The sequence below is a fragment of the Streptomyces sp. NPDC007863 genome (assembly GCF_040633895.1).
Taxonomy (GTDB): Bacteria; Actinomycetota; Actinomycetes; order Streptomycetales; family Streptomycetaceae; genus Streptomyces.
In genome coordinates this window covers 53,696-167,123 of sequence record NZ_JBEYEI010000011.1, presented here as the reverse complement: position 1 = coordinate 167,123, position 113,428 = coordinate 53,696, and the positions used below count along the sequence as shown (strand labels likewise).

Below are 113,428 nucleotides of genomic sequence, written 5' to 3'. Positions count from 1 at the left end.
GCGGACCCGGTCCATCAGCTCGACGGCCTGGGCGCGGGCGTCCTTCTTGCTCATTCCCTTGTGGACGACGAACATCTCGCCGAGCTGTTCGCCGACGCTGAGGACGGGGTTGAGCGAGGAGAGCGCGTCCTGGAAGATCATCGCCATCTTGGCGCCGCGGACCTTCCTGCGCTCCTCCTCCTTGAGCTTCAGCAGGTCCTGGCCCTGGAAGAGGATCTCGCCGCCGGTGATCTTCCCGGGGGGCACGTCGAGGATGCCCATGACGGCCTGGGCGGTGACGGACTTGCCGGAGCCGGACTCGCCGAGGACGGCGAGGGTCTCCCCCGAGTCGACGGAGTAGTCGACGCCGTTGACCGCCTTGGCGATCCCGTCGCGGGTGTGGAACTCCACGTGCAGGTCGCGCACTTCGAGCAGCATGGATGCCTACCTCAGCTTCGGGTCGAGGGCGTCGCGGACGGCGTCGCCGAGCATGATGAAGGCGAGCACCGTGATCGCGAGCGCGCCGGAGGGCCAGAGCAGCATGTGCGGCGCGTTGCGGACGTACGGCGAGGCCGAGGAGATGTCGATGCCCCAGGAGACCGTCGGCGGTTTCAGGCCGACGCCGAGGAAGGACAGGGTCGCCTCCAGGGCGATGTAGGTGCCGAGGGCGATGGTGGCGACGACGATGACGGGCGCGAGGGCGTTGGGCGTGATGTGCCGGAGCAGCATCCGGGAGTTGGAGGCGCCGAGCGCGCGGGCGGCCTGCACGTAGTCGTTCTGTTTGGCGGTGATCACCGAGCCGCGGGCGATCCGGGAGAGCTGCGGCCAGCCGAGCAGCACCATGAAGCCGATGACGGGCCAGACGGTGTTGTTGCTGACGACGGAGAGCAGGACCAGGCCGCCGAGGACGACGGGGATGGCGAAGAAGATGTCGGTGATCCGGGAGAGGATGCCGTCCCAGGCGCCGCCGAAGAAGCCGGCGAGGCCGCCGAGGGTGGCGCCGAGGAGGGTCACGCCGAGGGTGGCGAAGACGCCGACCTGGATGGAGGCCCTGGCTCCGTAGACGGTGCGGGTGTAGACGTCGCAGCCCTGCCCGTTGAAGCCGAAGGGGTGGCCGGGCTGGGAGCCCTCCTGGGCCTTGGAGAGGTCGCAGTCGAGGGGGTCGCCGGAGGCGATCAGGGACGGCCAGATCGCGATGATCGCCAGGAAGAGGATGATCAGGCCGGAGATGATGAAGATCGGGTTGCGGCGCAGGTCGTGCCAGGCGTCGGACCAGAGGGAGCGGGGCTTGTTGTCCGGTCCGGTGCCCTGGGGGCCGGCCGGGTTCTTCTCCAGGGTCTCGGCCTCCTCCATGGCGAGGTCGGTGGCTCCCCCGGCGCCGGTCGCGGCGATCGCGCGACCCTCTTCCAGCGGTTCGAGCGGCTCAGGCATAGCGAATCCTCGGGTCAAGGACGGCGTACAGGAGGTCCACCAGGAGGTTGGCCAGCAGGAAGATCAGGACGAGGATCGTCACGAAGCCGACCACGGTCTGGGTGTTCTGCCGGACGATGCCCTGGTAGAGCTGGTAGCCGACGCCGTGGATGTTGAAGATCCGTTCGGTGACGATGGCGCCGCCCATGAGCGCGCCGACGTCGGCGCCGATGAAGGTGACCACCGGGATGAGGCTGTTGCGCAGCAGGTGGCGGCTGATGACCCGGCGGCGCGGGAGGCCCTTGGCGACGGCGGTGCGGACGTAGTCGGCGCGCTTGTTCTCGGCGATCGAGGTGCGGGTGAGCCGGGTGACGTACGCGAGCGAGACCGAGGCGAGGACCAGGCCGGGGACGATCAGTTCGTCGAAGGTGGCGGCGGGTGAGACGGCCGGGTCGATCCAGCCCCACTTCACGCCGAACAGCAGCTGGACGAGCAGGCCGGTGACGAAGGTGGGGACGGAGAGGACGACCAGGGTCAGCAGCAGGACGGTGGTGTCGATGGGGCGGCCGCGCTTGAGGCCGGTGATGACGCCGAGGCTGATGCCGATGACGATCTCGAAGAAGATGGCGACGATGGTGAGCCGGATGGTGACCGGGAAGGCGGCGGCCATCAGTTCGGTGACCGGCTGCCCGTTGAACGCGGTGCCGAAGTCGCCGGTGAAGACGTTGCCCATGTAGGTCAGGTATTGCTGCCAGACGGGCTTGTCGAGGCCGAACTCCTGCCTCAGACGGGCGGCGGTCGCCGGGTCGCAGGCGCGGTCGCCGCAGAGTCCGGCGATGGGATCGCCCATCACGTTCACCATCAGGAAGATCAACAGCGTGGCGCCGAAGAAGACCGGGATCATCTGCAGCAGCCGCCGGATCACGTATCGACCCACGGAAACCTCCAGGGAGGGGGAAGACGTACGGCCCGGCGCGGGGGTCCGCGTGCCGGGCCGTGCGCCACCGGCCTACGACGACGTCACTTGACCTTGATCTGGTCGTAGACCGGGACGCTGAACGGGTTGAGGGTGACGTTCTCGACCCGGTCGGAGAAGCCGGCGCTGCCGTTCTGGTACCAGAGCGGGATGGCTCCCATGTCGTCGCGGAGGACCTCCTCAGCCTGCTGGAAGAGCCCGACGGCCTTCGGGATGTCGGACTCGGCGTTGGCCTGGTCCACGAGCTTGTCGAACTCCTCGCTGGTGTACTTGCCGTCGTTGGACGAGGCGTTGGTGTAGTACAGCGGCTGCAGGAAGTTCTGGATCAGCGGGTAGTCCATCTGCCAGCCGGCCCGGAAGGGCCCGGTCATCTTCTGGGTGGTGACCTGGGTGCGGTAGTCGGCGAAGGTGCCGATCGGGTTGCCGACGCAGGCCGTGTTGTTGCCGAGGGCCCGGTTGATGGAGTTGCAGACGGCGTCCACCCACTCCTTGTGGGAGCCGGTGTCGGCGTTGTACGAGATCTTCATGGTGCCGCCGGGGATGCCGCCGCCCTCGGTGACCAGCTTCTTCGCCTCGGCGGCGTCGTACTTGCAGAAGTCGCCGCAGATGTCCTTGAAGCCGCCCTCCTCGCCGAGGACCGGGGAGGTCCAGTCGACGGCGGGGGTACGGGTCTTCTGGAAGATCGTCTCGGTGATCTGCTCGCGGTCGATGGCCATCGACAGGCCCTGGCGGAGCTTCTCCTGGCCCGGCTTGTTCCACGCGTCGTCGTAGAACGGGAAGGAGAGGGTCTGGATGATGCCGGCCGGGACGTTGATGTACCGGTCGCCGAGGTCGGCGGAGACGTTCTTCAGCTGGGCGGCGGGGACGTCGTCGACGAGGTCGAGGTTGCCGGCGATCAGGTCGGTGTACGCGGTGTTGTTGTCCGTGTAGACCTTGAGGGTGATGCCGCCGTTCTGGGCCTTGTCCTCACCGGGGTAGTCGTCCCAGCGCTTGAGCTCCATCTGGGAGCCCTTGGAGTACGAGTCGATGGTGTACGGGCCGTTGCCCACGGGCTTCGACAGCCAGGCGTCGTGGTCGTCGAAGAACGCCTTGGGGAGCGGCGCGAAGGCCGCGTAGCCGAGGGTGTCCGGCCAGGTCGAGAACTTCTGGGAGAGCTTCACCGTGAAGGTCTGCGGGCCGGTGACCTTGAGGCCGGACATGGTCTCGGCGGTGGCCTCGCCCTTTTCGGGGTGGACCTCGTCGTAGCCCTCGATCTGGCCGAAGAAGAAGGCGTTCTTCTGGTTGTTCTTGAGGTGGGCGCCGTAGTTCCAGGCGTCGACGAAGGACTGGGCGGTGACCTTCTCGCCGTTGGAGAAGGTCCAGCCGTCCTTGACGGTGATGGTGAAGTTGGTCGAGTCTGTCGTCTCGATCTTCTCGGCGAGCCAGTCCTTGGCCTCACCGGTCTTCGGGTCGTACTGCTTGAGCCCGCGGAAGATCATCGACAGGACCTTGCCGCCCTGAACCTCGTTGGTGTTCGCCGGTTCCAGCGGGTTCTGCGGGTCTCCCCAGGAGGAGCTCACGACGCCGTCGGCCCCTCCGCCGCCACTGTCGTCACCGCCGCCGCAGGCGGTCGCCGCGAGGGCGACGGCGGTGGCCAGTGCGGCCCACTTGGCGTGCGTGGCTCCGCGCATGGAGTGCCTCCCGATTGTCCTAAGCATGACTTAGGGCTCAATATCACCCGATATTGACGGTTGTGCACTTTCATGGCACCCAAGGGAGTACGCGACCGGGCGCGAGGACGCGGAAGGGCCCCCCGCACCCGGCGGGGGTGCGAGGGGCCCTGGTCCTTCGGGACCGTCCTTCAGGCAGTCACGGTCCGTCAGCCCGCGTGGACGACGTCCCGCTCCTCGGCGAAGTGGCACGCCGACTCGTGGGCCGCGAGGGTGTCCTGGCCGCGGAAGCGCTCCGGGATCGCCAGGACCGGGACCTCGGTGGAGCACTTCTCCTGGGCCTTCCAGCACCGGGTGCGGAAGCGGCAGCCCGACGGCGGGTTCGCCGGCGAGGGCACGTCGCCCGTGAGGATGATCCGGTCGCGGTTGGCACGGGCCTGCGGGTCCGGCACCGGCACCGCGGAGAGCAGCGCCTGGGTGTACGGGTGCGTCGGGTGGTCGTAGATCTCCGAGTCCGTACCGATCTCGGCGAGCTTGCCGAGGTACATGACGCCCACGCGGTCCGAGATGTGCCGGACGATCGACAGGTCGTGCGCGATGAAGACGTAGGACAGGTTGAACTCGTCCTGGAGCTTCTCCATCAGGTTGATGACCTGCGCCTGGACGGAGACGTCCAGGGCCGAGACCGGCTCGTCGCAGATGATGATCTCCGGGTTGAGCGCGAGGCCGCGGGCGATGCCGATGCGCTGGCGCTGACCGCCGGAGAACTGGTGCGGGTACCGGTTGATGTACTCCGGGTTCAGACCGACGACGTCGAGGAGCTCCTGCACCTTGCGGCGCCGCTCGCCCTTCGGGGCCACCTCGGGGTGGATGTCGAAGGTCTCGCCGATGATGTCGCCGACCGTCATGCGCGGGTTCAGCGAGGTGTACGGGTCCTGGAACACCATCTGGATGTTCCGGCGGACGGCCTTCAGGGCACGGCCGGACAGCTTGGTGATGTCCTGGCCCTTGTAGAAGACCTCGCCCGCGGTGGCCCGCTCCAGGTTCATCAGGAGCTTGGCGACCGTGGACTTGCCACAGCCGGACTCGCCCACGATGCCGAGGGTCTCGCCCTGGTAGAGGTCGAAGGAGACCCCGTCCACGGCCTTGACCGCACCGACCTGCTTCTTGAAGAGGATGCCCTGCGTCAGCGGGAAGTGCTTCTTCAGGTTGCGCACCTGGAGGATCGGCTCCCCACGCTGGACGGGGACGTCCAGGGCGGCGGCCACGGCCTCGTCGTTCTTGCTGAGGTCAGCCATGGATCGTCTCCTTCCAGAAGTGGCAGGCGCTCTTGCGGCCCGGCAGATCGGCGCCGTCCTGCTCGGTGACCGGCACCAGGGCCGGGATCTCCGTACGGCAGAGGTCGGTGGCCTTGGGGCAGCGCGGGTTGAAGGCGCAGCCCGTGGGGACCTTGAGCAGGTTGGGCGGCAGGCCCTTGATCGCGTACAGCTCCTGGCCCTTCTGGTCCAGGCGCGGGATCGAGTCGAGCAGACCCCGGGTGTACGGGTGGGCGGGGCGCGCGTACAGCTCGTGGACGGGCGCCTGCTCGACGATGCGGCCGGCGTACATCACGGCGATCTTGTCCGCGACGTCGGCGACGACGCCGAGGTCGTGGGTGATCAGGATCAGGCCCATGTTGTACTCGCGCTGGAGCTCCGCGAGGAGGTCCATGACCTGGGCCTGGACCGTCACGTCGAGGGCCGTGGTCGGCTCGTCGGCGATGATGAGGTCCGGCTCCAGGGCGAGCGCCATGGCGATCATGATGCGCTGGCGCATACCGCCGGAGAACTGGTGGGGGTAGTCGCCGACCCGCGCCTTGGCGGCGGGGATCTTGACCTTGTCCATCAGCTCGATGGCCTTGAGCTTGGCTTCCTTCTTGGACATGCCCTGGTGGACGCGGAACATCTCGCCGAGCTGGTACCCGACGGTGAGGACCGGGTTCAGCGAGGAGAGCGCGTCCTGGAAGATCATCGCGATCTTGCGGCCGCGGATCTTCCGGCGCTCCTCGTCCGCCATCTTGAGCATGTCCTCGCCGCGGAAGAGGATCTCGCCCTTGGGGATCCGGCCGGGCGGCATGTCGAGGATGCCCATGATGGCCTGGGCGGTGACGGACTTGCCGGAGCCGGACTCGCCGAGGACGGCGAGGGTCTCGCCGGCGCTCACCGAGTAGTTGACGCCGTTGACCGCCTTGGCCACACCGTCACGGGTGTGGAACTCGACGTGCAGGTCCTTGACTTCGAGCAGCGGCCCGTTGTGCTCGGCGCTCTCGCGCGGCGTCGGGACGGACGCGGTCTTGTTCATGGTGCTCACGTTTTACGCCCTCCTCAGCGCAGCTTGGGGTCGAGGGCGTTGCGAACGGCTTCGCCGAGCATGATGAACGCCAGGACGGTGATGCTCAGCATGATCGACGGCCAGAGCAGCACGTGCGGAGCGACGCGGATCTGGTCGACCGCGGTGGAGACGTCGACACCCCAGGAGACGGTCGGGGCGGCGAGGCCGAGGCCCAGGTAGGACAGGGTCGCCTCGGCCGAGATGTAGCCGCCGAGGGCGATGGTGGCGACGACGATCAGCGGCGCCATGGCGTTCGGCAGGATGTGCCGGAAGAGGATCCGGGTGGTGCCGGCGCCGAGGGCCTTGGCCGCGTGCACGTAGTCGGCCTGCTTGACCGTGATCACGGCACCGCGCATGACGCGGGCCATCTGGGTCCAGCCGAGGAAGGCGAGGGCGCCGACGACGACCCAGACCGTGCGCTCGGTGAAGGACTGCAGGACGACCATGGCGCCGAGCAGGAACGGGATGCCGAAGAAGATGTCGGTGATCCGGGAGAGGACCGCGTCCCAGACGCCGCCGAAGTAGCCGGCGATCATGCCCATCAGGCCGCCGAGGACGGTGACGATGGCGGTGACGCAGATGCCGACGATGATCGAGGCACGCGTGCCGTGGATCAGGCGGGCGTAGACGGAACGGCCCTGCTGGTCGTAGCCGAACCAGCCCTCGGAACCGATGTTCCCCAGCTCCGGCTTGCCCAGGAAGTGCTTCACCAGGTCACCCGCGGTGGGCGAGGCGCTCGTGAAGAGGGTGGGCCAGGCGGCGATCAGCAGCAGGAAGGCGATCAGCACCGACGAGACGAGGAAGTACGGGTTGCGGCGGAGGTCGGCCCAGGCGTCGCCCCAGAGGGAGCGGGCCTTGTCCTGCTTCGGCGCTTCCTTCGGCTCCGTCACCGAGGGGGGTGCGACGGTGTCGTCGACGGCAGCGGCGGTCTTGGTCACGTCAGGCATACCGGATCCTCGGGTCCAGGACCGCGTACAGCAGGTCGATGAGCAGGCTGGTGATCAGGTAGACGAGCACCAGGACGGTGACGAGACCGACCAGGGTCGTGCCCTCGCGCCGGGTGATCGACTCGGCGATCAGACCACCGACGCCCTTCACGTTGAAGATGCGCTCGGTGACGATCGCGCCGCCCATGAGGGCGCCGATGTCGGTACCGAGGAAGGTGACGACCGGGATCATCGAGTTGCGCATGAGGTGGACGCCGATGACGCGGCGCTTCGGGAGGCCCTTCGCGATCGCCGTACGCATGTAGTCGGCGCGCAGGTTCTCCGCCATGGAGGTGCGGGTCAGCCGGGCCACGTAGGCGAGTGAGAGACCACCGAGCACGACGGCTGGGGCGATCATCTCGGACCACAGGTTCTCGTTGCTGACGTTGGGCGCGATCCAGCCCAGGTTGTCCGCGAAGATCATCTTGATGAAGAAGCCCAGCACGAAGACCGGGATCGAGATGATCAGCAGGGTGAAGAGGAGAACGGCGTTGTCCGCGAGGCGGCCGGCGCGGAGGCCGGCGATGATGCCGAGGCCGATGCCGAAGATCAGCTCGAACACGAAGGCCATGGCGGCCAGCTGGAGCGTGACCGGGAACGCGTCGCCCAGAACCTCGGTCACGGGGCGATCGTTGCGGATCTGCGTCCCGAAGTCGAAGTGCAGGATGATGCCGCTCATGTAATCCCAGTACTGCTTCCACAGTGGCTGGTCCAGACCGAGCTTGTGTCTGATCGCCTCGATGGTCGAAGGGCTCGCGCCCTTGTCGCCGAACAGACCGGCCACGGGGTCGCCGGGCAGGCTGTAGACCATGAGGAAGATCAGCAGGGTTGTCCCGAAGAAGACCGGGATCATCTGGAGCAGTCGTCGTGCGACATAGCGCCCCATCATGCCTCCGTTGAGATGTGACGGCCGCAGCCGACGGGCCCTCCCACGACATGGCTGCCCGGATTCGGACAGCGTGATGCCACGGAAGGGCCCCCCAGCCACTGCGTAAGGCACCGCACACGGGACTGACGATCCGTCAGTCCCGTGACGGCATGCGGACTACGCTCGGGTGATTACTTCTGCTTGACCTCGACGCCGGTCAGGATCGGGTCGCCGTCCTGGCCGTAGGCGACGCCGGAAACCTTCTCCGAGAAGCCCGCGTTGACCTTGTAGTACCAGAGCGGGATGGACGGCATGTAGTTCACCAGGTCCTTCTCGATCGCCTGGTACTCCTTGACGGACTCCTCAAGGGTCTTGGCGGAGTCGGCCTTGGCGATCTTGGCGTCCAGCTCCTTGTTGGAGAAGCCGCCCTGGTTGCCGCCCGCACCCGTGCGGAACAGGTCCGAGATGAAGTTGGCGTTCACCGGGTAGTCCAGCACCCAGCCGGAGCGGTACAGGGACTTGACCTGCTGGTTCTTACGAGCCGTCAGGTCGGCCTGGAAGTCCGGCTTGCTGTCGCCGACACACTCGACGTTGGTGGCCTGGGTGATGGAGTTGCAGACCGCGTCCACCCACTCCTTGTGGCCGCCGTCGGCGTTGAACTGGATGGAGATCTTGTTGTTCGGGACGCCACCGCCGGCCGCGATGAGCTCCTTGGCCTTCGCCGGGTCGAACTTGGTGACCTCGACCGCGTTCGGCTGGTAGCCGAGCACGCCCTTGGCGACCCAGCCGGTGGCGGGCTCGCGGGTGCCGTTGAGCACCGTCTTGGTGATGGTGGCGCGGTCGATCGCCATCGACAGACCCTGGATGACCTTCGGGTCGACCGGCTTCGGGGTCTTCCACTGGTCGGCGTAGAACGCGATGGCCAGCGTCTGGATCGAGGAGTACGGCTGGTCCACGGCACGCTCGCCGAGGTCCTGGCGGTAGACCGGCAGGTCCTTCGGGGCGATCTGGCGCAGGACGTCGACGTTGCCCGACTTCAGGTCCTCGTAGGCGGCCTCGAGGGTGGTGTAGTTCTTGAAGACCACACCGCCGTTCTTCGCCTTGTTCGGGCCCTGGTAGTCGTCGTAACGGACGATCTCGATCTGCTTCTTGTGGTCCCAGCTCTTGAACTTGTAGGGACCGTTGCCGACCGGCTTCTCGCCGCCGGCCTTCGGGTCCTTGAAGAAGGACTCCGGGAGCGGCGCGAAGGAGATGTAGGCGAGCTTGTGGGCGAAGTACGGAACCGGCTTCGCGAGCTCGATGGTGAAGGTGCTCTCGTCGACGACCTTCAGACCGTCGAGGGTCTTCGAGGTGGGCTTGGCGCCCTCCGCCTCGGGGTGGACCTTCTCGAAGCCCGCGATGTCCGCGTACCAGGAGGCGAGGCCCTGGGCGTTCTCGACGTTGGCGTTCCAGTTCCACGCGTCCACGAAGGACTTGGCGGTGACCGGGGTGCCGTCGTGGAACTTCCAGCCCTTCTTGAGCTTGACGGTCCACAGCTTCGAGTCGGTGGTGGTGACCGACTCGGCGTTGATCATCTCGAGCGAGCCGTCGGCCTTGTAGTCGACGAGCGTCGAGAACAGACCAGCCATGACGATCGAGCCGTTGGACTCCATCGTGTCACCGGTGAGCAGCGGCTTCTCCGGCTCACCGACCTCGATGGAGAAGATGCCGTTCGGGTCGACCTTGCCCCCGGCGTCCGTGCCCTTGTCGTCCTTGCCCCCGCCACAGGCGGTCGCAGCCAGGGCGACGATGATCGCGCCCGCTACCCACTTGGCGCTCTTGGCACCGCGCATGGGTTTCCTCCTCATGAGTCCACTTGTCACTACAAGAAGGGCACTTCGAGACCTGCCGACACCCCTGACGGCGTTGATCCCCCGGTACCCCGAGTGTGCTCGTGAGTCGGCACTCCCCACAGTGCGTGACCCATTGACCCGAGCTCAATGGAGCCAACTATTAAGTACGCCCGGGCTGTAAACCACACTTAAGTGGTCTCGTTTTGACAACATCACCAAGGCCCCAGATACCGAAATCCGGACAAACTGAGCACAGACAGACACCCGCGAAACGGACCGTTAACACACGTACCGGAGAGCGATGACCGGAATCCGGACGCTCGGAGCGGGCAATGCGTTTGACGAAAAAGGCCTGGCCACTCGCACAGTGTGCGAGTGGCCAGGCCTTTCGTGTGAGATGCGGCTCAGCCGTTCTCGGCGCTGCTGCTCCCGGCCGTCACGCCGGGCGCGGCTCAGGCGTTCTTGGCGCGCGAGGCGGAGCGGCTGCGCTCCTTCTGGTCCAGGACGACCTTGCGGATGCGGACGGCCTCCGGGGTCACCTCGACGCACTCGTCGTCGCGGCAGAACTCCAGGGACTGCTCCAGGGAGAGCTTGCGCGGCGGGACGATCGCCTCGAACGAGTCGGCCGACGAGGACCGCATGTTCGTGAGCTTCTTCTCCTTGGTGATGTTCACGTCCATGTCGTCGGAGCGCGAGTTCTCGCCGACGATCATGCCCTCGTACACCTCGGTGCCGGGGTCGGTGAACAGGACGCCGCGCTCCTGGAGGTTGGTCATCGCGAACGCGGTGACCGCGCCGGCGCGGTCGGCGACCAGGGAGCCGTTGTTACGGGTCTGGAGCTGGCCGAACCACGGCTCGTGGCCCTCGTGGATCGAGTGGGCGATGCCGGTGCCGCGGGTGTTGGTGAGGAACTCCGTACGGAAGCCGATCAGGCCGCGGGACGGGACGACGAACTCCATGCGGACCCAGCCGGAGCCGTGGTTCGACATGTTGTCCATGCGGCCCTTGCGGACGCCCATGAGCTGGGTGACGGCGCCCATGTGCTCCTCGGGCACGTCGACCGTGAGGCGCTCGACGGGCTCGTGGATCTTGCCGTCGACCTCCTTGGTGACGACCTGGGGCTTGCCGATGGTGAGCTCGAAGCCCTCGCGGCGCATCTGCTCGACCAGGATGGCGAGCGCGAGCTCACCACGGCCCTGGACCTCCCAGGCGTCCGGACGCTCGGTGTCGAGGACGCGGAGCGAGACGTTGCCGATGAGCTCGCGGTCCAGGCGGTCCTTCACCTGGCGGGCGGTGACCTTGCGGTCCTTGACCGCCGACTTGGCCTCGGCGCCCTTGCCGGTGCCGCCGCGGCCGACGAGCGGCGAGGTGTTCGTACCGATGGTCATGGAGATGGCCGGCTGGTCGACCGTGATCAGCGGAAGCGCGATCGGGTTCTCCGGGTCGGCCAGGGTCTCGCCGATCATGATGTCGGGGATACCGGCGACGGCGCAGATGTCACCGGGGCCGGCGACCTCGGCGGGCTTGCGGGTGAGCGCCTCGGTCATCATCAGCTCGGTGATGCGGACGTTGGAGATCGTGCCGTCCCGCTTGATCCACGCGACCGTCTGGCCCTTGCGCAGCTCGCCCTGCTCGACGCGGAGCAGCGCGATGCGGCCGAGGAAGTTGTCGGCGTCCAGGTTGGTGACGTGGGCCTGGAGGGGAGCCTCCTCGTCGTACGACGGGGCCGGGACGTGCTCCAGGATCGTGGAGAAGAAGGGCTCCAGGTTCTCGGAGTCCTGCGGGACGGTGCCGTCCTCCGGCTTGGTCAGCGAGGCGATGCCGTCACGGCCGCAGGCGTAGACGATCGGGAACTCGATCTGGTCCTCGTCGGCGTCCAGGTCCAGGAAGAGGTCGTAGGTCTCGTTGACGACCTCGTCGATCCGGGAGTCCGGGCGGTCCGTCTTGTTGATGCAGAGGATGACGGGCTTGCGCTGCTGGAGGGCCTTGCGCAGCACGAAGCGGGTCTGCGGGAGCGGACCCTCGGAGGCGTCCACCAGGAGGACGACGGCGTCGACCATCGACAGACCGCGCTCGACCTCGCCACCGAAGTCGGCGTGGCCGGGGGTGTCGATGATGTTGATCGTGATCGGGGCCCCGCCGTCCTTGGGGTGGTACTTCACCGCCGTGTTCTTGGCGAGGATCGTGATGCCCTTCTCACGCTCCAGGTCGTTCGAGTCCATCATGCGGTCGTCGAGCTGCTGGTGGGCGGCGAAGGCACCGGCCTGCTTGAGCATGGCGTCGACGATGGTCGTCTTGCCGTGGTCGACGTGGGCGACGATGGCGACGTTACGGATGTCGTGGCGCGTGGGCATGGGTGGCTTGCGCTTCTCTCGGATCGTGGGAATCGGCGTCAGTTCCTCTTACGCCCGCCGGGCGGACGCGCCACGGCTATGTCCTATGGTACGGGGCTGGCGTGCAAGGGGCTTCCCCGGATCGATCCGAGAGGGTCTACTGGGACGTTTCAGGGTGGGTCTCAGGGTGTGGGGAAGATCATGCGGTCCGGGTCAAGGGGCCGACGTGATCCTGCCCGCCGGGATCACCGGCGGGCAAGGAACTTGAGCTGCTTCTGAGGTTGTGGCCTGCGGTTTCAGTGTTTCGACGGGCTACCCTTGGTCGTTTCGCTCTTCTTGAAACCGATGTCCTGGTACCGGGGGGCGGCGAAGCCCCAGGCGCCGGCGTTCACCACGTCCTGCCGGGCGGCGACCAGCTGGGGGCGCTGGTAGAGGGGGATGGATCCGGCCGCGGCCCAGATCCGGGCGTCGGCCTGGCGGATCAGATCGCCCGCCTCCTCCTCGTCGAGGGTGCCGGCCGCCTGGTCGAAGAGCTGGTCGATGCGGTCCGTGCCGACGCGCGAGTAGTTCTGTTCGACCAGCAGGGAGCCGTCCGAGGCGGGCTCGGGCTTGGCGAAGATCGGCCGGGCGTCGGTCGCCGGGTAGGCGGAGGCCGGCCAGGAGTAGAGGGCCAGGTCGTAGTCGCCGGAGGCGATGTGGTCCTTGAAGAAGCTCTCGTCGGAGACCTTGGTGACCTCGGTGCGGATCCCCACCGCGTCCAGCATCCGCACGATCCGGTCGCCGACCGCCCGCAGCGTCTCCGAGCCGGGGCCGGAGGGCAGGACGAAGCGGAGGCTGAGGGCCTTGCCGTCCTTGCCGAGGGCCTGGGAGGCGGCGGGGACGGCGGCCGGGGCGGCGCTGCCCAGGGGGGCGTAGGCGCCGGCGACGCCCTTGTCCGGCTTGGCGTTCGCGGGCGCGGCCGCCGCGGCGCGGGTGCCGGTGTCGAGGGCCTCGGCGCGGGCCAGGAGGGCGGCGCTCTCGCGGGCGGCGGCGGGGGCCGGGGCGAGGACCCGGGTGCCGGCCTCGGGGCCGCCGGGGCCGATGCGGGGGGCGGTGCGGAGCTCGCCGGGCTTGTCGTCGCCGACGATGTAGAGGCCGTCTTCGGAGGCGGTGTCGCTCTGCTCGGCCTTCTTCTTGGAGTCGGCCTCCTCGGTCTTCTTCGCGTCCGTCCGCGCGGTCTTCTTCTCCGCCTCGGCGCCGGCCTTGGTGCCGGCCGGCTTCTTCTGGGCGCCGCCGGGGACCCAGCCGGCGTCGGCGAGGAGGGCGCGGGCCTCCTTGGTGTCCTGGTCGCCGAGGGCGTCGCTGCTGTCGGCGTAGGCGGCCTGGCCGGCCAGGGCGAGGTGGCTGCCGGGCGGGTCCGAGGGGAGGCCGAGCGGCTTGAGGACGGATTCCGCGAGTTCCCGGCGGTCGATGGCGCGGGCGACCGCGCGGCGGACCCGCTCGTCGGCGAGCGGCCCGGACTCGCCGTTGAGGGAGAGCTGGGTGTAGGCGGGTTCCAGGGACTTGCGGACGACGTAGCCGGCGAGGGTGTCCTGGGCGGCGGCGTAGCGGGCGACGGCCGCCTCGTTCTGGGCGCGGGCGGCCGTGACCTCCGCGGCCAGCTCCTCGTCCTCGCCGTGGGCGAGGGCCCAGGATCTGAGGGCCTTGCCGGGGGTGATGGCGGAGCCGGGGCCGTGCAGCCGGGCGGCCTCGGCGCCGGCGCGGCCCGCGCCGGCGTCCTTGAGGGCCAGGGCGATCCGTTCGGCGGTGGAGCGGTCGATGTCGGCGAGGTCGAGCTTCCCGCCGGCGAGGGCGGCCTCCCGGTCGGCGCGCGGGACGGCGCGCAGGACGAGGCTGTCGAGCTTGGCGGGCTTGCCCCACCAGCGGGGGTTGCGGGTGAGGGTGAGGTCGCCGGTCTTCCGGTCCACCTTGCTCAGCAGGAACGGTCCCGCGGTGGCCTTGAGGGTGGTGCGGGCGCTGTCGTTGAAGGAGTTCGGGGAGCCCATCACCTGCTTCGGGTAGAGCGGGGTGAAGAGGGCGCGCCAGTCGGCGTAGGGCTTGGCGAAGGTGACCCGCACCTCCAGGTCGTTCTTGCCCTTCTCGATCTTCTCGATGCGCTCGTAGCCGGCGTTGCGGGCGGTCCAGTAGGCGGTGTCGCGGCCGCTGAGGGCCCGCCACTGGGCGACGAAGTCGGCGGCGCCGATCTCGCGGCCGTCGCTCCACACGGCCTGCTGGTTGAGCTTGTAGAGGACGACCTGGCGGGGCTCGGTCTCGACGACCTCGGCGGTCTCCAGGAAGTCGGGGTTGAGCCGGGGCCGGCCGCTCTCGTCCAGGGTGTGCAGGGCGGGCAGGACGGCGCCGGCGACCCGGCCGGTGGCCGCGTCGGCGTCGGCCTGGAAGGCGTTGAAGGTGGCGGGCAGCGCGTCCACGGCCCAGCGGAGGGTGCCGCCGTCGTCGACCAGGGCGCGCGCGGTGGGCGCGCTGTCCTGGGCGGCGGCGGGGCCGGCGGCGCCGTCCTCGTCGGAGCTGCATCCGGCGAGGACGGTGACGGCGAGGGCCGCGGTGGTGAGGGTGGCGACGGAGCGGAGGGTCCGGGAGCGGGGGCTCCTCCTCTGGGGGGCGCCGACCTGGGACATGACTTATACCCCTTCGTCCGTTTTCGTGCCATTTGGAGATGATCAGACTCTCTTACTCATCCCACTGAACGACACCGCCCGGACCCGCCCCCTCCGACACGACGGCACCCCGGACAAACCCACTCGTGCGGCCCAACCCGGTCAGTCGGGCCGGGACCAGCCGGCGTGGTACGCGGACCAGTCCCCCGGCCGCTCGGCGAAGTCGACGTAGAGGGCGACGCCGAAGCGTTCGCGGTCCGGGTCGGTGCGGCCAAGACCGAGGCGGACGCCGCGCACCGCCGCCGCCACCGTCTCCGCGTTCTCGTGGTGACCGAGGTCGTCCTCGTGGAAGAAGGGCAGCCCCATCAGCAGGTCGGTGCTCTCCGGCGTCACCTCCAGGGCCAGCGCGGTCTGCTGGGCGACGTAGCCGCCGTACAGGCTCTCCAGCGGCATCCACGTGTCGTACGACATCACCGCGATCTGGTCGACCCGGCGCGCCACCTCCCCGAAGTACTCCTGCGACCACCACTTGCCCTGGTCGGAGAAGGTGCCGAGGACGGAGTGGGCGCCGGGCAGCGGGTCGATCTGGTGGGCGGCGACCGAGAGCGGCGCCTTCCGGGCCCGGGTCAGCCGCCCCAGGTCGTCGAGGAGCGTCAGGTAGTCGGGGTCGCCGGACTGGAGGGGTTCCAGGTCGAAGTGGACGCCGTCGAAGCCCGCGTCCAGGACCTGCCGGGCCGAGGCCGTGACGGCCGCCCGGGACGCGGGGTCGGCGAGCCGCAGGCCGACCGGCCCGTCGTTGGCGAGGATGTCCCCGAGCCAGGCCTGGACGCGGATCCCGGGCGCCACCCGGTGGATCCCGTCGGTCAGCCACCGCGCCCGCGGATGCCGGGCGGCCGGCAGCGTGCCGTCGTGTTCGAGCGGCCCCGCGTGCACGTACAGGTCCTTGATCCCGGTGCCCTTCAGCCGCTCGGCCAGCGCCGTCAGGTCCGCGTCCTTCTTCCGGCCGTCCACCCACGCGTGCCCGATCCAGTACGCGTCCCGCCCCCGCGTGCGCGCGTCGTCGCGGAGGTCGCCCGCGTAGCTGACCCGCAGCGCGAGCGCGCCGAAGAGCGGCGGCACGACGAGGACGAGGACGAGCCCCAGGACCCACCAGCGCCCCTTGCGCCACACCCGTTTCAGTCGTCCGTCCATCCCAACCCCCAGAGCGTCACGGCGGTGATCAACTCTGACGGGGACGCCCCGCCCCCGCCGGTCGGTTTCCGCGGGAGCCGTCCGGTCGCGGGGGCGCAATACCGTACATAACCTCCCTTCTGTGACCCGAACAGCCACCCGAGCCCTGCTCGCGATGCTGGTGGCGGCGTGGTGGCTGGTCGCGCCCGCCGCGGCCGGCGCCCGCGCCGACGACCCCGTCGACCTCCCCTCCGACGGGCAGATCCTCGACCGGGTGGACGCGCTGGGCGACCGGCGCCCGGAGGTCGCCCGGGCCCTCGACCGGCTCTACGACGACCGCCGGCTCCAGCTCTTCGTGGTCTACGTACGGGACTTCTCCGGCCGCTCCGGCCAGGACTGGGCCGACGCCACCGCCGCGCGCAGCGGCCTCGGTCTCGACGACGTGCTGCTCGCCGTCGCCACCCACGACCGGCAGTACGGCTACTCCGCCGACCCCGACTCCCGGCTCACCCAGGACCAGCTCGACGACGTGGCGAGGACCGCGATCGAGCCGGCGCTGCGCCAGAACGACTGGGCGGGCGCCGCGATCGGCGCCGCGGACGGCTACTCCGCCGTCCTCGCCGGCCGGCCCGTCCCCTCCCCCGAGATCACCCCCGGCCCCGCCGACCCCGGCGGCTCCGGGGCCGACGCGCCCTCCGGGAGCGATCTGGTCCTCCCGATCGCACTGGCCGGCGGCGCCGGCGCGGTGGCGGTGTACGCCTACACCCGCAGGCGCCGACGGAGCACCACCCGCACCACCCCCGGCGGCGGCCGCGGAACGGGCGGCTGGGGGCAGCCCGCGCCGCCCTCCCTGGAGGAGCTGGACGGCGAGGCCCGGCGCGCGCTCGTCGCCACCGACGACGCCGTCCGCACCAGCCAGGAGGAACTCGGCTTCGCCACCGCCCAGTTCGGCGAGGAGGCCGCCCGGCCCTTCGAGGAGGCCGTGGCCTTCGCGAAGGAGCAGCTGACCGCCTCCTTCCGGCTGCGGCAGCAGCTCGACGACTCCTTCCCCGAGGACGACGCGACCCGGCGCTCCCTGCTCGACGAGATCCTGCGCCGCTGCGCAGAGGCGAACGCCCGGCTCGACGCGGAGACCGAGGACTTCGACCGGCTGCGGGCCCTGGAGCGGACCGCCCCCGAGGCGCTGGCCAAGGTCGAGGCGGCCTTCCGCGAGCAAACCGGCCGGGTCGCCGGCGCCGAGGCGGCGCTCGCGGCGATGCGGGAGCGGTACGCGGAGTCGGCCGCCGCGCCGGTCGCCGGCGACGTCGAACAGGCCAAGGACCGGCTGGTCTTCGCCACCGCCCGCGTCAACCAGGCCCGGCAGGCCGTCGACGGCGGCGACAACGGCTCGGCGGCGGTGCACGTGCGGGCGGCCGAGGGCGCGGTCGACCAGGCGGCCCGGCTGATCGAGGCCGTGGACCGGCGGGCCCGGGAGCTGACCGAGGCGGCCGGCCGGCTGCCGGGCGCGCTCACCGAGACGGACGCCGACCTGGCCGAGGCCAGGGGCCTCCTCGAAGGGACCGCCGAGGGCGCCTCGACGGGCGATCTGCGGGGCCGGATCGCCCGCGCGGAGTCGGTGGCGGCGGAGGTGCGGCGCGCGACGGAGGCGGGACGGTACGACCCCCTGGACGCGCTGCGCCGGGTCGAGGAGGCGGACGCGGCCCTGGACGGCGCCCTCGCCGGGGCGCGGGAGCGCGAGTCCGGTGACGCGCGGGCCCGGGCGCTCCTGGAGCAGGCGCTCCTGACGGCCGGTGCGGAGCTGGGGGCGGCCTCGGACTACGTGCAGACGCACCGGGGCGCGGTGGGCAGCGAGGCCAGGACCCGGCTGGCGGAGGCCCAGCGGCGCCTGGAGAAGGCGCGGGCCCTGGCGGCGGACGAGCCGCAGGCGGCGCTGGCGGAGGCGCAGCAGGCGGACGCGCTGGCCCGGCGGGCGCAGCAGCTGGCGGAGCAGGACGTGCGCCACTACGGGAACCCGAACGGTCTGGGCGGGGTGACGGGGGTCGGCGGGAGCGGGGGCGGCGGGCTCGGCGGGGCCGTGCTCGGCGGCATCATCCTCGGCGGGCTGTTCGGCGGGGGCTCCGGCCGAGGGAGCGGCGGTTTCGGGGGCGGAGGCCTCGGGGGCGGAGGTTTCGGCGGCGGGCCGGGCAGCTTCGGCGGCGGCGGCACGCGCGGCCGGCGGGGCGGCGGCGGCCGCTTCTGAGTCCCACGACCCCGCGAGCCCACCTCGTACGACTCCTCCTCGTACGACTCCTCCTCGTACGACCCCACCCCGTACGACTCCACGACGCTTCAAGGAGCAGCGCATGAGCAGCAAGCAGACCGTCCTCGGCCGGGTCACCCAGCTGGCGAAGGCGAACATCCACGCCCTCCTGGACCAGGCGGAGGATCCGCAGAAGATGCTGGACCAGCTGATCCGCGACTACTCGTCGAACATCGCGGAGGCCGAGGAGGCGGTGGCGGCGACCATCGGCAATCTGCGGCTGATGGAGCAGGACCACGCGGAGGACGTGGCGGCCGCGGCCGAGTGGGGCGGGAAGGCGCTGGCGGCCAGCCGGAAGGCGGACGGGCTGCGGACCGGCGGGCAGACGGCGGAGGCGGACCGCTTCGACAACCTCGCCAAGGTGGCGCTGGGCCGGCAGCTCCAGTCGGAGAAGGAGGCGCGGACGGCCGAGCCGACGATCGCCGCGCAGACCGAGGTCGTCACGAAACTGACCTCGGGCCTCGACCAGATGAAGGCGAAGCTGGTCGAGCTGCGGTCCAAGCGGGACGAGCTGGTCGCCCGGGCGAAGTCGGCGCAGGCGCAGAACACGATGATGGACGCGGTGAAGAACATCGACGTGCTGGACCCGACGAGCGAGCTGAGCCGCTTCGAGGACAAGGTGCGCCGGGAGGAGGCGCGGGCCCTGGGCAAGCAGGAGCTGGCCGCGTCCTCGCTCGACGCCCAGTTCGAGCAGCTGGACGCGATGGGCGACGAGGCGGAGATCGCGGCCCGGCTGGCCGCGCTCAAGGCGGCCTGACCGGGGCGGCTCAGAACATGCTGAGGAGCTGGTCCACGGTGGGTTCCGCCGTGGGCCCGCCGTCGGGCAGCGCCAGCTCGAACCAGACGGTCTTGCCGCGCGGGGTGCGGCGCGCGCCCCAGGAGGAGGAGAGCAGGCCGACGAGCTGGAGGCCGCGGCCGCCCTCGTCGGTGTCCTTGGCGCGGCGGCGGCGCGGCTGGACGAGGCCGGCGTCCCAGACCTCGCAGACCAGGGTGCGGTCGCGCAGCAGCCGGAGCCGTATCTCGCCCTCGCCGTACCGGAGCGCGTTGGTGACGAGTTCGCTGACGAGGAGTTCGACGGTGTCCACGAGGGCGTCGAGGCCCCAGGCGGTGAGCTGGCCTCGGGCGAGTTCGCGGGCGCGGCCGACGGAGCGGGGCTCGCGGGGCAGCCGCCAGTCCCCGACCGCCTCGGCGGGCAGTCCCTGGATACGGGCCATCAGGAGGGCGATGTCGTCCTCGCCGTGGCCGGTGTCGAGGGTGGTCAGGACCCGGTCGCAGACGTCCTCCAGGGGGCGGGCCCGGTCGGCGAGGGCCCGCCGGAAGGCGCTGAGGCCCTCGTCGAGGGGGTGGTCACGGGACTCGACGAGCCCGTCGGTGTAGAGCGCGAGGAGGGAGCCCTCGGGGAGTTCGACCTCGACCTCCTCGAAGGGTTCGCCGCCGACGCCCAGGGGCATCCCCGGGGGCACGTCGAGGAGGACGGCCTCCTCGCCGGGTGCGACGAGGACGGGCGGGAGGTGGCCGGCGTTGGCGAAGGCGCAGCGTCTGGTCACCGGGTCGTAGACGGCGTAGACGCAGGTGGCGAGGTAGACCTCGGAGAGTTCGGGGCCGCGGTTCTTGTTCGCCCGGGACTGCTGGGCGCCGATGGGGGCGCCGAGGCCGCGGGCGATCTCGTCGAGGTGGGAGAGGACCTCGGCGGGTTCGAGGTCGAGCTGGGCGAGGGTGCGGACGGCGGTGCGCAGTTCGCCCATGGCGACGGCGGCGCGCAGGCCGCGTCCCATGACGTCGCCGATGACGAGGGCGGTGCGGTGGCCGGGGAGTTCGATGACGTCGAACCAGTCGCCGCCGACCTCGGTGGCGTCGGTGCCGGGGAGGTAGCGGCAGGCGATGTCGAGTCCGGCGGCCTCGGGGTCGCCGGGCGGGAGCAGGCTGCGCTGGAGGATGAGGGCGCGCTCGTGCTCGCGGCGGTAGAGGCGGGCGTTGTCGATGCAGACGGCGGCGCGGGCGGCGAGTTCGACGGCGAGGGCCCGGTCGCGGTCGCCGAAGGGTTCGCTGCCCTTGGTGCGGGAGAACTGCACGAGGCCGACGACCGTGTCGTGGGCGACCATCGGGACGGCCAGGGTGGAGTGGACGAGGTCGCCGTCGCCGCCGGGCACGCTGCGGACCCGGCCGGTGCGCAGGGCTCCGGCGGTGGGCGAGTTGAAGGGGTAGCGGTGGACGGCGCCGACCTCGATGGGGACGGGCGCGCCGCCGTCGCCGGCCGGTCCGTGGCCCTCGTCGGTTCTGAGGGGGGTGTCGGAGACGGCGGAGGCGAAGGCGACCCGGCGCAGTTCGGCGCTGCCGGCGCCGTAGCCGACGTCGTGGGAGCTGCCCCAGCGGCCGGGCGGGGCCTCGTCGCCGGTGAGCAGGCCCTGGTAGAGGTCGACGGAGGCGAGGTCGCAGAAGCCGGGGACGGCGACGTCGAGGAGTTCGCGGGCGGTGGCCTCCAGGTCGAGGGAGTTCCCTATGCGGGCTCCGGCCTCGTTGAGGAGGGCGAGGTTGCGGCGGGCGCTGGCGGCCTCGCGGGCGGCGCTCTGCCGGCGGGTGACGTCGATGCCGAGGCCGGCGACGCCGATCGGGCGGCCGGAGCCGCCGTGCACCCGGTAGAGGTTGATGGACCAGTGGCGGCGGATCCGGGCGCCGGGGGCGGCGCCGGTGATGCGGAGGTCGGTGACGGACTCGCCGGTCTCCAGGACGCGGCGGAGGGCGGCGGTCATCCGGTCGGCCTCGGGCTTGGCGAGGTAGTCGTGGACGCTCCGGCCGCGGTGGTCGTCGGCGTCGCCGCCGAAGACGGCCGCGAAGCGCTGGTTGGCGCGCCGGACGGTGAGGTCGGTGCCGAAGAGGAGGAAGCCGAAGGGCGATTGGCCGAAAATGGCCTGGGAGGCGGCGAGGTCGGTCTCGATCCTCCGCAGGGCGCGGACGTCGACGACGATGCAGAGCGCGGCCCGCTCGCCGGTCTCGGTCTCGGTGGGCATCACGTACAGCTCGGCGACGCCGTGCGGCCGGTCCTGTCCGGGGGGTCCGGCCTGGCCGGGGATGCGGAACGGGACGAGGCCGGTCCACTCGCGTCCGTCGAGGACCTCCTTGACCTGCCGGTGGCCGCTTTCGCGCAGCTCGGCGGGCATGAAGACCTCGACCGGGTCCTTGCCGCGGGCCTCCCGGGCGTCCACGCCGAAGAGGTCCGCCGCCCGGCGGCTCCACTGGTCGACGCGTCCGTCGGGCCCGAGGGAGAAGGAGGCGACCCGGATGTAGTCGTAGATCGAACCGGGCGGGCTGCTCTGCCACACGACGCCGCCCGTCGTCTCGGATATCTCGCTCACGCGACCGTCCCCTCCAGCTCACCGCACCGGACCGGCCATGCCCGCAGTATTCAATACGGCGGGCCCCGGCGGCACGACGTCCACGATCACAGGGTGGTCTCGGTCGGCTCGCGACCCGCTCCGGTGATCGTCGTCCCTCTCTCTTTACTCACCAGGGAGAGCCAGCTCGAACCATACGGTTTTCCCCGCGTCGCCCTGCCGGGTCCCCCAGCGGCGCGCGGAGCACGCGACGAGACCGAGCCCGCGGCCCCCTTCGTCGTCGGGTCCCGCGGGCCGCTCGGTGGGCGGATCCGGAAGCGGATCGGAGACCTCCACGAGGAGCGCGGAGTGCCGGGGCGGGTCGGTGGCGGTGCCCTCGGCCCGCAGGATCCGCACGCCGATGGGGCCGGAGGCGTACCGGAGGGAGTTGGTGACCAGCTCGCTGACCAGCAGGACGGCGATGTCCCCCACGGTCGCGTCGACCTCCCAGGAGCGGAGGGTCTCGCGTACGGCGTGGCGGGCGGTGCGCACCGCGTCGGCCTCCGCCGGGAAGTTCCACTCGGCGCGGGCGCCGTCGGTGTCGATCACACGCGATCACTTCCCCAAGCACGGTGCAGCAGGAAGAGGATCACCCTCTCCCGAGGGACCAATGGGGACATACCCGGAATTACGCACGAAATATCCCACTGGGGGCGGTCATGGGCGCACGGTGGCACGAACGGCGTAGAGACCCGGGCGCGCGCCCGGGTCAGGGGCGCGCGACGGGGAGTCTGCGCGCCGCCTCCGCGACCGCCGGGCGGTCCTGGTCGAGCCAGTCCACGGTGTCGAGTTCGTCGCGGGCGAGCCAGCGGAGCGCGTCGTGGTCCTCCAGCGGGCGGGGTTCGCCGGAGAGCAGACGGGCGGTCCAGACCCGGAGGACGTAACCGGGCTTGAGGGGCCATTCGCCGGGGATCCGCTCGCCGGTCTCGGCCTCGACGCCGAGCTCCTCGCGCAGTTCGCGGACGAGGGCGTCCTCGGGGCGCTCGCCGGGCTCGACCTTGCCGCCGGGGAGCTCCCAGCGGCCGGCGAGTTCGGCGGGGGCGCTGCGGCGGGCGGCGAGCAGGCGGCCGCCGTCGAGGAGGGCGGCCGCGACGACGACCACGGCACCGGTCCCGTGGTCGGTTCCGGTGCCGTGGTGCGGGGTGCGTGAGGTCATGCCCGCGAGGGTATCGGGGGCGTCAGGAGGCGGGAGCGACGCGCTCCACCCAGTAGAGCTGCTTGTGGCCGCGGGAGTCGAGCGTGTCCGCGACCTTCTGCGCTTCGTCCTGGGTCGCGTACCGGCCCACCCGGTAGCGGTTGCCGTTGTCGTCCTGCCGTATCACGAGCCACGGATGGACGGGGCCGCTGTCGGTCATCAGGCTTCTCCCTCCGCCGGGCGAGGCGTCACCAAGGATCTCCGGGAAACCGCAATCCGCATATGCCTGAGCCTACGCCTGACCTTCACACAGCGGATACGGGTTTTCACCAAGAGATACGGATCGGCCGGGAACCGACGGAAGGCGGCCGAAGCGCACATGCCGGGCGTCGCCCCGGGGACGGCCGGCACCGGCATGAGGACGGACCGGGAGAGAGAAGGGCGCGCGGGCCGGCGCGCGGTGGGAGCGGGGGCGGGGGCGGGCGGGCCCGGTCCGGGTGGCACGGGACGCCGGGAAGGCGCCCCGGCGGTCAGCGGACCGGGAGGTGGTACGAGAGGCGGTAGCGGTCGGCGGGGACGACGACGTCGGCGGTCTCCACGGCGAGGCCCGAGGCGTAGAAGGTGCGCTCGACGACCATGACGACGTGGCCGGGGACGCCGCCGAGGACGAAGAGCTCCTCGGCGAGACCGGGGCGGGCGCCGACCTCCTCCACCACGTTGTCCACGACGACGTCGATCGCCGCCATCCGCTCGACCACGCCGCAGCCGCCGAGCGGCCCCTCCTCGGGGAGCATCACGGGGGTCCGGCCGGTGACGGCGAGCGGCTCCCAGGAGGTGACGACCATCATGGCCTCGCCGCCGTCCCGGTAGACGTACCGCGTGCGCATCACGCGGTCGCCGGGCGCGATGCCGAGCCGCTCGGCGACCGGGGCACTCGCCTCCTCCTGCTCGCTGCTCGCGTCCCAGGTGCCGCGCGCGCCCTCCACCGCCTGCTCCTGGCGGAAGGGGGTGGCGCCGGTGGCGGGCCGGTAGCCGGAGCGGGCGACGCGGCGGGGCACCGGACGCTCCCGCACGTACGTCCCCGAACCCGAGCGGCCCTCGACGAGCCCCTCGGCCATGAGCACCTTGCGGGCCTCCAGCGCGACCGTGTCCGACACCCCGTACTCCTCGCGGATGCGTGCCTGCGAGGGGAGGCGGGTATGCGGGGGGAGCGAGCCGTTCGCGATCTTCTCCCGCAGATCGCTCGCCACGCGCAGATAGGCGGGCTGCTCACCGAACGTCACTGGACACTCCCCTCAGGTTGACGGACAGCTACAGCCTGGCAACCGATTGTGGCCATCCGCAAGCATGGGCCAGAGTTTCACTCGAAGTGATGAAGGTGAACCGCCGTCGCGCGACCCCTTGACCCCATTGGTCTGGACCAATACCTTCCTGCCTGCGCGTCCACGCTCCAACCCGCCTCGCACAGGAACGAGCCCATGCGTCCCAGAGCCCTGACCAAGCTGACCTTCGGCACCGCCGCGGCCGCCGCCCTCGGCCTCCTCGCCACCCTGGCCCCCGCGGCCGACGCCCACCCGCGCCCCGACCACCGCCCGCCCGCCGCCGAGCACTCCCTCAAGCGGGTCGGCTACTTCACCCAATGGGGCATCTACGGGCGGAACTTCCAGGTCAAGGACCTGGACACGAGCGGCTCCGCGGCGAAACTGAGCCACATCAACTACGCCTTCGGCATCGTCGACAAGGCCGGCAAGTGCGTCATCGGCCCCGTCCCGGGCTCCGACCCCTGGGCCGACTACGTCCGCCCGGTCGACGCCGCCACCTCCGTGGACGGCACGGCCGACACCGACGGGCAGCCGCTGGCCGGCAACTTCAACCAGCTGCGCGAGCTGAAGGCCAAGCACCCGAACCTCAAAGTCATGATCTCGCTGGGCGGCTGGAGCGGTTCGGCGTACTTCTCCGACGCCGTGCGCACCCCCGAGTCCCGCAAGGCCCTGGTCGCCTCCTGCATCGACCTCTACGTCAAGGGGAACCTGCCGCGGGACGGCGCCCGCGGCGGCGACGGAGCGGCCGCCGGCCTCTTCGACGGCATCGACCTCGACTGGGAGTGGCCCGGCTCCGAGGGCAACCCGGGCAACGTCATCCGCCCCGAGGACAAGGTCAACTTCACCGCCCTGGTCCGCGAGTTCCGCACCCAGCTGGACGCCTACGGGCGCTCGCTCCCGCAGCGGAAGCACTACGAGCTCAGCGCGTACGTGCCCACCGCCCCCGCCAAGATCGACGCGGGCTTCGAGGTCTCCAGGATCATGCGGGACTTCGACTTCGTGAACCTCCAGGGCTACGACTTCCACGTCTCCGGCGAGACCACCACCGCGCAGCAGTCTGCGCTCTTCGCCAAGAACGACTGGAGCGTCGAGGGGACCGTGAAGTCGTGGCTGCGGCGCGGCGCCCCGGCCCACAAGCTCGTCGTCGGCATGCCGTTCTACGGCCAGGGCTGGACCGGCGTCACCGGCGGCGGCGACGGCCTCGGACAGCCCGCGGCCGGTCCCGCCCCGGCGACCTGGGCGCCCGGCTCCGAGGACTACAAGAACCTCAGGAAGCTCGCGGAGTCGGGCGCGTACACGCTCCACCGCGGCCACCGGAACGGCCACGCCTGGCTCTTCGACGGCACCACCCTGTGGACCTACGACGACCCGGCCGTGCTGCGCACCAAGGCGAACTGGGTCCGCACCCACGGCCTCGGCGGCGCCATGGTCTGGTCGCTCGACGGCGACACCGCCGACGGCGAACTGATCGGCGCGATCGACCGCGGCCTCACCCGCCGCTAGGGCCTGGCCCGTCCACTCCCCCGGAGCCGCCCCCACGGCGGCTGCCGCGGGGCGCGGGCCGGGCCGCCGGGGACGGTGCGCCCGGGGCGCGGGACGGCGGCTGGTCACGGGCCGCCGTCCCCGCCCCGCCGGCCGCCGGCCCCGGCGCCGGTCCGCACGCGACGGGGCCGGGTCTCCCGCTCGGAGACCCGGCCCCGTCCGCGCGCCGCGTGCCGTTCGCCGCCCGGGGCTTCCCGGGGCTCAGACGGAGCCGTGCTCGCCCGGGCCCTCCGGGGGCGTGTGGGTCAGGCCGAGGGCCTTGCGGGCCTCGGCGCTCGCGTCGTCCGGCACCAGCTCCCAGGCGCGGTCGTACGCGTCCCAGAACGCCGTCGCGTCCTTGGCGCGCGCCAGCTTCGCCCACTGCTTCGAGGCGGCGTCCAGGCTCTTCAGATAGCCGTTCATGGCCGTGCGCTCGGACGGCTCCCAGGTGCGGCCGCGCAGCCCGGAGCGGGCCGAGTCGAGGGCGGCGCGCACCTCGGCGGCCCAGGCGAGGTTGGCCTGGAGGTCGTCCTCCGGGTCGTCCTCGGGCTCCGCGTAGAGGGCGTCGTCGATGGGGTTGACGTGGCCGAGGAAGGCCAGCTGGCCCGCGTCGAGGGTGGTCTCGTCCGCGCGCAGCGAGCCGGTGAGCCGCTCCGAGCCGCCGATGGCGCAGGCGATGCGGTGCTCGCCGGTGCGCCAGGCCCGCCGGTCCGGGGTGTAGTACAGGCTGAGGGTGTCGGCGGTCAGCGCCCAGGTGTCCCGCGTGTAGGAGGCGGCCATCGTCTCGCAGCGCTCCTCGCCGAGCGCGGTGAGCTCGCTCTCGCCGGGCCAGCCGTCGAAGCCGGTCGCCTCGAACCGTCCGGTGATCTCGCCGTCGTGGGGCTCGTCGCAGTCGACGACCCGGACGCCGAGGGTGTACTCGCCCTGCCCGGCCTCGTCGACGAAGCACTCGCCGGTGCGCAGCTCCATCGGCATCCGGGCGGAGGCGGCCTCCCGGAAGCCCTCGTTGAACTCCCGTGCGGCCTCCTGGATCTGACCGGTGATCAGTCCGATCAGGACGAGGAGGGTGCTGAGCGAGGAGAGCACGATGCCGGCGATCGCCATGCCCTTGCCGCCCTGGCCGCGCTTCCTGATCTGCCGCAGCGAGAAGATCCCGAGGACGAGGCCGAGCGGCGGCAGGCAGCAGACGATGCCGCTGACGAGCGAGCCGACGGCGAGCCCGTTGGTGGTCGCCGTCGGCGGCGGGTACGGCCCGTAGGGGCCCGGCGCGCCCGCGTAGGGCATCCCGGGCGAGGTGTAGGGGCCGGGCGCCGGGTACGCGGCGGGCGTCCCCGGCGGGGGCGTCGGGGGCGGTGGGGTCGGAGGGGTCGGCTCCACGGGTGCGTGCTCCTGTTGGCGCGGGACGAACAGACGATCGGGCGCGCGCATCGTACGTGGCACGGCGAAGGGGCGGCCACCCGCCGGTGGCCGCCCCTGACGTGCTCAGGACCTCACGTTCGGATCAGAACGTCGGAGCTGTTCGGATCAGAACTGGAGGGCCCAGGAGTCGATCTTGCCCGTGTCGTAGCTCGCGTTGTCCGTCACGCGGAGCTTCCAGGTGCCGTTGGCGACCTCGGAGGAGGCGTTCACGGTGTAGGTGGTGTTGATGTTGTCGGCGCTGCCGCCGGTGCCGAAGGCCTTGAGCGTGTAGGCGCTGCCGTCGGGGGCGATCAGCTGGACCTGGAGGTCGCCGATGTAGGTGTGGACGATGTTCACCGGGACCTGGAGGGCCGAGGGGGCGTTGCCGGAGACGCCGCTGACGGTGACCGGGGACTCGACGGTCGCGTTGTCGGCGATGGCGTAGTCGGCGGTGTTCTCGAACTTGTCACCGGGCGGAGGCGTGGTGCCGCCGCCGCCGACGAAGAGCAGCTTGTTCGGGGAGCCGGTGCCGGGGCTGGTGACGACGTTCGGCGTGGCGGCGGTGGTGAGGGCCGTGGAGACCTGCGCCGGGGTGGAGGTCGGGTTGTCGGCGAGGTAGACGGCTGCGGCGCCGGCCACGTGCGGGGTGGCCATCGAGGTGCCGGAGATGGTGTTGGTGGCGGTGTCGCTGGTGTTCCAGGACGACTTGATGGAGGAGCCCGGGGCGAAGATGTCCAGGACGCTGCCGTAGTTGGAGAAGCTGGAGCGGGCGTCGGTGCTGGTCGTGGAGCCGACCGTGATCGCCTCGGCGACCCGCGCCGGGGAGTAGTTCGAGGCGTTGGAGCTGTCGTTGCCCGCCGCGACCGCGTAGGTGATGCCAGCCGCGATGGAGTTGCGGACGGCCTGGTCGAGGACGGTGTCGACGCCGCCGCCGAGGCTCATGTTGGCGACGGCCGGCTTGACGGCGTTCTGCGTCACCCAGTCGATGCCGGCGACGACCTGGTCGGTGGTGCCGGAGCCGTTGTTGTCGAGGACGCGGACGCCGACGATCTTCGCCTTCTTGGCGACGCCGTAGGAGGAGCCCGCGACCGTGCCGGCGACGTGGGTGCCGTGGCCGTGGCCGTCCTGGGCGGTGTTGTCGTTGTCGATGGCGTCGTAGCCGTTGGAGGCGCGGCCGCCGAAGTCGCTGTGGCTGATGCGGACGCCGGTGTCGATGATGTACGCCGTGACGCCCTGGCCCGCGGTGTCCGGGTAGGTGTAGCTCTGGTTCAGCGGGAGGGCCTTCTGGTCGATCCGGTCCAGGCCCCAGGACGGCGGGGAGGGCTGGGTGCCGTCGATCGTGAAGACGCGGTTCTGGACGACGGACTTCACGGCCGGGTCGGCGGCGAGCTTCTTCGCCTGCGCCTCGGAGACCTCGATAGCGTAGCCGTTCACCGCCGAGGTGTACGTGCGCTTGATCTTGGCGCCGAACTTGCCGGGGACCGCGCGGCCCTCGGCGGTCTCGGCCGGGGCGGACTCTTCCAGGGTGACGATGTAGCTGCCCGGGATGGTGCCTTCGGCCCCGGCGTTCTCGATGACGCCCTCCGCGGCGGCCGGCGCGGCCGTGGCGGGAAGGGCGGAGAGCGAACCGAGGGCCAGCGCCGTGACGGCTATGGCCGCGGCGGTGCTGATCCGGCGACGCGATGCGCGCATCACTGCCATGTGAGGTGTCCTCCTCGTGGGGGGTGCTCCCGTGGGGAGGGAGCCGAGTGACCGTCACTCACGACAGGGACATGACAAGACCGTCTCCGGTCCGACGCGGGACCTCACGGCCCCGGCCGCCCTGCCGTCGCCGAAAGATTGACCGATCCATAGGAATCCCGCAAGAGGACTCACGGCACGGCAACTCCCGTGTCACAGCCCCGACATGACCGATCGGTAGCTTCCGTACGACCGCTCCCCCGCCCCCACCTGCGAACCTCCCCGGCCCGGCCGTCGTCCGCCGGCCGCCGTGAGGGGCACGGGAATTCACGGTGCCGACACGGCCGGCGCGCGGCGAACGGGCCCGTCCCCGATCCCCCGGGAGACGGGCCCTTCGTCCGCGGTGCGTCGCGGGCCGGTCAGAAGTCGTCGGCGCCGTCGCGGAGTTCGTGCGTCCAGTAACCGGTCTTCGCCACGGCCTCGTCGACGGCGAGTCCGCCCGCCGGGGCGGCCACGACGACGCTGCCCTCGGCCGGGCCGCCGGCCGCGAAGAGGTTCACGTTGAACTCCTTCACCACCTTGTTGTCCTCGTGGACCCCGCCGTTGGCGACCCGCACGTTGGCGTACGCGGGCGCGCCCGGCTCCAGGACCACCGGGGCGGCCGGCTTGCTCGACGGGACCGCCGGGACGTCCTTGGCCGTCTGGATCTCGCCGAAGGCGAGGAGCGGGTACTCCAGGAGGCGGCAGGCGCGGGCCGAGGTGTTGGTGGCGGTGAGGACGATGTGCTCGGTGGGCACCTCGTCGGCCTTCTGCGCGGTGATCCTGACGTCGCCGTGGGCACAGACCGGCGCCTTGGCGTCGGCGGCGGAGCCGCCGGAGGCCGCGGTGCCCCGCGCGGTGGCACCCTCCGTGCCCTTCCCGGCGGCGGGAGCGGCGGAGGAACCGCCGGAGGCGTCGGCCGAGGAGCCGGACGAACCGGCGGGCGCCGCGCTCTCCGTCGCCCCGCCGGTGCCCGTGGTCCCCGTCGCCGCCGGTGCGCCGGTCGTGGTCTTCGCGCTGCCCGCGTCCTTCGCGCCGTCGTCGCCGCCGCAGGCCGTCAGGCCGAGCGAGACGGCCGCGACGGCGGCGACGAGAAGGGCGGTCCTGCCGGTGGTCCTGCCGGTGGTGGTACGCATGTCGGTGTTTCCCCCGTGGTCGGTGAGGCGTGCTGCGTCGAGCGGTCGGTGGTGCGGTGTCCACCCTCCCGCCGCGCACTGCCGTCCCGCTTGCGTACGGCTAACGCCCGCCGCTAACGCCCCGCCGCGAGGCGCGCGAGGTGCTCCGCCGCCCGCGCCGAACCCTCCGTGAAGCCGGCCGCCTCGGCATCGGCGGCGGCGCGTTCCAGCTGGTGGGCGGCCTCCTCGACCCGTCCGATGCCGGCCAGCGCCTCGCCCCGCACGATCCGCAGCTGGGCCTGGACGACGACGGCGTCGGGCGCGACGAGTTCCCCCGCGCGAAGCACGTGCGCCAGCGCCTCCTCGTACTCCCCCGCCCGCAGGCAGTGCCCGGCGAGGTGCTGGAGGGCGAGGACCTGGGTGGACGGGTGCCCGGTCCGGTCGGCGAGCCCGACCGCCCGCGCCATCAGCACGCGGGCCCGGCCGTACTCCCCGGTGGCGTCGAGGACGGCCGCGTGGTTGACGACGGCGATGGCCTCGCTGATCGCGTCCCCGGCGAGGGCGGCGAGCCCGGGCGCCCGCTCCAGGTGCACCAGCGCCTCCGCGTCCCGCCCCTCCTCGTGGAGGATCCAGCCGAGCAGCGCCCGCGTCCGGGACTGCGCGTCGGGGTCGCCGGCCGCCTCGGCGGAGGCGAGCCCGGCCTCCAGGAGCGGGGTCCAGCCGTCCTGGAGCCGCATCAGCATCAGCGGCCAGGCGACGAGCGCGAGGCGCCAGGCCCGGTCGTGCAGGCCGAGGGCGGCGGAGGCGGCCACGGCCCCCTCCAGGGCGGGGCGTTCGGCGACGTACCAGTCGAGGGCGGCGGCGCGGCCCTCGAACTCCGGGATCGCGGCGGGCCGGCGCGCGTCGGCGGGCAGGGCGTAACAGGGCTGCGAGCCGGGTTCGGCGGCGGCGTCGGCGGCGAGGCCCGTGTACAGGTAGTGGTCGAGGAGGCGGCGCAGCCCCTCCTGGTCGGCCTGCGGGGCGAGGCCGCGGGCGTAGAGGCGCACGAGGTCGTGCGGGGTCCAGCGGCCGGGCACCGCCTCGGTGAGGAGGTGGGCGGCGGCGAGCCGTTCGAGGTCGGCGGCGGCCCGGGCGGGGGTCGTGCCGGTGAGCGCGGCGGCGGCGAAGTGGTCCAGGTCGGAGCCGGTGTGCAGACCGAGGGAGCGGAAGGCGCGGGCGGCGGACTCGGGGAGCTGCTGCACGGTGAGCCGCAGCGCGGCCGAGACGCCGACGTCCTCGACGTCGAGGAGGGCGAGGCGTCCCTGCTCGCAGGCGAGTTCGCCGACCATGGCGTCGAGCGAGCGGCCCGGGCGTTCGGCGAGCCGGGCGGCCGTCACCCGCAGGGCGAGCGGCAGCCCGTCGCAGAGTCCGGCGAGCCGCTCGGCGGCCTCCGGCTCGGCGGTGACCCGGTCCTCCCCGAGCACGGTCGCGAGGAGGGCGGTCGCGGCGGGGGGCGGCAGCTGTCGGAGCGGCACGGGCCGGGCCGCGTCGGAGGCGATGAGCCCGCCGAGCCGGTCCCGGCTGGTCACCACGGTCACGCAGCCGTCGCCGCCCGGCAGCAGCGGCCTGACCTGCTCGGAGGAGCGGGCGTTGTCGAGGACGACGAGCATCCGGCGGCCCGTGGTGAGGCTGCGGAAGAGCGCCCCGCGCCCCACCGCCGTCTCCGGCACCCGCTGCTGCGGCACGCCGAGCGCGAGCAGGAACTCGCGGAGCACGACCCCGGTCTCGGGCGCCGGGGTGTCGCTGAAGCCGCGCAGGTCGGCGAAGAGCCGCCCGTCGGGGAAGGCGGTCCGCCGCCGGTGCGCCCAGTCCACGGCGAAGGCGGTCTTGCCGACCCCGGCGGGCCCGGTGACCAGGCAGACCGGCCCGTCGCCGCCGGCCGCCCGGTCGAGTTGCGCGGCCTCGGTCTCCCGGCCGGTGAAGCCGCGCGGGGCCCTGGGCAGCAGTTCCGGTACGGGGGCGGGCTCGGGTACCGGCGGTCCGGCCGGCGGCGGTACGGGGGCCGGGGCGGGCGCCGGGACGAGGACCGCCCCCGCGTCCCGCAGCAGCTCCGCGTAGGTGCCGGCGAGCGCGGCGCCCGGGTCGACGCCCAGCTCCTCGGCGAGCAGCCGGCGGGTGCGGTGGTACCAGTCGAGGGCGTCGGAGCGGCGCCCGGCGCGGGCGAGGGCCCCCATGAGCGCGGCGGCCAGCGACTCGCGCAGCGGATGGGCGACGGCCTCGGTCCGCAGGACGGCGGCGGCCCGGCCGTGCTCGCCCAGCGTCCCGTACGCCTCCGCCAGCGCCTCCACGGAGGAGAGCCGCAGCTCCTCCAGGGCGGTGGCGGCGGCCTCCAGGGGTCCGCTCGGGACGGTGCCGGTGAGCGCGGGCCCCTGCCAGTACGACAGTGCCTCGCGCAGCATCCGTACGGTGTCGGCGGCGTTCCGCTGCGCGCCGGCGAGCGCCACCAGTTCCTCGAACCGGTGGGCGTCGACCAGCGATTCGGGCATCCGCAGCAGATAGGCGGAGCCCTGTGTGGTGAGCTCCACGCCGTACGCCTCGGCGCCGTGCGCGGCGAGCAGCGACCGCAGCCGGGAGACGTGTCCCTGGAGCACCGTCTTGGCGTGGGTCGGAGGCTCGTCCTCCCACAGCGCGTCCATCAGCCCCGTCACGTTCACGGCCGTGTTGGGGCGCAGCAGCAGCGCGGCCAGCAGGCTGGTCCGCTTGGCCGGCCCCGGGGCGACGTCGCCGCCCTCCGTCACGACCGCGACGGATCCGAGCAGCCGGAACTCCACCCGTACCTCCGCGTCCGATTCCCCCGCTGCCCCCGGCAGCCGAGGATACGCGGCTCCGCACCCCCGACCTGCACCGATCCCACCACGGAACCGGTATTCGGCCGAAACCGGCGGGCGGGGGGCCGGGGGTTCAGTCCTCGATCACCGGATTGCACGGCGACAGGAACGGGTCGAGGCGCTCCTCGACCCGTCCCCGGCGCAGGACGCGCACCCGGAAGGCGTTGTCGGCGTTGGGGATGTCGCCCTCGTCGGACCGGTCGTGGAGCAGGCCCCACGAGCCGGGGAAGCGGCGGGCGACGTACGCCACCAGCGCGTCCAGTTCGGCGGCCTCCCGGCCGAGGTGGTTGGTCTGCCCGGCGGCGGTGACGACGGGCAGGCCGTTGAGGACGTCGAGGGTGACCCGGCAGCTGGAGGACCAGTCGACGGCGTCGATCCGGGCGCGCAGTTCCTCGACGCCGGCCCGCAGCGAGGGCAGGTCGTCCTCGTACGGGTCCTCGGAGATGCCGAACCAGCCATGGAACTCGTACATGCCCTCACTCCAGCGGAGTCGTGTCGATCACCGGCTCGACGCCGTACCGTCGCCCGTACTCCTGGAGCTTATCGACCACGCCGGGACCGGGCGGTCCGTCGAACTGGAAGTACGGCGTGCGGCCGCTCTGCAGCGCCGCCTCGAAGGTGGCCTGCGCCTGTTTGCGGAACTTCTTGTTCAGGGTGAAGTCCGCGGGCTTGGCCTGGGCCACGTACTCGTCGCTGATGGCGTCGAACTCGCGGCCGTCCGGGTCGTTGGCGAAGCGTCTGCGGGGCTCGCCGCCGAGCTTCTCGGCCAGCTTGTCCGCGTCGGCGTCGGGCTTGGTGACCTCGATGAGGTCGCCGAGCCCGCCGTTGTCCTCGTAGGGGGCGAGTCCCAGCGGGTCGCTGAACCGCAGCGGGTTGCGCACGTAGCCGGCCGGGTCGGGCGCGGGGGCGAGGCCGAGCGGGTCGGGGGTGGTGTAGCGGGCGGTCCGGGGGTCGTAGTAGCGGTGGTGGTTGTAGTGGAGGCCGGTCTCGGGGTCGTAGTACTGGCCGGGGAAGCGCAGCGGGGTGTACGCGGACGCGTCGGCGTTCCACGTCGTGACGCCCCACAGGGTGGTGCGGCTCTGCCAGGCGATGTGTCCGGTCTCGTCGACGAGTTCGGTCGGGGTGCCGATGAGGTCCGTGGCGATGGCGAAGAACCGCGCGTCGATCTCCCGCCGGGTGGCCGCGTCGTGCAGCCGCTCGGTCTGGGCCACCGGGGTCAGTCCCTCGTGGTCCCAGCTCAGCGTGGTGGGGTGGGGCAGCGCGGCGGACGGCTCGGTGGTCTGCTCGGCGAGCAGCGGGCCGTCCCAGACGAAGCGGGTGCGCTCGGCCACCGTCACGCCGTCGGCGGCCAGCCGCTCCTTGGCGACGCGCCGGCCGAGCGGGTCGTAGCGGTAGCGCCACCGCATGCCGTCCGGGGTGGTGACCCCGGTGAGCCGGTCCTCGGCGTCGTAGGCGTACGTCCACACGTCGGGCTTCCGCGACAGCCGGGTCCTGGTCCGGCGGACCAGCCGGCCGGCGTCGTCGTACGCGTACCGGTTGGCGCCGGCCTCGGTCACCCGGGTGCCGGTGTACGCGCGCCCGCCGCGGGCGTCGCCTGCGGCGAGGCGGTCCGGCCAGCCGGCGGAGACGGTGTGCCCGCCGCCGTCGTAGGCGTAGGACTCGCTCCAGCCGTCGGCGGTGACGGCGGTGACCCGGCCGGTCGCGTCCAGGCCGTAGCGGCGCGGGCCGCGCAGGGTGTCCTCGGACGCGACGAGGTGGCCGTCCTCGCGGTACGCGTACGTCCGCAGGTTCAGCCGCCGGCCGCCGCGCGCGAGTTCCTGCGCGGTGAGCCGGCCGGCCGCGTCCCAGTCGGACGTCAGCGTCAGCGACTCCCCGACGGTGCGGCCGAGTTCGCGCCCCGCGGCGTCCCGGGTGAAGACGATGGAGCGGCCCGCGGCGGTCAGCGCGGCGGACCGGCCCGCCGCGTCGTGGGTGTACGTGGTGACGTGGCCGCCCGGGGTGACGCGCCGGGTGCGGCGCCCGGCCGCGTCGTAGGAGAACGACAGCGCCTGCCCGTCGGTCAGTTCGGTCTTGACGTGGCCCCGGCGGTCGTAGGCGTACGTCAGCTCCGCGTCGGGCCCGACGGCCCGCAGCAGCCGGCCCGCGGGGTCGTACTCGTACGTCGTCACGGCGCCGCCGGCGTCCTTGCGGACGACACGGCCGAGCGCGTCCCGCTCGTAGCGGACGGCCGTGCCGAGCGGGTCGGTCCGGGTCAGCACCCGTCCGAGCGGGTCGACGTCGTAGCCGATGGTGCGGCCGTCGAAGTCGGTCTCGGCGACCAGGTGGCCGACCGGGTCGTAGGAGTAGCTCCAGCGCAGGCCCAGCGGGTTGCGGACCTCGGTGAGGCGCAGCTCGGTGTCGTGGGCGAACTCGTGGCGGGCGCCGTCGGGGTCGGTGCGGGCGGCGAGCAGGTCGAAGTGGGTGTACTCGAAGGCCGTGGTGCGGCCCTGGGGGTCGGTGTGGGTCAGGCAGTTGCCCTCGCCGTCGTAGGTCCACGACTCCACGGCGCCGTCGGGTCCGGTGAACCGCGCGAGCCGGCCCTCGGGCGTCCAGACGTAGCGGGCGGTGCCGCCGGAGGGCTCGGTGCGGGCGGTGATCCGGCCGAAGGCGTCCCGCACGTACGTGGTGGTGCCGCCGTCCGGGGCCGTCTGCTCCAGGAGCATGCCCGCGGCGTCGTGGCGCATCAGGGTGGTGGCGCCGAGGGGGTCGGTGACCGAGGTGAGGTGGCCGCGCGCGTCGTGGGTGTAGCGGGTGGTGCGCCCGGCCGGGTTGGTGACGGCGGTCCGGTTGCCGTGCTCGTCGAACTCCTGCCGCCAGCGCTGCCCGCCCGGCAGGGCCAGTTCGACGGGCCGGCCGGCGGCGTCGTGGGCGGCCGTCGAGACGCCGCCGTCGGGGTGGAGGGTCTCGACGAGCCGGCCCTCCTCGTCCCAGCGGAACTCGGTGCGGGCGCCGGGCCCGCCGTCCGCACCGGGCTCGGTGCGGGAGAGCAGCCGGTCGTCGCGGTCGTAGGCGAAGCGGACGGTCGCGCCGGTGGGCCAGGTCTCGGCGACGACCTGGAGGTGGCGGTTGACCGCGTAGCGCCAGGTGTGGCCGAGGGAGTCGGTGACCGTGGTGGTGGACAGGCCGGTGCCGGGGTGCGGGTCGCCGTAGTGGAACTCCGAGCGCAGGTGCCCCTCGGCGCCGGACTGGGAGACGCACCGGTCCCGTTCGTCGTAGACGAAGTCGTAGCGCGAGCCGTTGGTGTCGGTCCAGGAGACGATCCGGTCCTCGGTGTCGTACGCGAACCGGGTCGGGACGCCGCCGGACCCGGTGACCCCGGTGAGGCGGCCCTCCTCGTCGTATCCGTACCGGACGACCTCGGTGCCGCCGACGCTCAGCGAGGTGATCCGGCGGTTCTCGGTGGTGAAGCCGACGCGGTAGCCGCCGGAGTGGACGAGGGCGAGCGGGGCGCCGTCCTCGTCGTACTCGGCGGTGATCGTGCGGCCGTGGCGGTCGGCGATCTCGCCGAGCGGGGCCGTGCCGTCGCCGCCCGGCTCGGCGCCGGCCGGGGCCAGGAAGTGCCGGACGGTGCCGGTCTCCGGTTCGGTGAGCGTGTAGCTGCCGTCGGCGTGCCGCTCCAGCGGCCACCGCGGCCCCGCCTCGGGGAGCACCGGGGCGCCGGGGGCGGGGTGCGGGTACGGGACGAGGAGGTTGTCCTCGCCGTGGAGGACGACGCCGATCGGGTCGACGGTCAGCCGCTGGTCGATCGTGGACGACCAGCTGTCGCCGAACCAGCGGCCGGCCCGGTAGGAGGACTCGAAGTCGCGGCGGAACACCAGCGGCAGGCTGCCCGGCAGCAGCACGTCCTCCTGCGGCAGGAACATGCGGCCGGTCGCGAAGTCGACGGGCTCGCGCCCGCACCGCTTGCCGTCGGGCCTGCGGACGGTCTCCCTGAGGTCGTCGGCGCGCCGGGCCTTGGCGGCGTCCGCGAGCTCGTCGGCGAGCCGCACGCCCTTGACGCCGGCGCCGGCGCCGCCCGTCGCGACGGTGAGGACCGCGTCCGGCACCAGGGTGCCGAGCCCCTCCGCCGGGTCCTTCATGAAGTCGTCCAGCATCTGCTTGCCGGTGCCCCAGGGGTCGTTGGCGACCCGGACGAGTCCGGCGACGGTGCTGTTGAGGTTGGTGACGTACTCGGCCGGGTGCGTGATGTTGTACGGGTCCAGCGGGTTGACGCCCCGGACGAAGTTCACGATGCCGGCGGTGCCCTTGACCGCGCCCATGGCGAAGTGGGTCTTCATCAGTTCGAGCTCGTCGAGCCCGTCCTTCAGCTGCTCGCCGTACGACGGCTTGGGCGGAGCCGCGTCCCGGGCCTTGCGCACCGCCGACCGGGCGGCCTCGGCGGCGGAGTTCCGCTGCCGGCGCGCCTCGGCGAGGATGTCCTGCGCCTCCTTCATCCGCTCCTTGCCGGGGTCGGAGAACTCCCCGGGCCGGGGCGGCAGGGTGGCGGGATCCCGCTTGTCGGCGGGCGTCGCGTTGTACTTGTCGACGGCGTCGTTGAAGCCGTCGACCTTCTTCTTGTGGGCGTCCAGGGCGTCCTCCGACGCCTTCGTGCCCGCCTTCCAGGTGTCGATCGCGACCTGGGCGCGGCCCTGCGCCCAGGTGACCGTCGACTCGAACGACTCCAGCGCCTTCGCCGCCTCCTCGAAGGCGTCCGCGCCCTTGAACCACTTGGGCGGCTCCAGCTTCACCGTCTTGCGGAAGGCGTCGGCCGCCTGCCCCTGGAGGGAGTCGGAGTCGAGTCCTTCGAGCCCGAGGCCGACGTCGTTGAAGGCGGCCGAGAAGTCCCGCAGGTGGGCGGCGGTGGAGCGGAGCTTGCCGGGCGAGCCGTGGATCAGCTTGGTCTTGTCCTCGGTCTGCCCGAGGTCCATCTCGTCGACCTCGGCGCCCATCCGGTTCGCGAGCGAGCGGGACTGCTCGCGCACCCAGTCCGCGCCGGATTCCCAGCCGACGTCGTCGAGCCGGTCCGCGGTCCAGTCGCCGACGTCCTCGACGCGGTTCCCGGCCCATTCGACGCCGTCCTCGACGGCGTCCTCGACGACGTCCGGCGTGATGTCGCTGACGAAGTCCCCGAAGCCCATGGGTCAGTTCCCGCCGTTCTGTGCGCGCTCCTCGGGCGACGGCCCGAAGGTGTCGTCGACGGCCCGGTCGAACTGCTCCTGGTCGACGCCGAGGACGTCGTTGAGCATCCGCGACCGCTCCCCGCCCTGCCCCTCGGTGAGCAGCGAGCGCCCGGTGTCCTTCCAGGTCTGGGCCATGTCGTCGCCGGCGCGGTCCCAGGACTCCCGGCTCCAGTCCGGGTTCAGCGCGTCCGGGGTGAAGACGTCGCCCCAGTCCTGCTTGGCGATGTCCTCCTCGGAGGCGTACGGGCTGCCGCCGGCGATCGCGTTCACGCCGAACTTCAGCGAGCTCTCGACGTACTGGTCCTCCTCCCACAGCACGCCCGCGGCCAGGCCGAGCTTCGCCGCGATGGCGTTGGCGTCCTGGACCTGCGCCCTGACCCCCCACTCCCAGCGCTCGCAGAAGTCCTCGAAGTCCGTGGACAGCCCGTGGTGCCCGGCCTCCATGCCGGTCATGGCCAGCTCGGAGAAGCCCTTGCCGAGCACCGCCCCGGTGCCCGTCCCGATCTCCTTCAGCTCGCCGACCGCGTTCCGGATGCCCTGGGTGAGCCGCCGGACGGTGTACTGGTCGATCCCGAGGTCCTTCGCCCCGTCACCCATCAGACGCCACCCCCGGCGGTCCCCTCGACGGCCGCCGCGTCCGGGACGATGCCCTCGGCCGGCGGGAAGAGCATGGACCCGTCCGGGTCCGCGACGTCGACGGCGACCCCGGCGGGCACGCCCATCGCCGGCACCACCTCGTCGAGCAGCCGGGCCCCGAGCAGTTCGGCGAACTCCCAGCTCCGCCCCGGGTCCCCGGCCTCCCGCGCGAACCGCGCGAGGGCCTCCTCGCCCGTGAACGCGAACACCCAGCGCACCCCGCCGAAGTGCCCGGTCCACAGCCCGCCCCGCTCCACCGGCACGAGCAGCCTGGCCCGCCTCAGCTCCCCGAGCAGCGCCCGCGGATCACCCGCCCCGGCCCGCCGCTCGGCGATCCGCCCGGCGAGCGCGCTTCCCTCGTCCACTCCGTTGCCTCCCCCGAAGCCCGAACCCGACCCGTCCACCCGGACGACGCTCACGCGCCTTCCCCGAACACGCCCCGCCCACACCCCCCGGTTCCCCGCCCCCACGGAACCCTTGAACCCTGGAACCCCGGAACCCCGGGACCCCGGGACCCCGGAAACACCGAAGGGGCCCGGCACTCCCTGGGAACCGGACCCCTCACGCCGCGTACGCGGACGACCGCTAGACGTTGAAGCGGAATGCCCGAAGCGAGATCCTGACCTGTGGCGGAGCCTCCCACATGCCCCTGACCTGGGATTTCCTGGTTGGCATGCGTGGGCTCCCGAGGACCCTTCACGGGTGTCCTGCGGACTGGCTGCGGACTGGCCGGGTGTCGCGAGGCCGGAGAAAGCGCCGCTGGAAGGGGGATGGCTTCTCGCTGAGCAGGTTGGACTTCGCCACGGACCAGCCCGGCCCATGGAACGTTGATCTCATCCCCCCGCCGACTCCACTGCGACCGGTCTGCCCATGAGGCCGTTCACCTCACTAGCGCTTACCACCACCGGTAGGATCGGCATCATGAGTGGTAGCAGGAAGTACTCGATCAGCCTGCCCGAAGACCTCGCCGAGGCCGTACGCGCCCACGTCGGACCCGGCGGCTTCTCCGCCTACGTCGCCGAGGCCCTCGAACAGAGGGTCGCCATGGACAAGCTGCGGGAGATCGTCGCCGACTTCGAGACCGACAACGAAGCCCTCACCCGCGAGGAGGTCGAGGCCGCCCGGGCGCTGCTGCGCCATGACCACCGGCAGGCCGGCGGGGCCGCCGCCTGATGCCCGGCACCCTCCTGCTCGACAGCGAAGGCCTCTCGAAGCTCTACCGCAAGGACCGCACCGTCGCGGTTCTGGTCCAGGCGGCGTCGGAGGAGGGCGTCCGCGTCGCCACCAGCGCCATGACCACGCTTGAGGCCGACTGCGAGCGCATCCACCCGGCCCGCATCAAGTGGGTCCTCTCCCGCATCGACGTTCACGACGTCACCAAGGAGATCACCGACCAGGCCGCCGCGCTTCTGCGCGCCCATCACCTCCACGGCCACAAGTACGCCATTGATGCCGCCTTCGCCGTCATCGCCCGCAACGCACCCCGGCCGGTCACCGTCCTCACGTCCGACCCCGAGGACCTGACACTCCTGTGCGGCCCTTCCGTGGAGGTCGTCAAGGTCTGAGGCGGTCTCACGCCGACCAGACCTGCCGCTGCCCCAGGGCAAGGACTCCCTGCGGACGGAACTGTGCCCGACCCACCAACAGGCGGGCCGAGCACATTTATTGACGATACGTCACACGTTGAAGCGGAACTCCACCACGTCGCCGTCCTGCATGACGTACTCCTTGCCCTCCATGCGGGCCTTGCCCTTGGAGCGGGCGTCGGCGACCGAGCCGGCCTCCACGAGGTCGGCGAAGGAGATGACCTCGGCCTTGATGAAGCCCTTCTGGAAGTCGGTGTGGATGACACCGGCCGCCTCGGGGGCCGTGGCGCCCTTCTTGATCGTCCAGGCGCGGGACTCCTTGGGACCGGCCGTCAGGTAGGTCTGGAGGCCGAGGGTGTCGAAGCCGACGCGGGCGAGGGTGGCGAGGCCGGGCTCCTCGGCGCCGACGGACTGGAGGAGCTCCATGGCGTCCTCCTCGTCGAGCTCGGCGAGGTCCTGCTCCAGCTTGGCGTTGAGGAAGATCGCCTCGGCCGGGGCGACCAGGGCGCTCTGCTCGGCCTTGAAGGCGTCGTCGGTGAGCTCGTCCTCGTCGACGTTGAAGACGTAGAGGAAGGGCTTGGTGGTGAGGAGGTGGAGGTCGTGGAGGAGCTCCGCCTTCTCCGAGCCCTGGACGATGCCCTGGGAGAAGAGGGTGTCGCCCTTCTCCAGGATCGCCTGGGCGGCCTCGACGGCGGCGACCTTGGGCGCCGTGTCCTTCTTGATCCGCATCTCCTTCTGGAGGCGCGGGAGGACCTTCTCGATGGTCTGGAGGTCGGCGAGGATCAGCTCGGTGTTGATCGTCTCGATGTCGTCCTTGGGCGAGACCTTGCCGTCGACGTGGACGACGTTCTCGTCCTTGAAGGCGCGGATGACCTGGCAGATCGCGTCGGACTCGCGGATGTTCGCCAGGAACTTGTTGCCCAGGCCCTCGCCCTCGCTCGCGCCGCGCACGATGCCGGCGATGTCGACGAAGTCGACGGTGGCGGGGAGCAGGCGCTGCGAGCCGAAGATGTCGGCGAGCTGCTGCAGGCGCGGGTCGGGGACGCCGACGACGCCGACGTTCGGCTCGATCGTGGCGAACGGGTAGTTGGCCGCCAGCACGTCGTTCTTGGTCAGGGCGTTGAACAGGGTCGACTTGCCGACATTCGGCAGGCCGACGATTCCGATCGTGAGCGACACGGTGGCGACTTCCCTAGATGCGGATGGGGGGCGGACGGAGGGTCGATCCCCCAGTTTACGGGGGCCCGGCGCCGGCCCTCGCCGTCCGCCGGGACCGTGGCCCGGGCCACGTCCCGGCCACGTACGGTCGGGATCGGTCGAACTGTGGCCCCAAGGTCACCCGAAGGGCGTGTCCCGGGCCCCTCCCGGCGCGTCCCGACCTACGTTGGTGAGGTGGAGCAGCACAGGACAAGTCAGCCGCGAGGCCGCCGACGGCCGCAGACCCCCCTCACGCCGCCCGGCGCGCTCGTGGAGGTGGAGGGGGCCGGAGCAGGGCCCGGAGCCGGGGCGGCCACCGTCTACCGGGTCGGCGCCCCGGCGGCGGCGCGGCGGCCCGCGCCGCCCGTGGTCCAGGCGCTGCGGCGGCTGCCCTCGCCCCGGCTGACCGGGCTCGGCGCGGGGCTCTTCGCCTCGGCGGCGATGCTGGTCGTCGGGTTCCTGGACTGGCTGGTCCTGGACGGTTCACCGCTGGCGTTCGGCCTGCTGTTCCTGCCGGTGAGCGCGCTCACCGCGCTGTGGGTGCGCCCCGCCGACCTGGTCACCGCGCCCATCGCCGTCCCGATCGCCTTCGCCGTCGGCGTCGTGCCGATCGCCGGCGGCACCGGCGGCTTCGGCGGCCAGGCCATGGCCGTGGTCACCGCGCTGGCGGTGCACGCCGGCTGGCTGTACGGGGGCACGCTGATCGCCGGCGTCATCGCGAGCGTCCGGAAGGTGCGCGACATGGGCCGCCGCCGGGGCCGCCCGGCGCCCGCGGGTCCGTCCGCGCCGGCGCGGGCAGAGCGGGCGCCGCGCGCGGGCGCCGCCGGGCCCGTACGGGGCGGGGGTCAGCCTCCCGTACGGGGCGGGGGCCAGGCCCCCGGGCGGGGCGCTCAGGCCCCCGGGCGGGACCGGCGCCCGACCCCGTAGCCGTACCCCTCACTAACGGGAGGCCGGGGCCGCCGTGCTCGCGGTCATCGCGGCGCCGACGATCCCCGCGTCGTTCCTCAGCCCGGCCGGGACGATCTCGGCGCGGATGCCGTCCAGGTACGGGAGGAACTTGTCGGCCTTGCGGCTCACGCCGCCGCCGAGGATGAACAGCTCCGGGGAGAAGAGCATCTCCACGTGGGCGAGGTACTTGCGGAGCCGCTTGCCGGCCCAGTGCTCCCAGGTCAGCTCCTCGTCCTCGCGCGCCTTGGAGGAGGCGCGCTTCTCGGCGTCGTGGCCCTTGAGCTCCAGGTGGCCGAGCTCGGTGTTGGGGACGAGGCGGCCGCCGGTGAAGACGGCGGAGCCGATGCCGGTGCCGAGGGTCAGCAGGATGACGGTGCCGGTGCGGCCCCGGCCCGCGCCGTAGGTCATCTCGGCGACGCCGGCCGCGTCGGCGTCGTTGAGGACGGTGACGGGGAGGCCGCCGACGGCCTCGCCGATGAGCGCGCCGGCGTCGGTGCCGATCCAGGAGGCGTCCACGTTGGCGGCGGTACGGATCGTGCTGCCGGTGACGACGCCCGGGAAGGTGACGCCGATGGGGCCGGTCCAGCCGAAGTGCGCCACGACCTCCGCGACGCGGCCCGCGACATCGCTCGGTGTCGCGGGCTGCGGGGTGAGGACCTTGTACCGCTCCTCGGCGAGGGCGCCGCGCTCCAGGTCCACGGGGGCGCCCTTGATGCCCGAGCCGCCGATGTCCACTCCGAAGACGTTCATGGACTCACGTTACGGGCATCCGCCGGCGATCACTCCTCGACGAGTGCGGCGGCCTCGGCGCGCAGGTCGCGGCGGAGCTCCTTGGGGAGCGAGAAGGTGAGGTGCTCGTCGGCGGTCTTGACCAGCTCCACGTCGGCGTAGCCGCGCTGCGCCAGCCACTCCAGGACCTCCTGGACCAGCACGTCGGGGACGGAGGCGCCGGAGGAGAGGCCGACCGAGGTGACGCCCTGCAGCCAGGCCTCGTCGATCTCGCTGGCGAAGTCGACGAGGTACGCGGCGGGGACGCCGGCCTGCTTGGCGACCTCGACCATGCGGATCGAGTTCGAGGAGTTCCTGGAGCCGACGACGATGACGAGCTCGGCCTGGCCGGCCAGCTCCTTGATCGCGGTCTGGCGGTTCTGCGTGGCGTAGCAGATGTCGTCCGACGGCGGGGAGACCAGCTGCGGGAACTTGTCCTTGAGCGCGTCGACCGTCTCCATCGTCTCGTCGACGGAGAGGGTGGTCTGGGAGAGCCAGACGACCCGGGAGGGGTCGCGGACCTCGACGTTGGCGACGTCCTCGGGGCCGTCGACCAGCTGGATGTGGTCGGGGGCCTCGCCGGAGGTGCCGATGACCTCCTCGTGGCCCTCGTGGCCGATGAGGAGGATGTCGAAGTCCTCCTTGGCGTACCGGATGGCCTCCTTGTGGACCTTGGTGACCAGCGGGCAGGTCGCGTCGATCGTCGCGAGCCGGCCCTGGCGGGCCTCCTCGTGGACCGTCGGGGCGACGCCGTGCGCGGAGAACATCACGATGTTGCCCGGCGGGACCTCGGTGGCCTGGTCGACGAAGATCGCGCCCTTCCGCTCCAGGGTCTGGACCACGTACTTGTTGTGGACGATCTCGTGGCGCACGTAGACGGGGGCCCCGTACTGCTCCAGGGCCTTCTCGACGGCGATCACGGCACGGTCCACGCCCGCGCAGTAGCCGCGGGGAGCGGCGAGCAGGACACGCTTCGGGCGGTTGGTCGCGGGCGTTGCAGTCATGTGTCCCATCGTAAGGCCGGGCCGGCGGACGCCCGGCGCGCGCCGGCGGCGGCCGCGCGCGTCGGTGAGCGGTCCGGGCGGGGCCGTGGCCGAAACTGACGCCATGGCTGAGAACGCGCAGGTGGTGGACGGGGAGCCGGGCGGGCGGCCGGACCACACGGGGCTACGTCGGACGCTCGGCTTCCGCGACCTGGTCGTGTACGGGCTGCTGTTCATCGCGCCGATGGCGCCGGTCGGCGTCTTCGGCACGCTCGACGCGAAATCGCACGGGGCCGTCGCACTGGTGTACGTCGTGGCGACGGTGGCCATGGCGTTCACGGCCTTCAGCTACGCGCAGATGGTCCGGGTCGTCCCGCAGGCCGGCTCGGTCTTCGCGTACGCCCGCAAGGGGCTCGGCGAGGGGCCCGGTTTCGTCGCCGGCTGGATGGCGATGCTCGACTACCTGCTGATCCCGGCCGTCGCGTACCTCTTCGCGGGGATCGCGATGGAGGCGCTGGTGCCGGAGGTGCACCGGTGGGTGTGGACCGGGATCGCGGTCGTCGTGACCACGCTGCTCAACCTGTGGGGGGTGCGGGCCGCGGCCCGGGTCGGCTTCGCGGTGCTCGCGATGGAGATCGTGGTGCTGCTGGTCTTCGTGGTGTCGGCGCTCGTCGTGCTCGTCCGGGACGGGGCGCAGCGCGACTGGTGGTCGCCGCTGACCGGCGACGGGACCTTCTCGCTCGCGGCGGTGGTCGGCGCGGTGTCGGTGGCGGTCCTGTCGTACCTGGGCTTCGACGCGATCGCGGCCTTCGCGGAGGAGGTCACCGGCGGCTCGGCGAAGGTGGCGCGGGCGCTGCTCTTCTGTCTGGTGCTCGCGGGCGTCCTCTTCGTCGCCCAGACCTGGCTGGTGGCGCTCCTCGAACCGGTCTCCTCGGCGGAGCTCGCGGCCGATCCGGGGAAGCAGGGCTCGGCCTTCTACGACGCCGTGGACGTCTCGGTGGGCGGCTGGCTGCACGATCTGGTCGCGGTGTCGAAGGCGATCGGCGCGGCGTTCGCGGCGCTGGCCGGGCAGGCGGCCGGCGGGCGGCTGCTCTTCGCGATGGGCCGCGAGGGGCGGCTGCCGCACGCGCTGGCGCGCACCGACTCGGGGGTGCCCCGGGTGGCGCTCCTGGTGTCGGCGACGGTGACGATGATCGCGGCCCTGTGGGCGGCCGGCCGGGACGACGGCCTGGACCACCTGGTGTCGGTGGTCGACGTCGGCGCGCTGACCGCCTTCGTGCTGCTGCACGCGAGCGTGGTCGGCTGGTTCGCGGTCCAGCGCGCGGAGGGCCCCCCGCACTGGCTGCGCCATGTGGTCCTGCCGGTCCTCGGCGCGGCGATCCTGATCGCGGTGATCGTGGAGGCGTCGGTGGAGGCCCAGGTGGTGGGCGTGATCTGGCTGGGCGTGGGGTTCGTGGTCCTCGCGGTCCAGGGGGCGGGGCGCGGGCCGGCCGGGGGCGCCGGCCCGGGGCCGGAGCGGTCGGGGCCGACGCGGCGGTGACGTTGTCGGAGGGCGCCGTTACGCTCGGTGCATGGGTCTGACTACGTCCGCCGAGGCGCCGCTTCCCGTCGGTGAGGTCTCCCGCATGATCGGGGGATGGATCGACCGGCTGGGGGCGATCTGGGTCGAGGGGCAGATCACGCAGCTCTCGCGGCGCCCCGGCGCCGGGGTCGTCTTCCTGACGCTGCGGGATCCCTCGTACGACATCTCCATCGGGGTGACCTGCTACCGGCAGGTCTTCGACGCGGTGGCCGACGTCGTGTCGGAGGGTGCCCGGGTCGTCGTGCACGCGAAGCCGGAGTGGTACGCGCCGCGCGGGCAGCTGTCGCTGCGGGCGGTGGAGATCAAGCCGGTCGGGATCGGCGAGCTGCTGGCCCGTCTCGAACAGCTGAAGCGGGGGCTCGCGGCCGAGGGGCTCTTCGCGCTCGACCGGAAGAAGCCGCTGCCGTTCCTGCCGCGGCTGATCGGCCTGGTCTGCGGCCGGGCGTCGGCGGCCGAGCGGGACGTCCTGGAGAACGCCCGGCGCAGATGGCCGGCGGTCCGCTTCGAGGTGCGGAACGTGCCGGTGCAGGGCGTGAAGGCGGTGCCGCAGGTGATCCAGGCGGTGCGGGAGCTGGACGCGCACCAGGACGTGGACGTGATCGTGGTGGCCCGTGGCGGCGGCAGCGTCGAGGACCTGCTGCCCTTCTCGGACGAGCAGCTGGTCCGCGCGGTGGCCGCGTGCCGGACGCCGGTGGTGTCCGCGATCGGGCACGAGCCGGACTCCCCGCTCCTGGACCTGGTGGCGGACCTGCGCGCCTCCACGCCGACGGACGCGGCGAAGAAGGTCGTCCCGGACGTGGGCGAGGAGCTGGAGCGGGTGCGCGGGCTCCGCGACCGCGCGCTGCGGACGGTCCGGGGGCTCCTGGAGCGCGAGGAGCGGGGGCTCGCGCACGCGCTGGCCCGGCCGGTGATGGAGCACCCGCAGCGGATGGTGGAGGTCAGGGAGGACGAGCTGGACGCCCTCCTGGCGCGGAGCCGGCGGGTCCTCGGGCACCTCCTGGACCGGGCGGATTCGGAGCTGGCGCACACCCGCGCGCGGGTGCGGGCGCTCTCCCCCGCCGCGACCCTGGAGCGCGGCTACGCGGTGCTGCAGCGGGCGGACGGGGCGGTGGTCCGGGCGGCCGGCGAGGTCGCGGAGGGCGAGGAGCTGCGGGCCCGGGTGGCCGAGGGCGAGTTCACGGTGCGGCGGGTGTGACGGGCCCGCGCGGGACGACGACACGAGAAGGCACGGAGGACGGAGAAGAGATGGCAGGCGGTACGGAGACGGGCGCGGCGCTCGGATACGAGGAGGCGCGCGACGAGCTGGTCGAGGTCGTCCGGCGCCTGGAGGCGGGCGGCACGACCCTGGAGGAGTCGCTGGCGCTCTGGGAGCGCGGCGAGGAGCTGGCGAAGGTCTGCCGGCACTGGCTGGAGGGCGCCCGCGCCCGGCTCGACGCCTCGCTGGCGGCCGAGCGGGAGGCGGAGGAGTCCGAGGACTGAGCGCGCGGAGGGGAGCGGAGGGAAGTCGAGGGAAAGCGCCCCGGAGGCGGCGGGAGCCGGGCTACACTGGCGAAGTGAAACGGATCACTATCCGGATTGGATAGTTGAATTTTCACCAATCACGGGCGTACTGTCGGGACATCGCCCGGATTCCCCGCCGGGCGGTCCCCTTTGCAGTCCGGAAGGTACGCAGCATGTCCCTCGTTCTCGACTCCGCCGCCCAGGACCTCCTCTTCCGCGAGGCCCGCACCGCCAACACGTTCACCGACGAGCCGGTGACCGACGAGCAGGTCCAGGCGATCTACGACCTGGTGAAGTTCGGCCCCACCGCCTTCAACCAGACCCCGCTGCGCATCACCCTGGTCCGCTCCGAGGAGGCCCGCGAGCGCCTCGTGAAGCACATGGCCGAGGGCAACCAGGCCAAGACCCGCACGGCGCCGCTCGTCGCGATCCTCTCCGCCGACAACGAGTTCCACGAGGAGCTCCCCGAGCTGCTCCCGCACTTCCCGCAGGCCAAGGACATGTTCTTCGCCGAGCGCCCGGTCCGCGAGGGCTCCGCGCTGCTGAACGCCGCCCTCCAGGCCGCGTACTTCATCGTCGGCGTCCGCGCCGCCGGCCTCGCCGCCGGCCCGATGACCGGCCTGGACTTCGCCGGCCTCCAGAAGGACTTCCTGGACGCCGACCACACCCCGCTCATGGTCGTCAACATCGGCAAGCCCGGCGAGGACGCCTGGTTCCCGCGCTCCCCGCGCCTGGCCTACGACGACGTCATCACCACCGTCTGAGTCGGACCGCCGCGTACGGCGAAGCCCCCGGTACCGAGAGGTACCGGGGGCTTCGCCGTGTCCGGGGCGGGTCAGACCTGCTTCGACCGGAGCGCGCCGGCCATCTGCGCGAGCGTGTCGAAGGACGCCGTCCCCGTCACGACCGTGGTCGCCCCGCCCTCGGTGCGCACCAGCGCGTCGTACTTGGGGCCCTCCCAGCGCTGCCACTCCTGGCCGCCCACCGTCTGCGTCTTCCCGGTGTTCTTGGCCGAGTGGGTGACCTTGGGCACGAACTTCCTCGGCTCGGTGGTCGACTGGTTGACCGAGACGTACTGCGTGTCCGGGGAGAGGAAGCCGAGCTGCCAGGTGTCGCCCTGCTCGCGCTTGTACGAGACCACCGTCGCCTTCCAGTCCTCGCCGAGGCCCTCGGGCGCGAGCACCGGGTAGGGCGCCGCACGCTGGGCCGTGACCAGCTCGACGCGGTAGTCCTTGGCCTTGACCGGCTCCGCGTCCTCGTCGTGCGGGATGAAGAGATACATGACCCCCGCGGCGACCATGATCACCCCGAGGGACTGGAACATCCCGCGTACCGTCTGCCTGCCTCGCTTAGCTGCCACGCCCCATATGGTCGCATCCGGGTCCCGCGCTCATACGTGGGCCCCTCTGCTCAATATGTCGACCTGGCGATAGAGTCACAGCACCCTCCTTTTTCCGGCCGTCGTCGTACAGAAAGGTGCGCTCCGATGACCGAGCACCACCTGCCCCCCGAGCTCGAGGTCTCTCCCGAGGCCCCCGACCGCAACCTGGCGCTCGAACTGGTCCGCGTGACCGAGGCCGCCGCCATGGCCGCCGGCCGCTGGGTCGGCCGCGGCGACAAGATCGGCGCGGACGGCGCCGCCGTCAACGCGATGCGGACCCTCATCTCGACCGTCTCGATGAACGGCGTCGTCGTCATCGGCGAGGGCGAGAAGGACGAGGCGCCGATGCTCTTCAACGGCGAGCGGGTCGGCGACGGCACCGGCGCCGAGGTCGACATCGCCGTGGACCCGATCGACGGCACCACCCTGAACGCCAAGGGCATGCCGAACGCCATCGCCGTCCTCGCCGCCGCCGACCGCGGCTCCATGTTCGACCCGTCCGCGGTCTTCTACATGGACAAGCTGGTCACCGGCCCCGAGGCCGCCGACTTCGTCGACATCAACGCGCCCGTCTCGGTCAACATCCGCCGGGTCGCCAAGGCGAAGGGCATGAACGCCGAGGACGTCACCGTCGTCATCCTGGACCGCCCCCGCCACGAGGGCATCGTCAAGGAGATCCGGGAGACCGGCGCCCGCATCAAGTTCATCTCCGACGGCGACGTGGCCGGCTCGATCATGGCCGCCCGCGAGGGCACCGGCGTCGACCTGCTCATGGGCATCGGCGGCACGCCCGAGGGCATCATCTCGGCCTGTGCCATCAAGTGCCTGGGCGGCGTGATCCAGGGCAAGCTGTGGCCGAAGGACGAGGCCGAGCGCCAGAAGGCGATCGACGCGGGCCACGACCTGGACCGGGTCCTCACCACGACCGACCTGGTCGCCGGCGACAACGTCTTCTTCGTCGCCACCGGCATCACCGACGGCGAGCTGCTGCGCGGGGTGCGCTACCGCTCCGAGACGGCGACCACCCAGTCGCTGGTCATGCGCTCGAAGTCCGGCACGATCCGCCAGATCGACTCCACGCACCGGCTCGCGAAGCTGCGCGCCTACAGCCAGATCGACTTCGACCGGGCGAACTGACACCGGCCCGGCGACGGCAGCGAAGAGGGGCGTCCCCATGTGCGGTGGGGGCGCCCCTTCCCGTTCCGTACGGGTCCGGATCGCGGGGTACGGGACAGGGGTCAGGGCGCCGGGGCGGCCGGCCCCGGCGGTCCGCCCGTCAGCCGGCCTGGGCGACGCGCTCGGCCGCGGCGGACTTGCGCAGCTCGACCTCGCGGCGGCGGCGCCGGGCCAGCACCACACGGCGCTCGGCGGCGGTGAGCCCGCCCCAGACGCCGTACGGCTCCGGCTGGAGCAGCGCGTGCTCGCGGCAGTCGACCATCACGGGACAGCGCGCGCAGACCTGCTTGGCCGCCTCCTCGCGGGCCAGCCGCGCGGCGGTCGGCTCCTTGGAGGGGGCGAAGAAGAGTCCTGCCTCGTCCCGGCGGCACACCGCCTCCGCGTGCCAGGGGCCGTCCTCGTCCTGCCGCGCCGGGGCACGCTGGGGCGGCACGGGGGCTACCTGGAGGGGCTGATGCGGCAGTTGCAGCACGGTCTACTCCTGACGACGGCTTCGCGAGCGAGCAGCGATGCAGCAGCCCTACCCGCTGTGCGCGCGCCTATGCACTGCGTGCCCTCCCCATCCGGAGTCCGGAGCCCCGGCGACGTATTCCGGTCACTTCCTGGCCGATACCCGGTGGGTCGTCAGTGCCCGAGGTGCTTGCGGACCTTGTTCTGGAGGTCGGTGACCCACTTGCCCCGCTTGGGTCTCGCCTCCACGTTCCCGAGCACCGCGTAGCCGTTGACGACGACCAGCGGCGCCTGCGGGTCGACCCCCTCCAGGGTCGTGACCTCGAAGTTCCCGAGGATGCCGGCGCCGGAGCCGCGCAGGCTGATGTTCTCCGGGACGCGGACCTCGATGTTCCCGAAGATCGAGGTGGCGTTGATGGTGGTGAGGGGCTGGGTGAAGATCGCCTCCGTCAGGTCGATCTCCACGTTCCCGAAGATCGCGAAGGCGTTGGTGCGGCGGGCGACCCGCCAGCGGCCCTTGCGGGTGGTGCTGGAGAAGACGGCGAACAGCTGGTCCGCGTTCCCCTCCGCGTCCTCCGGGCCGTAGGCGGCCGGGGCCGGCTCGGGCCGCGCGCCGGCCGGTCCGCCGTCGGCGGCCGGCAGGTCCCGCACGATCGGCTCCAGCTCGCCCACGGTCTTGGCACGGTAGACCGCCTCGACCCGCTCCGCGTGCTCCTCCGCGTCGAGCCGCCCCTGCGCGAGCGCGTCCGCGAGGATGTCCGCGACCCGGTCCCGGTCGGCGTCGGAGGCCCGCAGCGACCCCTGAGGATCGGCGTACGCGGGCGGAGCGGGAGCGGTGGGAGCAGCAGGCGCGACGGGCGGCGCGGGCGCGGCGGGAGCCACCGGCGCGGCGGGCGGCGCGGGCGCGGTCGGGGCGGCGGGGGCTTCCGGGGCGGCGGGGGGCCGCGCGGGGTCGGACGGCCGCCGCGCGGGGTCGGGCTGCTTTTCGAGGTCCACGTCTCCACCCTGGCACACGCGATAGATCGCGACCAGGGATCCCGTCCCCCATCTCTCCCCTAGGGGACGGGACATGCCGAGAACGGATCGCCCCTCCGCGCGAACCCTCGCGCGAACCCTGTCGGCGGGCCTCCCCGGGGCGGAAGACTCCGCTTCGGCGCATTCCCGGCCCCGGGTGAGCCTTACCTCACAGGATCGGTGCCGCGCCCGCGTTCTACGCTGGAGGGCGCGGCCGCCAACGGAGGCGGCGCGCTGCTGTCTGCCGAGTGAGGAATGGCTGCCGTCATGCCAGAGTTTGCGTACTCCGATCTGCTCCCCGTGGGAGAGGACACCACGCCCTACCGTCTGGTGACCGCCGAGGGCGTCTCCACCGTCGAGGCCGACGGCCGTACGTTCCTCAAGGTCGAGCCGGAGGCGCTGCGCACGCTGGCCGCCGAGGCCATCCACGACATCCAGCACTTCCTGCGCCCGGCCCACCTGGCCCAGCTGCGGAAGATCATCGACGACCCGGAGGCGTCGGGCAACGACAAGTTCGTCGCGCTCGACCTCCTGAAGAACGCGAACATCGCCGCCGCCGGCGTGCTCCCCATGTGCCAGGACACCGGCACCGCGATCGTCATGGGCAAGCGCGGGCAGAACGTGCTCACCCGGGGCCGCGACGAGGAGGCCCTGTCGAAGGGCATCTACGACGCGTACACCAAGCTCAACCTCCGCTACTCGCAGATGGCCCCGGTCACCATGTGGGAGGAGAAGAACACCGGCTCGAACCTGCCCGCGCAGATCGAGCTGTACGCGACCGACGGCGGCGCGTACAAGTTCCTCTTCATGGCCAAGGGCGGCGGCTCGGCCAACAAGTCCTTCCTCTACCAGGAGACGAAGGCCGTCCTCAACGAGGCGTCCATGATGAAGTTCCTGGAGGAGAAGATCCGTTCGCTGGGCACGGCCGCGTGCCCGCCGTACCACCTGGCGATCGTGGTCGGCGGCACCTCCGCCGAGTTCGCGCTGAAGACCGCGAAGTACGCCTCCGCGCACTACCTGGACGAGCTGCCGACCGAGGGCGACGCCGCCACCGGCCACGGCTTCCGGGACAAGGAGCTGGAGGAGAAGGTCTTCGAGCTGACGCAGAAGATCGGCATCGGCGCGCAGTTCGGCGGCAAGTACTTCTGCCACGACGTGCGCGTGGTCCGCCTCCCCCGGCACGGCGCCTCGCTGCCCGTCGCGATCGCCGTCTCCTGCTCGGCCGACCGCCAGGCCGTCGCGAAGATCACCGCCGAGGGCGTCTTCCTGGAGCAGCTGGAGACGGACCCGGCGCGCTTCCTGCCGGAGACCGAGGACACCCACCTGGACGCCGGCGACGTCGTGAAGATCGACCTCAGCCGGCCGATGGACGAGGTCCTGGCCGAGCTGACCAAGCACCCGGTCAAGACCCGCCTCTCGCTCACCGGCCCGCTGGTCGTCGCCCGCGACATCGCGCACGCCAGGATCAAGGCGCGGCTCGACGCCGGCGAGGACATGCCGCAGTACATGAAGGACCACCCGGTCTACTACGCGGGCCCGGCGAAGACCCCCGAGGGGTACGCCTCCGGTTCCTTCGGCCCGACGACGGCCGGCCGCATGGACTCGTACGTGGACCAGTTCCAGGCGGCGGGCGGCTCGATGGTGATGCTCGCCAAGGGCAACCGCTCGCAGCAGGTCACCGACGCGTGCGGCACGCACGGCGGCTTCTACCTCGGCTCCATCGGCGGCCCGGCCGCCCGTCTCGCCCAGGACTGCATCAAGAAGATCGAGGTCCTGGACAACGAGGAGGACGGCATGGAGGCCGTCTGGAAGATCGAGGTCGAGGACTTCCCGGCCTTCGTCGTCGTCGACGACAAGGGCAACGACTTCTTCCAGAACCCGGCGCCGGAGCCGACGTTCACCCACATCCCGGTGCGCCAGGGCTCCCAGCTTTCGTAACCCCGGGTAGCACTTCGGCGCCCCCGGTCCGCGCGGACGGACCGGGGGCGCTGTCACATCCCGCTCCGAAAGTCGCTACCGACTGGTAGCCAGCCGGACACTTACTGGTCAGTATGGGTCGCGAGCATGTCAACCACTGAGACGGTCGACCACTCGGGAGCCCCCCATGCCCACCAAGCCCTCCGCCCGGTCCGCGGCCACCGCCACCGGCCTCCTCGGCCTCACGGCCCTGCTCGTCGTCGGGCCCGCGCCCGCCGCCTCCGCCGCCGACCCCGACACCCACCTCACCTCCGCCGCCGCGATCGAGGGCGTGGACTACACGACCTGGCGCCGGGACGTGGCCGCCGTGGTCGCCGAGGCCCGCCCGTACATCGAGGAGCGCGCCGAGGACGCCGGCACGGAGAAGCAGGCGATCGTCCTCGACATCGACAACAGCTCCCTGGAGACGGACTTCCACCCGTTCTGGGAGCTGCCGACCCCGGCCATCCCCGAGATCCGCTCCCTGGTCCGGGACGCGCACGCGCGCGGGGTGAAGGTCTTCTTCGTGACCGCGCGCCCGGGGATCATCCACTCCCTCACCGAGTGGAACCTCAAGCAGGTCGGCTACCCGGTCGACGGGCTGTACGTGCGCTCGCTGCCCGACCTCTTCGCCGAGGTGAGCGCGTACAAGACGGAGAAGCGCGCCGAGATCGAGGCCAAGGGCTACACGATCATCGCGAACATCGGGAACAACACGACCGACGTCGTCGGCGGTCACGCCGAGCGCGCCTTCAAGCTGCCGGACTACGGCAAGCTGTCCTGACCCCGTCCGTCAGCGGGTGATGTGGAACTCCAGGCGGGAGTAGTCCCCGTCCGGGGTCGAGCGGATCCAGCCGCGGGCGTCCTTGAAGTCGCCGGTGCCGCCGGTGACCGCGATGTCGAACGCGGCCGGGGCCTCGTCCTCGGGGGTGACGGAGAGCAGCGTCTGCCCGGTGAGCTGGCCGCCGGGACCGCCGTTCAGGACGTAGGTGCCGACGCACAGCAGGTCCGCCGTCTCCCCGCCGCGCACCACGGTGCAGCCGACGCCGTCCCGGCCGACGGTCTCGCCGCCCTTGGTGCGGGAGAGGTCCTCGGCGAAGGCGAGGGAGTCGCCGACCTCCGGTGACAGGTCGGGAGTCTCGTCCTCGTCGGCGGGGACCTCCTTGGCGTACAGGGTGAACTCGAACCCGTCCGCGGGCACGGCGGGTGCGGCGGCGACCGGTGCGGCGGCCGCGAAGGTGACGGCCGCGACCGTCGCGGCGCCGAGGGCGCCGATCCTCCTGAAGCTCCGGATCATGGACTGCCTCCCTGGCGGGGTGCGGATCTTCCCCCTTCGGGCCGTCCTCACATTGTGCTGCCGCCGTCCGGGTGACGCACCCCGTCGGGGATGATGGGGCCATGCCAGGAAAAGCCCCTCTTCTCCGTACCGCCCTGCTCGCGGCGGCCCTGCTGACCGCCTGCGGTACGACCCCGGAGCCGGACGCGCCGGCCGCCGCCCCGCCGACCGCGGCGAAGTCGCCGACGGCCGCGCCCTCCCCGGAGGCCGTGGTGTCCGTCGGCGGTCCCGGCACCGCCTGCGCGCTCCCCGTCTCCTTCTCCCTCATGGAGGGCTGGGAGCCGGAGACGGTCGAGAAGCCCGAGGACCCCGACTTCGCGGCGCTCGTGGAGCAGGGTCCGGCCACGATCGTCTGCGAGGCGAAGTCGGAGGGGACCTCGGACATCGGCTTCCTGCGGGTGTGGACCGCGCCGAAGGGCCCGGTCCGCTCCACCCTGAAGGCCTTCGTCGAGGACGACAAGAGCAAGGAGCTCGTCCTCACCGACGTGAAGGCGGGCGCGGTGGCCGCCGTGGAGGCCCGCTACTCCGTGTACAGCGAGCTGGAGGAGGACTGGCGGGACGGCCGTTCCTTCGCGGTGACGACCCCGAAGGGCGCGGTCGTCATCATGGAGCTCGGCGGTCTCGACGCCGAGGAGGACGCGGTGGTCGCCGCGTACGAGCTGGCGAAGTCGACGCTCAAGCTCTCGTGACAGGGCCGTGGCCCTCCGTCCCGCACCGGACGGAGGGCCACGGCGTTCTCGGGCCCGCGGGCTACGCGAACCGCTGGTTCGCCGAGCCGTCGCAGGTCTGGAGCCGCACCGGCTCCTTCGCGGCGCCCTGCGCGAGGCAGAGGCCGGTCGCGGCGGCGGGCCGGATCGTGGCGCCGTCGCGGACGAACTTCTGGTTGGCGGCGCCGGAGCAGTTCCAGACGATGAGCGCCTTGCCGGCCTGGTAGGCCGCGCCCGGCACGTCCAGGCAGCGGTCCTGGGTGAGTTCGGTGTGGAGGGTCGCGCGGGCGGAGTCGTACCACCAGCCCTGGTTGCGGCCGCCGTGGCAGTCCCAGCCGAGGACGGCGGTGCCGTTGGCGGACTCGGAGGCGTTCACGTCGAGGCAGTTGCCGGTCGCGGCGTTCCGCAGCGGCTTGTAGACGTCGTCCCAGGCGAGCGGGAAGAGCGTCGGGGTGCCGGAGGAGTTCACGTCGGCGCAGCTCGCCTCGCGCAGGCCGGAGCCGTAGAGCTGGGTCAGGCAGGAGGCGAAGGCGGCGTGGCCGCTCTTGTTGGGGTGGAAGGACTGGCGGGTGGAGTTCTCGTCGATCCCGCCGGGCTTGGAGAGGTCGATGTACAGGCCCCGGGCCCAGGTGTCCTCCATGCAGACCTCGTGGCCGTGGAAGAGCCGGGAGTTGTCGAGGTAGACGGCGCCGGTGGAGGCGGCCACCTTGCGCATGCCGCGCTCGAAGGCGGGGACGGCGGTGTTGCGGCCCCACTTGGTGTCGGAGTCGTAGCCCATGCCGCCGCAGGCCAGCTTGCCGGGGAAGTTCGGGTTGTCGTGGAAGTCCGGGCCGATGGGGCTGGGGTAGCCCATCACGACGAGCTTGTAGTCGCCGTCGGCGTATCCGGCGTCCCGCATGACGGTCTTCAGGTCGCGGACGGTCTGCTCGACCTTGGGGACCAGGGCGTCGACGCGGGCCTGCCAGCCGGGGGCGTACTTGGGCTCGCAGGTGCCCTGGCTCAGGACGTAGCGGGTGACGCAGTCGGTCATGACGGGGCCGAACTGGAGGTCGTCGTTGGCGCCGGCGACCAGGAGGACCATCTTGATGCGGGTGTTGCGGGCCTTGACGGCGAGGTTGTCGCTCTGGACCAGCTCGTCCGCGTACTGCTTGCTCCCGCCGATCCGGATGTTGCCGGTGTAGGCGCCGGAGCAGGAGACGTTGAAGGTCAGGTCGGCGGCGATGCCGGTGCGGTGGATGGCCGCGTCGGGCGAGCGGTGGCACCAGTTGGTGGGGCCGTTGGTGGGTGACTCGTAGGTCCCGACGCCCTCGCCGGAGATCTCGCTGTCGCCGAGCGAGATCAGGCCGGTCCTGCGCTGGTCGAGCGGGCGTTCCTCGGGGCTGCCGTAGATCTTCGTGGCCTCGGCGGCCCGGATCGCCTCCAACTCGGGCGAGAGGGGTACGGAGGCGACGGCGGCCCCCGTACCGGTGTCGGCCGCTCCGGCGGGGGCGGCGGTCAGGGAGCCGAGGGCGGCGGCCGCCGCGGCGACGGCGGCGATGGGCCACCGGAGTCTGTACCTGGTGCGCGTCACTGCGCCTCCTGGAAGTGGGGTTACCCACGGTTTTTACTGGCCGGTACGCGCCTTGGGAATACATCGAACAAGACAAGTGCTCATCTTTTTATGGAGGTTGAGTGATGACTGAGGACACGAAGAACGACGGCGGATACCGGATCGAGCACGACTCCATGGGCGAGGTGCGGGTCCCCGCGCACGCCAAGTGGCGGGCCCAGACCCAGCGGGCGGTGGAGAACTTCCCGGTCTCCGGACAGCGCCTGGAGCGCGCCCACATCGAGGCGCTGGCCCGGATCAAGGCCGCCGCCGCCACCGTCAACGCCGAGCTCGGGGTGATCGACCGGGACCGCGCCGAGGCCATCGCGGCCGCCGCCGCGGAGGTCGCGGAGGGCCGCTGGGACGACCACTTCCCGGTGGACGTCTTCCAGACGGGCTCCGGCACCTCCTCCAACATGAACACCAACGAGGTCCTCGCCACCCTCGCCGGGGAGCGGCTGCCGGCCGACCGGGCCGTCCACCCCAACGACCACGTCAACGCCTCGCAGTCGTCCAACGACGTCTTCCCCTCCTCCATCCACATCGCCGCCACCGCCGCCGTCACCCGCGACCTCGTCCCCGCGCTCGACCACCTGGCCGCCGCCCTGGAGCGAAAATCGGCCGAATTCGCGACGGTCGTGAAGTCGGGCCGTACGCATCTGATGGACGCCACCCCGGTCACCCTGGGCCAGGAGTTCGGCGGCTACGCGGCCCAGGTCAGGTACGGGATCGAGCGGCTGCGCTCCGCCCTCCCCCGGCTCGCCGAACTCCCCCTCGGCGGCACCGCCGTGGGCACCGGCATCAACACCCCGCCCGGCTTCTCGGCCGCCGTCATCGCCGAGCTCGCCCGCGCCACCGGCCTGCCCTTCACCGAGGCCCGCGACCACTTCGAGGCCCAGGGCGCCCGGGACGGCCTGGTGGAGACCTCCGGCCAGCTCAGGACCATCGCCGTCTCCCTCACCAAGATCGCCAACGATCTGCGCTGGATGGCCAGCGGCCCCCGCACCGGCCTGGCCGAGATCGAACTGCCCGACCTCCAGCCCGGCTCCTCGATCATGCCCGGCAAGGTCAACCCCGTGATCCCCGAGGCGGTCCTCATGGTCGCCGCCCAGGTCACCGGCAACGACACCACCGTCGCCGTGGCCGGCGCGGCCGGGAACTTCGAGCTCAACGTGATGCTCCCGGTGATGGCCAAGAACCTGCTGGAGTCCGTACGACTCCTGGCCAACGCCTCCCGGCTGCTCGCCGACCGCACCGTCGACGGCGTCACCGCCAACGTCGAGCGCGCCCGCGAGTACGCCGAGTCCTCCCCCTCCGTCGTCACCCCGCTCAACAAGTACATCGGCTACGAGGAGGCCGCGAAGGTCGCCAAGCGGTCCCTGGCCGAGCGCAAGACCATCCGCGAGGTCGTCCTGGAGTCCGGCTACGTGGACCGCGGCGACCTCACCCTCGAACAGCTCGACGAGGCCCTCGACGTCCTGCGCATGACCCGGCCGTGACCCCGACGTGACCCCGAGGTGTCCCCGGCGCGAACCCGAGGCCGCTCCCGGATGACTCAACCGTGACCTGTGCCGCAGCGCCGGTGGGAGCGCGCCCCTAAGATCTGCGCATGACAGGAGCGGACGGTTCGGACGACATCCAGCGCTGGGCGCCCGGGGAGCACATCCTCTGGCGCTACCGGGGCGTGGGCACCGACGAGGTGCACATCTGCCGGCCGGTGACCGTCGTCCGGGACACGCCGGAACTGCTCGCCGTGTGGATGGCGCCCGGCACCGAGTGCGTCCGCCCGGTGCTCGCCGACGGCACCTCCGTCCACGACGAGCCGCTCGCCACCCGCTACACCGCGCCCCGCACCACCGAGCGCGCCCGCTGGGCCGGCAGCGGGGTCCTCAAGCTGGCGAGACCCGGCGACCCGTGGTCGGTCTGGCTCTTCTGGGAGCGCGGCTGGCGCTTCCGCAGCTGGTACGTCAACCTGGAGGAGCCGCGCCGCCGCTGGGCCGGCGGCGTCGACTCCGAGGACCACTTCCTCGACATCTCCGTCTACCCCGACCAGAGCTGGCTCTGGCGGGACGAGGACGAGTTCGAGCAGGCGCAGCGCGCCGGGCTCATGGACCCGGCCGGGGCCTCCCGGGTGCGGGAGGCCGGCGCCGCGGCCGTACGGCTGGTCGAAAGCTGGGGAACACCCTTCCGGGACGGCTGGGAGGAGTGGCGGCCCGACCCCTCCTGGACCGTCCCCGTCCTGCCCGCGGACTGGGATCGCACCCCGGCGCACACCGCTCCATGAGACCCTTGCCGCGCCCCCCGGGTCGAAACGTAGGATCGTCCTCCGCACGGCCGACAACGGGCGGACACCACGTCACCGACCGAACGCAGCGCAGCAACTGACCACACGTCACCGCACGTCATCGATGAGGGGGAGAGCAGTGCCGGAGCTGTGCCCGGGTCGCACTCCCCCCGCCCCTGCCGCGGTCCGCGGATCGTCCGTATCCACCGCGAACACCGCCGCCGGAGGGTTTATCCCCGCCGGAGGCGCGGCATCGGCGAGAAGAGCGAGTGCATCGCACCACCGGCCCGGACGGACGGAATCCCACGCGTGACGGAGCATCCCACCTCCCACGAAGGCCGGCAGCCGCTGGCCGACCGGCCCCAGGAACAGACGCGGCCTCGCCAGGAGGCCGCGCCCGCCGGCCTGCCCTCCGACATCCCCGCGCAGCCCGCGCCGCAGCTCCCTGAGCCCGCTCCGGCGCCGGGGCCCTCGGCGCCCGCGGTCGCCGTCGCCGTCTCCCCCAAGGGGGCGGAGCCGGCGGGGCGGCGCGAGGGCGACCGGCTGCGCTTCGTCGGCGCCGCGACCCGGCGGATCGCCCGCGGTCTCGACCTCGACGAGATCGTCCTCGGCCTGTGCCGCGCCACCGTGCCGGCCTTCTCCGACGAGATCCTCGTCTACCTCCGCGACCCGCTGCCGGTCGGCGACGAGCGCCCGGTGGCGCCCTTCGTGCTGCGGCTGCGCCGCACCGACCGGCTGCGGTTAACGGACCTGGAGGGCGACGAGCTCGTCCTCGTACCCGATCCCGACCCGACGCCCGCGGCCGAGCTGTGCGAGGTGCGCTCCGGCAGTTCCCTGGCCGAGGTGCTCCGCGGGGTCCGGCCGGTCTTCGGCGACTCCGCCGCCGCCCGGACCGCGCTCGGCGAACTCCTGGGCGCGGAGCATCCGCTGCCCCGCGGACTGCGGGCGATACTGGCGCCGCTGCGCGGCCGCCGCCGGGTGATCGGCGCGGCCGTCTTCCTGCGCCGCGCCGAGCAGCCCGCCTTCGACCCGGACGACCTGCTCGTCGGCGCCCAGCTGGCCACCCACACCGCGCTCGGCATCGACAAGGCGGTGCTGTACGGCCGGGAGGCGTACATCGCGGACGAGCTGCAGCGGACCATGCTGCCGGACTCGCTGCCGCAGCCGACCGGCGTCAAGCTCGCCTCCCGCTACCTGCCGGCGGCCGAGACGGCTCGGGTGGGCGGCGACTGGTACGACGCGATCCCGCTGCCCGGCAGCAGGGTCGCGCTGGTCGTCGGCGACGTCATGGGCCACTCGATGACCTCGGCCGCGATCATGGGCCAGCTGCGCACCACCGCGCAGACCCTGGCCGGGCTCGACCTGCCGCCGCAGGAGGTGCTGCACCACCTCGACGAGCAGGCCCAGCGGCTCGGCGAGAACCGGATGGCGACCTGCATGTACGCGGTCTACGACCCGGTCTCGCACCGGATCACGGTCGCCAACGCCGGCCATCCGCCGCCGATACTGCTCCACCTGGACGGGCGCGCGGAGGTGCTGCGGGTGCCCGCGGGCGCCCCGATCGGCGTCGGCGGCGTGGACTTCGAGGCGGTCGAGCTGGACGCCCCGGCCGGTGCGACGCTGCTGCTGTACACGGACGGTCTGGTGGAGTCCCGGCTGCGGGACGTGTGGACCGGGATCGAGCAGCTGCGGGAGCGGCTCGCGGCGGCGGCCCAGCTGACCGGGCCCGACCACGCACCGCCCCTGGAGGCGCTCTGCGACGACGTGCTGGACATGCTGGGTCCGGGCGACCGGGACGACGACATCGCGCTGCTCGCGGCCCGCTTCGACGGGATCGCGCCGAGCGACGTGGCGTACTGGTTCCTGGATCCGGAGGACGCGGCCCCGGGCCGGGCCCGCCGGCTGGCCCGCCGGGCGCTCGCCCGCTGGGACCTGGAGGAGCTCACGGACTCGGTGGAGCTGCTGATCAGCGAGGTGGTGACGAACGCGGTGCGGTACGCGGAGCGGCCGGTGACCCTGCGGCTGCTGCGGACGGACGTGCTGCGCTGCGAGGTCGGCGACGACTCCCCGCAGCTGCCCCGGCAGCGGCGCGCCCGCGAGACGGACGAGGGCGGGCGCGGCCTGTTCCTGGTGAACCGGCTGGCGCGGCGGTGGGGGGCGACCCGTCTGTCGGGCGGCAAGGTCGTCTGGTTCGAGCTGTCGACGCGCGTCTGACCGCCTACGCGACGAAGGCCGGTCCCCTGGCGGGGGCCGGCCTTCGTCGCGTACGGGACGTCGCGTACGGAAGGGGGTCAGCGGGGCTGCTGGGTGGTGCGGTCGGGCAGGACGGCGCCCTCGTCACCGCCCGGGAGGTCGGGGTCGGGCGGCTGGACCGTCGCCGTGGTGGTCGGCTCCCCGGTGGGTTCGCCGGTCGGGACCGGCGGGGTGGTGGTGGCGTCCTGAGTGGGCGTCGGCCGGGTCGTCGGCGGCGTGGTGGGCGGCGTGGTCGGCGCGGTGGGGGTGCGGGCCGGCGGGGTCGTGGCGGTCTCCGTCGGCTCCTCGGTGGGCTCCTCGGTCGGGGTGGGCGAGCCCGTCCCGGTGGGCAGCCGGCCGCCGCCGTCCCAGCCGCCGTCGGTCTCCAGGTCGAACTCGGCGTCGGAGCCGCCGTTCAGGGCGCGCTCGGTGTACGCGCCCCAGATCTTGGCCGGGACGCCGCCGCCGTTGGCGCGGCGGCCGGGATCGACGGTGTCGGTGAGGGTGACCTGTTCGGCGATCTTGCCGGAGGTGTCCTCGCCGAAGAGGGCGACGGCGGTGACCAGTTCGGGGGTGTAGCCGACGAACCAGGCGGAGCGGTTGTTCTCGGAGGTGCCGGTCTTGCCGGCGGCCTCGTAGTCGCCGGCGGCGCGGTAGCCGGAGCCGTTCTCGACGACGCTGTGCATGGCCTTGGTGACGGTGTCGGCGGCCCGGCGGCTGATGACCTGCTCGCCGGTCTGCCTCACCGTCTCGACCTGGCGGTCGCGGTGCTGGGCGGCCTTGACGAGGGTCGGGGTGACCTTCGCGCCGTGGTTGTCGAGGGTGGCGTAGGCGCCGGCCATGTCGAGGGTGGAGGCGCCCATGGTGCCGAGTGCCATGGCGGGGGTGGGGTCGAAGTCCTGGCCGTCCTTCAGGCCGAGGCCGAGGGCGGTCTTCTTGGTCTTCTCGGCGCCGACGTCGACGATCATCTGGGCGTAGACCGAGTTGATGGACTTGTCGGTGGCCCGCTGCACGGAGACGGGGCCGTACGAGCGGTCGTCCTCGTTCTCGGGGGCGTAGGGGATCTCGCTGCCGACGACGGGGCGCTTGCTGTCGCCGTCGTAGACGGTGCCGAGGCCGATCTCGCGGCCGTCCTGGGTGGTCGCCTCGTTGTCGAGGGCGGAGGCGAGGACGATCGGCTTGAAGGTGGAGGCGGGCTGGAAGTCGCGCCGGGTGGCGTTGGACATCCAGTGCTCGGTGGCGCCGACGCCGCCGTACATCGCGACGACCGCGCCGGTCTTCGGGTCGACGGAGGTGGCGCCGGCCTGGACGGTGGCGGCCTTCTTGTCGCCCTTGCGGTCGAGCTTGGCCTCCAGCTCCTTGTCGACCGCGGCGACGAGGTCCTTCTGCTTGCCCTCGTCGATGTTCAGGGTGATGGTCCAGCCGCCGGCCTTGATGTCCTCCTCGCTGACGCCCTGGCGCATCAGCTCCTGGTTGGCGGCCTCGACGATGTAGCCGGTCTGGCCCTCCATGCCCGGGAGCGGCTTGGGCGCCTGCGGGACGGGGAACTTCAGGCCGGCGCGCTCGGCGGCGGGCAGCCAGCCCATCTCGACCATGTTGTCGAGGACGTAGTTCCAGCGCTCCTCGACGAGCTTGCGGCCGGTGGCGTTGGCGGAGGTCCAGTCGTACTGGTTGGGGGCCTGGAGCAGCGAGGCGAGGTAGGCGCCCTGGGCGGTGGTGAGCCGGGAGGCGTCGGTGCCGTAGTACGAGCGGGCGGCGGCCTGGATGCCGTAGGCGGAGCGGCCGTAGTAGCTGGTGTTCATGTACCCGGCGAGGATGTCGGACTTGGACATCTCCTCGTCGACCTTGATGGCGATGACCATTTCCTTGAGCTTGCGGGTCGCCGTCTGGTCCTGGCTCAGGTAGAAGTTCTTGACGTACTGCTGGGTGATCGTGGAGCCGCCCTGCTTGCCCTTGCCGGTGAGGGTGTTCCAGGCGGCGCGGGTGGTGCCCTTGATGTCGACGCCGTTGTCCTTGTAGAAGGTCTTGTTCTCGGCGGCGACGAAGGCCCGCTGGACGGGGAGCGGGATCTTCTCCAGGCCCACGATCTCGCGGTTGATCTCGCCGGTGCGGGCGAGGATCTTGCCGTTGGAGTACTTGTAGATGTTGCTCTGCATGGTCGCCTCGGCGTTGGCCGTGGGCACGGGGACCAGCAGGTAGACGGTGTAGAGGCCGCCGATACCGATCAGGCAGAGCAGGAGGAAGGTGCCCAGCAGCTTCTTCCAGGTGAAGAGGCGGCGTATGCCCCGTTTCTTCGCCTTCGCGTCCGGTCGGCCCATGTCGTGTGTCGCTCCGCTCGTCGTGTGTCCCGCCGCCCCCGGTCGTCCGACGCGCCGGATCAGCTCAGCAAGCTAACACCGACACTGCGGACATAGGGCAACCGATCACGCCTTTTCAGGACGTGAGAATCAGCACCCACCTCCAGGGGAACCGACGTCCGAGCGGAGGTGATGGTTGCGTGAAGGATTGGTTCCGCTTTCCCGCACATCCACCGCCGCCCCATCCGGGTGCGGCTATACATCGTGCGTATACACCCGGTGTACAGTGACGCCATGTCCATCGGTCACACCCTCCTCGGCCTCCTCGAATCGGGTCCGCGCCACGGCTACGACCTCAAGCGCGCCTTCGACGAGCGGTTCGGCCACGACCGGCCGCTCCACTACGGCCAGGTCTACTCGACGATGTCCCGCCTCCTGAAGAACGGCCTCGTCGTCGTCGACGGCGTCGAGGCCGGCGGCGGCCCCGAGCGCAAGCGGTACGCGATCACCGACGCCGGCATCACCGACGTCGCCACCTGGCTCGCGACCCCCGAGAAGCCGGAGCCGTACCTCCAGTCCACGCTCTACACCAAGGTCGTCCTCGCCCTGATGACCGGCCGCGGGGCCGCCGAGCTGCTCGACACCCAGCGCGCCGAACACCTGCGCCTGATGCGCGAGCTCACCCGCCGCAAGAAGGACGGCGACCTCGCCGACCAGCTCATCTGCGACCACGCCCTCTTCCACCTGGAGGCCGACCTGCGCTGGCTCGAACTCACCGCGGCCCGCCTCGACCGGCTCGCCGAGGAGGTCGGCCGATGACCCTCCTCCGCGCCGAGGGCCTGACCAAGGCGTACGGCCCCACCGCCGCGCTCTCCGGGGCGGACTTCGCCCTGCGCGCCGGCGAGGTCGTCGCCGTCATGGGCCCCTCCGGCTCCGGCAAGTCCACCCTCCTGCACTGCCTCGCGGGCATCGTCCGCCCCGACGCGGGCACCCTCACCTACGACGGACGCGACCTCACCGCCCTCTCCGACGGCGCCCGCAGCGCCCTGCGCCGCACCGACTTCGGCTTCGTCTTCCAGTTCGGCCGGCTCGTCCCCGAGCTCAGCTGCGTGGAGAACGTCGCCCTGCCGCTCCGCCTGAACGGCGAGAAGCGCAAGGCCGCCGAGGCCCGCGCCGCCGAATGGCTCGCCCGTCTGGAGGTCGACGACACCGCGGCCAAGCGCCCCGGCGAGATATCCGGCGGCCAGGGCCAGCGGGTCGCCGTCGCCCGCGCCCTCGTCACCGCCCCGCGCGTGATCTTCGCCGACGAACCGACCGGCGCCCTCGACTCCCTCAACGGCGAGCGGGTGATGCGGCTGCTCACCGACGCCTCCCGGGACACCGGCGCCGCCGTCGTCCTCGTCACCCACGAGGCCCGCGTCGCCGCCTGGTCCGACCGCGAGGTCGTCGTCCGCGACGGCGTGGTCCGGTCCACGGAGTGGGCCGCGTGAGCCCCCGGCTCTGGGCCCGCGACCTCGCCCTCGGCGCCCGATTCGCCGTCACCGGCGGCCGCTCGGGAGTCCTCCGCACGCTGCTCACCGCGGCCGGCGTCGGCTTCGGCGTGGCGCTGCTGCTGCTCGCCGCCTCCTTCCCGAACATGCTCTTCCAGCGGGAGGTCCGGGAGTCGGTCCGCGCCGTCGACGGCAGCGAACAGATCACCGCGCCCCGGCCCGACACCTTCCTCCACCTCTCGCGGAACACCGTCTACCGCGACGACGTCATCAGCGGACTGCTGCTGCGCCCCGAGGGCGACGCGCCTCCGGTCCCGCCGGGCGCCGAAGCCTTCCCGAAGGCCGGCGAGATGCTGGTCTCCCCCGCGCTCGGCGAACTGCTCGACTCCCCCGACGGCGCCCTCCTCAGGGAACGGCTGCCCTACCGGGTCGCCGGGACGATCGGCGAGGCCGGCCTCATCGGCCCGGCCGAACTGCGGTACGTCGCCCACGCCGACTTCCTGGACGAGGAGAACCTCGACGGGCGCGGCGTCCGCTACGGCTGGTCGGTGCCCGAGGAGCCGATGAACGCGTTCCTCATCCTCCTCGTCGTCGTCGCCTGCGTCGTCCTGCTCCTCCCGGTGCTCGTCTTCGTCGCGACCTCCGTCCGCTTCGGCGGCGAGCAGCGGGACCGTCGGCTCGCCGCGCTCCGGCTGATCGGCGCCGACACCGCCACGACCCGGCGGATCGCGGCCGGCGAGTCCCTGGCGGGCGCGCTGCTCGGCCTGCTCGCGGGCCTCGGACTCTTCGCCGCCGGACGGCAGTTCGCGGGCACCTTCACCATCTGGGACGTCAACGCCTACCCGGCCGACGTCGTGCCGATGCCCTCGGTCGCCGCGCTCGTCCTCGCCGTCGTCCCGGTCGCCTCGGTCGTGGTCACCCTCGCCGCCATGCGGAGCGTGGTGGTCGAGCCGCTCGGCGTCGTCCGCGTCTCCACCCCGCGCCGCCGCCGGCTGTGGTGGCGGCTGCTGCTCCTCGCGGCCGGCGCGGCCTTCCTCCTCCCGCTCATGGGCGACGTCGAGGCAACCCAGACCGACATCGACACCGTGGGCGTCGTCACCGGCACCACGCTGGCCCTGATCGGCCTCACCACGCTCCTGCCGTGGCTCGTCGAGGCGGGCGTCAAACGGCTGGGCACCGGCCCGGTGGCCTGGCAGCTCGCGGTCCGCAGGCTCCAGCTGAGCTCCGGCACGGCGGCCCGCGCGGTCAGCGGCATCGTGGTCGCGGCCACCGGGGCGATCGCGCTCCAGATGCTCTTCCAGGCGATGGAGAGCGACTTCACCCAGCTCACCGGCGAGGACTCGTCCCGCGCCCAGATCGTCTTCGGCACCGACGCGGAGACCGCCGCCGAGGCCCGCGGGGTGATCGACCGCGTCGCGCGGACCGAGGGCGTCGCCGGCGTGATCGGCACGGTCGAGTCGAACGTCTGGCGGCCGGGACCGCTCGGCAAGGGCGAGGAGTTCGCCCCCATGGCCTCGCTCCGGGTCGGCGACTGCGCCTCCCTCCGCGAGTTCGCCACCCTGCCGTCCTGCGCGGACGGCGACGTCTTCGTCTTCCTCGCGCACGGCGCGCAGGGCGGCCCGGACGACTCCCACGTCACCCGGGCCGCCCGGCCCGGCGCCACGGTCGCCCTGCGCGACCCGCACCCCCACCCGGACGAGCCGAAGCGCCCCGCCGGCGCCCCGGCGTCGTGGCGGATCCCCGCCGACGCCCGGGTCGTCGACTCCCGCCCGTCCCCGACGGGCATGTACGAGTACGGCGTGCTCGCCACCCCGTCGGCGATCGGCACCGCCGTCCTCGACACCCCCGAGGCGCAGGTCATGGTCCGGCTCGACCCGTCCGTGCCCGACGCCGCCGAGTCCGTGCGGAACACGGCCTCGGACATCGACCCGGCGTCCTACGTCCGCGACCTGAAGGACACCGAGCGCGACGCGGCCTTCTCCAGCGTCCGCACCGGCATCCTCGTCGGCTCCACCCTGACGATGCTCCTGGTGGCGGCGTCGCTGCTGGTCTCGACCCTGGAGCAGCTGCGCGACCGCAAGCGGCTGCTGTCCTCGCTCGTCGCCTTCGGCACCCGCCGCTCGACCCTGAGCTGGTCGGTGCTGTGGCAGACGGCGGTGCCGATCCTCCTCGGGCTCGCCCTCGCCGTGGCGGGCGGCCTCGCCCTCGGGATCGTGCTGCTGCGCCTCGGGGGCCAGCAGGTGCGGGACTGGTGGGCGTTCCTGCCCGTCGTCGGGATCGGTCTCGGGCTGATCGCGACCGTGACGCTGCTGAGCCTGCCGCCGCTGTGGCGGCTGATGCGCGCGGACGGCCTGCGCACCGAGTAATCCGTCGGGCGGATGTACGGGGGAAAGGGCGCGGGTTCCCGATACCGGGGGGTTTCGGGAGCCCGCGCCCCCGCGTCTCAGAAACCCGCGCCCCGCGTCTCAGGAACCCGCGCCCAGCACCCGTACCGGCAGCGCCGCCAGCTCCTCGCGCAGCGCCCCGGCCAGCTCCTCGAACTCGGAGTGGCGGGCCGCGCCGGCCCGCATCGCGAGGGCGACCCGCCGGGTGGGCGCGGGGGAGGCGAAGGAGCCGGTGCTCAGGGCGGTGTTGCGGGCGGTCTCGACGGTGACGGCGGTGCTCGGCAGCAGCGTCACGCCGAGCCCGCCGGCGACCAGCTGGACCAGGGTCGACAGTCCGGCCGCGGTGGTGGTGACCTCGGCGCCGTCCTCCCGCCCGGCCTCGCGGCAGATGTCGAGGGCCTGGTCGCGCAGGCAGTGCCCCTCGTCGAGGAGGAGCAGCCGCAGCCCCCTGAGGGCCTCGCGCGGGATGTCGTCCCGCCCGGCCAGCGGATGCCCCTCGGCCGCGACCAGGACGAAGTCCTCGTCGAACAGCGGGAGTTCGACGACCCCGGGCACCCCGAGGGGCACGGCGAGGAGCAGCAGGTCGAGCCGGCCCGCGGCGAGCCCCTCCAGGAGGGACGAGGTCTGCTCCTCGTGGACCTGGAGGTCGAGCTCCGGGTAGCGGGTGTGGACGAGCCGCAGCACGGTCGGCAGCAGATAGGGCGCGACCGTCGGGATCACGCCGAGGCGCAGCACCCCGGTGAACGGCGCCTGCGCGGCCTCCGCCTCCTCCATCAGCTCCCCCACCGCGTCGAGCACCGCGCCGGTGCGCGCCGCGAGCCGTTCCCCGGCGGGCGAGAGCAGCACTCTCCGTGTCGTACGCTCCAGCAGCTGGACACCGAGTGCCTCTTCGAGTGCCGAAACCGCGCCCGAAAGAGCCGGCTGGCTCATCCCGATCGCCGCCGCGGCGTCCCGGAAGTGCAGGTGCTCCGCGACCGCCGCGAAGGCTCTGAGCTGGGACAGACTGGGTTGTTTCACGCGCCGGACGGGAACCACTGATAACCACCTTCGATCAACACGACCCACTCTAGCTATTTCACTGATCAATGCACTCCGTGCCAGTATGTGAGACGTCCAACCCCTCACGGAAGCCCTCAAAAGGGATGCTTCCGACTCTGCAAGGAGAGCGCGTGCTCACTGTCGGTGACCAGTTCCCCACCTACGACCTGACCGCCTGCGTGTCGCTGGAGAGCGGCAAGGAGTTCGCGCAGATCGACCACAAGTCCTACGAGGGCAAGTGGCGCGTGGTGTTCTTCTGGCCGAAGGACTTCACCTTCGTCTGCCCGACCGAGATCGCCGCGTTCGGCAAGCTGAACGACGAGTTCGCCGACCGTGACGCCCAGATCCTCGGCGTCTCCGGCGACTCCGAGTTCGTCCACCACGCCTGGCGCAAGGACCACGCCGACCTGCGTGACCTGCCCTTCCCGATGCTCGCCGACTCGAAGCACGAGCTCATGAGCGACTGCGGCGTGCGCGGCGAGGACGGCTTCGCCCAGCGTGCCGTCTTCATCGTGGACCCGAACAACGAGATCCAGTTCACCATGGTGACCGCCGGTTCCGTGGGCCGTAACCCCAAGGAGGTCCTGCGGGTCCTCGACGCCCTGCAGACCGACGAGCTCTGCCCCTGCAACTGGACCAAGGGCGAGGACACCCTCGACGCCGGCAAGCTCCTGGCCGGTGAGTGAGCATGGCCCTCGATGAGCTGAAGGCCGCCATACCGGACTTCGCCAAGGACCTGAAGCTGAACCTCGGCTCGGTCATCGGCAACAGCGAGCTCCCGCAGCAGCAGCTGTGGGGCACCGTCCTCGCCTGCGCGATCGCCTCGCGCTCGCCGAAGGTGCTGAAGGAGCTGGAGCCCGAGGCCCAGTCGAACCTGAAGCCCGAGGCGTACCAGGCCGCCAAGTCCGCCGCCGCCATCATGGCGATGAACAACGTCTTCTACCGGACCCGGCACCTGCTGTCGGACCCCGAGTACGGGACGATGCGGGCCGGTCTGCGGATGAACGTCATCGGCAACCCGGGCGTCGAGAAGGTCGACTTCGAGCTCTGGTCGCTCGCCGTCTCCGCGATCAACGGCTGCGGCCAGTGCCTGGACTCGCACGAGCAGGTCCTGCGCAAGGCCGGCGTCGACCGCGAGACGATCCAGGAGGCGTTCAAGATCGCCGCGGTGATCCAGGCGGTCGCCGTCACCCTGGACGCGGAGGCCGTCCTCGCCGAGTAGGACTCGGACTCCGTACTCCGTACGTACGGGAGGGGCCCCGGAGCACTCGCTCCGGGGCCCTTCCGTTCTTCCCCGCGGCTACTTCTTGAGCGCGGCCATCAGGGCGAGCGCGTCCTGGGTCAGCGGCACGTCGGAGCCGGAGAGGTCGGGCGCGCCCTGCTGGACGAGCTCGCCGTCCTCCGTCTCGTAGTACGTCCGGGACGCCTCCAGCTCCAGGACGGCCTGGCCGTCGAGCACCCGCAGCATCCCGCCGTCCTCGGCCCGGTCGCTGAAGAACGCCTGCTCCCCGACGCCGCCGATCGGCTCCGTCAGACCGAATTCCTCCGCCACGGCCGCGAACTCGGGCCCCGGATCGGTCACCCGGTGCAGGGTGTACCGGACGTTCACGCTCTGCTCCCGGTCGCCCTCGCCGAAGTTGACCGTGCAGGTGCTCTGCCTCATCGCCGGGTCGTCCAGCTCGGGGCCGGCTCCGGCGGTGCCGCGCTTGCCGAGGACGGCGGCCATCCCCTTCAGCTCGGCCCGCGCGCACAGGTCGTCGACCGCCCGGTAGCCGCCCAGGTCGGGACCCGGCTCGGCCCGCTGCCCGTACGCGTAGAGCCCCGCGCCCCACACCGCCGAGGCGGCCACCGCGCCGCCGAGCGCCCACAGCCAGGGCCGGCGGGCCCGGGGCGGGCGCGGTGGGCGCGGCGGGCGCTCCTCGGTCAGCACCTCGGCCGTCTCGAAGGGGGCGCCGCCTTCCAGTTCGGGTTCGGATATCACGCCTTGCCCTTCCGCTCGGGCGAACCGGGCGCCGGGGTCGGCGCCACCTCGAAGGCGGTGGCGCCGCGCGGCTCGGCGGCGGTGAGCAGCGCCGGCTCCTGACTCCACGCCTTCAGGTAGCCGACGACGGTGTTGGCGACCGCGACGAGCGGGACGGCGACGACGGCGCCGCCGATGCCGGCGGTCAGCCCGCCCGCCGCGACCGAGAGGACCACGGCGAGCGGGTGGACGCGGACGGCCCGGCCGAGGATGAACGGCTGGAGGACGTGGCCCTCGATCTGCTGCACGGCGAGGACGACGACGAGCACCATCAGCGCGGTGAACACGCCGTTGGTGACGAGGGCGACCAGGCAGGCGAGGGCGCCGGAGATGACGGCGCCGACGAGCGGGATGAAGGCGAAGAGGAAGATGAAGACGGCGAGCGGGACCGCCATCGGCACGTCGAGGAAGTACAGGCCGAGGCCGATGAAGACCGCGTCGATGAGGGCGACCAGGACGGTGCCGCGCACATAGGCGGTGAGGGTGCGCCAGGCGCGCGGACCGGCGCCGGCGACCCCGGGCCGCGCCTGCGCGGGGACGAGCTTCAGCGTCCACTCCCAGACCTTCTTCCCGTCGTAGAGCAGGAAGAGGGTGGAGAACATCGCGAGCAGGATGCCGGTCATGGTCTCGACGATCACGGTCACGCCCTGGAGTCCGGCGGAGGTGATCTGCTCGGCGTTGGCGCCGATGGTGTCGCTGAGGTTCTTCGCGATGTCGTTGATCTGGCGCTCGGTCACGTGGAAGGGGCTGTCGAGGAGCCAGCGCTTGAGCTCCTCGATGCCGTCCCTGACCCGGTCGGTGAGGTTGTCGATGTTGTCCATCACCTGCCACACCACGAACCAGCCGACCAGTCCCATCACGACGAAGCCGGAGATGGCGGTGATGGCGGTGGCGAGCCCGCGCGGCACGCCCATGGTGCGCAGCCGGGCCACGGTGGGCTGGAGCAGTGCGGTGACCAGGAGGGCGGCGACGAAGGCGAGGACGACGAGCTGGACGGAGCTGATGACCCGCATGAGGACCCAGACGGTCCCGGCGAGCACGAGCAGCCGCCAGCCGGCCTCGCCGGCGACCCGCAGTCCCCACGGGATGGCGGAGACCGGGTCGGGGCGGGCGGGGACGGCGGGGGCGTACGCCGGCGGCGCGGGCACGGTGCGTCCCTCGGTCACGGCGACGGCGACGTCCCCGGCGGCCGCCGGCTCGGCGGCTTCACCGGAAGGTTTCTCCCCGGCCGGCGCGCGTCCGGGAGCCGGCGGCGCCTGCCCGTCGTCCGGTCCGCCGGATCCCGCGCGTCCGGCCGGTCCGTGGTGCTCCTGGTCCTCGGCCGTCTCGGCGCGCCGGGCGTCCAGCGCGGCTCCCACCCGGCCGATGCCCTCGCCCAGTCGGTTCAGCCATCCTGGCAGTCTCGACATCTCGTTCCTCTTCCCCCCGTTCGGTCCCTGGCAACCTACACGCAGGAAGCCCCGCACCGTAGGACGGTGCGGGGCTCCCCGGGGTTGAGCGAGTGCCGGTCTAGTACCAGCGGTTGGCCTGCCAGAACGACCAGGCGCCGCACGGGCTGCCGTAGCGGTCGTTCATGTAGCTGAGACCCCACTTGATCTGGGTGGCGGGGTTGGTCTGCCAGTCGGCGCCGGCCGAGGACATCTTGGAGCCCGGCAGGGCCTGGACGAGGCCGTAGGCGCCGGAGGAAGGGTTCTGCGCGCGGTAGTTCCAGGTGGACTCGTGGTCCACGATGTTGCTGAAGCACTGGAACTGCGAGGCCGGGACCATCTGGCGGGCGATCGCCTTGACCTCGGAGACGGTGTACGAGCCCTGGGCGGCGAAGCTGGACGCGTCGCGGACGGCGTCGCGGCTGGCGCGCTCGGCCTCCGCCTTCGCGCGGGCCTCCCGCTCCTCGCGCTCCTTCTTCTCCTGCTCGGCCTTCTCGTCGGCGGCCTTCTTCTTCGCCTCGGCGTCCTCGGCGGCCTTGACGCGGGCGGCCTCCTCGACGCTCTTGCGCGCGGTGGCGTCCGCGGCGGCGGCCTGGACGTCGGCCTGCTCCGCGAGGGAGGCGACCTGGACCTGGGCCTGCGCGCCCGCGGGGATGTCCGCCAGCAGCGTGCTGTCGGCCGCGGTGGCCTCGAAGTTGTCGTCCGAGGTGGCCTGGGCGGCGTTGCCCGTGGCAACGCCGACGACGGCGCCGACGGTGGTGACCGCAGTGGCAGATGCCACCGCGAATCCCCGGACCGAGATCCGGCTCACACGGTTTCCTTCCAGCATCGCCCGCAACGGTGACCTCGCGGGCGAAATCGTGCCCCCGGCGCTGGTCTTCGTCGTACCGGTCACAGAAGACACGGGCCCGTGGTGCTGTGGGCGGCATACGGCGACGTCTGTGGAGTTGTGCGGTGGTGCGTGTGCGCTCGACGGGATCGAGGGTGCACGGGTGCCGTATGCGGGGCCTGACGGAAGCAAGACTTTGCCGGACGCGGACGCCGCAAGGCAATTCCGTGTTGCGTGTGAAAGCTCACACCTCATTGGGCGCAGGTGTTTTGACGGATGTTGCGGACAGCAGGGCGCCGCCCGGCTAAGCTCCTGCGCTTCGCCGGGCGGCGCCAACTCCCGTACGGGAGCCAATCGGTACGAATCGGGCTACAGGTGGCCGTCCTCCAGCATCTCGGTCACCAGGGCCGCGATCTGGGACCGCTCGGAGCGGGTCAGGGTGACGTGCGCGAAGAGCGGATGCCCCTTCAGCTTCTCGACCACGGCGACGACTCCGTCGTACCGCCCCACCCGGAGGTTGTCCCGCTGGGCGACGTCATGGGTGAGCACCACCCGCGAATTCGCCCCGATACGGGACAGAACGGTCAACAGGACGTTCCGTTCCAGGGACTGGGCCTCGTCGACGATGACGAAGGCGTCGTGGAGCGAGCGGCCCCGGATGTGGGTGAGCGGAAGGACCTCCAGCATCCCCCGGGACAGCACCTCCTCGATCACCTCGCGCCCGGCGACCGACGAGAGCGTGTCGAAGACCGCCTGCGCCCACGGGCTCATCTTCTCGGACTCGCTGCCCGGCAGATAGCCGAGGTCCTGGCCGCCGACCGCGTACAGCGGACGGAAGACCATCACCTTCTGGTGCTGCCGGCGCTCCAGGACCGCCTCCAGGCCCGCGCAGAGCGCGAGCGCCGACTTGCCGGTGCCGGCCCGGCCGCCCATCGAGATGATCCCGACGTCCGGGTCGAGCAGCAGGTCCAGCGCGATGCGCTGCTCGGCGCTGCGGCCGCGGATCCCGAAGGCCTCCCGGTCGCCGCGGACCAGCCGTACGTTCCCGTCCGCGCCGACCCGGCCGAGCGCCTTGCCGCGCTCCGACTGGAGCACCAGACCGGTGTGCACGGGCAGCTCGGCCGCCTCGGGCACGTACAGCCGCTCCTCGTCGTAGAGGAGGTCGATCTGCTCGGCGGAGAGGGACAGCTCGGACATCCCGGTCCAGCCGTTGGCGTCCGTGATGGCGAGCTCCGCGCGGTACTCCTCGGCGAGCAGGCCCACCGAGGACGCCTTGATGCGCAGCGGCAGGTCCTTGGAGACGACGGTGACGTCGTACCCCTCCGCCTGGAGGTTGCGCGCGACCGCGAGGATGCGGGAGTCGTTGTCCCCCAGCCGGTAGCCGGCCGGCAGGACGGAGGGGTCGGAGTGGTTGAGCTCGACCCGCAGCGTGCCGCCGAGATCCCCGATCGGGAGCGGCGCGTCCAGGCGGCCGTACCGGACCCGGAAGTCGTCCAGCAGGCGCAGCGCCTGCCGGGCGAAGTAACCGAGCTCCGGGTGGTGCCGCTTCGCCTCCAGCTCGGTCACCACCACGATGGGGAGCACGACCTCGTGCTCCTCGAAGCGGGACATCGCCTTGGGATCGGCGAGCAGGACGCTGGTGTCGAGTACATAGGTGCGCCGGTCGGAAAGGCGGCGCTTCGTGCTGGTCACCACGGAAGGACAGACCCCCTCTGAAGACCCGAATGAGGCCGGGGTGCGACGGGACAACCGGTGTCGCGGCGGAATGGGACCGGGATCGGACCGCCCAGCGCGGACCGAACACCGGCCCTCCGCGTCTCCCGTGCGTGTCCCGCACGGTCGTCCTGGTGCAAGGGGCCTCCCGGGTGGCGGTCTCCGTGCCGCTCACTTCACCAGGCTTATTCCCTCGAACACTCCTTGCCATGCCACGGCATATGACGGCGTGTTCGTGAACGTCCGGTGACTCCCCCGGGACAGCCGGGAACGGTGTGGCTCAGGTGCCGTAGCGCCGGTGCCGGGCCGCGTAGTCGCGCAGCGCCCGCAGGAAGTCGACCTTGCGGAAGGCCGGCCAGTGGACCTCGCAGAAGTAGTACTCGGAGTGCGCGCTCTGCCACAGCATGAAGCCGGAGAGGCGCTGCTCGCCGCTGGTGCGGATCACCAGGTCCGGGTCGGGCTGGCCACGGGTGTACAGGTGCTCCGAGATGAGGTCGATGGAGACGGTCTCGGCCAGCTCCTCGAAGCTGGTGCCGCGCTCGGCGTGGTCCAGGAGGAGGGAGCGGACCGCGTCCGCGATCTCCTGCCGGCCGCCGTAGCCGACGGCGACGTTGACCAGTATCCCGGCGTTGGCCCGGGTGGCCTCCTCGGCCTCCTTGAGGACCGTCTGGGTCCGGGCGGGGAGCAGGTCCATGGTGCCGACGTGGTGCACCCGCCAGCGGCCGTCCGAGGCGAGCGCCTTCACCGCGTCCTCGATGATCCCGAGCAGCGGCACCAGCTGCTCCTCGGGACGGTTCAGGTTGTCCGTGGAGAGCATCCAGAGCGTGACGACCTCGACGTCGGTCTCGGCGCACCAGCCGAGCAGCTCCCGGATCTTGTCCGCGCCGGCCTTGTGTCCCTGCTCGGGGGTGCCGCCGGAGGCCTTGGCCCAGCGCCGGTTGCCGTCGAGGATGACCCCGATGTGCTTGGGCACCTGATCGTGGTCGAGACGGCCTTCCACCCGGCGTGCGTAGAGCCCGTACACCAGGTCGCGCAGGTTCACTGTTCTTTACCCCTCCATGGGCGGGCGGTTCGCAAGCCGCCACACTACTGCCGTCGGGTGAAGGCTCCCAGCCCGGGCGTGTCACAACTCCTTACGGGACTGTCACAAGTCCGTGATAAGCAGAGATACGTGACTGATTCCCCCCTCTACCGCGCCGCCGCGGAGCGCTACGACTCCATGGAGTACCGCCGCTCGGGCCGCAGCGGGCTCAAGCTCCCCGCCGTCTCCCTCGGTCTCTGGCACAACTTCGGCGACGACCGCACGCTCGACTCGCAGCGCGCGATCCTGCGCCGCGCCTTCGACCTCGGCGTCACCCACTTCGACCTGGCGAACAACTACGGCCCGCCGCCCGGCTCCGCCGAGCTGAACTTCGGCAAGATCTTCGCCCAGGACTTCGCGCCCTACCGCGACGAGCTGATCGTCTCGACGAAGGCCGGCTACCTGATGCACCCGGGCCCGTACGGCGAGTGGGGCTCCCGCAAGTACCTGCTGTCCTCGCTCGACGCCTCCCTGGACCGGATGGGCCTCGACTACGTCGACGTCTTCTACTCCCACCGCTTCGACCCGGAGACCCCGCTGGAGGAGACCATGGGGGCGCTCGCCTCCGCGGTCCAGCAGGGCAAGGCGCTGTACGTCGGCGTCTCCTCGTACAACGCGGAGCAGACCGCCGAGGCCGCGCGGCTCCTCAAGGAGATGGGCGTCCCGGCCCTGATCCACCAGCCCTCGTACTCGATGATCAACCGCTGGATCGAGGACGACAACCTGCTCGACACCCTGGAGACGGCCGGCATGGGCTGCATCTCCTTCGTGCCGCTCGCCCAGGGCCTGCTCACCAACAAGTACCTGAAGGGCATCCCGGAGGGCTCCCGCGCCACCCAGGGCAAGTCCCTCGACCCGAACCTGCTCTCCGACGAGGTGCTGCGCCGGCTGACCGGCCTCGCCGACATCGCCGCGCGGCGCGGGCAGTCCCTCGCCCAGCTGGCGCTGAAGTGGGTGCTGCGGGACCCGCGGATGACCTCGGCCCTGATCGGCGCGTCGAGCGTGGGGCAGCTGGAGGAGAACGTGGCGGCGCTGGCCTCCGCGCCGCTGACGGACGAGGAGCTGAAGGAGATCGACTCCTTCGCCGTCGACACCGAGGGCACCAACATCTGGGCCGGCCGGGGCTGACCCGGGCTCCCGGAGAGCGGGAAAAGAAAAACGGGCCGGTCCGTGGGGGGGATACGGACCGGCCCGAGGGGGGGGGTTCCACCATAACCCTTCAATAGTCGGGCTGCGCGCCACGTGCGCCGAACGAACGGCCCGGATTTCCCCGGATCCCAGTCGCCGCAAGGGCTCCGGGGCCGTGTGGCGGTTTTGTGCCCCGGCGTGGCGGCGGAGTTCCGTCCCTCCCACGGGGGAACGCCCGACGCCGCTCCCCCGTTGACGCCGCCGCCGGTCACGGCACGGCGGTGAAGGCGCCGAGGGCGAGCCCGAGGAGGGCCCCGGCGAGCATGAAGGGCCCGAAGGGGATCGCGGAGGAGCGGCCCGCGCGCCCGAGGAGGACGCGGCCGAAGCCGTAGCAGGCGCCCAGCAGGAAGCCCAGGAACGCGCCGGTGAAGAGGACGCCCCAGCCGTACCAGCCGAGCGCGGCGCCCAGCGGCAGCGCCAGCTTCACGTCGCCGAAGCCGAGGCCCTGCGGGCTGATCAGGTGCAGGGCGAGATAGCCGCCGCCGAGCGCGAGGGATCCGAGCAGCGCCGACGGCCAGGACCCGGCGTCGTACGGGAGGAGCTCGGCGGCCCCGAGGAGCAGCGGCACGGCGAGCGCGAGCGGCAGGGTCAGCCCGTCCGGCAGCCGCTGCACCCGCACGTCGACGCAGGCCAGGAGCACCCCGAAGGGCGCGGCGAGCAGCCACACCGCCAGTTCGGGCCGGGGCCCGCCGGTGGCGGCGGCGAGCAGCGCGCAGACCGCGGCGGTGAGCAGCGGCGCGGCGAGCGGCGCGGGCGTCGTCGCGCACGCGGCCCGGCCGGGGCCGCCGAGCCAGCCGCCCGCCGGGCCGGCGAGGGCGTGCCCGGCCGGGCAGTGCTCGCGCCACGGCTCCTCGGGCGCCACGGACAGCCGGTACGCGGCCCGCGGCACGAGCAGCCCGACGGCGGCGCCCCACAGGGCGGCGAGGACGACGAGGACGATCGGCGAGGCGTACACGGGCCGACCTTAGGTCTAAGGTCGGGCGCATGGGGCGGAGTTGGCGGGACGGGACGGGAACGCTCGGGGTGCCCGGGGGCGCCACGGTCGGCCTTGAGGTCGCGGCCTCCTACCGGGCGCGGCGGCGCGGGCTCCTCGGCCGGGACGGGATCGCGGGGGCGATGCTGCTCACCCCGGCGAACAGCGTCCACACCCTCGGCATGCGCTTCCCGATCGACGTGGCCTATCTGGACCGGCGCCTGCGGGTGCTCTCCGTCGTCACCATGCGCCCGGGCCGGCTCGGCCTGCCCCGGCCGCGCGCCCGGCACGTCCTGGAGGCGGAGGCCGGCGCGATGGCGCGGTGGGGCGTACGGGCCGGGGCGCGGCTGACGCTCACGGCGGACCCGGCCCCAGGAGCGTGAAGGCGCCGTAGCCGGCGGAGGCCAGCGCCAGCGCGGCGAGGACGGTGGCGGCGGGACCGGTGCGGAGCCGGGCGAGGGCCGCGGCGGGCGGCAGCAGCAGCCCGAAGGCGGGCATCATCAGGCGCGGCCGCGAGCCGAAGTAGGCCGCACCGACCAGCGAGACCACGACCACTCCGACCGTGTACACGAGCAGCGGCAGCGGCTGGCGCTGCCGGACGCACAGCACCACCAGCCATCCGAGGAGCGCGAGCGCCGCGCACAGGCCGAGCGCGGCGGGCCAGGGCAGGGAGGCGATGAAACGGGCGAGGGCGACGCCGCCGTCGATGGAGTTCCCCCACGCCGCCTGGACGTCGAAGTAGGCGGTGGCGCGGGCCTCGCGGACGCCGACGTACGCGACGTACCCGAGCCAGCCGAGCGGTGCGAGCAGCACCCCGGCGAGCGTCCGCGGGGACAGCCGCCGGTCCCGTACGAGGGTCACGGCGGCCGTGACGGCGAGGGCGGCGATCAGGGCGGCGGCGGTGGGCCGGGTCAGCCCTGCGAGCGCGCACAGGAGCCCGGCGAGGATCCACCGCCCGCGCAGCACCGCGTACAGCGACCAGGCGGCGAGCGCGGTGAACAGCGTCTCCGTGTACGCCATCGACTGCACGAACGCGGTCGGGTACACCCCCCACAGCACGGCGAGGACGACGCCGGCGCGCGCCGACACGACGTGCTCGCCGCAGCGGAAGACGCCCCAGGCGGCGGCGAGCGAGGCGGTCCAGGAGACGAGGAGCCCGGCGCCGGCCGCGTCGAGCGGGAGGACGGCGGACAGGCCCCGTTCGAGGGCGGGGAGGAGCGGGAAGAACGCCAGGTCGGAATGGACGTCGCCGTTCGGGAGGGTGGTCTCGTACCCGTATCCGTGCTCGGCGATCCGCACGTACCAGACCGAGTCCCAGCGCCCGCTCAGCCGGTGGAAGCCGTCCTTGCCGGTCGCGGCGGCGGCGACGGCGAGGACGGCCAGCCCGAGCACCCGGGTGGCGGCGTAACCGCCGAGCGCGAGCAGGAGGGGGGACGGGCGGCGTGCGGGCGGAGACATGCGCTCGATTATCGCGGGGCGGGCTAGGACACCAGGCGGGCGACCGTGACGGCGGCGACGAGGACCACGAGGGCGAGGAGGACGAGCTGCCGGGTGCGGCGCGGGGAGCGGACGGTGACGACGCGCGGGGTGACGGGCCCGGGGATCACGACGTGGACGCGGTGGGGGTGGTCGTCGTGCGTGACGCGGGCGAGGGAGAGGTGGCGCACGCGGACCCGACGGCCGACCTCACCGTCGTGGTGCCCGAGGCGGGGCTTCAGGTAGGCGGCGATGCCGGGGTCGAGGTCGGGGTCCAGGCCGGGGTCCAGGCCGGGGGCCAGGCCGGGGTCCAGGCCGGGGTCCAGGCCGGGGTCCAGGCCGGGGTCCAGGCCGGTGTCCAGGCCGGCGGCGTCGCCGTAGGCGTCGACGCGCTGCCAGTCGTCGTCCTCGCGCGTCCACGCGAACGCCCGGTCCGGCAGCGACGACGTCTCCTTGAACGCGTCCACGACCGGGCGGCGCTCGACGACGCCCTCGGTCCACCGGACGTACCGGCCGGTGCCCTCGCAGTAGTCGTGGGCGATCGTGCCGTCCCGCTTGCAGAGGGGGCAGGGCCGGGTCCCGCCGCCGCGGCACACCCCGCACTTCTTCCGGCCCGCTCCCCGGCACTTCCCGCACGCCGCGTCCTCGGCCCCGCACTCCCGGCAGCGGACCCGCGTCGCCGTCTCCCCCTGCGGCCGGTCGGCCGCCTTGAGGGCGGGCTTGCCGGTGCCCTCGCAGCTGAGACAGCACAGCCGCCCCTCGCACCCCCCGCAGGGCACGTGGGCCGGGCACTTCACGTCCCCCGCGCCCTCGCAGCGGGGGCACTGGCGCCGCCCGTTGGCGCAGACGCAGGGCCGGGGGTCCACCGTGCCGCGCCGCACGAGCAGCAGGGTCGAGGGTTTCCCCGGGTCGGAGGGGGCGGGTATCGCGTACCCGTCGAGGTCGTCGTACCGCGGACGGTCCGACAGGTCGAGGGAGCCCGGGTGGAAGCCGGTCCGCTCCTCGCGGGTCTCGACGCTGCGGACTATCTCCCCGTCGACGAGGAGGTGCCGGGTGACGCGGGCGCCGTGGGCGGGGAAGGCGGCCGGGTCCGCCCCGGCGGCCCCGAGACTGCGCCGCACCGCCGCCAGGATGTCGTCTTCGCTCAGCACGCCTCGGCCTCCAGGGGACCCTCGGATGACCCCGGGACGCTACCCAACTCCCGTACGGATCACGCCGGATGGGGCGATCCACGGGTCACCCCCAGGGTCATCCACCCGGACTCACCCCCGGGGTCTCATGCGCCCGAACCGGGCCGCCATGACAGGACCGAGCTGCCGGACGATGGCGTGGCCCGGCTCGTGCGGGGACGGCAGGTCGCCGAGGAAGGAGGTCACGATCACCTCGTCGACGACGGTGTCGCCGCGCCCGCACCGCTCCTCCAGGAAGTCGAGGGTGCGGCGCCAGTCGGACGCCTCCCCCTCCGCGAGGAACGAGCGGACGGTCCCCTGGACGACGTCCCAGAAGAAGACGTGCGGCAGGACCCCGCCCTGCCGGAAGACGTGACTGTCGTAGGCCCCCTGGAAGGAGGGCACGTGGAGGACGAGATCGTGGACGAGCTGCACGCCGGACGCGGCGGCGGCGGTCTGAGGAGTGGCGGAGTGCGGCATCGGCGGCCCTGCCCCGGAGGTGTTGTGGTGTTTCGGTCCAGAATGCTCCTCCCCGGCCTCTCCGTCCCGACACCTTTGCGTTTTCCTGGGGATAACTTTCGGGGGGTTTTCCACAGGGGGTGCGAAGTGTCGCTCTTCCGTGGATCGTTGGGCGCATGTACGAGTTGGCGATCCTCGCCAGGGGCGGGGTACTCCTCACGGTCTGGGCGCTCGCGGCGGGCTGGCCGCCCGGCCGGCTCGCCGCGCGCCTGCGGCGGGACGGCTGGCAGCGGATCTGCCGGGGCGCGTGGGCGGCGCCCGGCAAGGAGACGGACTGGCGGGTCCGGGAGACCGCGCTGCAACTGCTGCGCCCGCGGCGGGTCTGCCGCCACGGCACGGCGGCGCGCGTCCACCGCGTCGAACTCCTGGCGGGTCCGCCGCCGCCCCCGGATTCCCGCTCCGCCCTCCCGCCGGAGGACGTCTGTCTGCGCCGGGGCCTGCGGGTGACGACGGCCGCGCGGACGGTCGCGGACCTGATACGGACCGCCGGGAGCAGGGAGGCGGCGGTGGTGACGGCGGACTCCGCCCTCTCCCGCCGCGTGGTCGAAGGCGTCCGCAGAGACCCGCTGGTCCGCCACGAGGACCTGGCCGCGCAGCTCGCCGTCCGCCGCCCCGGAGCCCCGCGCGCCCGCGCCTGGCTCCGCCTCGCGAACCCGGCGGCCGGCTCCCCCGCGGAGACGGTGGCCCGCCTGCGCATGGCCGACGCGTCCCTGCACCCCGAATGCCAGCCGCAGATACGCACCCCCCGGGGCCAGGTACTGCGCCCGGACTTCCTCTTCCGGGCGGCGGGCCTGGCGGTGGAGGTCGAGGGATACGCGTACCACGGCACGCCCCGCGCCCACGAACGCGACGTCGCCCGCTTCAACGCGCTCCAGTCCTGCCCGGAGATCCGCCGCGTCCTGCGCTTCACGGCGAGGGAGGTCTTCACGGACCCGGCGAGGATGACGACGACGATCACCCAGTCCCTGACGGACCTGGCCCTGCCCGGACCGCGTGGGGCGTCCGGCTGAGGACGCGACGCCTCGGGAACGAGGACTGGCCGAGGCCGCCGGGGGGTGGGGACGAGGGCCGGGCCGACCACGGGCGGCGGCGCCGCGAGCAGCGGGGAGACCGCGCGCCTCGACACGGACCGGCCCCCTCGACGGCCCCCGCGACGGCCCTCGGCCGGCGCGGGCCGACGGACGTCGGGCGTCGAACGGCGCGTCGGGCGGGGCGGCCACGGCCCGAGGGCATCACTCATGCCCTCGGCGCCACCGGGCTCAGGGAGCGGCGGGCGGCGGAACCGTGCGCGGGAAGGAGACCTCGACGCGGCGGTTCTTCTTGCGGCCCTCCTCGGTGCGGTTGTCGGCGATCGGGTAGTCCTCGCTGTAGCCGCGGATCTCGTACGAGGTCCCCGGGTCCAGCTCGCGCGCCAGCACCTGCTGCACGGCGACGGCCCGCTCCTTGGAGAGCTTGAGCCCGTGCTCGTACGTCCCCAGGTTGTCGGTGAACCCGAACACCCGCACCTTCCCGGACCCCTGCGTCCGCACCTCCGCCGCGATGGCGCGGATGCGCGCGGCCGCGGCGGGGCTGAGCTTGGCGCTGTCCTTCCCGAACAGCACCTCCGCCTGCAGCGCGAACGTCACGTCCACGTTCGTGTCCTCGCGCCGCTGCTCGCCGCCCTCCTCCTCGACGATCTGCTTGATGTCGAGCACCTTGGCGGGCGCGAGCGTGGCGCCGTCGGGGAGCATCAGGTTCGGGGAGTTGGAGTCGATGGCGGGGGGCGGCGAGGTGGAGGTGCTGCCGGGCGGATCGTCGGCATGGGCCACGGTGCCGCCCGCCGCCGACCACCCCACCATCACCACGACCACCAGCGCGGCCACCCTGCGTCGTCGTCCTGTCGTCGTCGTCATGGCGTCGCCTCAGGAGAGCTTGAGCGTGGCGGGTTCGAACGTGGGCAGCTGGAACGAGACCTCGGTGGTGGAGGCGGGGGGTGCGGGGAATTGCATGAAGACGGCGGTGGATTTGCCGGGGCCTAGTGTTGTGAGACTGGTCGTGGTCAACGGGCGCCCATCCGTGTCACGCAGCACGTAATACCGCTTCTTGCCGATGGAGTCGACGAGAGTGGCACCGCCCAGCGACTTGCCGTGCTTCACCACCTCGGTTTCGTCCCCACTCGTTTGAGCCGGAATCGCGCTCACGCCATCGGAAGTGTTCTTCAAGCGTCCCTTGACCGTAAGGAACCCGCCCGCGTCGCGCTCGGCCTCCGTTACCTCTAGTTCAAGCCCCTTCTGCCCCTTGGCGATGAACAGCGCCTCAGCGGGCTCCTCCGCGGGAACTTCCGCCTTCGGTGGAGCTCCCTGCGAAGACTGCTGCTGTGTGGCTGTCGCCTTTTGCGATGACTTGGGCTCGGCATCGGATCCGCACCCGGCAACGGTCAGAGAGGCCGCCACCGTGAGGGCGACGAACCCCCCTCTCATGTACGAGACGTTCATGAAGAGCGCTTCCTTTACTCGTCGTCGCCGGTCAATCGAACACGGAAGAGATCGTCAGCTGCCGGGAGCACAGGGTCCTCCGGGTCGATCTCCCATGCCTCGCCATCACACGTGAGGCCCGAGATCGGGTCGGATCCACCCTCCTCCGGGTCCTCGGATGGTGTGCTGGAGGGATCCGGTGCAGGACTTGGGTCGGGGGAATCGAACTCACAGAGGGGCTCGATCACCGCGGAGGCGGTGGCCGTGGCCCGCCGCGCAGCCGTGCCTGGGACGATCGAATCACCGACTGTTCCCTTGGAGTGCACGGTCACGGTGAAACCCAATTCCGCCGGGATGCAGTCCTCGGGCAGCAGGTTGGCATCGTTGAGATCCGCGAACGTGATGGCTCTTTGGCAAGCCCGTCCCTCGACATACCCCTCGCCCAGAACGTACTGCTGCCACTGCGTCGGATCGCCTATCACTCCGAGCCATCCCTCCCGAAGTTGGTCACGAGCGTCCTCGGCAGCCCCGAGAGCCGCTGCGTCAGCGGCTGTCTGAGCACCGCTTCGAAGCACTGCGGCCTGGCCTACGGCGAAGTAGACGAACGCCAGAAACAAGAGTCCCGCGATCGCTACCACGTAGGCGGGAAACGCCTGACCGCTGTCTGGCGAGTCGCGTCCTACTCGCCGCCACCACCAGTAATCTCGCCGATCTTCTGGGTGATCGCAGTCAGGATCGACTGCCCGATATCCGTCCCCGTGATCGCGATGATGATCGCCACCACCACCACGATGATCCCCAGATACTCCACCGCCGTCTGCCCCCGGTCCCCCCGGGTCGTCGCGTGGAGTCGGGCTCTGGTAAGGGCCTTCAGCATGGCGTCGTACATCGTGCTCCCCTCCGAGGTCTGACGCTCGCGCGGTCGCACGGTACGCCCGGGGGGCCTGTGGTGGACAGGGGAGCCTGGGTCGTTCGTCAGCTCCGGGTTCGGGCGGGGCCGTGCACTCCGGCAGGGTATGGCCTGGGGCGGGGGTTCCGTGGGGAGTTGGGGGAAGATTCATCCGTCGTCGCACCGCGCTCACTCCCCCGCGATCGAGCCGAGGTCCGTGCCCGTGCCGAGGAACAGGCCCGCGCCGAGGAGGATCATGGTCGCGGGGACCATCAGGGTCGTGATGACCATGGTCGCCTTGGGGACCGCCTTCGCCGCCTTGCGGCGGGCGTTCTGCGCGTCCGTGCGGCGCATGTCCTCCGCGATCTGGATCAGCGTGTCGACGATCGGCGCACCGAGCTCCTCGCCCTGCTGCAACGCGGTCACGAACTGCGCGACCTGCTCCGAGTCGTTGCGGCGGCGCAGTTCGTCGAAGGCCTGCCGGCGGGGGACGCCCATGTCCATCTGGCGCAGGGTGATGCGGAGTTCGTCGGACCAGGGGCCCTGGTACCGCTCCGCGACGCGTTCCAGGGCCTGGCGGAAGCCGAGGCCCGCCGAGACCACGACCGCGAGCACGTCGAGGAAGTCCGGGAGGGTGCGTTCGATCTGGTCCTTGCGGATGCGGACGGCCGACCAGATGCCCACCTCCGTCCAGAACGCGCCGAAGGCGAAGAGGAGGGCCGCCGTCACGTACGCGTCGCGGCCGAGCATCAGCAGGCCGCCCAGGGCCCCCAGGAAGCCGTACACCGCGCGCCGCGCGCCGTAGCGGTCGATGGTCAGGCCGCCGGGGTTGCCCGCCAGGTCGATGCGGCGCCGGACCGCGCCGACCCGCTTCGGGCCCATCCAGCGCAGCACCGTGGGCGACCAGCGCATGCCGAGCCGGTCGACGGCGGAGTCGACCGCGCCGGTGCGGGTCGCGCCGACCTCCAGGGCGAGGCGGAGGTCGTCGGGGAGGCGGGCGTCGGCGCGGTACAGGCGGAGCCCGTACGCGAAGCCGGCGACGGAGAGGGCGGCCAGGAGGGCCAGGGCCAGTTCCAGCATCATCGGTCGCGACCGTCCCTACACGTCGATCTTCGAGAAGCGGCGGATGACGGCGAAGCCCAGCACGTACAGCGCGCACGCCACCACCACCGCGCCCTGGCCCAGCGGCGAGCCGGTCATCCGGTCCAGCGCGCCCGGCTGCATGTTGTCGATCAGGAGCAGCGAGCCGAAGCCGATGACCGGCACCGCGTACGCCGTCATGCTCACCTGGGAGAGCTGGGTGCGGACCTCGCGCCGGGTCTCCTTGCGCTGCTCCAGCGTCTCGGTGAGGTTGCGGAGCGAGGAGACGACGGTGCCGCCGGCGCGGTTGGCCAGGACCAGGGTCGTCACCAGGACCACCAGCTCCCGCGACGGGAGGCGTTCCGCGAGCTCCGCCAGGGCGTCGTCGAGCGGGGTGCCGACCGCCAGCTGCTGGGAGACCTTCTCCAGTTCGTCGCCCGCCGGGGACTCCATCTCGTCCGCCGCCAGGCTTATCGCCATGCGGAGGGCGAGGCCCGCCTGGGTGGCGTTGGCCAGGATCCGGGAGAGTTCGGGGAGTTGGCCGATGAAGCGCTCGATGCGCTTCTGACGCTGCCAGTTGAGGTAGCCGAGGGCCACCCAGACCCCGAGCAGGCCGCAGATCGGGCCGAAGAAGGCGGACAGGGCCGCCTGGCCGACCGTCCAGAGGACGGCGACCGTGACCGCCAGGGCGACCGTGAACTCGCCGGGCGTCACGTCGAGTCCGGTCGCCGCGATCCGCCGCTCCAGGTTGCGGCCGAGGGCGGTGGCCCTGACCCGCCGGTCCAGGGAAGGGAAGCGGCGCCTGCGGCGGCCGGTCGCCTCGGGCGCGGCGGTGTCGTCGAGGCGGGCGACGAGCGCGGCGTGGCGGCGGGCGCCGTTCGCGTACGTCTGCACCCCGGCGACGCCGAGGACGCAGGCGAGCAGCGCGACGGCGGTCGTCAGCCAGAAGGGGTCGGTCATCGGCGCTCCTAGGACGCTTCCCGGACGGCGAGGGCGGCGTCGTCGGCGGCGACGCCGAAGGCCGGCGGGACGGGCTGGCCGGCCATGTAGAGGCGTTCGGCGACGCGGCGCGGGAGCGGGTGGTGGACGTAACGGCCGTGGACCCGGCCGTCGGCGGCGAGCGGCTCGGCCCGGAAGTGGCACACGGTGGCCAGGAGGAAGCGTTCGCGGCCGTGGGAGGCGAGGATCGCGATCTCGGTGACGCGGCGGGTGCCGTCGGGGTGGCGGGTGAGCTGGACGAGGACGTCGACGGCGCTGTTGATCTGGTCGCGCAGCGCCTCGAAGGGCACCTTGACCTCGGACATGGAGGCGAGGGTCTGGAGGCGCATCAGGGCGTCCTCGGCGGAGTTCGCGTGGACGGTGGCGAGGGAGCCGTCGTGGCCGGTGGACATGGCCTGGAGCATGTCGAGGGTCTCGCCGCCGCGGACCTCGCCGACGATGATCCGGTCGGGGCGCATGCGGAGGGAGTTGCGGACGAGGTCGCGGATGGTGACCTGGCCGCGGCCCTCGATGTTCGGGGGGCGGGCTTCGAGGCGGATGACGTGGGACTGCTGGAGCTGGAGTTCGGCCGAGTCCTCGATGGTGATGATGCGTTCGCCGTCCGGGACGAGACCGGAGAGGGCGTTGAGGAGGGTGGTCTTCCCGGTGCCGGTGGCGCCGGAGACGATGATGTTGAACTTCGCCTGGACCAGGCCGGAGAGGAGCATCAGCATCTGCTCGTCGAGCGAGCCGAGGCCGATCATCTCGTGGAGGGTGTAGGCGCGGGGGAAGCGGCGGATGGTGAGGGTCGCGCCGGTGAGGGAGAGCGGCGGGATGATGACGTTGACGCGCTCGCCGGAGGGGAGGCGGGCGTCGACCATCGGATTCGACTCGTCGACGCGGCGGTTGACGGTGGAGACGATCCGCTCGATGGTCTGCATCAGCTGGTCGTGGGAGGCGAAGCGGAGCGGGAGCAGCTCCACGCGGCCGGCGCGCTCGATGTAGATCTGGTCGGGGCCGTTGACCATGATCTCGGTGATGGAGGCGTCTTCGAGGAGCGGTTCGAGGACGCCGAGGCCGAGGGCCTCGTCGACGACGCGGCGGATCAGCCGGCCGCGTTCGGCGGTGGAGAGGACGGGGCCCTCGCGGCTGATGATGTGGCCGAGGACGCGTTCGAGGCGGGCCCGGCGCTCGGCCGCCGCGAGCGCGGACATCTCGGTGAGGTCGATCTCCTCCAGGAGTTTCGCCCGGAAGGAGGCCACCAGATGTCCGTCCTCCCGGCCTCCTCCGCCGGGGCCGAGGGCACGCGGGTCGTCACCGGCGTGATGGATGCGGGCGCGCAGGCTCATGGGCTCTCGTCCTCCTGCGGGGTGTAGGGCATGGTGGCGGACCGGGAGACCGGTTCGAAGCTCCAGAAGGGGACGACCTGGGGGACCTCGACGCGGACGGTGACGGTCACCGCCCCGTCGCCCACGGCCGGTTCCCCTCCGCTGACGTCGAGCCAGCCGCTGACGGCCGCCCGCGCGGCGGCGGAGGCGTCCGGGGCGTCCTCGGCGTCGCTGGTCGCGGCCCGCGCCGCCGCCCGCGCCGCCGTGCCCGCCTGCTGCGCGGCGTACGCGGCGAGCCCGAGCTGGAGCCCCGCGAGCCCGACGAGGAGGAGGAGGGGGAGGAAGCCGAGGTACTCGATGGCCGCCTGACCGCGGTCGCGGGCCTTCGAAGCTCCTGTACGACTCCGAAGGTCGTCGCCCCGCCGCCGGGCACCGGCCCGCGGCGCACCGCCCCGGGCCCCGCCGCAGCCCCGCCGGGAAGCGCCCCCACGCCCCTCCGCGCGTCCCCCCAGGGCCCGCGCACCGCCCGGCCGGGCCGGGCCCGCACCCGAGCCGCCGGCACCGCCCCGCGCCCGCGGGAGCCTCGTACGCCTCACTGGTCCGCCTCCTTCCCCTCGTACACCGCGCCGGCCTTCGCCTCCACGCCCGGGAAGCCGCCGAGCCCCGGGAAGAGGACCGGGGTGTCGACGGTGACGGTGGCGGTGACCATGCCGCCGGCCGGGCCCGGGCAGCTGACCTCGCCCGACCAGGCGCCGTCCAGGTGCCGGGTGCCGGCCGCCTGGTAGTCGCCGTCGACCGCGCACACGCGCGCCGCCTCGTCCGCCGCGTTGGCCGCCAGGGTGTACGAGTACCCCACCAGGACGACCTGCCACAGCAGGGCGAGGGTGAGCAGGATGAGGGGGACCATCCCGGCGAACTCCACCGCGACCTGGCCCCTGTCTCCGCTCCCCCGCAGCCGGCGCATGGTTCAGCGCCCTGCCCCGCGCCGGCGCAGCCCGAGCGAGCCGCGGTCGCCGGCGCGGGCGAGCTGCTTGCCGGGGGTGGCGGGCGCGCCGGCCGGGGGGCCGGTGAGGCCCAGTTCGGCGGCGAGGGTCCACAGGGCCTGCTTGACGGTGGAGCGGGCGTCGAGTTCGTGGAGGCGGCCGGCGTCGACGACGGCCTGGAGTTCCTTGTAGGCGGCGGGGACGGTGACGCCGGCGATGCGGGTGCCGGTGATCTTCTGCACCAGGGGTGGCTGGATCTCGCTGGTGCGGGAGTGGCGGTTGACGACGGAGACGGTGGACTCGGCCTTGCGGACCTGGAGCCGTTCCCACATCCGTACGGTCCGCTTGGCGGCGCGGACGGCGATGACGTCGGGGGTGGTGACGAGGAGCGCGGTGTCGGCCATCTCGACGGCGGCGGCGTTGGCGCTGTCGAGGCGGGAGCCGCAGTCGACGACGACGACGTCGTGGCGGCCGCGCAGGGCGCTGACGATCTGGCGGGCGGCGCGGTCGGTGACCTCCTCGCCGCGTTCGCCCTCGGCGGGGGCGAGGAGGAGGGAGAGGCCGGTCTCGTGGACGTAGACGGCGTCCTGGAGGACCCGGGGCGAGATGTCGCTGATCGCGGCGAGGTCGGCGGCGGAGCGGCGGAACTGCACGTCGAGGTAGGAGGCGAGGTCGCCGCTCTGGAGGTCGAGGTCGACGAGGGCGACGGTGCGGCCGGCGGCGCGGGCGGCGAGGGCGAGGTGGACGGCGGTGAGGGTGGTGCCGACGCCGCCCTTCGCGCCGCTGACGGTCACCACGGTGCCGCCGGGGCCGGCGAGGAGTTCGGCGGTGCCGCCGCCGAGGTGGCGGCGGAAGCCCGCGGACCACTGGGCGGCGGCCTGGACGCGGCCGGCCAGCTCCTCGTAGCCGAGCGGGAGGGAGACGAGGCCGCGGGCGCCGGAGTCCATGGCGGCGGAGAGCAGGCCGGGGCCGGTGTCGGCGGTGATGAGGACGACGCCGACGGCGGGGAAGCGGAGGGCGACCTCGCGGACGAGGTCGAGCGCGGGGACGGGGCCGATCCGTTCGTGGACGAGGACGACCTCGGGGAGCGCGTCGAGGGATTCGGCGGCGAGCCGGGCGAGGGCGTCGACGAGCTGGGTGGAGTCGGGGACGGGCGGGGCGGGCTCGGCGTCGGGGAGCTGGCCGAGGAGGGTGGCGACGGCCCGGGCGGCGTCGGGGTCTCCGACGGCCGGCAGGATCCTGGTGGGCATGGCCGGGCCTCACTTCTCCTTGTCGAGCGTGTAGGTGCGGTTGCCGGGGGCGGGCGCGGCGGGGGCGCCGTCGGCCGAGGGGGCGACGAGGGCGAGGCGGACGTGCTCCGCGAAGGACTCGGCGTAGGCGACGCGCTGGGTGTCCTGGGCGGAGAGGGCGAAGGTGATGGGGACGGCCTCGGTGTCGCGGTCGGCGCGGCTGCTCTTCGCGTCGATGGCGGTGAGCTTGCCGACGTCGATGACGCGGGCGGCGGCGACGAGGAGGCGGGACTGGTCGGGGTCGTCCTTCTTGTCGCCGGCGAAGGTGGCGTAGATGTTGACGGTGGCACCGGGGTTGATCTTGCCGGCGACGCCGGTGGCCGCGTCGATCATGATGGCGATCTCCTGCTCGCCGGGCTTGAGCGCGGGGCGGGCGACGATCATGTCCTTCTGGAGGAGCGAGCCGGCCTTGAGGGTGGTGACGGCCATCTTTCCGTCGACCTGGGCGAGGTCGGTGACGGCGGTGCCGGAGAGCCACTTCTCCGGCATGGTGATCTTCTCGAAGTCGCCCGCCTTCAGGCGGACGTACGGCCGGATGTCGTTCTTGACCCGGTAGGCGGTGGTCTCCGGTCCGACCTTGGCGTTGACGTCGCTGATGACGGCGAGGACGCCGGCGAAGGCGCCGAGGGCGCAGAGGACGGAGAGCAGCAGCAGGATGACGCCGCGGCGCTGGCGGGAGTTCATCGGGTTTCCTCGTTCATCGGGTCGCCGTACAGGTGGTCGCCGTACAGGTGGTCGCCGTTCATGGGGTCGCCGTTCATCGGGTCACCGGCCCCGCCTGGGCCGGGGCGGTGGGGCCGGCCAGGGGGGCCGCGCAGAAGCCGCAGCGGTCGCCGATGAGCTCCATGCCGCACCAGTGGCAGGTCTCGCGGCGTACCGAGGCGACGAGTCGGTGGAGGACGGGCAGGTCGGGGAGGTAGGCGGCGAACTCGGTGAGTTTGGGGGTGCCCCACCAGGCGGGCGAGGAGGCGGGGAGGGCGGTCTCCTCGACGGGCCCGGCGACGGCCCAGCGGGGGGCGAGGGCGGTGGTGGGCCATTCGGTGGCGAGCTGGCCGCGGGCGACGAGGAGCCGGGTGGCGAACTCGGGCCCGGTGAAGCCGGATTCGTCGGCGCCGACGCGGACGATCCGGGGGGTGGGTCCGGCGAGGACGGCGAAGTGCGCGCCGGGGAGCCAGCCCTTGAGGTGGGAGCCGAGGGTGACGGGGACGCGGTCGAGGCGGGAGACGGAGCCGAGGACGGCGCCCGCGTAGATGTAGTGGGCGAGGAGCCGGGCGGCGGAGGCGAGGACTCCGGGGCTGAAGTCGCAGGTGGAGAGCGCGCGGAGCTGGCGGACGAGGACGGCGGCGCCGAGCGGCGGCAGATCGGTCCTGACCAGCGCGATCCGGTCGCTCTCCAGGAGGCCGCGGACGGCGTGGAGGCGGTGCGCGACGGCGGCCGGCGCGGAGGCGGGGCAGACGACGAGGACGTGCCCGAACCGGTCGACGAGCCGCCGGAGTTCGGTGACGGAGTCGTCGAGGGTGCGGGCCGCGGGATCGGCGAGCACGGCGGCGTTGGGGGTCGCGGGATCGGTGGGCGGCAGCACGAGGTCGGCGCCGGTGACCGCGATCGCTGTCGGCACGTCGGACCCCCCGTCTTCCCGTACCCCCTTCCCCTCGGGGCGCACGTCACGACTGTTCTGCACCTTATCCACGGGGACCGGGGTGGTGAACACACAATCCGTCAACTCCCTCCCCCCATTTGCGGTGACGGAGGCACAGGCTCCGGTTGTCAGAGGTCTTGACAACGCAATTGGTCTGGACCAACTTGGTGCGACGACGGCGGTGGCCACCTCCCGAGCACGATCCCCGATCCCCTCGATCCTTCGATCCCTCCCCGATCGACCGATCCCCCCGATCCCCCGATCCCCCGATCCCCGATCGCCCCGATCTCCCCCACCGGAGGACGCACGTGGACCGCACCACCACCACCTCCCGGCCCGTCGGCCGCCGCCTGCTCGGCGGCGCGCTCGCGCTCGCCGTCGGGTCCGGCCTCGCCCTGACCGGCGGCGTCGGCACCGCCTTCGCCGCCGACGTCAACAACGCCAGGAACGCGGGCTTCGAGAACGGCCTCGCCAACTGGTCCTGTTCGGCCGGCAGCGGCACCGCCGTCGCCACCCCGACGCACACCGGCGCCGGCGCCCTCAAGGCCACCCCCGCCGGCCTCGACAACGCCAAGTGCGTGCAGACCGTGACCGTGAAGCCCAACTCGACCTACACGCTGAGCGCCTGGGTCCAGGGCGGCTACGCCTACCTCGGCGCGAGCGGCACCGGGACCGGCACCGGCTCGGTCTCCACCTGGACGCCCGACTCCCCGTCCTGGAAGCAGCTGACCACCACCTTCACCACCGGCGCCTCGACCACCTCGGTCGAGATCTACACCCACGGGTGGTACGGCACCGCCGCCTACCACGTGGACGACGTGAGCGTCTTCGGCCCCGACGGCGGCGGCACGCCGGACCCCGACCCGGTCGTCCCCGCCACCCCGGCCGGGCTCGCCGCCGGCACGCCGACCACCAGCGCGGTCCCGCTGAGCTGGAGCGCGGTCTCCGGCGCGACGAGCTACAAGGTCTACAAGGACGGCGCCCTCGCCGCGACCGTGACCGGCACGGCCACCACGGTCACCGGCCTGACCGCCGACACCGCGTACTCCTTCCAGGTCGCGGCCTCCAACGCGGCGGGCGAGTCCGCCAAGTCGGCCGCCGTGAACGCCCGTACGGCCAAGACCGGCGGTGGCGGCGGCGACAACCCGGCCGTCCCCAAGCACGCGGTCACCGGCTACTGGCAGAACTTCGACAACGGCGCCGCCAAGCAGAAGATCCGCGACGTCCAGGCCGCCTACGACATCATCGCCGTCTCCTTCGCGGACTCGACGACGACGCCCGGCCAGATCGTCTTCAACCTCGACCCGGCCGTCGGCTACACCTCGGTCGCCGACTTCAAGGCCGACATCGCGGCCAAGAAGGCGGCCGGCAAGTCGGTGATCATCTCGGTCGGCGGCGAGAAGGGCAACGTCACGATCAACAGTGACGCCAGCGCCACCGCCTTCGCGAACAGCGCCTACGCCCTCTTCCAGGAGTACGGCTTCAACGGGATCGACATCGACCTCGAACACGGCATCAACTCCACGTACCTGACGAAGGCGCTGCGCCAGCTGTCCGCCCTCGCCGGGCCGAAGATGGTCCTGACGATGGCCCCGCAGACCATCGACATGCAGTCGACGGGCACCGAGTACTTCAAGACCGCGCTCGCCGTGAAGGACATCCTCACGGTGGTCAACACCCAGTACTACAACAGCGGTTCGATGCTCGGCTGCGACGGCAAGGTGTACAGCCAGGGCTCGGTGGACTTCCTCACCGCGCTCGCCTGCATCCAGATCCAGGGCGGTCTCGACCCGTCGCAGGTCGGCCTGGGCGTCCCCGCCTCCACCCGGGGCGCGGGCAGCGGCTACGTCGCCCCGTCGGTCGTGAACAGCGCGATCGACTGCCTCACCAAGCTGACCGGCTGCGGCACCTTCAAGCCCGCCCAGGCCTGGCCGACCCTCCGGGGCGCGATGACCTGGTCCACCAACTGGGACGCGACGGCCGGCAACGCCTGGTCGAACGCGGTCGGCCCGCACGTCCACGGCCTGCCGTAACCCGTCCGGACCCTTCCCCCGAGGCGTCGCCGGTACTCCGGCGGCGCCTCGGCGCGTGGGGGGCGTCGGTCGCCTACCGTGAGCCGACCATGGCCGAACTCCCCCTCTTGACCCGTCCATGACACGGCCTCACCATGTGCCCCGGACACCCGCACCTGTTGTCGCACTCCCCCACACTCCCCACCCAGGAGACACCATGCGACGTCCCCGAAGCGGCAGAAGGTCCGCCACCCTCGCGGCCCTCGTGGCGCTCGCCCTCGCGGCGCCCCTCTCCGCCCTCTCCTCACCCGCCGGCGCCGACCCGGCCACGACCACACGGACCGACCGGGACGTGAGCCGGCAGTACGAGATCACCGGCCCGGCCACCCCCGCCGCCCGCACCGCGCTCGCCGCCACCGGCGTCTCGATCGACGAGGTCGACGCCCGCTCGGTCGTGGTCAGCGCCGACACGCGGGAGCTCGCCCGCCTCAAGGCCCTCGGCTACGAACCGGTCGCCCTCCCCGCCCCGCCGGACCGGGGCGAGGCCGGGCGCTCCGCGCTCGGCCCGCTCGACTTCCCCTCCGCCGACGCGAAGTACCACAACCACGCCGAGATGACGGCGGAGATCGACCAGCGGCTCGCCGCGTACCCGTCGATCATGAGCAAGCGGGTCATCGGCAAGAGCTACCAGGGCCGCGACATCGTCGCCATCAAGATCAGCGACAACGTGGCCGCCGACGAGAACGAGCCGGAGGTGCTCTTCACCCACCACCAGCACGCCCGCGAACACCTCACCGTCGAGATGGCGCTGTACCTGCTGCGCGAGCTGGGCGCCGGATACGGCTCCGACGCCCGCGTCACGAAGATGGTGGACGAGCGCGAGATCTGGATCGTGCCGGACCTCAACCCGGACGGCGGCGAGTACGACATCGCCTCCGGCTCCTACCGCAGCTGGCGCAAGAACCGGCAGCCCAACTCCGGCTCCTCGTACGTCGGCACCGACATGAACCGGAACTGGGACTACAAGTGGGGCTGCTGCGGCGGCTCCTCCGGCTCCAAGAGCTCGGAGACCTACCGGGGCACCGCCCCCGAGTCGGCCCCCGAGGTGAAGGTCGTCGCCGACTTCGTCCGCTCCCGCGTCGTGGGCGGCAAGCAGCAGATCAAGGCCGGCGTCGACTTCCACACCTACAGCGAACTCGTCCTCTGGCCCTTCGGCTGGACCAACGCCGACACCGCCCCGGGCATGACCCAGGACGACCGCGACGCCTTCGCCGCCGTCGGCGGGAAGATGGCGGCGAGCAACGGCTACACCCCCGAGCAGTCCAGCGACCTGTACATCACGGACGGCTCGATCGACGACTACCTCTGGGGCGCCCACAAGATCTTCGGGTACACCTTCGAGATGTACCCGACCTCGTCCTGGAACGGCGGCTTCTACCCGCCCGACGAGGTGATCGAGCGCGAGACGAGCCGCAACCGCGACGCGGTCCTCCAGCTCCTGGAGAACGCGGACTGCATGTACCGCTCCATCGGCAAGCAGGCGCAGTACTGCACGGTCTGACCGGGCGTCAGGAGGCCTCGTCGAAGTAGGCGTCCAGGACGGCGTCGAGCCCGGCCTCCCAGCCCGTGATGTGCCCCCTGTCCGGCGCGATGATCTCGATCGGGTACCAGCGCCGGTCAGGGGTGTGCACGGTGACCGTGAACCGCTTCCCGAACCGCCCCTTCCCGCTCTCGACGGCGGCGATCTCGTCCCAGCGGAACTCGCACGCCTCCTCGTCGTAGCTCAGCCGCACGCCCTCGGCGTCGGCGACGATCCGCCCCCGCCGGTCGGCGGCCTCGAACACCGGCCCACCGGCCCCGGCGGCCGCCGGGGCGGCGTCCTCGTCGACGGAATCCACGACGGAATCCACGTCGGAATCCACGACCGCGTCCACGTCGGATTCCTCGGCCTCGTCCACGACCGCGTCCTCGGGCCTGTCCTCCGGCTCGGGCGCGTCGTCGAGGGGCGCCACGACCCCGGTGAGGCCGGGGACGAACGCCGGATCGGCCGAAGCGGCGTGCAGGGGCTGCTGTATGGGTCCGTTGCTCTGCTCCACGGCGGCAGTATGGCCGACGCCGCTGTGAAGGGCCCATACAGGGGCCCTTACAGGGGTCGGTCAGGGCTCAGTCGAGGACCGCGAGCGCGTCGATCTCGATGAGGAGGCCCTTCGGGAGGCCGACGTAGACGGTGGTGCGGGCGGCCGGCGGGGCCTTGAGGTCCTGCTCCTCGAAGTACTGGTTGTAGAGCGCGTTCATCTCGGCGAAGTGGTCCACGTCCGTGAGGTAGACGCGCATCATCATCACGTCGTCCCAGCTCGCGCCGCCCTCCTCCAGGATCGCCTTGACGTTGGCGAAGGTCTGGAGGGTCTGCTCGCGCAGGGTCGGGCCGGCCGGCGTCGGGGGCTGTCCCTCGACGGCCGGGAGGAAGCCGACCTGGCCGGCGACCTGGAGGATGTTCCCCTTGCGCACGCCGTGCGAGAACTTCGCGGGCGGGGTGGTGTGGGTCGCGGGGGTGATCGCGGTCTTCTCACTCATCGTCAGTGGCCTCTGTTTCCTTCGGTGGGGTGGTTCCGGAGTAGTCGTGGCTGATCGCCTCGGCCGTGCGGCGCACCAGCGGCAGCAGGGCGAGGAGCTCCTCGGCCGTGACCACCACGTTGGGCGCGGAGACGGACATCGCGGCGACGACGCGCCCGTCGGCGCCGTGGATGGGGGCGGCGACGCAGTTGATGGACTCCTCGTGGCCGCCGAGGTCGGTGGCCCAGCCCTGCTCGCGCACGGTCGCCAGCTCCTGGAGGAAGGCGGCGGCGTCGGGGGTGGAGCGGGGCGTGTAGCGGGGGTAGTCGAGCTTGGCGGCGAGGGCGCGGCGCTCGGGCTCGGGCAGGTCGGCGAGGAGGAGTTTGGCGACGGCGGCGACGGTGATCGCGACGGGCTTGCCGATCCGCGAGTACATGCGGACGGGGTAGCGGCTCTCGACCTTGTCGATGTAGAGCACCTCGCCGTCCTCGTGGACGGCGAGGTGGACGGTGTGGCCGGTGCGTTCGTTGAGCGCGGCGAGGTGGGGGTGGGCGATCTCGCGCACGTCGAGGTTCTCGACGGCCTCCTGGGCGAGCGCGAAGAGCCGGGCGCCGAGGCGGTAGCGCTGGTCCTGCTGCCGGTAGACGAGCCCGTGCTCGTGGAGGGTGCGCAGCAGCCGCAGGGCGGTGGACTTGTGCACGCCGAGCCGGTCGGCGACCTGCCCGAGGTCGGCGGGTCCCTGCGCGAGCAGCGGCAGGATGCTGAGCGCGCGGTCGACGGTCTGGCTCATCGGGTACGTACCTCCTCGTCGGCCTCCGCACCGGCGGACGTCCACCCGGGGCCGAGGTGCAGTCTCCCCCAGGCGTCGTCGTCGAGCCTTGCGAGCCGGTCGGCGTGGGCGCGCCGGGGCGGCTCGGCGAGGTCGCCGGGCACGGTGAGCGCGGCGGCGGCGGCGAGGTGTCCGTGGCGCAGCCGGTGGTTCGTGGGCAGCCCGCGCAGGAGTGCCGAGAGGTATCCGGCGGCGAAGCCGTCGCCGGCGCCGACGGAGGCGACGACGTCGACGCGGGGCGCCGGGACGGTGGTGACCGTGTCGGCCGTGCCGTCCGCGGGCCGTTCGAAGGCGACGGCCGGGCCCTCGCCGCTCTTGACGACCAGGACCGCGGGGCCGGGGAGGAGGGCGCGGACGGCGCCGGGGCCGGGGGTGTCCCAGAGGCGTGCGGCCTCGTCCGCGCCCACGAAGACGAGGTCGGCGCGGTCGGCGAGGCCCCGCAGGACCTCCGGGGCTTCGCCGTTCCGCCAGAGCGCCGGCCGGTGGTTGACGTCGAAGGAGAGGAGCGGGCGGCCGGGGCGGGGCTCGGTCAGCTCGTCCAGGAGGGCCCGGCAGCCGGCGGAGAGGGCGGCCGTGATGCCGGTGAGGTGGAGGATCCTCGTGTCGGTGACGGTGGCGTAGGGGACGGTCGCCGGGGACATGGCGGAGGCGGCGGAGCCGGCCCGGTAGTAGACGACCTCGTGCGCGTCGGTGGACCGGTCGGCGTCGGTGCGGAAGTAGACGCCGGTGGGCCGGTGCGGGTCGCGGCGGACGGCGCCGGTGTCGACTCCGTACGCTGCGATCGTGTCGAGCAGGTGGTCGCCGAAGCCGTCGGCGCCGACCCGGCCGACCCAGCGGACGCGGTGTCCGGCGGCGGCGAGCGCGCAGGCCACGTTGGACTCGGCGCCGCCGACGGCGCGGGTGAAGGCGGGGACGTCGGCGAGTCGGCCCGGCCGGGAGGGGAGGAAGGTCACCATGGACTCGCCCACGCAGACGACGTCGTACGACGGTCCTGGCACGGTCACGCTCCCGCTGGTCCTCGAACCGGTCCATTGACCCGGCCTCGGCCCGGATGTTAGACAGCGGTGAGCGATATACGCAATGGGCGTTGCACACAATGCAACACCTGGAGGAGGGATCATGCCGACCGACCTGTCGGACGAGCGCGTCGACCACCGCTTCAAGGGCCTCCCGCCGGACGCCGAGGGCCTGACCGTCGGCGAGCTGGCCGCCCAGCGCCGCTCCCTCTTCACCGGCGGCTTCACCACCCCGGTCCTCGCCCTCTCCGCCGAGTCCGTCGAGCACAACCTCCGCGCCCTGGAGGAGTACGCCGAGCGCCACGGCCTCGCGTTCGCCCCGCACGGCAAGACCTCGATGGCGCCGGTCCTCTTCCACCGCCAGATCGAGCACGGCGCCTGGGGCATCACCGCCGCCGTCCCCCACCAGGTGCGGGTCTGCCGCGCCCACGGGATCGACCGGGTCTTCCTCGCCAACGAGGTCGTCGACCCGGCGGCGCTGCGCTGGCTCTCCGCCGAGCTGGACGCCCACCCGGACTTCCGCCTGGTCTGCTACGTCGACTCGGTGCGCGGGGTCGAGCTGATGGACGCGGCGCTGCGCGCGGCCGGGGCGCGGCGCCCGCTGGACGTGGTGGTGGAGCTGGGCGCCGGCGAGGGGGCGCGGACGGGCGCGCGGACGGAGGCGGAGTGCGCGGCGGTCGCCGACGCGGTCGCCGCGACGGCCACGCTCCGGCTCGTCGGCGTCGCCGGCTACGAGGCCGAGGTGCCGGGCGGGGACGGGGAGACGGTCCGCGCCTGGCTGCGGCGGCTCACCGGGCTCGCGGTCGCCTTCGACAAGGACGGCCGCTTCGACCCGGCCGCCGGCGAGATCGTGGTGAGCGCGGGCGGCAGCTCGTGGTTCGACGCGGTCGCCGACGTCTTCGCGGAGATCCCGGAACTCTCCCTCCCCGTCCTGAAGTTGCTGCGCTCGGGCGCGTACGTCTCGCACGACGACGGGCAGTACCGCGAGAAGACGCCCTTCAACCGGATCCCCGAGGAGGGCGCGCTCCAGCCGGCGTTCCGCCTCTGGTCGCAGGTGGTGTCGCGGCCGTCCGCCGGGCAGGCGTTCACCAACGCGGGCAAGCGGGACGCCGCGTACGACCTCCACCTGCCGGAGGCGCAGGTGGTGCGGGACGCCAGGACGGGCGAGGTCCGGCCCGCCGACGGGGTCACCGTGACGGCGCTCTCCGACCAGCACGCGTGGCTGCGCACCGAGGGCGGCGCGGGGGTGGAGGTCGGCGACTGGGTCGGGATGGGCCTGTCGCACCCGTGCACGTCCTTCGACAAGTGGCAGCTGATCCCGCTGGTCGAGGCGGACGGCACGGTCGTCGACTACGTCCGCACCTTCTTCTGACCGGGGGCCGGGGATGACGGATCTGGTCTTCCGGGACGCCGAGGTCGTCGACGGCTCCGGCGCGCCCTCCTACCGGGCCGACGTGGCGGTCGAGGACGGCAGGATCGTCTCGATCGTGAAGGAGGCCGCGGCGGCCGGCTGCCAGCGGCCGACGGCCACCCGGATCGTCGACGCGGAGGGCCTCGCCCTGTCCCCCGGCTTCGTCGACATGCACGCCCACAGCGACCTCGCGCTGCTCCGCGACCCGGAGCACACCGCGAAGGCCGCGCAGGGCGTGACGCTGGAGGTCCTGGGCCAGGACGGGCTGTCGTACGCGCCGGTGGACGACCGCACCCGCGCGGAGGTGCGGCGGACGATCGCCGGATGGAACGGCGGTGGCCCCGACGACACGACCGTGGACCTGGACTGGCGGACGGTCGGCGGGTACCTCGACCGGCTCGACTCCGCGCACGGCGGCCGGGGCATCGCGGTGAACGCCGCCTACCTCGTCCCGCAGGGCACGGTCCGGATGTACGCGATGGGCTGGGAGGACCGGCCCGCGACCCCCGCCGAACTCGACCGGATGCGCCGGCTCGTCGCCGAGGGCCTGGAGCAGGGCGCGGTCGGCATGTCCTCCGGCCTCACCTACACCCCCGGCATGTACGCCCCCGACGCCGAACTCACCGAGCTGTGCCGGGTGGTGGCGGAGTACGGCGGCTACTACTGCCCCCACCACCGCAGTTACGGGGCGGGGGCGCTGCGCGCGTACGAGGAGATGATCGCGCTGACCCGGGAGGCGGGCTGCGCGCTCCACCTCGCGCACGCCACGCTGAACTTCGCCGAGAACGAGGGCCGCGCCCCCGAACTCCTCGCCCTCCTCGACCGGGCCCTGGACGCCGGCGCGGACCTCAGCCTCGACACGTACCCCTACACCCCCGGCTGCACGACCCTGCTCGCGCTGCTCCCGTCGTGGGCGCAGGAGGGCGGCCCGGAGGCGGTCCTGGCGCGCCTCGCGGACGGGGCGGCGGCGGAGCGGATCCGGTACGACCTGGAGGTGACCGGTTCGGACGGCTGCCACGGGGTGCCGGTCGACTGGCGGACGGTGGAGGTCTCGGGCGTCTCCGACCCGGCGCTCGGGGACCGGGTGGGCCGGCGGCTCGCCGGCTGGGAGGAGGCGCGGGCGCTGCTCCTCGCCGACCGGCTCGGCACCACGATCCTCCAGCACGTGGGCCACGAGGAGAACGTGCGGGCGATCATGCGCCACCGGGTCCACACGGGCGGTTCGGACGGCATCCTCCAGGGCGCCAAGCCGCATCCGCGCGCCTACGGCACCTTCCCCGAGTACCTGGGGCGGTACGTCCGCGAGGAGGGCGTCCTCTCCCTGGAGGAGTGCGTGGCCCATCTGACCTCGCGCCCGGCGGCCCGGCTCAGGCTGCCCGACCGGGGCCTCGTGAAGGAGGGGTACGTGGCGGACCTGGTGCTGTTCGATCCGGCGACGGTCGCGGCGGGAGCCACGTACGAGGCGCCCCGCACGCTGCCCGTCGGCATCCCGCACGTCCTGGTCGCGGGCCGCTTCGTCATCGAGGACGGCCGCCGCACGGACGTCCTCGCGGGCCGCTCGGTGCGCCGGACGCCGTTCTAGACGCGCTCCTCCGGGCGGGCGGCCGACGGCCACCGGTCGCGCCGCAGCCACACCGCGCCGAGGGCGAGGACGAGGCCGGCGGCGACGAAGCCGTACCAGGGGGTGCGGCCGGAGGGCTGCGTCTCGTACACGAGGGCCGCCGAGACCACGGCGAGCACCTGCCCGCCCCGGCTGTGCCAGGCGACGGCCGCGACGACGGCCGTGCCCCACAGCAGGTACCAGGGCTGCACCATCGGCGAGAGGGCGACCAGCGCGACGAGCCCGTAGCCGAGCCCGAGGACGGGGTCGATCCGCCCCCGGTACGCCCGCCACGCGAGGGCCGCGATGATCGCGACGGCGGCGAGCAGCCCCAGTTTCTGGACGACCGCCTTGACCGGCTCGGGGTCGTCGGCGACCAGCGTGCCGAGCGCGAGGCCGAGGTCGCTGGTGAGCGAGAGCGGGGTGTGGATGGCCCCGGCGACGGACTGCGTCCCCAGCCAGCCGAAGCCGGTCCCGGAGACGAGGCTCGCCGCGGCGGCGACCGCGCCGGCGACGGCCGGCGGAAGCAGCAGCCCCTTCAGGAGCCCGCCGCGCCGGGCGACGACCACCGCGATGAAGAGGAGCGCGACGGCCGCCGGCGACTTCACCATCACGGCGCAGCCGACGAGCACGCTGCCGAGGACCCACCGGCCGCGCACGGCGAGGAGCGTTCCGCCGAGCATCAGCCCGATCATGAGCCCGTCGTTGTGGGCGCCGCCGACGACGTGGATCAGCCAGAGCGGGTTGAGCACGGCGAGCCAGAGGGCCCCGTCGCCGCGCCCGAAGCCGCGCACCGCCCAGACGGTGAGGGCGAGCGCGCCGACGGCGACGAGCCGCAGCAGCAGGACGGCCGGGACGACGGCCCCGCCGGTCAGCTTCACCACGCCCTCGGCGAGGAGCAGGAAGACGGGCCCGTACGGCGCCGGGGTGTCGGTCCAGTTCCCGCCGACGCTCGCCGCCGCGTCCGCCCCGAGCTGCCCGGGCCCGAGCACGGAGGGCCCGGCGCCGTAGACGTCGTACCCCTCCAGGACCATCGCGCCCTGCGCGATGTAGCTGTACACGTCGGCGCTGTGCAGCGGCGGCGCGACGAGGAGCGGCGCGGCCCAGCAGGCGAGGGTCACCAGGACCCGGTCGTGGACACCGCGCGCGAGGAGCACGCCGTACCGCCACCAGGCCCCGACGAGCAGGGTCAGCCCGACCGCCGCGACGACGGCCCCGGCGGTCTCGACGGCACCGTCACGCGGCGCCCACAGGGACCCGCCGCCGACCACGGGCAGCGCCCCGGCCGCGTACCCGCCCAGGGTCACGCCGACCGCGCCCACCACACCCAGCCACCGGCACCCGGAAGCGCTCACCACCCACATGACCTGCAAACCTACCTCGGTCTCAGCGCGGGCCCTTCCCGTTGCCCCGTCCCCGGCCGGGCTTGCCGGTGGCGGTGGTGGTGGGGGTGGCGGTCGGCACGGTCTCCGTCGCGGGGGCCGTGGTGGCGGAGGGCGTGGAGGAGGCGGGCGTGGACGGGCGGGCCGTCGACTTGGCGAGACCGGCCGGACCGCTCGTGCCCCGGCTCGGGGCGGGAGCCGGGGTCGTACCGCTCGCCTTGGGGTCGGTCTGGATCAGCGCGGGCAAGCCGCCGCGCTCCGCGTCCCGCTCGGCCGGCCGCTTCGCGCCGCCCCCGCCGGTCAGCGCCACCGCGCCGAGCCCGAGGACGGCGGCCCCGCCGACGGCGACCAGCCACACCGCGCCGCGCCCCCGTCGGGCGGAGGCGTGGCGGCGGCGCCCACGGGGGGCTCTGGCGGGGTCCTCGAAGCTCATGGCCCTGCATTGTAGGGATCACGACAGGCCGGTAGGCGGGCACGTCCGGCCGGGCCTCGGTGCCGGACGTGGCCGAGAACACGACGCATTCGCCCCCCGCCCGCCGTAAGCTCTCGTCATGCAGGTGATCCAGTCCACGAAGCTCGCCAACGTCTGTTACGAAATCCGGGGCCCGGTGCTCGAAGAGGCGATGCGGCTCGAAGCCGCGGGTCATCGCATCCTCAAGCTCAACACCGGAAACCCGGCCGCCTTCGGCTTCGAGTGCCCGCCCGCGATCCTGGAGGACGTCCTCCGGAACCTCTCCGAGGCGCACGGCTACGGCGACGCGAAGGGCCTGCTGTCCGCCCGCCGCGCGGTGATGAGCCACTACGAGACCAAGGGCATCCACCTCTCCGTCGAGGACATCTACCTCGGCAACGGCGTCTCCGAGCTGATCCAGATGGCCATGCAGGCGCTCCTTGACGACGGCGACGAGGTCCTCGTCCCGGCCCCCGACTACCCGCTGTGGACGGCGTCCGTCTCCCTCGCGGGCGGTACGGCGGTGCACTACCGCTGCGACGAGCAGTCGGACTGGATGCCGGACCTCGCCGACATCGAGCGGAAGATCACCGACCGCACCAAGGCGATCGTGATCATCAACCCGAACAACCCCACGGGCGCCGTCTACGACGACGAGATGCTCCGCTCGCTCACGGACCTCGCCCGCCGCCACGACCTCGTCGTCTGCTCGGACGAGATCTACGACAAGATCCTCTACGACGGCGCCACCCACACGCCGACCGCCGCGATCGCCCCCGACCTGCTGTGCCTCACCTTCAACGGCATGAGCAAGAACTACCGGGTGGCCGGTTTCCGCTCCGGCTGGCTCGCGGTCTGCGGCCCGAAGCACCACGCCTCCTCGTACATCGAGGGGCTGACGATCCTCGCGAACATGCGGCTGTGCGCCAACATGCCGGCCCAGCACGCGGTGGCGGCCGCGCTCCAGGGGCGGCAGTCGATCGAGGACCTGGTGCTGCCGGGCGGGCGGCTCCTGGAGCAGCGGAACACCGCGTACGAGCTCCTGACCTCGATCCCGGGCGTGACCTGCGTGAAGCCGAAGGGCGCGCTGTACCTCTTCCCGCGCCTCGACCCGAACGTCTACAAGGTCAAGGACGACCGGCAGATGGTCCTGGACCTGCTCCGGGCCGAGAAGATCATGGTGGTGCACGGGACGGGCTTCAACTGGCACGAGCCGGACCACTTCCGGATCGTGACGCTGCCGTCGGTCGCCGACCTCACGGACGCGGTGACGCGGATCGGCCGCTTCCTGGACGGCTACAGCCAGCCCTGACACGCCGCCGCGGGCGGCGCCCCCGGTCTTGACCCATCCTTGAACCGGACCGGAATCAACTTTAGACGGAATCTAAGCTAGGCTGGTCCCCGAGCAGTCAGGAGGCCGTCCCATGTACGAACCGATCCGCACCCCCTCGGTCCACACGACGGCCGGCGCGCCCGGCACCTTCCCGCACCGTTCCCGCGAGGAGGAGCTGGACATCCAGCTCGCCGGCCACCTCTCCGCCCTGCTCGCGGTCACCGACGAGCTCGGCGACGGCGAGGGCGGCGAGCAGATCGCCCGCCAGGTGGCCCGCCTCCGCGGCGCGCCCCCCGCCCGGCACGCCGCCCTGAGCGGCGCCACCCCCGAGGCGCTCCACCGCAAGGCCCACGCCCTCGCCGGCCGGGCCCTGCTCGTCGCCGCCTCGCGCGCCGACACCTCCGCCGCCATCCTCGCGGCCACCCGCATGGACACCCACACCGCGGCCCTCACCGCCGCCCCCTAGTCGGCCCCGGGCCGCGCGGCACGAACCGCCCGGCCCGGGAGCCATCCACCCCAGGGTCCACACCCACCCGGCACCACCCCACACCCCGGACCACCCCACCCCGCACCACCCCCGCGGCACCGTCCGGGGCGCCATCCGGCGGCCATCCCTCCGGTTCCCATCCGGGATCGCCCCTTCACCTGCCGTACACCCAACTCCCTCTGGAATGTGGGTTTCCGCGAGCACGCTGCCCGCGTGAGACGCATCCTGGGAATCGTCCTGGCCGTCCTGCTCCTCGGCGGCGTGGCCGTCGTCCTCGTGACGGGCGGCGAAAAGGACAAGGGCACGGCAACGAAGACCGTGCGAGGAGTCATCGGCTCGGAGAAGAGCGAGTTCTTCTCCGACCCCGACGTCGTGAAGGCCCTGTCCGCCAAGGGCCTCACCGTGAGCACCGAGACCTCCGGGTCCTGGGACATGGAGCAACTCCCCCTCGCGGGGTACGACTTCGCGTTCCCGTCCTCAAAGGGACCGGCCGACGAGCTGCGCGCCAAGGCCCCCGACAAGGCCGCCGCCGCGCCGCTGCGCCCGTTCTACTCGCCCCTCGTGGTCGTCGCGCACAGCAACGCCGCCCGGGTCCTCGCCGGCAACGGCCTGGCCACCCTCGGCGCCCGCGGCACCAGCGGCATCCTCAAGATGGACGCCTATCTGGCCGCCGTCCGCGCCGACCGCGGCTGGCGCCAGCTCAAGGGCGCCGACAAGCACGCCGAGCTGAGCGGGACGCTCTTCGTCACCTCCACCGACCCGGTGGCCTCCAACTCCGGCGCCCTCTACCTCGCCGCCGCGAGCTACGTCGCCGACGGCGGCCGGGTCGCCGACGGCAAGGAGGCCGTCGCCCGCACCGCCCCGCTGCTCCGCAAGCTCACCCAGGTGCAGGGCGCCCAGCAGACCGGCTCCGACGCCCCCTTCCGGGACTTCGTGAGCGGCGTCGGCAACCCCCTCGTCCTCGTGTACGAGTCCCAGGTCGCCGCCCAGCTGCTCGCCGGCCGGCCCATGGGCGACCTCGTCGTGCTCTACCCGGACACCACGGTGAACAGCGACCACACCCTCGTACCGCTCACCGAGGGCGGCAAGGAGCTGGGCCGGCTGCTCTCCGAGGACCCTGAGCTGCGCCGCCTCGCCGTCCGGCACGGCTTCCGGCCGCAGGGCGCCGCGCCCGAGTTCACCGAGGCCACCAACCCGTACGGCGAATACCTCAACCAGACACTGACCGGAGTCCGCCAGGCGCCCGTGCCCACCGGCGCGGTGCTGCGCGACATGGCGCGGCGGGCCCGTGACCAGGGGGGCACCACATGACCGATCCGACCGACCCGCGCGCCGGCGGCGAGCCCCGCAACCCCTACGCGGGCCCGCCCGAGTCCACCTTCCTGCTGACCCCGCCCGAGCAGGACGCCCCGCTCGTGCTCACCCCGCCCGCCCCGGCCCCCGTGGTCCGCGCCGCGCAGGCCTCCGGCCTGGTGCCGCTGGACGAGTCGGTGCGCGCCGAGACGGCCCGGCGGGCCGAGGAGTACGTGGGCTCGCTCGCCGGACTCGACCCGCGCTCCCCGGAGTTCGCGGGCCGCATCGGCGAGATCGCGGCGCTCGGCTCCGGCGAGATGCGGGCCGCCGCCCAGCAGTCGAACCGGATGCTGGACCGCACGGTCCGCTCCCTCGGCCAGGGCGGCGGCGACGCCTCCGCCCGCGTCGGCTCCTCGCTCGTCGAACTCCGGCGCACGGTCGAGGACCTGGACCCCCGGGACACCCCCGGCAAGGGCTTCAAGGGCCTCCTCGCCAAGCTGCCCGGCGGCAACAGGTTCCGCGACCACGTCGCCACGTACGCCTCCTCGCAGGCGACCCTCAACCGGATCGTCGGCTCGCTGCGCGGCGGACAGGACGAACTGCGCCGCGACAACGCCGCGTTGCAGACCGAGCGGGCCCGGCTCTGGGAGACCATGGGCAAGCTCCAGGAGTTCGCCGTCCTCACCGAGGCCCTCGACGCCGCCGTCGAGCAGCGGATCGCCGGCACCCACGACCCGGCCGAGGCGGACGCGCTCCGCGCCGACGTCCTCTTCCCGGTCCGCCAGAAGCACCAGGACCTCCTCACCCAACTCGCCGTCTGCGCGCAGGGATACCTCGCGATGGACGTGGTCCGGCGGAACAACGACGAGCTGATCAAGGGCGTGGACCGGGCCGCGACGACGACCCTGTCGGCGCTGCGGATCGCGGTCATGCTCGCCTCCGCCCTGGAGAACCAGCGCAAGGTCACCGAGCAGGTGAACGTGCTCCGCTCGACCACCGAGGACCTGATCCGCGGCAACGCCGAGATGCTCTCCACCCAGGCCGGCGAGATCCAGCGGATCGCCGCCGACCCGGCGGTCGGCGCCGAGACCCTGCGCAACGCCTTCCACCAGATCTACCGCACGCTCGACGCCATCGACACGTACAAGGTCCAGGCGACCGAGGCGATGGCGGCGACCGTCTCCTCCCTCACGAGCGAACTCCAGGAAGCGAGCGCACACTTGGACCGCAGCCGCCGCACGAGCGCGCTGGAAGGCGGCCCGTCCGCATGAGACCCCGCACGCTCCCCCGCCTCCTGGCGGGCCTCGCGCTCACCCTGCTCCTCACCGCCACCGCGGGCTCCTGCGGCACGATCGACAACTCGGTCGGCGGCACCGGCGAGCAGCGCGACAAGACCGACTCCAGGCCCGCCGAGCCCGGCACCCTCCGCGTCCTCGCCTCCTCCGAACTCGCCGACATGGCGCCGGTCCTGGAGGACGCCCGCAAGGCGACCGGCGTCACCGTCCGCACCACCTACGCGGGCACCCTCGACGCCGTCGAGCAGATCGCCTCGGGCCGGGCCGAGAAGGAGTACGACGCCGTCTGGCTCTCCTCCAACGACTACCTGCGGCTGCGCCCCGACACCGCCGGCCGGATCACCAACGAGACCCCGGTGATGACCTCCCCGGTGGCGCTCGGCGTCCGCCCCGAGGTCGTCACCCGGCTCGGCTGGGACCCGAAGAAGGTCACCTGGTCGCAGCTCCACCGGGCGGTCGCCGAGGGCAGGCTGACGTACGGCATGACCGACCCCAAGCGCTCCAACTCCGGCTTCTCCGCCCTGGTCTCGGTCGCCTCCGGGCTCTCCGGCGCCCAGTCCGCGCTGAGCGACCGGGACGTGGCGAAGGCGACCCCGAAGCTCCGCGAGTTCTTCACCGGCCAGAAGCTCACCTCCGGCTCCTCCGGCTGGCTCGCCACTGCCTACGGCCGCCGCACCGACATCGACGCGCTGGTCAACTACGAGTCGGTGCTGCTCTCCACGCCCGGCGCGCTCACCGTGATCCGCCCCTCCGACGGCGTCGTCACCGCCGACTACCCGCTCACCCTGCTCACGGCGGCCCCCGCCGCCGCCAAGGAGTCGGCCCAGCGGCTCACCACCTACCTCCGCACCCCGGAGGCGCAGCGCCGGATCACCGAGACCACGCTGCGCCGCCCGGTCGTCGCCGGCGTCGCCCCGTCGCCCCGGCTCGACCGCGACCTGCGGCGCGAGCTGCCCTTCCCCGGCAGCCGCTCGGTCGCCGACGGCCTGCTCGACGCGTACGACAACACCCTGCGCCGGCCCTCCCGCACGGTCTACGTCCTGGACACCTCGGGCTCGATGCGGGGCGAGCGGCTGACCCGCCTCAAGGAGGCGATCGCCGAGCTGACGTCGGACTTCCGGGACCGCGAGGAGGTCACCCTGATGCCCTTCGGCTCCGCGGTGAAGGGCGCCGAGGTGCGGACGTACACGGTCGACCCGAAGGACCCGGCGAAGGCCAGGGACGCGATCCGCGCCGACGCCGGGCGGCTGTCCGCCTCCGGCGGCACCGCGATCTACTCCAGCCTGACCGAGGCCTACCGCAGCCTGGGCGCCGCGCCCCGCGACACCTTCACCTCGGTCGTGCTCATGACGGACGGGGAGAACACCGACGGGATGAAGGCCGCCGACTTCGACGTCTTCTTCCGGGCGCTGCCCGAGGAGCAGCGGCACACCCCGGTCTTCCCGGTCCTCTTCGGCGACTCCGACCGGAGCGAGCTGGACCACATCGCGGACCTGACCGGCGGCAAGCTCTTCGACGCGACGAAGGGCTCCCTGGAGGGCGCCTTCGAGGAGATCCGTGGCTACCAGTGACCGCGTGCTCCGGTACGCGGAGTCCCGCAAGAACCTCACGGGCTGCCTCTGCGGCCTGGCCGGGCTCGGCATCGGCCTCACCGGCGCGGCCGGCGGCCTCTGGCCGCTCGTGGTGCTCGGCCTGTACGGCGCGGGCGCGCTGATCGCCCCGCCGGAGCGGCCGGACGCCCCGGCCTTCCCGAGCGCCGACGAGCAGCTGGAGTCGCTGCGCGCGGACCACGCCACCCTGCGGGAGTACCTCGCGGAGGTGGAGCTGCCGGAGCGGGCCCGCGAGCGGCTCGACGAGCTGGACGTGCTCTTCGAGGCGCTGCTCGAACCGGGCTGGGTCAGCGACCCGGAGCATCTGCACGTGCTGGCCCGCGCGGTCCGCCAGGACGTGCCGGAGGCGGTCGACGCCTTCGTCCGCACCCGTTGGTGGAGCCGGGTGAACTCGGGCTCCGAGCCTCCCGAGCGCCATCTGGAGCGGCAGCTGGCCGCGCTGCGCGAGGAGGCCGGCCGGATCGCCGCGGCACTCCAGGAGGCGGAGGAGCTCCGTCAGCGGGCGCACACCCGCTACCTGGAGGACCGGGGTGACTGATCCCCGCACGGGGAGATGCGCCGGCCCCGGAGCCTGAGGGGGCTCCGGGGCCGGTTGCGTCGTGATGGACCGTCGTGACCCCACTGGTCAGGGCGGTATGTCGGGGCAGCCCACCACGAGTCTCGATACTGCTACGGGATCAGCCCAGGCGCTCGACCAGCGCGCGGTACTCGTCCCACAGCTCCTTCGGCGTGTGGCTGCCGAAGGTCTCCAGGTGCGCGGGGACCAGGGCGGCCTCCTCGCGCCAGACGTCCTTGTCGACGGTGAGCAGGAAGTCCAGGTCCTCCTCGGCCAGGTCCAGGCCGTCGGTGTCCAGGGCCTCCCGGGTCGGCAGGACGCCGATCGGGGTGTCGACGCCCTCGGCCTTGCCGTCGAGGCGCTCGACGATCCACTTGAGGACGCGGCTGTTCTCGCCGAAGCCGGGCCAGACGAACTTGCCGGCGTCGTTCTTGCGGAACCAGTTCACGTAGTAGATCTTCGGCAGCTTCGCCGCGTCGGCGGTGGCACCGACCTTGACCCAGTGGGCCATGTAGTCGCCCATGTTGTAGCCGCAGAAGGGCAGCATGGCGAAGGGGTCGCGGCGCAGCTCGCCGACCTTGCCCTCGGCGGCGGCGGTCTTCTCGGAGGCCACGTTGGCGCCGAGGAAGACGCCGTGGTTCCAGTCGAAGGACTCGGTGACCAGCGGGACGGCGGTGGCGCGGCGGCCGCCGAAGAGGATCGCCGAGATCGGCACGCCCTTCGGGTCCTCCCACTCCGGCGCGATGATCGGGCACTGCCCGGCCGGGACGGTGAAGCGGGCGTTCGGGTGGGCGGCGGGCGTGTCGGACGCGGGCGTCCAGTCGTTGCCCTTCCAGTCCGTGAGGTGCGCGGGCGCCGTCTCGGTCATGCCCTCCCACCACACGTCGCCGTCGTCGGTGAGCGCGACGTTGGTGAAGACGGAGTTGCCCCACATGGTCTTCATGGCGTTGGCGTTGGTGTGCTCGCCGGTGCCGGGCGCGACGCCGAAGAAGCCGGCCTCGGGGTTGATGGCGTAGAGGCGGCCGTCCTCGCCGAAGCGCATCCAGGCGATGTCGTCGCCGATGGTCTCCACGGTCCAGCCGGGGATGGTCGGCTCCAGCATGGCGAGGTTGGTCTTGCCGCAGGCCGACGGGAAGGCGGCGGCGACGTACTTCGCCTCGCCCTGCGGCGGGGTCAGCTTGAGGATGAGCATGTGCTCGGCGAGCCAGCCCTCGTCACGGGCCATGACGGAGGCGATGCGCAGGGCGTAGCACTTCTTGCCGAGGAGCGCGTTGCCGCCGTAGCCGGAGCCGTACGACCAGATCTCGCGGGTCTCCGGGAAGTGCGAGATGTACTTGGTGGAGTTGCACGGCCACGGCACGTCCTCCTGGCCCTCCGCGAGGGGGGCGCCGAGGGTGTGGACGGCCTTCACGAAGAAGCCGTCGGTGCCGAGCTCGTCGAGGACGGCCTGGCCCATGCGGGTCATGGTGCGCATGGAGACCGCGACGTAGGCGGAGTCGGTGATCTCGACGCCGATGGCGGAGAGCGGGGAGCCGACGGGGCCCATGCAGAAGGGGACCACGTACATGGTGCGGCCCTTCATGGAGCCGCGGAAGATGCCCTCGGAGCCCGCGAAGAGCTCCTTCATCTCCGCCGGGGCCTTCCAGTGGTTGGTCGGGCCGGCGTCCTCCTCCTTCTCGGAGCAGATGAAGGTCCGGTCCTCGACGCGGGCGACGTCGGTCGGGTCGGAGGCGGCGTAGTACGAGTTCGGGCGCTTCACCGGGTCGAGCTTCGTGAACGTGCCCTTGGCGACGAGCTCCTCGCACAGGCGCTCGTACTCGGCTTCGGAGCCGTCGCACCAGACGATGCTGTCCGGCTGCGTGATCTCTGCGATCTCGTTCACCCAGGAGACGAGCTCCTGGTGCTGGGTGGGAAGGGGAGCCGCGTTGTCGCGCGCCACGATTGCTCCTTGTAGAGGGGTGTATTCCGCTGTATGCCCCGTGGGGGCCGCGACCCGGATGCGTCGTAGCTGCTCATCCGGTGCCGACCGCACTCATTTGATCATCCGCTGGATACGCCCATATGTCCAGGGGGGTGCACACGTGAGCATCGCCACTCGTATCCGGCACCTACGGGGCCGTAGGTACGATTCGGTGTCATGACTGCAGCCACGCCGGAAGCGACCCCGGTCGCGCCCGAACCGACCGCCCAGGCCCCGTCGCTCCCGCTGAAGCCACGGCTCAGGGGCTGGCTGCACGCGGGCATGTTCCCCGCCGTGATCGTCGCCGGACTGGTCCTCGTCGCCCTCGCCGACACCCCGCGCGCCCGGATCGCCTGCGGGATCTACGTCCTCACCGCCTGCCTGCTCTTCGGCATCAGCGCGCTCTACCACCGGGGCGACTGGGGCCCGCGCGGCGAGGCCGTCCTGCGCCGCCTCGACCACGCCAACATCTTCCTGATCATCGCGGGCACCTACACCCCGCTCACCCTGCTGCTGCTCCCGGACTCCACCGCGAAGCCGCTCATGTGGGCGGTCTGGGCCGCCGCGGCCGCCGGCATCGCCTTCCGCGTCTTCTGGGTCGGCGCCCCCCGCTGGCTCTACACCCCCTGCTACATCGCCATGGGCTGGGCCGCCGTCTTCTTCCTCCCCGACTTCATGCGGACCGGCGGCATCGCCGTCCTCGTCCTGGTCGTCGTCGGCGGCCTGCTCTACAGCGTCGGCGGCGTCATCTACGGCATGAAGCGCCCGAACCCGTCCCCCCGCTGGTTCGGCTTCCACGAGGTCTTCCACTCCTTCACCCTCGCCGCCTTCATCGTCCACTACGTCGGCATCTCCCTGGTCGCCTACCAGTCCTGACCAGGGATGACACGGCAGAATGACCCCATGGCCAGTGGTCTGAGGGAACGCAAGAAGCAGAAGACCCGCGCGGCGATCCGCCGGGCCGGACGACGGATCGCCGCCGCCCACGGCTGGGAGGCCGCCACCATCGAGCGCATCGCCGCCGAGGCCGAGGTCTCCCCCTCCACCGTCGTCCGCTACTTCCCGGTCCGCGAGGACATCCTCCTCACCGACGAGGACGACGAGCACCTCGAAGCCCTGCTGCGCGCCCGCCCGGCCGGCGAGGAACCCCTCGAATCCCTCCGGGCGGTCGTCGTCGAGGCCATCGGCACGGCCCTGGCCGCCGACCCGGAGGAGCTGCGGGTCCGCGCCCGGCTGATGGCCGACACCCCCGCCGTCCGCGCCCGGCTCACCGAGACCACCGCGGAGACCGGCCGCCGGCTCGCCCGCGCCCTCGCCGACCGCACCGGCCGCGCCCCCGACGACCTGGAGGTCCGGGTCTTCGCCGCCGCCGTCCTCGGCGCCCTGCGCGAGACCGTCCTCTACTGGGCGGAGCGCGGCCTCGCCGAGGACCTCACGGCGCTGCTGCACCGCACCCTCGACACCCTCAAGGCCGGGCCGGCCCTCCCAGCGCGCCCCTGACCACCTCGGCCGAGCGCGGATTGGCGGCACACCCCCACACCCCGTGCGGGCAGTAGTCGGTCACCGTCTGGTAGACGGGCCGGTGCAGGGCGAACCAGTCGAGCATCCCCCGGACGTACGCCGGGTTGTCCCCGTTCCGGAAGAGCCCCCACTCCGGGTACGAGACGGGCTTGCCGTGCGCCTTCGCGAAGGCCACGTGGTGCGCGAGCCCGTACTCCTCGGCCACCTGCTCCTCGAAGGAGACGCCCTCGGGCTGGTCGTAGGCGTCCATCCCGATGATGTCGACGACGTCGTCGCCCGGGTAGCACTCCGGCCACGGCACCGCGTCCCGTCCCCGGCTCGGCGTGAAGTCGAAGCGGAACCGCTGCCCCTCGACCCCCCGCAGCACCCCGGCCACCTGCCGCCAGTACGCCTTCCAGGCC

At 72.5% G+C, this 113,428-nt stretch carries 101 protein-coding genes and 1 pseudogene (2 of these 102 cut by a window edge); 37 read left to right on the top strand and 65 right to left on the bottom strand.

The genetic code is table 11. From position 1 onward, the window contains the following. The 12 genes from ABZ621_RS19115 to ABZ621_RS19060 form a co-directional block, all read right to left on the bottom strand. Positions 1–417, bottom strand: the 5' portion of a protein-coding gene (locus ABZ621_RS19115) for an ABC transporter ATP-binding protein (protein WP_360605922.1). 567 nt of this gene lie to the left of the window's left edge; only the first 417 of its 984 coding nucleotides appear in the window; it begins with the start codon at positions 415–417; its stop codon lies beyond the left edge, outside the window. A 6-nt stretch (positions 418–423) separates the two neighbouring features. After that, positions 424–1,410 (bottom strand): ABC transporter permease, encoded by a 987-nt coding sequence (locus ABZ621_RS19110; RefSeq protein ID WP_360605920.1) that lies wholly within the window; start codon positions 1,408–1,410, stop codon positions 424–426. Next, positions 1,403–2,326 (bottom strand): ABC transporter permease, encoded by a 924-nt coding sequence (locus ABZ621_RS19105; RefSeq protein ID WP_360605918.1) that lies wholly within the window; start codon positions 2,324–2,326, stop codon positions 1,403–1,405. The genes ABZ621_RS19110 and ABZ621_RS19105 overlap by 8 nt, the downstream gene beginning before the upstream one ends. A gap of 83 nt (positions 2,327–2,409) precedes the next feature. Then, positions 2,410–4,035: an ABC transporter substrate-binding protein gene (locus ABZ621_RS19100; protein ID WP_360605916.1), complete on the bottom strand. Its 1,626-nt coding sequence runs from the start codon at positions 4,033–4,035 to the stop codon at positions 2,410–2,412. A 188-nt stretch (positions 4,036–4,223) separates the two neighbouring features. Beyond that, complete coding sequence (locus ABZ621_RS19095) at positions 4,224–5,312, bottom strand: dipeptide ABC transporter ATP-binding protein (RefSeq protein ID WP_360605914.1); 1,089 nt, start codon at positions 5,310–5,312, stop codon at positions 4,224–4,226. Further along, entirely contained in the window at positions 5,305–6,363 is a 1,059-nt protein-coding gene (locus ABZ621_RS19090) for an ABC transporter ATP-binding protein (RefSeq protein WP_360605912.1), read from the bottom strand. The genes ABZ621_RS19095 and ABZ621_RS19090 overlap by 8 nt, the downstream gene beginning before the upstream one ends. A gap of 14 nt (positions 6,364–6,377) precedes the next feature. Then, positions 6,378–7,331 (bottom strand): ABC transporter permease, encoded by a 954-nt coding sequence (locus ABZ621_RS19085; protein ID WP_360605910.1) that lies wholly within the window; start codon positions 7,329–7,331, stop codon positions 6,378–6,380. Next, a complete protein-coding gene (locus tag ABZ621_RS19080; RefSeq protein WP_360606120.1) occupies positions 7,324–8,256 on the bottom strand; it encodes an ABC transporter permease in 933 nt (310 codons plus the stop codon). Before ABZ621_RS19080 ends, ABZ621_RS19085 begins: the two co-directional genes overlap by 8 nt. 173 nt (positions 8,257–8,429) lie before the next feature. Then, positions 8,430–10,070: an ABC transporter substrate-binding protein gene (locus tag ABZ621_RS19075; protein WP_360605908.1), complete on the bottom strand. Its 1,641-nt coding sequence runs from the start codon at positions 10,068–10,070 to the stop codon at positions 8,430–8,432. Between the two features lie 452 nt (positions 10,071–10,522). Beyond that, positions 10,523–12,424: a translational GTPase TypA gene (gene typA / locus ABZ621_RS19070; protein WP_030747228.1), complete on the bottom strand. Its 1,902-nt coding sequence runs from the start codon at positions 12,422–12,424 to the stop codon at positions 10,523–10,525. 275 nt (positions 12,425–12,699) lie between these two features. Further along, positions 12,700–15,057, bottom strand: a complete 2,358-nt coding sequence (locus ABZ621_RS19065; RefSeq protein WP_360605906.1) for an ABC transporter family substrate-binding protein — start codon at positions 15,055–15,057, stop codon at positions 12,700–12,702. 141 nt (positions 15,058–15,198) lie between these two features. Further along, complete coding sequence (locus tag ABZ621_RS19060) at positions 15,199–16,227, bottom strand: hypothetical protein (protein ID WP_360605904.1); 1,029 nt, start codon at positions 16,225–16,227, stop codon at positions 15,199–15,201. A gap of 154 nt (positions 16,228–16,381) precedes the next feature. On the opposite strand from ABZ621_RS19060, the gene ABZ621_RS19055 reads away from it, so the two are divergent. Then, on the top strand, positions 16,382–18,445 hold the full coding sequence (locus ABZ621_RS19055; protein WP_360606118.1) for a TPM domain-containing protein: 2,064 nt from the start codon (positions 16,382–16,384) through the stop codon (positions 18,443–18,445). Between the two features lie 103 nt (positions 18,446–18,548). Further along, complete coding sequence (locus ABZ621_RS19050) at positions 18,549–19,262, top strand: PspA/IM30 family protein (protein WP_360605902.1); 714 nt, start codon at positions 18,549–18,551, stop codon at positions 19,260–19,262. 10 nt (positions 19,263–19,272) lie between these two features. Here the strand turns inward: ABZ621_RS19050 and ABZ621_RS19045 are convergent, their stop codons facing one another. From ABZ621_RS19045 to ABZ621_RS19025, 5 genes are all read right to left on the bottom strand, one after another. Continuing rightward, positions 19,273–21,858, bottom strand: coding sequence for a SpoIIE family protein phosphatase (locus ABZ621_RS19045; RefSeq protein WP_360605900.1), 2,586 nt, complete (start codon positions 21,856–21,858; stop codon positions 19,273–19,275). Between the two features lie 144 nt (positions 21,859–22,002). After that, positions 22,003–22,425 (bottom strand): ATP-binding protein, encoded by a 423-nt coding sequence (locus tag ABZ621_RS19040; protein WP_360605898.1) that lies wholly within the window; start codon positions 22,423–22,425, stop codon positions 22,003–22,005. Between the two features lie 160 nt (positions 22,426–22,585). Then, positions 22,586–23,032: a (deoxy)nucleoside triphosphate pyrophosphohydrolase gene (locus tag ABZ621_RS19035; RefSeq protein ID WP_360605896.1), complete on the bottom strand. Its 447-nt coding sequence runs from the start codon at positions 23,030–23,032 to the stop codon at positions 22,586–22,588. 22 nt (positions 23,033–23,054) lie between these two features. Beyond that, complete coding sequence (locus ABZ621_RS19030) at positions 23,055–23,231, bottom strand: SPOR domain-containing protein (protein ID WP_360605894.1); 177 nt, start codon at positions 23,229–23,231, stop codon at positions 23,055–23,057. Positions 23,232–23,541: 310 nt separating this feature from the next. After that, positions 23,542–24,294 (bottom strand): GntR family transcriptional regulator, encoded by a 753-nt coding sequence (locus tag ABZ621_RS19025; protein ID WP_360605892.1) that lies wholly within the window; start codon positions 24,292–24,294, stop codon positions 23,542–23,544. A gap of 195 nt (positions 24,295–24,489) precedes the next feature. On the opposite strand from ABZ621_RS19025, the gene ABZ621_RS19020 reads away from it, so the two are divergent. Next, positions 24,490–25,836, top strand: a complete 1,347-nt coding sequence (locus tag ABZ621_RS19020) for a glycoside hydrolase family 18 protein (RefSeq protein WP_360605890.1) — start codon at positions 24,490–24,492, stop codon at positions 25,834–25,836. Between the two features lie 240 nt (positions 25,837–26,076). On the opposite strand, the gene ABZ621_RS19015 is transcribed toward ABZ621_RS19020, so the two are convergent. The 8 genes from ABZ621_RS19015 to ABZ621_RS18980 form a co-directional block, all read right to left on the bottom strand. Then, entirely contained in the window at positions 26,077–27,231 is a 1,155-nt protein-coding gene (locus ABZ621_RS19015) for a DUF4190 domain-containing protein (RefSeq protein ID WP_360605888.1), read from the bottom strand. Positions 27,232–27,378: 147 nt separating this feature from the next. Then, positions 27,379–28,953, bottom strand: coding sequence for a S8 family serine peptidase (locus ABZ621_RS19010; RefSeq protein ID WP_360605887.1), 1,575 nt, complete (start codon positions 28,951–28,953; stop codon positions 27,379–27,381). 398 nt (positions 28,954–29,351) lie between these two features. Then, complete coding sequence (locus tag ABZ621_RS19005) at positions 29,352–30,107, bottom strand: DUF4232 domain-containing protein (RefSeq protein ID WP_360605885.1); 756 nt, start codon at positions 30,105–30,107, stop codon at positions 29,352–29,354. Between the two features lie 113 nt (positions 30,108–30,220). Further along, positions 30,221–32,896 (bottom strand): BTAD domain-containing putative transcriptional regulator, encoded by a 2,676-nt coding sequence (locus tag ABZ621_RS19000; RefSeq protein WP_360605883.1) that lies wholly within the window; start codon positions 32,894–32,896, stop codon positions 30,221–30,223. A gap of 130 nt (positions 32,897–33,026) precedes the next feature. After that, the gene (locus ABZ621_RS18995) at positions 33,027–33,425 is read right to left on the bottom strand and encodes an Imm7 family immunity protein (RefSeq protein ID WP_360605881.1); all 399 of its coding nucleotides are present in this window, start codon (positions 33,423–33,425) and stop codon (positions 33,027–33,029) included. Between the two features lie 4 nt (positions 33,426–33,429). Next, positions 33,430–38,109, bottom strand: coding sequence for a putative T7SS-secreted protein (locus tag ABZ621_RS18990; protein WP_360605879.1), 4,680 nt, complete (start codon positions 38,107–38,109; stop codon positions 33,430–33,432). 3 nt (positions 38,110–38,112) lie between these two features. Then, complete coding sequence (locus ABZ621_RS18985) at positions 38,113–38,751, bottom strand: hypothetical protein (protein ID WP_360606116.1); 639 nt, start codon at positions 38,749–38,751, stop codon at positions 38,113–38,115. Next, positions 38,748–39,152, bottom strand: a complete 405-nt coding sequence (locus ABZ621_RS18980) for an SseB family protein (RefSeq protein WP_360605877.1) — start codon at positions 39,150–39,152, stop codon at positions 38,748–38,750. The genes ABZ621_RS18985 and ABZ621_RS18980 overlap by 4 nt, the downstream gene beginning before the upstream one ends. 556 nt (positions 39,153–39,708) lie before the next feature. Here ABZ621_RS18980 and ABZ621_RS18975 point away from each other — a divergent pair. Beyond that, entirely contained in the window at positions 39,709–39,960 is a 252-nt protein-coding gene (locus ABZ621_RS18975; protein WP_018845686.1) for a hypothetical protein, read from the top strand. Then, on the top strand, positions 39,960–40,352 hold the full coding sequence (locus ABZ621_RS18970) for a DNA-binding protein (protein ID WP_360605875.1): 393 nt from the start codon (positions 39,960–39,962) through the stop codon (positions 40,350–40,352). Before ABZ621_RS18975 ends, ABZ621_RS18970 begins: the two co-directional genes overlap by 1 nt. Positions 40,353–40,463: 111 nt before the next feature. On the opposite strand, the gene ychF is transcribed toward ABZ621_RS18970, so the two are convergent. Further along, positions 40,464–41,552 (bottom strand): redox-regulated ATPase YchF, encoded by a 1,089-nt coding sequence (gene ychF, locus ABZ621_RS18965; protein WP_360605873.1) that lies wholly within the window; start codon positions 41,550–41,552, stop codon positions 40,464–40,466. 384 nt (positions 41,553–41,936) lie between these two features. On the opposite strand from ychF, the gene ABZ621_RS18960 reads away from it, so the two are divergent. Beyond that, positions 41,937–42,497, top strand: a complete 561-nt coding sequence (locus tag ABZ621_RS18960) for a DUF6542 domain-containing protein (RefSeq protein WP_360606114.1) — start codon at positions 41,937–41,939, stop codon at positions 42,495–42,497. Between the two features lie 12 nt (positions 42,498–42,509). Here ABZ621_RS18960 and ppgK read toward each other — a convergent pair whose 3' ends face one another. Further along, positions 42,510–43,268, bottom strand: a complete 759-nt coding sequence (gene ppgK / locus ABZ621_RS18955) for a polyphosphate--glucose phosphotransferase (RefSeq protein WP_360605871.1) — start codon at positions 43,266–43,268, stop codon at positions 42,510–42,512. 29 nt (positions 43,269–43,297) lie between these two features. Next, entirely contained in the window at positions 43,298–44,299 is a 1,002-nt protein-coding gene (locus ABZ621_RS18950; protein WP_360605869.1) for a 4-hydroxy-3-methylbut-2-enyl diphosphate reductase, read from the bottom strand. Positions 44,300–44,393: 94 nt separating this feature from the next. On the opposite strand from ABZ621_RS18950, the gene ABZ621_RS18945 reads away from it, so the two are divergent. The 4 genes from ABZ621_RS18945 (at position 44,394) to ABZ621_RS18930 (ending at position 48,115) form a co-directional block, all read left to right on the top strand. Then, entirely contained in the window at positions 44,394–45,809 is a 1,416-nt protein-coding gene (locus ABZ621_RS18945) for an APC family permease (protein ID WP_360605867.1), read from the top strand. A gap of 31 nt (positions 45,810–45,840) precedes the next feature. After that, positions 45,841–47,046 carry an exodeoxyribonuclease VII large subunit gene (gene xseA, locus ABZ621_RS18940; protein ID WP_360605865.1) on the top strand — a complete coding sequence of 402 codons (1,206 nt, stop codon included), beginning with the start codon at positions 45,841–45,843 and terminating at the stop codon, positions 47,044–47,046. A 50-nt stretch (positions 47,047–47,096) separates the two neighbouring features. Next, on the top strand, positions 47,097–47,330 hold the full coding sequence (locus tag ABZ621_RS18935) for an exodeoxyribonuclease VII small subunit (RefSeq protein WP_360605863.1): 234 nt from the start codon (positions 47,097–47,099) through the stop codon (positions 47,328–47,330). 194 nt (positions 47,331–47,524) lie between these two features. Continuing rightward, positions 47,525–48,115, top strand: coding sequence for a malonic semialdehyde reductase (locus tag ABZ621_RS18930; protein WP_360605861.1), 591 nt, complete (start codon positions 47,525–47,527; stop codon positions 48,113–48,115). Between the two features lie 71 nt (positions 48,116–48,186). Here ABZ621_RS18930 and ABZ621_RS18925 read toward each other — a convergent pair whose 3' ends face one another. After that, positions 48,187–48,711, bottom strand: coding sequence for a DUF4245 domain-containing protein (locus ABZ621_RS18925; RefSeq protein ID WP_360605859.1), 525 nt, complete (start codon positions 48,709–48,711; stop codon positions 48,187–48,189). Between the two features lie 126 nt (positions 48,712–48,837). Between ABZ621_RS18925 and glpX the strand changes: the two genes are divergently transcribed. After that, entirely contained in the window at positions 48,838–49,869 is a 1,032-nt protein-coding gene (glpX, locus tag ABZ621_RS18920; protein WP_360605857.1) for a class II fructose-bisphosphatase, read from the top strand. A gap of 139 nt (positions 49,870–50,008) precedes the next feature. Here glpX and ABZ621_RS18915 read toward each other — a convergent pair whose 3' ends face one another. Next, positions 50,009–50,380, bottom strand: coding sequence for a WhiB family transcriptional regulator (locus ABZ621_RS18915; protein ID WP_360605855.1), 372 nt, complete (start codon positions 50,378–50,380; stop codon positions 50,009–50,011). A gap of 152 nt (positions 50,381–50,532) precedes the next feature. Beyond that, positions 50,533–51,240 carry a DUF1707 domain-containing protein gene (locus tag ABZ621_RS18910; RefSeq protein ID WP_360606112.1) on the bottom strand — a complete coding sequence of 236 codons (708 nt, stop codon included), beginning with the start codon at positions 51,238–51,240 and terminating at the stop codon, positions 50,533–50,535. 399 nt (positions 51,241–51,639) lie between these two features. On the opposite strand from ABZ621_RS18910, the gene ABZ621_RS18905 reads away from it, so the two are divergent. Together ABZ621_RS18905 and ABZ621_RS18900 are read left to right on the top strand one after the other, a co-directional pair. Continuing rightward, positions 51,640–53,310, top strand: coding sequence for a fumarate hydratase (locus ABZ621_RS18905; RefSeq protein WP_360605853.1), 1,671 nt, complete (start codon positions 51,640–51,642; stop codon positions 53,308–53,310). 166 nt (positions 53,311–53,476) lie between these two features. Then, positions 53,477–54,112 carry an HAD family acid phosphatase gene (locus ABZ621_RS18900; protein WP_360605851.1) on the top strand — a complete coding sequence of 212 codons (636 nt, stop codon included), beginning with the start codon at positions 53,477–53,479 and terminating at the stop codon, positions 54,110–54,112. A gap of 9 nt (positions 54,113–54,121) precedes the next feature. On the opposite strand, the gene ABZ621_RS18895 is transcribed toward ABZ621_RS18900, so the two are convergent. Then, the gene (locus tag ABZ621_RS18895; RefSeq protein WP_360605849.1) at positions 54,122–54,625 is read right to left on the bottom strand and encodes a hypothetical protein; all 504 of its coding nucleotides are present in this window, start codon (positions 54,623–54,625) and stop codon (positions 54,122–54,124) included. 101 nt (positions 54,626–54,726) lie between these two features. Between ABZ621_RS18895 and ABZ621_RS18890 the strand changes: the two genes are divergently transcribed. Further along, on the top strand, positions 54,727–55,353 hold the full coding sequence (locus ABZ621_RS18890; RefSeq protein ID WP_360605847.1) for a lipoprotein: 627 nt from the start codon (positions 54,727–54,729) through the stop codon (positions 55,351–55,353). Positions 55,354–55,414: 61 nt separating this feature from the next. On the opposite strand, the gene ABZ621_RS18885 is transcribed toward ABZ621_RS18890, so the two are convergent. Beyond that, the gene (locus tag ABZ621_RS18885) at positions 55,415–56,941 is read right to left on the bottom strand and encodes a ricin-type beta-trefoil lectin domain protein (protein WP_360605845.1); all 1,527 of its coding nucleotides are present in this window, start codon (positions 56,939–56,941) and stop codon (positions 55,415–55,417) included. A 104-nt stretch (positions 56,942–57,045) separates the two neighbouring features. Between ABZ621_RS18885 and ABZ621_RS18880 the strand changes: the two genes are divergently transcribed. From ABZ621_RS18880 to ABZ621_RS18870, 3 genes are all read left to right on the top strand, one after another. Continuing rightward, on the top strand, positions 57,046–58,458 hold the full coding sequence (locus tag ABZ621_RS18880) for a class II fumarate hydratase (protein WP_360605843.1): 1,413 nt from the start codon (positions 57,046–57,048) through the stop codon (positions 58,456–58,458). Positions 58,459–58,568: 110 nt separating this feature from the next. Continuing rightward, the gene (locus ABZ621_RS18875; RefSeq protein ID WP_360605841.1) at positions 58,569–59,243 is read left to right on the top strand and encodes a DUF402 domain-containing protein; all 675 of its coding nucleotides are present in this window, start codon (positions 58,569–58,571) and stop codon (positions 59,241–59,243) included. A 309-nt stretch (positions 59,244–59,552) separates the two neighbouring features. Then, positions 59,553–61,457: an ATP-binding SpoIIE family protein phosphatase gene (locus ABZ621_RS18870; RefSeq protein WP_360605839.1), complete on the top strand. Its 1,905-nt coding sequence runs from the start codon at positions 59,553–59,555 to the stop codon at positions 61,455–61,457. A 77-nt stretch (positions 61,458–61,534) separates the two neighbouring features. Here the strand turns inward: ABZ621_RS18870 and ABZ621_RS18865 are convergent, their stop codons facing one another. Then, positions 61,535–63,793, bottom strand: coding sequence for a transglycosylase domain-containing protein (locus tag ABZ621_RS18865; protein ID WP_360605837.1), 2,259 nt, complete (start codon positions 63,791–63,793; stop codon positions 61,535–61,537). A gap of 273 nt (positions 63,794–64,066) precedes the next feature. On the opposite strand from ABZ621_RS18865, the gene ABZ621_RS18860 reads away from it, so the two are divergent. Genes ABZ621_RS18860 through ABZ621_RS18850 form a run of 3 tightly spaced genes read left to right on the top strand, consistent with a single transcriptional unit; the run spans position 64,067 to position 67,628 of the window. Beyond that, positions 64,067–64,591: a PadR family transcriptional regulator gene (locus ABZ621_RS18860; RefSeq protein WP_360605835.1), complete on the top strand. Its 525-nt coding sequence runs from the start codon at positions 64,067–64,069 to the stop codon at positions 64,589–64,591. Next, complete coding sequence (locus tag ABZ621_RS18855) at positions 64,588–65,262, top strand: ABC transporter ATP-binding protein (RefSeq protein WP_360605833.1); 675 nt, start codon at positions 64,588–64,590, stop codon at positions 65,260–65,262. The genes ABZ621_RS18860 and ABZ621_RS18855 overlap by 4 nt, the downstream gene beginning before the upstream one ends. Then, the gene (locus tag ABZ621_RS18850) at positions 65,259–67,628 is read left to right on the top strand and encodes an FtsX-like permease family protein (RefSeq protein ID WP_360605831.1); all 2,370 of its coding nucleotides are present in this window, start codon (positions 65,259–65,261) and stop codon (positions 67,626–67,628) included. The genes ABZ621_RS18855 and ABZ621_RS18850 overlap by 4 nt, the downstream gene beginning before the upstream one ends. Positions 67,629–67,727: 99 nt before the next feature. On the opposite strand, the gene ABZ621_RS18845 is transcribed toward ABZ621_RS18850, so the two are convergent. Then, on the bottom strand, positions 67,728–68,663 hold the full coding sequence (locus tag ABZ621_RS18845; RefSeq protein WP_360605829.1) for a hydrogen peroxide-inducible genes activator: 936 nt from the start codon (positions 68,661–68,663) through the stop codon (positions 67,728–67,730). Positions 68,664–68,815: 152 nt separating this feature from the next. Between ABZ621_RS18845 and ABZ621_RS18840 the strand changes: the two genes are divergently transcribed. Next, on the top strand, positions 68,816–69,370 hold the full coding sequence (locus tag ABZ621_RS18840) for a peroxiredoxin (protein WP_189851474.1): 555 nt from the start codon (positions 68,816–68,818) through the stop codon (positions 69,368–69,370). A gap of 2 nt (positions 69,371–69,372) precedes the next feature. Further along, entirely contained in the window at positions 69,373–69,906 is a 534-nt protein-coding gene (locus tag ABZ621_RS18835; protein ID WP_360605827.1) for an alkyl hydroperoxide reductase, read from the top strand. A gap of 78 nt (positions 69,907–69,984) precedes the next feature. Here ABZ621_RS18835 and ABZ621_RS18830 read toward each other — a convergent pair whose 3' ends face one another. The 5 genes from ABZ621_RS18830 to ABZ621_RS18810 all read right to left on the bottom strand — a co-directional run bounded on the left by ABZ621_RS18830 (position 69,985) and on the right by ABZ621_RS18810 (position 75,715). After that, positions 69,985–70,665 carry a hypothetical protein gene (locus ABZ621_RS18830; RefSeq protein ID WP_360605825.1) on the bottom strand — a complete coding sequence of 227 codons (681 nt, stop codon included), beginning with the start codon at positions 70,663–70,665 and terminating at the stop codon, positions 69,985–69,987. Further along, a complete protein-coding gene (locus tag ABZ621_RS18825) occupies positions 70,662–72,113 on the bottom strand; it encodes an AI-2E family transporter (protein WP_360605823.1) in 1,452 nt (483 codons plus the stop codon). Before ABZ621_RS18825 ends, ABZ621_RS18830 begins: the two co-directional genes overlap by 4 nt. 100 nt (positions 72,114–72,213) lie before the next feature. Then, entirely contained in the window at positions 72,214–72,942 is a 729-nt protein-coding gene (locus ABZ621_RS18820; protein ID WP_360605821.1) for a transglycosylase SLT domain-containing protein, read from the bottom strand. Between the two features lie 387 nt (positions 72,943–73,329). Next, positions 73,330–74,655, bottom strand: a complete 1,326-nt coding sequence (locus ABZ621_RS18815) for a PhoH family protein (RefSeq protein WP_360605819.1) — start codon at positions 74,653–74,655, stop codon at positions 73,330–73,332. A gap of 298 nt (positions 74,656–74,953) precedes the next feature. After that, positions 74,954–75,715, bottom strand: a complete 762-nt coding sequence (locus ABZ621_RS18810; RefSeq protein WP_360605817.1) for an isoprenyl transferase — start codon at positions 75,713–75,715, stop codon at positions 74,954–74,956. Positions 75,716–75,844: 129 nt separating this feature from the next. Between ABZ621_RS18810 and mgrA the strand changes: the two genes are divergently transcribed. After that, entirely contained in the window at positions 75,845–76,882 is a 1,038-nt protein-coding gene (mgrA, locus tag ABZ621_RS18805) for an L-glyceraldehyde 3-phosphate reductase (protein ID WP_360605815.1), read from the top strand. A gap of 268 nt (positions 76,883–77,150) precedes the next feature. Here mgrA and ABZ621_RS18800 read toward each other — a convergent pair whose 3' ends face one another. Continuing rightward, the gene (locus ABZ621_RS18800) at positions 77,151–77,897 is read right to left on the bottom strand and encodes an A24 family peptidase (protein WP_360605813.1); all 747 of its coding nucleotides are present in this window, start codon (positions 77,895–77,897) and stop codon (positions 77,151–77,153) included. A gap of 29 nt (positions 77,898–77,926) precedes the next feature. On the opposite strand from ABZ621_RS18800, the gene ABZ621_RS18795 reads away from it, so the two are divergent. Next, entirely contained in the window at positions 77,927–78,298 is a 372-nt protein-coding gene (locus ABZ621_RS18795) for a DUF192 domain-containing protein (RefSeq protein WP_360605811.1), read from the top strand. Here the strand turns inward: ABZ621_RS18795 and ABZ621_RS18790 are convergent. From ABZ621_RS18790 to ABZ621_RS18780, 3 genes are all read right to left on the bottom strand, one after another. After that, positions 78,270–79,373 (bottom strand): mannosyltransferase family protein, encoded by a 1,104-nt coding sequence (locus tag ABZ621_RS18790; protein ID WP_360605809.1) that lies wholly within the window; start codon positions 79,371–79,373, stop codon positions 78,270–78,272. The genes ABZ621_RS18795 and ABZ621_RS18790 overlap by 29 nt on opposite strands. Before the next feature lie 23 nt (positions 79,374–79,396). After that, a complete protein-coding gene (locus ABZ621_RS18785) occupies positions 79,397–80,542 on the bottom strand; it encodes a hypothetical protein (protein WP_360605807.1) in 1,146 nt (381 codons plus the stop codon). A 111-nt stretch (positions 80,543–80,653) separates the two neighbouring features. Further along, a complete protein-coding gene (locus tag ABZ621_RS18780; RefSeq protein WP_360605805.1) occupies positions 80,654–81,040 on the bottom strand; it encodes a hypothetical protein in 387 nt (128 codons plus the stop codon). Positions 81,041–81,195: 155 nt separating this feature from the next. On the opposite strand from ABZ621_RS18780, the gene ABZ621_RS18775 reads away from it, so the two are divergent. Further along, positions 81,196–82,089, top strand: a complete 894-nt coding sequence (locus tag ABZ621_RS18775) for a hypothetical protein (protein WP_360605803.1) — start codon at positions 81,196–81,198, stop codon at positions 82,087–82,089. A 249-nt stretch (positions 82,090–82,338) separates the two neighbouring features. Here the strand turns inward: ABZ621_RS18775 and ABZ621_RS18770 are convergent, their stop codons facing one another. The 13 genes and pseudogenes from ABZ621_RS18770 to ABZ621_RS18710 all read right to left on the bottom strand — a co-directional run bounded on the left by ABZ621_RS18770 (position 82,339) and on the right by ABZ621_RS18710 (position 91,697). Continuing rightward, complete coding sequence (locus tag ABZ621_RS18770) at positions 82,339–82,917, bottom strand: OmpA family protein (RefSeq protein WP_360606110.1); 579 nt, start codon at positions 82,915–82,917, stop codon at positions 82,339–82,341. Between the two features lie 63 nt (positions 82,918–82,980). After that, positions 82,981–83,553: a hypothetical protein gene (locus ABZ621_RS18765; protein ID WP_360605801.1), complete on the bottom strand. Its 573-nt coding sequence runs from the start codon at positions 83,551–83,553 to the stop codon at positions 82,981–82,983. 14 nt (positions 83,554–83,567) lie between these two features. Continuing rightward, positions 83,568–84,014: a hypothetical protein gene (locus ABZ621_RS18760; RefSeq protein ID WP_360606128.1), complete on the bottom strand. Its 447-nt coding sequence runs from the start codon at positions 84,012–84,014 to the stop codon at positions 83,568–83,570. Positions 84,015–84,065: 51 nt separating this feature from the next. Continuing rightward, positions 84,066–84,179: pseudogene (locus tag ABZ621_RS18755) on the bottom strand (pilus assembly protein TadG-related protein); the annotation flags it as partial. 32 nt (positions 84,180–84,211) lie between these two features. After that, positions 84,212–84,421, bottom strand: a complete 210-nt coding sequence (locus ABZ621_RS18750; RefSeq protein ID WP_360605799.1) for a Flp family type IVb pilin — start codon at positions 84,419–84,421, stop codon at positions 84,212–84,214. Between the two features lie 189 nt (positions 84,422–84,610). Beyond that, complete coding sequence (locus ABZ621_RS18745) at positions 84,611–85,498, bottom strand: DUF5936 domain-containing protein (protein WP_360606108.1); 888 nt, start codon at positions 85,496–85,498, stop codon at positions 84,611–84,613. A gap of 21 nt (positions 85,499–85,519) precedes the next feature. Then, positions 85,520–86,461 carry a type II secretion system F family protein gene (locus tag ABZ621_RS18740; protein ID WP_360605797.1) on the bottom strand — a complete coding sequence of 314 codons (942 nt, stop codon included), beginning with the start codon at positions 86,459–86,461 and terminating at the stop codon, positions 85,520–85,522. An 8-nt stretch (positions 86,462–86,469) separates the two neighbouring features. Next, the gene (locus ABZ621_RS18735; RefSeq protein WP_360605795.1) at positions 86,470–87,828 is read right to left on the bottom strand and encodes a CpaF family protein; all 1,359 of its coding nucleotides are present in this window, start codon (positions 87,826–87,828) and stop codon (positions 86,470–86,472) included. Beyond that, complete coding sequence (locus ABZ621_RS18730) at positions 87,825–88,403, bottom strand: TadE/TadG family type IV pilus assembly protein (RefSeq protein WP_360605793.1); 579 nt, start codon at positions 88,401–88,403, stop codon at positions 87,825–87,827. The genes ABZ621_RS18735 and ABZ621_RS18730 overlap by 4 nt, the downstream gene beginning before the upstream one ends. Further along, positions 88,400–88,771, bottom strand: a complete 372-nt coding sequence (locus tag ABZ621_RS18725; protein ID WP_360605791.1) for a TadE/TadG family type IV pilus assembly protein — start codon at positions 88,769–88,771, stop codon at positions 88,400–88,402. The genes ABZ621_RS18730 and ABZ621_RS18725 overlap by 4 nt, the downstream gene beginning before the upstream one ends. Positions 88,772–88,774: 3 nt before the next feature. Beyond that, positions 88,775–90,040 carry a P-loop NTPase gene (locus tag ABZ621_RS18720; protein ID WP_360605789.1) on the bottom strand — a complete coding sequence of 422 codons (1,266 nt, stop codon included), beginning with the start codon at positions 90,038–90,040 and terminating at the stop codon, positions 88,775–88,777. Between the two features lie 9 nt (positions 90,041–90,049). Then, complete coding sequence (gene cpaB / locus ABZ621_RS18715) at positions 90,050–90,763, bottom strand: Flp pilus assembly protein CpaB (protein WP_360605787.1); 714 nt, start codon at positions 90,761–90,763, stop codon at positions 90,050–90,052. 73 nt (positions 90,764–90,836) lie between these two features. Continuing rightward, the gene (locus ABZ621_RS18710) at positions 90,837–91,697 is read right to left on the bottom strand and encodes a hypothetical protein (RefSeq protein ID WP_360605785.1); all 861 of its coding nucleotides are present in this window, start codon (positions 91,695–91,697) and stop codon (positions 90,837–90,839) included. 329 nt (positions 91,698–92,026) lie between these two features. Between ABZ621_RS18710 and ABZ621_RS18705 the strand changes: the two genes are divergently transcribed. After that, positions 92,027–93,751, top strand: coding sequence for a glycosyl hydrolase family 18 protein (locus tag ABZ621_RS18705; protein ID WP_360605783.1), 1,725 nt, complete (start codon positions 92,027–92,029; stop codon positions 93,749–93,751). A gap of 196 nt (positions 93,752–93,947) precedes the next feature. Continuing rightward, positions 93,948–95,291, top strand: a complete 1,344-nt coding sequence (locus tag ABZ621_RS18700; RefSeq protein WP_360605781.1) for a M14 family metallopeptidase — start codon at positions 93,948–93,950, stop codon at positions 95,289–95,291. Positions 95,292–95,298: 7 nt separating this feature from the next. Here the strand turns inward: ABZ621_RS18700 and ABZ621_RS18695 are convergent, their stop codons facing one another. The 4 genes from ABZ621_RS18695 to ABZ621_RS18680 form a co-directional block, all read right to left on the bottom strand. Then, complete coding sequence (locus ABZ621_RS18695) at positions 95,299–95,826, bottom strand: hypothetical protein (protein WP_360605779.1); 528 nt, start codon at positions 95,824–95,826, stop codon at positions 95,299–95,301. Between the two features lie 67 nt (positions 95,827–95,893). Continuing rightward, positions 95,894–96,304 (bottom strand): RidA family protein, encoded by a 411-nt coding sequence (locus ABZ621_RS18690; protein ID WP_360605777.1) that lies wholly within the window; start codon positions 96,302–96,304, stop codon positions 95,894–95,896. After that, positions 96,297–97,073: an IclR family transcriptional regulator gene (locus ABZ621_RS18685; protein ID WP_360605775.1), complete on the bottom strand. Its 777-nt coding sequence runs from the start codon at positions 97,071–97,073 to the stop codon at positions 96,297–96,299. Before ABZ621_RS18685 ends, ABZ621_RS18690 begins: the two co-directional genes overlap by 8 nt. Continuing rightward, complete coding sequence (locus ABZ621_RS18680; RefSeq protein ID WP_360605773.1) at positions 97,070–98,116, bottom strand: sugar kinase; 1,047 nt, start codon at positions 98,114–98,116, stop codon at positions 97,070–97,072. The genes ABZ621_RS18685 and ABZ621_RS18680 overlap by 4 nt, the downstream gene beginning before the upstream one ends. 115 nt (positions 98,117–98,231) lie before the next feature. Between ABZ621_RS18680 and ABZ621_RS18675 the strand changes: the two genes are divergently transcribed. After that, a complete protein-coding gene (locus ABZ621_RS18675) occupies positions 98,232–99,500 on the top strand; it encodes an alanine racemase (RefSeq protein ID WP_360605771.1) in 1,269 nt (422 codons plus the stop codon). A gap of 13 nt (positions 99,501–99,513) precedes the next feature. After that, positions 99,514–101,121, top strand: coding sequence for an amidohydrolase family protein (locus ABZ621_RS18670; protein WP_360605769.1), 1,608 nt, complete (start codon positions 99,514–99,516; stop codon positions 101,119–101,121). On the opposite strand, the gene mptB is transcribed toward ABZ621_RS18670, so the two are convergent. Continuing rightward, on the bottom strand, positions 101,118–102,503 hold the full coding sequence (gene mptB / locus ABZ621_RS18665) for a polyprenol phosphomannose-dependent alpha 1,6 mannosyltransferase MptB (RefSeq protein WP_360605767.1): 1,386 nt from the start codon (positions 102,501–102,503) through the stop codon (positions 101,118–101,120). The genes ABZ621_RS18670 and mptB overlap by 4 nt on opposite strands. 22 nt (positions 102,504–102,525) lie before the next feature. Further along, the gene (locus tag ABZ621_RS18660) at positions 102,526–102,954 is read right to left on the bottom strand and encodes a hypothetical protein (protein WP_360605765.1); all 429 of its coding nucleotides are present in this window, start codon (positions 102,952–102,954) and stop codon (positions 102,526–102,528) included. Positions 102,955–103,072: 118 nt separating this feature from the next. Between ABZ621_RS18660 and ABZ621_RS18655 the strand changes: the two genes are divergently transcribed. The 6 genes from ABZ621_RS18655 (at position 103,073) to ABZ621_RS18630 (ending at position 109,528) form a co-directional block, all read left to right on the top strand. Next, on the top strand, positions 103,073–104,284 hold the full coding sequence (locus ABZ621_RS18655) for a pyridoxal phosphate-dependent aminotransferase (protein ID WP_360605763.1): 1,212 nt from the start codon (positions 103,073–103,075) through the stop codon (positions 104,282–104,284). Between the two features lie 112 nt (positions 104,285–104,396). Then, the gene (locus ABZ621_RS18650) at positions 104,397–104,771 is read left to right on the top strand and encodes a hypothetical protein (RefSeq protein ID WP_360605761.1); all 375 of its coding nucleotides are present in this window, start codon (positions 104,397–104,399) and stop codon (positions 104,769–104,771) included. 207 nt (positions 104,772–104,978) lie between these two features. Continuing rightward, the gene (locus ABZ621_RS18645) at positions 104,979–106,103 is read left to right on the top strand and encodes a hypothetical protein (protein ID WP_360605759.1); all 1,125 of its coding nucleotides are present in this window, start codon (positions 104,979–104,981) and stop codon (positions 106,101–106,103) included. Beyond that, positions 106,100–107,356, top strand: coding sequence for a toxic anion resistance protein (locus ABZ621_RS18640; RefSeq protein WP_360605757.1), 1,257 nt, complete (start codon positions 106,100–106,102; stop codon positions 107,354–107,356). The genes ABZ621_RS18645 and ABZ621_RS18640 overlap by 4 nt, the downstream gene beginning before the upstream one ends. Then, positions 107,353–108,951 carry a VWA domain-containing protein gene (locus ABZ621_RS18635; RefSeq protein WP_360605755.1) on the top strand — a complete coding sequence of 533 codons (1,599 nt, stop codon included), beginning with the start codon at positions 107,353–107,355 and terminating at the stop codon, positions 108,949–108,951. The genes ABZ621_RS18640 and ABZ621_RS18635 overlap by 4 nt, the downstream gene beginning before the upstream one ends. Further along, positions 108,938–109,528, top strand: coding sequence for a hypothetical protein (locus ABZ621_RS18630; RefSeq protein WP_360605753.1), 591 nt, complete (start codon positions 108,938–108,940; stop codon positions 109,526–109,528). The genes ABZ621_RS18635 and ABZ621_RS18630 overlap by 14 nt, the downstream gene beginning before the upstream one ends. Before the next feature lie 139 nt (positions 109,529–109,667). Here ABZ621_RS18630 and ABZ621_RS18625 read toward each other — a convergent pair whose 3' ends face one another. Then, complete coding sequence (locus ABZ621_RS18625) at positions 109,668–111,485, bottom strand: phosphoenolpyruvate carboxykinase (GTP) (RefSeq protein ID WP_360605751.1); 1,818 nt, start codon at positions 111,483–111,485, stop codon at positions 109,668–109,670. 198 nt (positions 111,486–111,683) lie between these two features. On the opposite strand from ABZ621_RS18625, the gene ABZ621_RS18620 reads away from it, so the two are divergent. Continuing rightward, on the top strand, positions 111,684–112,382 hold the full coding sequence (locus ABZ621_RS18620) for a hemolysin III family protein (RefSeq protein ID WP_360605749.1): 699 nt from the start codon (positions 111,684–111,686) through the stop codon (positions 112,380–112,382). A gap of 27 nt (positions 112,383–112,409) precedes the next feature. Further along, the gene (locus ABZ621_RS18615; RefSeq protein ID WP_360605747.1) at positions 112,410–113,006 is read left to right on the top strand and encodes a TetR family transcriptional regulator; all 597 of its coding nucleotides are present in this window, start codon (positions 112,410–112,412) and stop codon (positions 113,004–113,006) included. Here the strand turns inward: ABZ621_RS18615 and ABZ621_RS18610 are convergent. Then, positions 112,972–113,428: the 3' portion of a glycosyl hydrolase gene (locus ABZ621_RS18610; RefSeq protein WP_360605745.1), read on the bottom strand. It continues 581 nt past the right edge of the window; only the last 457 of its 1,038 coding nucleotides appear in the window; the start codon falls outside the window, past its right edge; its stop codon occupies positions 112,972–112,974. The genes ABZ621_RS18615 and ABZ621_RS18610 overlap by 35 nt on opposite strands.

Excerpts from the sequence above, each read along its gene's own strand:
- ABZ621_RS19110 (WP_360605920.1), bottom strand. The coding sequence starts at position 1,410 with ATGCCTGAGCCGCTCGAACCGCTGGAAGAGGGTCGCGCGATCGCCGCG.
- ABZ621_RS19100 (WP_360605916.1), bottom strand. The coding sequence starts at position 4,035 with ATGCGCGGAGCCACGCACGCCAAGTGGGCCGCACTGGCCACCGCCGTC.
- ABZ621_RS19095 (WP_360605914.1), bottom strand. The coding sequence starts at position 5,312 with ATGGCTGACCTCAGCAAGAACGACGAGGCCGTGGCCGCCGCCCTGGAC.
- ABZ621_RS19085 (WP_360605910.1), bottom strand. The coding sequence starts at position 7,331 with ATGCCTGACGTGACCAAGACCGCCGCTGCCGTCGACGACACCGTCGCA.
- ABZ621_RS19080 (WP_360606120.1), bottom strand. The coding sequence starts at position 8,256 with ATGGGGCGCTATGTCGCACGACGACTGCTCCAGATGATCCCGGTCTTC.
- ABZ621_RS19075 (WP_360605908.1), bottom strand. The coding sequence starts at position 10,070 with ATGCGCGGTGCCAAGAGCGCCAAGTGGGTAGCGGGCGCGATCATCGTC.
- typA (WP_030747228.1), bottom strand. The coding sequence starts at position 12,424 with ATGCCCACGCGCCACGACATCCGTAACGTCGCCATCGTCGCCCACGTC.
- ABZ621_RS19065 (WP_360605906.1), bottom strand. The coding sequence starts at position 15,057 with ATGTCCCAGGTCGGCGCCCCCCAGAGGAGGAGCCCCCGCTCCCGGACC.
- ABZ621_RS19060 (WP_360605904.1), bottom strand. The coding sequence starts at position 16,227 with ATGGACGGACGACTGAAACGGGTGTGGCGCAAGGGGCGCTGGTGGGTC.
- ABZ621_RS19055 (WP_360606118.1), top strand. The coding sequence starts at position 16,382 with ATGCTGGTGGCGGCGTGGTGGCTGGTCGCGCCCGCCGCGGCCGGCGCC.
- ABZ621_RS19050 (WP_360605902.1), top strand. The coding sequence starts at position 18,549 with ATGAGCAGCAAGCAGACCGTCCTCGGCCGGGTCACCCAGCTGGCGAAG.
- ABZ621_RS19035 (WP_360605896.1), bottom strand. The coding sequence starts at position 23,032 with ATGACCTCACGCACCCCGCACCACGGCACCGGAACCGACCACGGGACC.
- ABZ621_RS19030 (WP_360605894.1), bottom strand. The coding sequence starts at position 23,231 with ATGACCGACAGCGGCCCCGTCCATCCGTGGCTCGTGATACGGCAGGAC.
- ABZ621_RS19020 (WP_360605890.1), top strand. The coding sequence starts at position 24,490 with ATGCGTCCCAGAGCCCTGACCAAGCTGACCTTCGGCACCGCCGCGGCC.
- ABZ621_RS19010 (WP_360605887.1), bottom strand. The coding sequence starts at position 28,953 with ATGGCAGTGATGCGCGCATCGCGTCGCCGGATCAGCACCGCCGCGGCC.
- ABZ621_RS19005 (WP_360605885.1), bottom strand. The coding sequence starts at position 30,107 with ATGCGTACCACCACCGGCAGGACCACCGGCAGGACCGCCCTTCTCGTC.
- ABZ621_RS18995 (WP_360605881.1), bottom strand. The coding sequence starts at position 33,425 with ATGTACGAGTTCCATGGCTGGTTCGGCATCTCCGAGGACCCGTACGAG.
- ABZ621_RS18990 (WP_360605879.1), bottom strand. The coding sequence starts at position 38,109 with ATGGGCTTCGGGGACTTCGTCAGCGACATCACGCCGGACGTCGTCGAG.
- ABZ621_RS18975 (WP_018845686.1), top strand. The coding sequence starts at position 39,709 with ATGAGTGGTAGCAGGAAGTACTCGATCAGCCTGCCCGAAGACCTCGCC.
- ABZ621_RS18970 (WP_360605875.1), top strand. The coding sequence starts at position 39,960 with ATGCCCGGCACCCTCCTGCTCGACAGCGAAGGCCTCTCGAAGCTCTAC.
- ppgK (WP_360605871.1), bottom strand. The coding sequence starts at position 43,268 with ATGAACGTCTTCGGAGTGGACATCGGCGGCTCGGGCATCAAGGGCGCC.
- ABZ621_RS18950 (WP_360605869.1), bottom strand. The coding sequence starts at position 44,299 with ATGGGACACATGACTGCAACGCCCGCGACCAACCGCCCGAAGCGTGTC.
- ABZ621_RS18945 (WP_360605867.1), top strand. The coding sequence starts at position 44,394 with ATGGCTGAGAACGCGCAGGTGGTGGACGGGGAGCCGGGCGGGCGGCCG.
- xseA (WP_360605865.1), top strand. The coding sequence starts at position 45,841 with ATGGGTCTGACTACGTCCGCCGAGGCGCCGCTTCCCGTCGGTGAGGTC.
- ABZ621_RS18935 (WP_360605863.1), top strand. The coding sequence starts at position 47,097 with ATGGCAGGCGGTACGGAGACGGGCGCGGCGCTCGGATACGAGGAGGCG.
- ABZ621_RS18930 (WP_360605861.1), top strand. The coding sequence starts at position 47,525 with ATGTCCCTCGTTCTCGACTCCGCCGCCCAGGACCTCCTCTTCCGCGAG.
- glpX (WP_360605857.1), top strand. The coding sequence starts at position 48,838 with ATGACCGAGCACCACCTGCCCCCCGAGCTCGAGGTCTCTCCCGAGGCC.
- ABZ621_RS18905 (WP_360605853.1), top strand. The coding sequence starts at position 51,640 with ATGCCAGAGTTTGCGTACTCCGATCTGCTCCCCGTGGGAGAGGACACC.
- ABZ621_RS18900 (WP_360605851.1), top strand. The coding sequence starts at position 53,477 with ATGCCCACCAAGCCCTCCGCCCGGTCCGCGGCCACCGCCACCGGCCTC.
- ABZ621_RS18895 (WP_360605849.1), bottom strand. The coding sequence starts at position 54,625 with ATGATCCGGAGCTTCAGGAGGATCGGCGCCCTCGGCGCCGCGACGGTC.
- ABZ621_RS18890 (WP_360605847.1), top strand. The coding sequence starts at position 54,727 with ATGCCAGGAAAAGCCCCTCTTCTCCGTACCGCCCTGCTCGCGGCGGCC.
- ABZ621_RS18880 (WP_360605843.1), top strand. The coding sequence starts at position 57,046 with ATGACTGAGGACACGAAGAACGACGGCGGATACCGGATCGAGCACGAC.
- ABZ621_RS18875 (WP_360605841.1), top strand. The coding sequence starts at position 58,569 with ATGACAGGAGCGGACGGTTCGGACGACATCCAGCGCTGGGCGCCCGGG.
- ABZ621_RS18865 (WP_360605837.1), bottom strand. The coding sequence starts at position 63,793 with ATGGGCCGACCGGACGCGAAGGCGAAGAAACGGGGCATACGCCGCCTC.
- ABZ621_RS18860 (WP_360605835.1), top strand. The coding sequence starts at position 64,067 with ATGTCCATCGGTCACACCCTCCTCGGCCTCCTCGAATCGGGTCCGCGC.
- ABZ621_RS18855 (WP_360605833.1), top strand. The coding sequence starts at position 64,588 with ATGACCCTCCTCCGCGCCGAGGGCCTGACCAAGGCGTACGGCCCCACC.
- ABZ621_RS18835 (WP_360605827.1), top strand. The coding sequence starts at position 69,373 with ATGGCCCTCGATGAGCTGAAGGCCGCCATACCGGACTTCGCCAAGGAC.
- ABZ621_RS18825 (WP_360605823.1), bottom strand. The coding sequence starts at position 72,113 with ATGTCGAGACTGCCAGGATGGCTGAACCGACTGGGCGAGGGCATCGGC.
- ABZ621_RS18795 (WP_360605811.1), top strand. The coding sequence starts at position 77,927 with ATGGGGCGGAGTTGGCGGGACGGGACGGGAACGCTCGGGGTGCCCGGG.
- ABZ621_RS18790 (WP_360605809.1), bottom strand. The coding sequence starts at position 79,373 with ATGTCTCCGCCCGCACGCCGCCCGTCCCCCCTCCTGCTCGCGCTCGGC.
- ABZ621_RS18780 (WP_360605805.1), bottom strand. The coding sequence starts at position 81,040 with ATGCCGCACTCCGCCACTCCTCAGACCGCCGCCGCCGCGTCCGGCGTG.
- ABZ621_RS18775 (WP_360605803.1), top strand. The coding sequence starts at position 81,196 with ATGTACGAGTTGGCGATCCTCGCCAGGGGCGGGGTACTCCTCACGGTC.
- ABZ621_RS18770 (WP_360606110.1), bottom strand. The coding sequence starts at position 82,917 with ATGGTGGGGTGGTCGGCGGCGGGCGGCACCGTGGCCCATGCCGACGAT.
- ABZ621_RS18765 (WP_360605801.1), bottom strand. The coding sequence starts at position 83,553 with ATGAACGTCTCGTACATGAGAGGGGGGTTCGTCGCCCTCACGGTGGCG.
- ABZ621_RS18750 (WP_360605799.1), bottom strand. The coding sequence starts at position 84,421 with ATGTACGACGCCATGCTGAAGGCCCTTACCAGAGCCCGACTCCACGCG.
- ABZ621_RS18740 (WP_360605797.1), bottom strand. The coding sequence starts at position 86,461 with ATGACCGACCCCTTCTGGCTGACGACCGCCGTCGCGCTGCTCGCCTGC.
- ABZ621_RS18735 (WP_360605795.1), bottom strand. The coding sequence starts at position 87,828 with ATGAGCCTGCGCGCCCGCATCCATCACGCCGGTGACGACCCGCGTGCC.
- ABZ621_RS18725 (WP_360605791.1), bottom strand. The coding sequence starts at position 88,771 with ATGCGCCGGCTGCGGGGGAGCGGAGACAGGGGCCAGGTCGCGGTGGAG.
- ABZ621_RS18720 (WP_360605789.1), bottom strand. The coding sequence starts at position 90,040 with ATGCCCACCAGGATCCTGCCGGCCGTCGGAGACCCCGACGCCGCCCGG.
- cpaB (WP_360605787.1), bottom strand. The coding sequence starts at position 90,763 with ATGAACTCCCGCCAGCGCCGCGGCGTCATCCTGCTGCTGCTCTCCGTC.
- ABZ621_RS18700 (WP_360605781.1), top strand. The coding sequence starts at position 93,948 with ATGCGACGTCCCCGAAGCGGCAGAAGGTCCGCCACCCTCGCGGCCCTC.
- ABZ621_RS18690 (WP_360605777.1), bottom strand. The coding sequence starts at position 96,304 with ATGAGTGAGAAGACCGCGATCACCCCCGCGACCCACACCACCCCGCCC.
- ABZ621_RS18685 (WP_360605775.1), bottom strand. The coding sequence starts at position 97,073 with ATGAGCCAGACCGTCGACCGCGCGCTCAGCATCCTGCCGCTGCTCGCG.
- ABZ621_RS18675 (WP_360605771.1), top strand. The coding sequence starts at position 98,232 with ATGCCGACCGACCTGTCGGACGAGCGCGTCGACCACCGCTTCAAGGGC.
- ABZ621_RS18670 (WP_360605769.1), top strand. The coding sequence starts at position 99,514 with ATGACGGATCTGGTCTTCCGGGACGCCGAGGTCGTCGACGGCTCCGGC.
- mptB (WP_360605767.1), bottom strand. The coding sequence starts at position 102,503 with ATGTGGGTGGTGAGCGCTTCCGGGTGCCGGTGGCTGGGTGTGGTGGGC.
- ABZ621_RS18660 (WP_360605765.1), bottom strand. The coding sequence starts at position 102,954 with ATGAGCTTCGAGGACCCCGCCAGAGCCCCCCGTGGGCGCCGCCGCCAC.
- ABZ621_RS18655 (WP_360605763.1), top strand. The coding sequence starts at position 103,073 with ATGCAGGTGATCCAGTCCACGAAGCTCGCCAACGTCTGTTACGAAATC.
- ABZ621_RS18650 (WP_360605761.1), top strand. The coding sequence starts at position 104,397 with ATGTACGAACCGATCCGCACCCCCTCGGTCCACACGACGGCCGGCGCG.
- ABZ621_RS18640 (WP_360605757.1), top strand. The coding sequence starts at position 106,100 with ATGACCGATCCGACCGACCCGCGCGCCGGCGGCGAGCCCCGCAACCCC.
- ABZ621_RS18635 (WP_360605755.1), top strand. The coding sequence starts at position 107,353 with ATGAGACCCCGCACGCTCCCCCGCCTCCTGGCGGGCCTCGCGCTCACC.
- ABZ621_RS18620 (WP_360605749.1), top strand. The coding sequence starts at position 111,684 with ATGACTGCAGCCACGCCGGAAGCGACCCCGGTCGCGCCCGAACCGACC.
- ABZ621_RS18615 (WP_360605747.1), top strand. The coding sequence starts at position 112,410 with ATGGCCAGTGGTCTGAGGGAACGCAAGAAGCAGAAGACCCGCGCGGCG.